We start from the raw sequence: 109,729 nt of genomic DNA on the forward strand, positions 1-109,729 counted from the left end.
TTCTGGCACGTTCATCCTGCTGGCGTTTCTCGTAGCCTAAATGGTTCGCAGGACCAATTTCCGCAATATCATCCATTTTCTGGGTGCGCAGCTGCACTTCCATATAGGATCTTGAGCTGTTATCATAAAAAGTAATATGTAAGGACTGATAACCGTATTCACTGGTACCACAGATATAATCTCTGTAGTATGGCTTCACCTCTTCATCCAGCAAAGGTGATGTACTCAGCTTCACTCCCTGGGCAGACTCCGCAGTAAACCCTCTCTCTTCCAGGAATCCCGGAAGCACGTTTGCAATCTTATAAAGATAGCGGATAGAAGCCTGCTCCTGGTCTTCTCCCGGTTTCAGATGACATCTTGGCAGACAGACTACAATCCTGTATGCAATAAAGTCACGGAAACAGCTCAGCTTGTTTTTCAGCTCAGACACAGGCGGATAGGTTCCATTTTCCCGGTAATAATTATAAATATATTCCACAATATATCCGTTAAATTTCTCTTCCGCCCGAATCAGGGATTTAATTCTTCCCTTAAAAGTAAACGCCAGGAACGGATATTCATGGGCCATATATTTATAAAATTCACGGATCTTCTGAGACTGGGCTGTCAAGAAATCGTTGTGCTCCAGAAGCTCCGTGATCTGAAGCAGGAAATTGCTGTGTACCAAATCAATCTCATTATAGTTCTCCTTGGCTTCCCTGCGCAGATCCTCCGTATATTTCTGCAGAATCTTTAAAACCGTATCACCGGAATATAAATAATCGTTTAATGTAACCATACTTGTCACCTCGCTCCAAAGAGCATACTTTCTCATAAATTGTAATTGCGCAAATTATTTTATACATATTCTAACAAACTTTCACAATTTAGCAAGAGAAAGTTTTCAATAGAATGCAACGAAAAAGGCCAGTACTGGATCAGAATAATCTCAGTACTGGCCTTTTCGCATACGGAATCTGGCAGCATTTTAAGATTCCGCATGTTCCGTATCATAATAAAATTGGAGGACTTTATCTATGATAACAGTTATTGCATATATTTTATAAAACGCTTCAGTAAAAAGCATTTCATAACAATGATGATTGATTATGCAGCAGTTACCGTTACATTGCCGTCTGTCACTTCGAAGTGATAGGTTCCGGCAACTAATTCCATCTGCTGAGTTTCAATTGAATTGTACTGTGCAGCACCCATTATGGTTACGCCGTCGCAAGCTGTTACGTCACCGGATACTGGCAGGTATAAGGTTGCGGAGGTGTTTGCAGGAACGGTTACATCGTAAGATGTCATCACACCGTCAGCTGCGGTCCAGCCGCTCTTGATGGTTCCGTATACAGAATCATAGCTTCCCTTTGCCTCTGTGAAATCACCGCCGACAGTAGGCTGCAGGATAAAGTGCTGATATCCAGGCTGTGACTCGTCAGCTTTGATTCCAAGCTGGTAAGCAACCATCCACTCATAAACTGCACCAAGTGAATAGTGGTTGAAGGAATTCATGCTGTTGTTTCCGTTGAAGCCAAGCTCGTTGGTATATCCGTTCCAACGCTCCCAGATGCTGGTTGCGCCCTGAGTTACCGGATACAGCCAGGAAGCATAATCTGTAGACTCAAACAGCTTGTAAGCAGTGTCGTTCAGACCATAATCGGAAAGTGCATTCAGCAGGTTTCCGGTTGCATTAAATCCAGTTGTCAGAGTATAAGGAACAATCGGCATTCCGTCACTGTCCTCACCAGATGCTTCTGCAATGGAAGCATTATAATTTTCCAGAACTTTTTCCAGATTCTCATCGCTTACTACATGGAAACGAAGAGGTGTTGCATAGGAAGCCTGGGTATCCTGGATCTCACCCTTGGTGTTCTTTGTTTTTCCGGTATCCGGGTCAATGAAGAACTCATTCCATGCTTCTCTTGCAGTTGCAGCAGTCTCACGATAGCTCTGTGCTTTCTCTGTATCACCCATAGCATCGGCAAGTACTGCTGCCTGATCCAGGCAGTTAATATAAAGAACATTTCCAAGCATTACGCCGTCAGTCGGAATTCTGGAAAGGTGATCACAAAGTGTACCAGTCTCACCAGTCAGTCTTGCATCTTCCTGCTTATCACCGTTCTCATCCTTGTAGGTCATTGGAGTAGAAGCAAGGTGATCTACGTATGCATAAATGTTATCAATGTTGTCTTTTACAATGTCAAGTTTTCCTGTCTGCATATACAGGTTGTAAGGAATAGTTACAACCAGGCAGTTCCAGGTAATACCAAAGCTCTGTCCGTTGTGCGGGATCTTGTCATCTGCTTCCAGATCATAAGTTACAAATGCCGGGCAATACTGGGAAGACATTCCGGTCTCACCGCAGTCCGCGCGAACAGTATCCATCCACTGGCGCATGAGGTTGTAAGTATCGGCTACATAGGAACCAGACAGTGCATAAATCTGCGCATCTCCGGTCCATCCCATACGCTCGTCACGCTGCGGGCAGTCTGTTGGAATGGAAATGTAGTTGCTGGTTGTGGAGTTTGTGATGTTTGTAAACAGCTGGTTGGTCAGCTCATTGGAGGACTCATACTCAGCGCTTGCATCCAGCGAGGAAAGTACCTGCATCTTGATGCAGTCTGCCGGAAGCTCCTCATCAAGGCCTGTGATCTCAATGTAACGATATCCGTGGAAGGTAAGATCCGGTGAAAATACGTTCTCGCCCTCTTTCATAGTATAGAAATCGGTTACCATCGCGGTACGGTAGTTCTCAACCATCAGCATTCCGTCAACGCCTTCGCTGGTGTACTCATCCAGCTCCGGATAAAGAATCTCAGCAAAACGAACGGTTAAGGTCTCGCCTGGTTTTGCATACTCTTCAGGAATTGTGATAACCGGAACACCGGAAACATTTTCGCCCATGTCGTAGATATAGGAATCGGAGCCTTCTTTGGTTTCGCCAAGAGCTTCTTTTACATCATTGGTACGGATTACGTGAACCGGATCGTCATAGCGGGAAACCAGCTGATAATCTGCAAACTGTTTTCTTGTCTCGATTTCAGAGGAAGCTGTCCATGCAGAGTCATCATATCCAGCCTCTGTCCAGCCTTCTACTGCTGCCTCTTTGGTAGCGTCGTATCTTTCTCCCTGGAAAAGAGATGCCAGACGTACCGGGCCATCGTTGTAGTAGGTCCAGCTGCCGTCATCGGTTACAACGACGTCACTGGAGCCGTCTGTATAGTTGACAACCAGTTTTGCCATAAGGGCTGGCTGATCGCCATAATAGTTATTATTCAGGCATTCAAATGTGGTCATTCCTGTCCACCAGCCCTCGCCAAGGATTGCACCCATTGCGTTTTCCCCGGTCTGAAGGTAATCGGTAACGTCATAAGAGTTGTATGCCAGAATGGAATCGTACTCTGTGGAGCCTGGATTGAACCATTCATCTGGTGCCACTTCCTGTCCGTTAATATAGAAATCATAGATACCCTGTGCGGTCAGGTAAAGTCTTGCAGACTCGATCTCGGATTTTGCTTCGAAATCGGTACGCACCATAGGTGCTGCCGCATAGGAGGGATCTGCATATCCAAGAACACCTGCGTCACCGCCATTTACAGTAATTGTATTTCCATCTACAGTTACGCCGTCCATTCCGTCAAAAATAGAATAGGTTGCACCGGTTTCTGCGTCCAGAAGGGTTCCGGTTGCATATCTTCCGCCGTTTTCAATTTTGTAATTTGTAAATGTGGCAGTGTCGCCTGCATTTGCTGCAAAACCTACGGAATTCAGGTTCGGGAATGTATTTCCATTTTCCATGGTATTAACCAGGATATCATCGCCCACTTTTGTACCGTCTACGGTAATAGTCAGTGTACTTGCGGTACAGAAGATGTTGATGGTGTGCGCTTCGTTTTTGTTCTTATCTGTAATCAGGGTATTCAGATCTTCGTCATCCTCAATGGTGAAAAATGGAGTGGACGGATCGTCATCTTTTGCATAGCCCATGCGGTAAGCATTGATCTTAGCTCCGCCGTTTGCATCAACACCGGACAGATCAAGCTCTACGCGAACGTAGTTCTCGCCTTCCTGCATTTCACTGTTGAATACCTTGTTTTCCAGACGGAAATCGTCTGCGCCAAGAATAAAGGAAGCTGCGTTGCTGCCTTCTGCTACCTGTACATCTGCGGTAATATTGAATACTGCCTTGGATGCGGCATCAAGCTGAAGTTCGCCTGCACCGATCCACTTCGCTCCATCCCAGGAAGCTGTGGAAGTATCCATCAGACCTGTTTCAAAGGTTGCATTCTCAGACTGGATGGTGTTGTCATTGTTGTCGGTTACGGTTACCGTCCAGCTGTATTTTGTTGCCGGAGTCAGCCCGCTTCCTTCGTATTCAATCTCGTTGGATTTACTGCTTTCCACTACACCGGAATCCCATACTACATTTCCTTCCGGATCCTGTACTACGATCTGGTAAGATTTCTGGGCTGCGCCAATCTCTCCCGACTGCATCTGCCAGGAAAAAGCAGGCTGCTGGGCATCCACGCCAATTGGGTTGGTGCGTCCCTGGGTTTCCAGATTTACAATTGCGGTTTCTGCGGATGATTCGGCTGCCACATCTGCTGCCATCACACTCACCGGACCGTTTCCCACCATAAGGGTAACGCCCATGAATGCAGCGAGCACTCGTTTCATACTCATGAATTTTCCTCCTCGTTTTTGTGATACTTTGTTGCATACATTTTGCCTGCGCAGCCTTTTGGAAGCTGCGCTTACATGTTCTTTCAGATGAGATGGCATCCATTATCTGGCTGCCTTTTCCCATCTTATTTAGTTAATATTGTAGCATTTTCACAGTGAAATGGTTATTTTTTACGCAAAGTGCGCATATTCGTACGCAAACTGAAATTTGACAGGAATTTTATATGTAAAATTTCACTATATTGTGTATTCAAAATATATCTAGTACATCGAAAATTAAGTATCTGCTATATTGACGCAGAATGATTTTCTCATATGCAAGGCGGAGGAATGAGGCGTAGCGGCGGCTACGGCGATTGACGACAACGCGGCATATGAAAAATCAGACCCTTTCAACCGATATCGCATAACCTTGCAGTTTTCTGACATAACCTTAAGCAAAAAAGGTACCTTTCTTTTTACAGAAAAGTACCTTTCCCACTCTATCAATTACCACGCAGTTTTACCTGTAGCAATCAGGCTATCGATGTCCATATATGCATTTTCAATTGCTTCTGTATGATATATTTCATACATATTATACACAAAATCCGTAAGCTTCTTCTCATCCAGTATCCGCAGTACTTCAGCCGCAGTTGTTCCTTTATACTGTGCATAACTTTCCAGCAGATATGTGAAAAATCTAAATTCCTTACTCAAATTTCATCCCCCCTCAAATAAAGAGAATTTCCAGGATCTCCAGTTGCTTCCTCCGCTTCCCAAATGTCATATACCGCCAGAGGACTGAAATACCATAGTTTCATATCATCATCTTCCAACATTTCATGAGTTTTAGAATTAAGGAATCTTCTAAGCGCTTCTGTCTGAGAAATTCCTCTGTTTTGAGCTATTAAAGCGGTTACTTCACAGTCAAAATTTTGAAGAATTGATGGCTTAGTTCTTTTTTCCATATTCATTTCCCTCCAGGTATTTTAATGCCGAAAGACCCTTCCAGGTCAAAAAAGCAAACTGATCTGCCAGTTTCTGCGGTTTCAGCAGGATTAATGCAGTTTCTTCATTTATAGTTCCTGCCATATAATCATTTATTACTGGCATTGTGTTATCATTTGCCACTGGCCCAATAACAATATCATATTTCGGTCCACTATAAATAGCTTTTCTATTATCAGTTACATATCTCAGCCATTCAATATCTGGTGACTCAAATTTTAAAACTGACAAATTTTTAATTTTATCCTCATTAAATTCATAGCATGAAACAATAGGGGTTCCTTTTCTACGTCTAAGTGTTTGTGTCTTCGACCATTTTTCGGCCTGTTCTTTATTCGATGTTGTATAAAATCCAGCACCAAAATCGAGTGTTCTGTTGGAAACAATAATCTTCGGTTCTCTTACTTCAACATTACTGCCGTGATACAATATCATGCTAAGGCTCCCTTCCTACACAACTTTTTTCAAGTATAACATATCTGCCCAAACAGTACAATTCCATCCATTTCTTCATTTTTTTAATAAAAAACACCCATCCGCAATATTTCAGCGGATCTAAACCTAATAGCAGTTTTTATTTCCCCAATCATCAAAAATGAAAGTGTAGTCCAAACGCATAATAAAAATCAATAGTTTTTGCATTGCAATGTAAAAACTATTGATTTTTAATAAGTTATTGCATTGTTATGTTTTTATGTATTAAAAGGCGCCTCCCCATTCCCCGGGGAAGCGCCTTTTGCGTCTAATCCGTCTTATTTCTTTTCTTCAACCACAATCTCAATCTTATTGTTTTTTCTGCATCTTCTGACGATCAAAATCACGCCGCCGATGATGATTACGGCCATTGCGATATCGAATGCGATCAGCCAGTACTGCCACAGCGGGAGTACTTTTTTCACTACTACGTTCTCGTCGATTCCGTTCATTGCGGAGCTGTTTACGACGGTGTAGAGGATGTCGTGGGAAGCGTTTCTGAGGGCTGTGACTAAGGTTGCATTGTCAGATACATCACCCATTTTGTAAACCTCAGAGTCGGTGTTCAGCCACAGGTCTGTTCCTGCCTGAAGACCAGCATCAATGAACATGTAGCCGTCATTTGCAGATGCATAGTCGGTTACGATAATGCCGTGGAAGCCCCACTCATTGCCAAGAACGTTAGTGATCAGCTCTTTGCTTGCGCCGCACCAGATACCGCCGATTCCGTTGAATGCAGCCATCATTCCGTGGCAGTCCGCATCTTTGACAGCCATTTCAAATGGAGTCAGATACAGCTCACGAAGAGCCTGCTCCGTAGTAAATGTGGAAATACCGTAACGTCTCTGCTCCTGGTCATTCAGTACCAGATGTTTCAGATAGCAGTACATTCCCTTGCTCTGTGCACCTGCTACCTCATTTGCACACATAGAACCTGCAAGGTAGGTATCCTCAGAATAATACTCAAAGTTACGTCCGCCAAGAGGAGTTCTGTGGGTTCCAGCACCAGGTGCATACCAGCCCTGTACGTTTACAGAAAGTCCGTCCTCACCAATGCATTTACCAAACTCAAGTGCCAGTTCTTTGTTCCATGTAGCTGCCAGAAGCTCCTGGTTCGGATATCCCATACAGTCTACATCACTCATGATCAACTCGCCGGAAATACCTGCGGGGCCGTCCTGGTCGCTGGACATTGGCTTGCTGATGCTGTCAATTGCCATGGTCTGCCATCCGCCAAGACGAACCATTTCAACCATCTCATCTACGGTCAGACAATCAAGGATCGCATCCCATTCCTCGTCATCATAATCCTTTCCACGCATGGTGATCAGGTTAATGTTGTCACCGGAGTTCGTGGTCGGCATCTCTGCATCCGGGTCATCCTGGTAAATATTGTTCTGGCTTAACTGTACAAATTCTTCTGTTGCTTCTGCATTATATCTGCCTTTTTCGTTTGGCTCACCATAGATGGTCGGCCATGTTCCGGTCCAGTCATTTCTTGTCAGATATACATAGGAATCATCATAAGTCTGGATGTTTCCATAGTCAAACTGGTTTGTAATTTCATTGCCTGTTGCAGCATCTTTTGCGTAAGTTGTATTGTCAAATTCCTTCTGCTCGTAGGTTCCAACCAGAGAATCATCTCCGTCTGCATCCATGCCGTCTGCTGTTGTGTAACCCTTTGCAGCAAGAATATTGTTCAGTGCCTGATGGCAGTCATCGCCGATTGCAAAGTAATAAGTACCGTCATCTACAATGTAAGTTTTTGCATTTGTGTAATCATATGCACGAAGAGTTTCCTTCGGAATATCAATGCTTACAGTCTCGCTTTCACCAGGTGCAAGCTCTCCTGTTTTCTCAAATCCGCAAAGCTCAACTGCTGATTTTTCTACCAGATTTTCTCTGTCATAGTCTGTGTATGGAGACTGGAAATAAACCTCTACAACATCTTTTCCAGCCACATCGCCGCTGTTTGTAACCGTTACCTGTGCTGTAAAATTATCTCCGTTTTCTGTCAGAGAGAAGTCGCTGTAATCAAACTGTGTGTAGGAAATTCCATATCCAAATGGGTACTGAACCTGCTTGTTGTAATCGTATTCGCTGTCTGCTGTGGAGGCATTTCCCTGTCCAAGAACCGTGTCCTCATAGCGTGTTTCATAATAGCGATAGCCGATGTAAATGCTCTCACCGTAAACAGTGTAAGCGTTTTTCGGTCCGTTCTCCTCGTTGTTTGTGTTGGTCCACTCGCCATACTCAAAGATCTGAGTTGCTGGTGCACTCATGGAATCATAAGCATATGTATCCACAAGACGGCCGGACGGATTTACCTCTCCTGTCAGTGCTTTCGCAATGGAAGTGATACCTTCCTGTCCTGGATATCCTACCCACATGCAGGCCTTGATGTTCGGGAAAAATCTGGAATCAGACCAGCCCATTTCAATGGCATTTGCTGTGTTCAGCATAACGATTACATCATCGAAATTGTCGTTTGCATATTTTACAAGTGACATTTCTGCATCAGAAAGAGAGAGCTGATCTTCGGTAAGATCCTGTGCCTCTGCTCCATTTCTGGAGATGACTACGATTGCTGCATCGCTGTATTCTTTTACAGAATCTGCTACAGAATCCAGGTATGTGGATGGATCCTCTTCTTTTCCAACACGGGCTTCAGATTTCTCATAAACAGAGTAAAGATCCGGGTTTACCTGGAAGCCTTCTGCCTCAAGTGCATCCTTTAAGCTGGTTGTTTTGGAGGTGTCGATTGCTCCGGAACCCAGTCCGCTGTATACAAATTTTGCGGAACCAATTCCGAAAAGACTGATCTTTTTGCCGCTTTCAAGAGGAAGCACGTTGTCCTGATTTCTCATAAGAACAATTCCCTCTGCTACCAGCTGTTTGCTGAATTCAGTCTCGTGATCTACCAGCTCTTCGTGGCTGCTGTAGTCACTTTTGAAGTACTCATTGTCACTGCTTCCATCACCTGTAGTGGTAACCTTTGTTGTTGTGTGTCCAAGTGATCGGGTGATGATGGTGGTATATTTCATTGCGAAATAATTGCCTACCAGAACCACGATCAGAAGGATTGCAAGAACGGTTCCCCAGATTCCTGCAAATGCTTTGTTGCTCATTCGCTTTTTGGCTTTCTTCTCCATAATTGTCCTCTCCTAAAATTATTTTCTGCCTTTCCAAATTGCTTATGAAGCCATTATAGCAAAAGAAAAAGCCCTCGCAAGGGCTTTGGAATGAACCGTCATTTTCATGACATGATCGGTAATAAAATGGTGAGAACGAAGTTTCCGTCCTGCACACGAACGCTGACCGTTCCCTGGTATTTCTCCACAATGGACTTGATGCTGCGGATACCGATTCCGTGATTTTCTTTGTCTGCTTTGCTGGTAAGGGGCAGGCCGTCCTTCATTTTCAGCTCTCCGTCAAAGGTGTTTTCCACCTGGATCACTGCAAAAAGATCTTTTTTCCACACTCGTACACCGATGCTTTTGAACTCATCTTTGCCTCGTTTTTCCACGCTTTCCACTGCGTTATCCAGAGCATTTCCCATGATGGTAAAAAGGTCTACCACATCCATAAATTCCAGTAGCTTTCCGTCTGCCACGCAGGTCCAGTCGATGTGATGGACTTTGCAGTAAAGACCTTTTTCCATAAGAATCGTATCCAGTGCTTCGTTCCCTGTATGTACGTTGCTGTCGTAAACCTGGATCATATCCTGCACATCTTCGATGAAGGATTTCCGTCTCTCAGAATGGCTTTCTGTCTGAATCAGGGCTTCAATCTGGTGCTTCATATCGTGGCATTTCCGGGTGATCATGGCAATATTTTCACGGGACATTTCGTACTGCAGCTGCCGCTGGTTCCACAGGTTTTTGTTCTCGGAAAGTGCTCTCTGGACACGAAGCTCTCTTTGCAGAATGGTTTCCAGCGCCAGCACCAGCACGCATGCTCCAAGGGCATAAATCTGATTTAAACGAAACAGCTTTATGTATTCCTTATTCGCTGTTCCAACTCCGATCACATCAATAGTTGTACTTTTTACCAGAACACTTAAAACCAGCACGATTGTAAGAACTGTGACTGCCATAATTGCTGCGTTGGCGCGGCTTACGTGATAGTGCCCTTCATCCGGCAGCTTTCGTGCGATCAGAATAGTACCGATAAGATAAACACATACGTATAATCCCCAGTAGCGGATTCCTGAAAATTCAGGAATAACTCCCTGATAAAAAATGACAATAAATAGAGATGATGCCGTATGTTGAAGCAATGCACCACAGGAAGCTGCCAAAATTGCATCTTTCCATGTAATGTCACAGCAAAAATAGCAAATCACTATAGTCAGTGCAAAAATAAAAATAAACCATATCCAGTTATAAATATTCGTTATATCAACAAAATAAGGATAAATTAATAAACTGGCCAAAAACAGCATAATCGCACTGGCTCCTACCCGCAGCCAGAAGCCTTTTCTCTTTTTTAGAAAAATAAAGAAACATAATGCTGCTGCCAGCATTTCCATGCAATAAGAAAATCCGTCCATTCCCTGTAACCATGTTTCCATCTTTCTCTCCCATAAATCCTGCATAAATTTAAACGTTTAATATTTTCATAGGCGCTGGAGCGTACAAATTGCGGGAATGATTTCTCAAACACGCTCTAATCTCACCTTGGAAAAGTTTCAGTAAAGATCCACTAAGCAACCCAGACTCAAATACTTTGCATATTCCCAATATAATCCGCTACCGCCTCAGCAAAGGCCTTCTTCCGCGCCCGGCTCACCTGCAGTTGGTCATTTCCTACAAGAGCCATCCCGTCATGGACGCTTCGCACATGGCGAAGATTTACCAGATAGCACTTGTTGCATTTGTAAAAACCGTTCTCCTCCAGCACAGCCTCCACATCCTTCAGAACACCTCTTGTGGAAAAATCCCCGTCCTCTGTGTGGAAGATCAAGAGATGCTGTACCACCTCCACATACTGGATATGGGACAGCAGCAGACGGTGGGTTGCCGTACCGGTCTTTATACTGATGCTTTTGTCTTTTTTCTTCTCTGCAAGCCTTTTTACCTTGTCCATTTTCACGGTAAAGGCTTCGTATTTCACTGGCTTGAGAACATAGTCAAGGGCCTGCACCTCGTAGCCTCTGATGGCATATTTCGCCATATTTGTGATAAAGATCAGAATCACTTCTTCGTCTGTTTCCCGGATTTTTTCCGCCGCTTTCATTCCATCCATCTGAGGCATTTCCACATCCAGGAAAATCACATCATAGCAGGGACGGTACTGATCCAGAAGCTCACTTCCGTCTGTATATTCCGCCACTTCGATCTGCACATCCTTCTCTTCCCCATACTTTTTCAAAAAACTTAAAAGCCGTTCCCTGTCTTTCGGATTGTCCTCTGCAACTGCCACTCTAAGCATAGTAAATCCCCCATAAATCATCTCTTGTAACCACTTTATCTTTTAGCATTTTTACTGCCAAAGCACCAGAATCAAGACAAAAATTTAGTCTTTTTATCCTGGCACCTTACGCTGCCTTCAGCTTATTGTTCATACATTTTTCCAGCAAAAAGGGTGCCTCATGGCAAAGGCACCCTTTTCGCTGCAGCACCTCAGTTACCGAAATGCTGTATATTATTTTTTAAGTGTAAGCTTATCTTTTCGCTGAAAATTAATCAATTATTTCAACACATTTTACCAATCACACGGTAAAAATTATTTCTCGATGGTCACCCAGATGTTCTGCTCAATTGCTTTGTCAAGGATTGCCGGTGTATCACCTTTCATGAAGCCTGTCTTGTCTTCTTCTACAGTGTACTCTTTTCCATCATAGGTTGTCTTTGTCATCTGATCATCACCGTAGAAGTTGCACTCAAGGTAGAACTCTGTATGATCTTTGTTTGTAGATACTGTGCAAACAAGGTCAGCCTGGATGTCTTCGATTGTGTACTCTACTACTGTGTACTCGTCATAGTCTTTATTTGGCTCGAACTGTGCCTCTGCCGGAAGGTCTGCTGCTGTTGCTGCTGCACCATCAGTTGCCTCTGCGTCTGCTGCATCTGCATCATCAGCACCGTTGTCGAAGTATACCCACAGATCCTGCTCGATTGCTTTGTCAAGGATTGCCGGTGTATCACCTTTCATAAAGCCTGTCTTGTCTTCTTCTACAGTGTACTCTTTTCCATCATAGGTTGTCTTTGTCATCTGGTCATCGCCGTAGAAGTTGCACTCAAGATAGAACTCGCTGTTGTCTTCTTTTGCAGATACTGTGCAAACAAGATCAGCCTGGATGTCTTCGATTGTGTACTCTACTACTGTCCATTTGTCATAATCTTTGTTAGCTTCGAACATTGGCTCTGCCGGAAGCTGATCCTCTGTTACACCTTTGATTTCTTTCTTGTCGTCAGCTTTTGCATCATCGGAAGCTGCTGCATCACCGATTGGAACCCAGATGTTCTGCTCAAGAGCTTTGTCAAGGATTGCCGATGTGTCACCTTTCATGAAGCCTGTCTTATCTTCTTCTACTGTGTACTCTTTTCCATCATAGGTTGTTTTTGTCATCTGATCATCACCGTAGAAGTTGCACTCAAGGTAGAACTCTGTGTGATCTTTGTTTGTGGATACAGTGCAAACAAGGTCAGCCTGGATATCTTCGATTGTGTACTCTACTACTGTGTACTCATCATAATCTGCGTTTGGCTCGAACTGTGCCTCTGCCGGAAGGTCTGCTACTGTTGCGGTAGCTGCCTCTGCAAATACAGAAACGCTTGTTGCCATAGAGGATGCCATTGCTGCTGCAAGTACAAGTGCTAAAACTTTTTTCTTCATGATTTTCTCTCCTTTTCTATTGTAACTGCTTGCCGTGCAGTTAACTTCTTACAGTCTTTTTGCAAACATAACATGCCAGATATATTTGCAATTGCTACAGTGTATTTCCACTGTATTTTTTCATTCCCAGGAACAGGTCATCTCACGCCTGTTCCCGGAAGATTCTCAGATAAATTACTCAGCCTCTTTTGCAACTGGCAGGAAGGAAGCTACGATATTAAGAATCATACCAACCACTGCAATGCTGCAGAAGATAATGAAGCTCATAATTGTGTCAATTCCATCCAGTCCGGAAACTACGTATCCGATCTGGTTTACCATTACAGAAGCGCTCCATACAGCTGCGCTTGCCATTAATACTGCATTTACAACCGGGATAAATCCGGTGATCACTTTATTGAAACCAACCAGTACAAAGGAAAGTACCGCAAGGACGATTGCTCCTGCCAGGAAATAATATACTGGCTGGAAAGTGTACATTACTTTTCCATAATAGATTGCTTCTACGATGGCGATAATGCCTGCTACAAGCGTCAGATACAGTCCGATTGATTTTTTTGTCTTATTCATCATCCGCACCTCCGATTACGCTTCTTTTTTGGATTTAACAGTTTTCAGGATTGTCATGATCAGGAACAGGAGTGTCAGTACTGCAAATGCAGTCTCAGCACCTGTCAGTGCATTCTGATACCAGGTTCTTACAGTCTGGATCTCAGTTGTGGAACTGATTCCGTTCATAGCATTGCTCTGTACCAGCTGATACAGGAAGTATTTGATGTTCTTCTTCATCATCTGCTGGAAGTTTACATCTTTCTCGATTGCCTTCTTGGATTCTGCCATAGCACCGATAGTAGAAGTATCATATGCGGAAGAGGTCAGTGTTCCGCCGCCGCCAGCTGCGGTTACGTCTCTCCAGTTCATGTAGTCCGCACCATTAATCATATCGGTTACGAACCATCCCTGATAGCCCCACTCATTTCTTGTAATGTTTTCAAGAAGATTCTTGTACGCACCAACGAAAGAAGTACCGGCACGGTTGAATGCTGTCATAACGCCCTGTGCATTGTTACTGCTCATGCACATCATAAATCCACGAAGCTCGTTCTCACGGGCTGCCTGCTCGGTCATAAAGGTGGACAGACCAGAACGGTTTGCTTCCTGATGGTTGAATGCGAAATGTTTCGGTTCAGCCATGGTTCCCTTGCTCTTAAGGCCAACGCAGAGAGCATTTCCCATGTAAGCAGTGAGAACGGAATCCTCTGAGTAATACTCATGGTTACGTCCGCAGTAAACAGTTCTGTGAAGGTTCAGACCTGGTGCAAATAAGGAGCTCTCATTTGCCCACAGACCATCTTCTCCAAGAAGCTCGCCTTCTCTTTCAACAAGGTCTTTGTTAAAGGTTGCTGCAACGATCGGCTCTGTTGGCATGGTTGCCATACGGTAAGTAGCCTTGTCATCTGTTTCTTCTGTATAGTAGTCTTCCTCAGAAAGGTCTTTTGACCATCTTACGAAATAACCGCCAACCTGGTCACCGGTGTATCCCAAAGGACCGTCGTTTGCGTATGTTCTTGCAAGCTGGATGGAATCGATATTCTCGAAGTCATCACCTGCTTTTTCAATGAACTGAATTGCCTCGTCCAGAGTAATCTGGTTCATAAGCTGATCCCACATCGGATCATCGAAGTCCAATGCTCCGGCATAGTTGCCATTCTCATCAAACTGCATCATGTCGATGAGCTTCATGCCATTGTCTGCGCCCCATGTAATGCCGCTTCCATCACCCTCATTCTCAGTGAGTTCGTACAGCTGATCGGTAAGACCTACCATCATAGCCTCAGTAGGTGTCAGTGACTCAATTGGCTCCCATCCCTTGGACCAGTCAGATCTTGTGGTATATTCAACAGTATCCTCAATCAGATTGTTGATATCCATATCCTGAAGCTGGTTCTCAACTCCTGCGGAATAGGTCTCAATGTCTGTATCTGCAAGATTCCATTTGATTGCATTGTCTGCGTTGATTTCGTCTGTCTCAGCAGTTTTTACAAGTCCGTCTTCATTGCCGTTCTTGTTTGCCAGTACATTGTTCAGTGCCTCATGGGAACCGTTTCCGATTGCGAAGTAGTAGTCTCCTGCTTCCAGTGACCATGCACCCTGTGTACCGTCTGCTTTCACAGCATCCTCATCATAGCTTGCCATGTAAAGAGGATCAAACTCGATGGTTACCTCTTCGGAAGCACCTGGATCAAGAACTTCTGTTTTTCCATAACCAATCAGCTGGATCGCAGATTTCTCAAGACCGCCCTCTGTATATGGAGCCTGTACATAAAGCTGAACGACTGATTTACCGGCAACGTCACCTGTGTTGGTTACATTTACTTTTGCTGTAGCAGTTCCGCCAACCTGTACATCTACAGATTCAAGCTTCTGCTCGAAGGTTGTATAGGAAAGTCCATATCCAAATGGATAAGAAACTTCGTTTGCATAATCCCATGCAGCGCCGTCAGAAGAACCTTCTGTTGTATCTGCATTTCCCTGTCCGAGAATCTCGTCCTCATATCTTGTCTCATAATATTTGTATCCGGTGTAGATTCCCTCGGATTCTACCAGATACCAGTCTGCTTTGTTTTCCTCAGTAAGAACTGCATCGGAGCCAGCCTGGGAATTGTTTGTGTAAAGATATACACCGTAGTTTACCATAGCCGGAGCGGATGTAGAGTTTACTGCATATGTATCAGCGATGTGACCGGATGGGTTCACCTCACCGGAAAGAACATCTGCTACACCGAGGAAGCCGTTTGCACCTGGCTCACCAGCCCATACGATTGCGCCGATTCCGTCATCGTTCTTCAGATCATCGATTTCAACCGGGTTGTTTGTGTTCAGAAGAACTACAACCTTTGTGCTGTGCTCTTTTGCAAGCTCGATCATGGCTTTCTCATTATCGGAAAGTGCCAGCGGACGCTCATAGCTGTCTGCCTCGTCTGCGCTTGTCATGTTCGGGTTGTAGTCGGAAGCCTCAGAGCTGTCACGGGAAATTACAACCAGTGCAACGGTGTCATCTGCTGACTTCAGAACATCGTCTGTGTAAATGCTCTCCGGTGCTTCGCCTACCTTGTAAGCTGCCGGATTCTCATACATGGTTCCGAAGGATGGCTGTAAAGAATGGCCATTCTTTCTGCCGTATGTTCCATTTACATCCTCACTACTGTACAGATCCAGCATATCCTGATTCAGAGAAAAGCCTTTCTCGGTCAGTGCAGTCTGGATGTCATACTGCTTCTGACCTGCTTCCGCATCAATGGAAACAGAGGATCCGATCATACCACCCAGAGTTGGATTGATGGAGTTCAATCCCCAAAGGGTGACCTTGTCAGAAGAAGTATTCAGTGGAAGGGTTGTATCTTCATTTTTGAATAATACAGTTCCTTCAGATGCGATTTCTGCTGCAAGAGCATCCTTCGCTGCGATTACCTCATCAAGGCTTGAGAACTCAGATTTGAAATAAGTGGAATCTGTTTTCTCTCCGTTACTTGTGTCTACGATCTTGTAGCTGGAAACTCCAAGACGTGTGTTGATGAATGCTGCATTGGCATCCACAATAGCCGATGCGCCCACTGTGACTGCAAGAAGACTGGCTGATACTGATGTGAGTCCTCTCCACAGACCTGCGGACTTTTTGTTGTTGCTCATAAGCTCCCTCCTTTTATATTTTGCGCTGCCACAGCGCGTAAGCTTATCTTTTATGGTAGTACTATAACAGATTTTTCCGCTCACGGCTCATTTCATGCGCAGACTGTCAATTTTCATACGCAAATTGCAGCCGCTTTTGTCTATTTTCACAAAAACAAGCTTCATTTTTTGGTAGTATAGCACAAATACCGTTGGTAATGTTGTCCAATTGTGACTGGTTCCTATTCAAAAATGACACGTTAGCGGAACTGTTTCCGTCATCGTATCTGCATCTTTTCTGAAATCACGTTTTTAAGATACTTCCATTATAATCTGCAACTGTTAAATAGCAATACTACTGGCATGGACCGTCATTTTCACAACATGATCGGTGCAGTTAGAAATTATCCTTATTTATTTTCACCAAGGAACTCTGTCAGGTACTCTTCGATTACCGGGGTCCACCATTCTACATAGCCTTTGCGGAATGGATGAACCTCATCGTGCATGTACTCGTTGTACAGGTCTGTTCCGTAGATTGCGGTCATATCCTCATTATGGAACATATCTACAACTCCAATTCCCCATTTTTCCTGGATCTGAAGAAGCAAATCTACCATTTCCTCATAGTTTTCCTTCTCGGCATAGGTTCCTGTATAGAACACAACCGGGCAGCCGAAGGTTTCCTTTACATAAGAAATAATGGTTTCGATTGCTCCTGCAATTGTGGTGTCGTCAAAGTCAGCAGGGTCTGTGCTGTCAGTGACTTCTCCCATTGGTTTTCCTGTGGTTGCATCGTTGGTGGACAGCTGAACTACAAACAGATCCGGAGTCTCATCTTTGCTGATCAGCTTCATTCTTCCAACATAGGAGTCTTCCTTCTCGTTTACCAGTGTGGTAGCGCTGATGGCGTATTTTTCGCAAACAGTTCCCGGATGGTTGTCCTGGATGGCATCTACCATGGAATAATGTCCCCCGGCTTGTGCACCGTATGTTACAGAGGAACCAAGCCAGATAATATTAAGCCCTGCAAGAGGATCGGATGGGTCTGCTTCCGGAACTGTTTTCACTGTGTTATCGTATCCGGTTGGCACCTCACTTCCGGCAGGTGCCAGAAGAACATCTCCTACATATGGGAAAACCATTCCCTTCAGGGTCGGAGCCTTGCATCCAAATGCACAGGTAACCTTGATGGTGTCTCCAGCTTTTAATTCCAGGCTCTGTTTAATCAGAAATCTTCCGGAATCCGTGAGAGTTCCTTCGTCGTACTCTCCGTCTTCTGTGTAGGATGCAGGGGAATCTGCCGGAACCTGCAAATCTACAGGCACGGAAAAAGTTTCCCCGTCATTGATAGTAAAGGTAAACGGCTGGGAGCTGAATGCTGCCAGAACCTTAGATACGGTAAGGTACATATCATAAGTTCCTTCTGCACCTTCCGGGACAGTGTATACGATTTCTGTTCCCTGGGCTGCTGCACGGATCATGCCAACTTCTTCGTCATAGGAAGTCGGCTCTTTTTCGTTATTCGGGCCTACGCCTTCGCCCTCAGTGAAGACTGCTTCTGATGCAGGAAGAAGAACCTGGCCTTCTGCAAGTGTGTCTCCAGCTTCTGTACTCGTCTCTACACTTGCCTCAGTTTCAGTACCTTCTTCTGATTCGGTACTTTCTTCTGTCTCAACGCTCTCTTCTGATTCGGCTGTGTTTTCTTCTGCATATACAGTCATCCCTGTTGTTCCCACAGCGGAACCCATCATACACATCACCATAGCCATAATAAATGCCTTTCTTTTCATTTCCTCTTCTCCTTTTCGCTGCGATACCCGCAGGTTTTTCTACCAGTCAAAATACCACAGAAAAAGGGCTATCAGAACAAGGTGGCAAATTCATATGAAATTCTGGCAAAATTATAGCCAACCGCTTTTCCAATGATTTTTAACTCGTTTTTGTACACTTTTCCAACACTTTTTGATGTGTATCTGTACACTTTTCCAATTTTATTAACACTCAATAAAAAAATCCCCCAGAGTCATCCAGAGGATTTTAACTGTTGAATTTTAAAGATATTGCCCTGTGGGAAACAGCATGCTTACAACAAACAGGTTTCCCTCCTCGGAAATTCGGAGGTTTCCGTTGTATTTTTCCACAATGTACTGCATGCTTTTGGTTCCATAGCCATGAAATGCGGCGTCTTTTTTGGAGGACGCTACGGGCAAGCCTTCAGGGGAAAGTTCGGGGAAATGAGAGCAGTAGTTTTCAATTCTTACGCTGACGAAGCTGCCTTTTTGAAATACTTTCAGGAATATGTACCGCTTCTCTACAGCTTCTTTTCGCTCGTGTTCGATGGCATTGTCCAGGCCGTTTCCAAACAAGGAGGCCACATCAAGAGTCTTCATAAAATTTAAGGCTTCCCCGTCAACCATGCAGGTAAAGGAAATTTTCTCCCGCTGGCACAGAAGCTTTTTCTCTGTCAGTACCACATCCAGTGCTGCATTTTCTGTCTGGAATGTACTTTCATAGGCTTCCACTTTGGTCAGTACCTTCTCCAGTTCTTCTGTTTCCGAATTTTCCAGGCGCTGGATTTTGTGAATGTAATGTTTCAAATCGTGGGCGTTTCTGTTTACAAATTCCACGTTGCTTCTGGTCATCTCAAACTGCTTTTTCTCCAATTCCAGAAGCTGGCGGAGCTTTTCATTGTCTGCATTTCTTGTGCGAAGCTCCACAAATCCAAGGGCGACGCCAAGCCCCAGAATATCGCAAAGAATCAGCGGCGGATATACTACCCAGACATCCCGTATTCCATACATCCAGAATAAATAGTGCAGGAAAAATACAAAAATGCCAACCGCGATCAGCCAGATCCATGCCGTATTGCTCAGCATATTTTCCAGCCTTTCCTTTGCAAATCTCTTTATGATCAGGAAATAGAAAACACTATAGATCAGCAGCATTAAAATTACCGAAAGTGAAAACTGTACTGTTACAGGTGCTCCGTAAAATATTGAATAAAAAATAACATTATACACGTTGGAGGACAGATTCTGGATAAATAAAGCCAGCATGCAGCTATACAATATTTCCTGGGAATCTGCAGCCAGGCAGAATTGCCAGAATCCAAGACTGAGAAAGAACACGGTAAAGGAAAATACCCCGGAAACATAGTTGCTGATCATATTCGGCAGCACAACAGAGAGCAGCAGAAAAATCATTCCGCCGGTCAATGCCCGCAGTAGAAAATTCTTTTTCTTCAGCAAATATCTTGTGCAAAGAACTTCCGCGAAAAAGATCTGGAAAATATATCCATGCGCCTGGGTAATCCTAAACAAATCCATTTTTTCCATACTATTGTCCCATCTGCAAGGTCAGCCTGTCCAGGAATTCCTTTTTGTATTTCTGGGAAAGAACGAAGGTCTGGCCTGTTGCCTTGATTTCGTTTCCCTTCCATTCATCCACCATGGAAAGGTTTACCAGAATGGAACTGTTTACCAGCGCAAAATGACTTGCCAGAAAATATTCCTGAATCTCTTTCATCGTTCCCCGCATTTTGTAAACATCTCCGTGAACATGAAATTCCAGATAATGCTTGTTGCTTTCTATATATGTGATCTGCCCCGGAGAAACCTTCTTCGCTCCGTTTGGGATCTTAATATAGTAGGCTTCACTCCGGTCAATATGAGACAGAGCTTTTTCAAATTTGATGCAGAACAGCTCATAAGCCAATGGTTTCACAAGAAAATCGAAGGCATTCACTTCATAGCCCTTCAGCGCATACTGCGCCATGCTTGTGATAAAGATAAGGCAGGTGTTGTCCCCTCTTTTCCGCAATGCGGCAGCTGTTTCCAGACCATCCATATGAGGCATTGCAATATCCATAAAAATCAGGTCGCAATCTCCCTTATAGTCATCCAGAAAATTCATACCGTTCTGAAATACCGTAATTTTGTACTGCGCTTCCTGTTCTTTTCCGTATTGTTCTATATATTGTAAAAGCTGTTTCTGATACTCCTGGTCGTCTTCTACTACAGCAATTGATATCATAGGGCAAGGTTCCTCCAGCTAGAGCGTGTTTGAAAAAGGCTTTTCTATATCTCTTTGTAATGCACAACAAGATATTCCAGCAAAGAAGCAGCCAGAATATCTTGTTCTTATTCATCTCTTGCAGCTATTCCTCCTTTTTGAGTGTCAGAATATCTGCATCTCTTTTTAATTATACAGGCATCACTGCCTATTATCCAGAACATATTGCAAAAAACGATAAATTATTTATCCAAGAATCTCCACCTCAGCCACTGCTTCGCCAAGGTCAGACTGTGCTTTTACAACTACTTTGCCAGCGCCGGACTGTGGACGAATGATAGCAAGGGCTTCGCCGTAGTAGGTATCGGTTTCGGCGCTCTGGTAGCTTTCCGGGTAGTACGGGCATGCACTGCCGAAGGCAAGAAGGTCGCCGCCTTCTACTTCAAGCTTGATCCGTCCTCTTGTCAGAGGTTTGGTCTCGCCGTTTTCATCGGTGTAGCGCATTCTTACATAGCAAAGGTCGGTGTCTGCATTCACACGGGTAAGCTCCGGTTCTGCACGAAGGACAGTTTCTTTTCCAGCTGTTGCTAAGGTTTTCTCTGCAATTACATTATCATTTGCATCAAATGCAACCGCCTTGATTTCTCCATTGTGGTAGGTGGTATCAAAGAATACCTTGCAGTCGTTTTTCGGCTTCTTAGTTCCTACGCACTCTCCGTTTATATAAAGCTTTACATGATCTGCGCGTGTATAAACCTCAACCTTCGCAGCCTTTCCTTCACAGCCATCCCAGGACCAGCTTTCCATGGCATTGGTCATTTTCCATGCGGATGGGGAGTGCGCATCTTTGGTGTGGTCAACCGGAACTACTGCAATTGCCAGGTCTTCCAGTTCGAAAGCCACTCTTGTATAAGTCATCTCGCCAAGAGGCTTTCCAGTAAGGTCGATTCTTCCGGAACCAGCGCTTACCCAGCCGCAGCCGCCATCAAAACGCGGTGCATAATCCTTGTACTCCCAGGCTCCGATTCCAACCTCTCCAAGATAATCCTGCGCTGCCCAGACAAAATCACCGATAATACGTTTGTCCCTTTTTGCTTCCTGCATAAATTGATAAGCATCTGCACAGAAGGTCTCGCTTCCCAGAATCATTCTCTTCGGATATTTCTTCAGGTCATGACGGTAACGCTTGATTCCATAGTTGTATCCGGCCACATCCATGTTTGCGTAAGCATCTCGTGTTTTTACATCACAAGGATAAAGAGTTGCCCCTGTTTTCATAAATCCGGCGCCAAAAATTCCGGCAACTGTGTTATAGAATTCACTTCCCACAGCCTTTTTCTTCTTGGCATTTTCCGCAGCTTCGTCTGCCTTTTTGTCACTGTAAACTCCAAAGCCCATAGAGCTTAAGAAGTTAAAGAAAATGTTGATTCCGCAGCTTACCGGGCGGGTGGAATCCAGCTCATGAAGTCTGTCTGTAAAGGTTTTAGTAAGGGCAATTCCCTTTTTCTGAGCGGTTTCGGATACCTCATTTCCGGTAGAATACATGATTACGGATGGGTGGTTATAGTCCTTATCCACCATATCCTTCAGGTCTTTTCTGTAGTTATCCATGATCTCATCTGCATAATCATATTTGGTTTTGTGGATGTACCAGCCGTCAATGTACTCGTCCATTACCAGCATTCCCATTTCATCGCAGGCACGAAGAAGCGCCTTGGAGCACGGGTTGTGAGCAGAACGGATTGCATTGTAGCCGGCATCCAGAAGAAGACGTACTTTACGGTGCTCTGCAAATTCGTAAGCGCAGGCACCAAGAAGTCCGTTGTCGTGATGGATACAGCCGCCTTTAAGAAGAACACGTTTTCCATTAATCTGGAATCCATTCTCCGGGGTGCAGCTTACCATACGGATACCGAAAGTTTCCTCCTGCACATCCTCTCCAAAGGTCACACGGCACACATACAGATTTGGTTCCTCTGGGCTCCACAGTTTCGCTTCCGGAAGTGCGATTTCACAGGAAAACTTGCCGTCCGCCTGAAGGATTTCCATTGCAGCAATGTTCTCCCCAGTGTTGCCTGCTGACTGATTTTCTCCTTCGCCCTGTGCAAAATTTCCTACACTGGAAACTTCTCTGTTTCCACTTTTCTCCAAAATCTCAACTTTCACTTCGCCTGCAGTATTTGGCCATGCTTCCACGCGGATCTTCGGCTCTTTATAATCCAGAGTGGTGATCTTCACGCTGTCAAAACGCAGATGCTTTTTCGGCACTGTGTACAGCCAAACCGGACGGTAAATTCCGGTTCCGGAGTACCAGCGGCTGTTTGGCTGATCGTGGTTGATCACTTCCACGCGGATCACATTCTCTTCGCCGAATTTTACATGCTTGGTTGCATCCACATAAAATCCAATATAACCATAGGAATGATAAGCCACTTTTTCACCGTTGAGATACACAGTAGCTTTACGGTAAACGCCTTCAAATTCCAGGATCACTTTCTCTTCCTTTGCCTCTTCCGGAAGTGTGAAGGTTTTCTCATAAGTGTAGTCCTGCGCCTCATACCATCCTGTATTTACGCCGCCAGCACTTGTCTCGCTTCTCTCGTCTAACTGCATGGCATCGTGAGGAAGAGTCACTGCAAATGCGTGCTCTCTGTCACCTGTTTTGTAACAGAGCCAGTTATTATTGAAATTCTGTTTCATGTTTACCTCCTGAAATCTCCCAATTTTTCTAAAAAAACATGATTATTGCTGTTTCGTGTGCAAAAAAATCATTCCTACAATCTACACGCCCATACACAACCAGCAATTTCACATACTTTCTGACTATATATTATCAAACAAATAGCAGGCTGCACTATTTTAAGCGCAACCTGCCAGAAAATACACGCAAACTGTATAAATACACTTCATTCTTTATCCAGATTCTTATCACTACCTATTATATATTCTTCCTTACAGCTTTTCCATGAATCTATCCGTTCTCACTGGCATCCAACCTTTTTTCCAGCATCTGCATAAGTCCCAGGAATCCAGGCGAGTGGCATACATGGGCACTTCCTTATCCCGGTACAGCTGATAGTTCCAATAGAAGAAACCGGCAGTATCCTTCCATGCATTCAGCTGAAGAACAGCTGCCTTTCTGTACCATTTTTTGCGGTAATCTTCATACTCGTCACGGATTACCTCATGACCCTTTTTCTTATCCGCAAGCTCATTGCATACGCACCACTCACCTACAAAAACAGGGGTATATTTCTGGGCTTTCTTCAGCAGATGCTGCTGGTATGCAATGAATGCGCGGTATGCCCAGAAGCTGTGAATGTGTGTCACATCTTCCATTGCCTGGATATAAATATGAGTATCGATCATGACATTTTTCATGTGATGCTTTACGAAAAAGTCCTTCCACATTCCCAGGCGGAAACCATCATGAAATACGATTACTTTTTCCTCTGGCAGGATTTTGCGAAGCCGTCCGTAGGCCTGCACATAGAACTTTTTCAGGAATCTGCTGGAAACATGGCGGGAACCTTTGGCTTCTGCTTTGTCTGCTGCTTTCTTTCTGCTGGGTGCACTCATATAAACGCTGAAGCTGATAGGCTCGTTGAGTACTTCGATTCCAAATAATTCTTCCCGGTCGCGATAGCGCATTGCCAGCCGCTCCAGCACGGTCAGTACAAATTCCACCTCATCCGGCTGCTGGCTCCACTTGCACACGCCCTCGATTCCGCCATTGTCATAGCTATTCTGTCCGCCGGGTGCAGTGTGAAGATCGACGAGAACCTTCAGTCCGTATTTTCCAGCCCAGTCAAAAGCTTTGTCCAGATATTCGATGCATCCGGAGTATGGTTCTCTGTCTCCAAAAATGAAATATGGTACCGGGATGCGTACGGTGTTTAATCCGTGAGAGGCAATGTTTTGGAAATCCTCTTCTGTTACGTAAGTGTCTCTGTGTTCTTTCATCATAGGCCAAAGCTTTTCTTGGGGTACGTTGCGGTTCAGCCAGGTTTCGTCTTCTGCTCCCGTTCCCTTGAAAATAAAAGGCTGCATCCATTTCTCAAGTACAAGCCAGTTGCCCAGATTGGTTCCGATTATTTTGTCCATATAAAAATACCTCCCATATGTAAATCTTTTTTATAAAAAGATCTTCTGCAGATAATTATACAACGCCAAATGCCAGTTTCCCATAGAATGATACCTCATAGGAAATACGTCAAACGTCGTATTCACACCGCTGCGCAGCCTTGGCTCAATATCCAGAAGTGCCTGATAATCCTGTACCTGTCCAGGCAATGCAAAATCGAAATTACCGCTTGCCACATACAGATAATGAATTGGTAAATCTGCAAAATCCCCCGCCTGAATGGTATCCTCAAACGCCTGTGCATCCGTCCTGCTTCCGCTAAATGCCCCAAACCAGGAGAAATAATCCAGGCTCTGGCAAAGCACGGAATGATACATGGTCACAGCTCCACGAGATAATCCTGCAAAGGCCCTGTGATCCCTGCTCTCCGAAAATCCGACATCATCCGCTGATTTCGCATAAGTTGAATAAGAAGATTCAATCTCCGGCATCAGATCATTCCGCAGTTCTTTTGCAAAAAAATAGGTCAGCTGATCCAGATCCTCTACACAGTCATCCTCCACATAAAAAGTCGGCGTCACCACGATCAGCGGCTGAATATCCCCGCTGGCGATCAGATTGTCCAGCATAGTCTTGTTATATGGATTGGTTTTCAGCCAGTATTTTTCATCATCCCCTGTACCGTGCATGAGATATAAAATATTATACTCCCTCTCCTCTGAATATCCATATGGCAAATATACGTAAGCGGTTTTCGTTACAGTTCTCTCATCAGTTGCATAGGCTTTCGTTTCATAAACAACTTCCTCTACCGTTCCCGCCTGCTCCGGTTCAGCCCCATCATATTTTTCTGGCACTGCCCACAGCTCGTCCCTGGCCTGTCCATCGGCATTATGTGCTGCCTCATATCTCATTTTCCAGAATCCCAGTGCCCCTGCCGCAATCAGAACTGCTGCCAATAATGGAAAAACTGCCGCTTTTCCAACTGGTGTCTTTTTCCAGACCATATACCCAGTTCCCAGAATTCCCCCAACTGCCGCCACAATGCATTCCACCAGAAACATCCAGTTGAAGTAATAAGTGCTGGTAGAAAAATTTGTATTAAAATACAGGACAAACGCCGCCGCTCCAATCACCAGATACAAAAACGGCATCCTGCTTTTCCACGCAGCAACAGCCAGCAAAATGAACGCTACCGCAATTACCCCGAATGTAATAAATGCTGTTTTATCCCCCAGCATTGCAAAACGGACAATGTCAATACAGGCGAATAAAATCAAAATCCCCGATGTAATCCGGCAAATCCAGTCCACCGCATCTTTCTCAAATTTTCTTTGTTTTTCATCACATATCTTCATTACTGTCCCACCTTATGTCTCAGATTATTTTACCACACTTATCAACAATATCAAACCCTTGCCCCTTTACGCCCCATCTGGCAAATTTAATCTATTTTCAGGCAAAAAAGAAACAGCCCTCTGAATTTAAACACTCAGAAAGCTGTCCCCATCTTAGAAGGAATTATCTTAAATCAATTGTGTAGGAAAACTGTATTTCTCACTCTTTCACCGCACCAGACGTCATACCGCCCACAATATACTTCTGACCGATCATATACACAATAATAACCGGGATACAGGTGAGTACAATATCTGCAAAAATATAGTTCCAGTAACTCTTGTTCTTTCCAAAGAACTGGTAAACCGCCATTGTCATCGGGAACATTTTGCTCTTGCTGGACAGATACAAAGGTGTAAGAAAATCACTCCAAACGCCCATGAACTGCAGGATAAAGCAGGTGACCATAGTTGGTTTCAGAAGCGGCATGATAATCTTGAAAAACAGGCTGAGAGGACCTGCGCCGTCAATAACAGCAGCCTCATCCAGCTCTACCGGCACGGAAACCACGAAGTTGCGAATGGTAAATACGCAGAACGGAATCATTGCACTGGTAAATACCATGATAATTCCCTGGCGTGTATCATTCAGGTGCAGCGTGCTGAGTACTCTCACCAATGTTACATAGTTAACCGGGAAAAACAGTCCGCAAAGTACGAAATAATATAAAAATACATTTAATCTGGTACGCTTGCGGCACATTACAAAGGCAGCCATTGCACAGAGCACAACCCCAAAAGTGGTTGCGACCAGTGCGTAAAGTAAACTGTTTGAAAATCCCTGGATCAGGTTTCCTTTGTCAATAACCTCGGTATAATTGGAAAACAGCCATTCCTTCGGCAGGGCAAGACTCATTCGGGAAGCCTCGCCTTTACTCTTGAAAGAGTTTATAACTACCATATAAAAAGGCAGGATAACGGTCAGGCACAGCAGGATGCATACCAGATGTTTCAGCAGATTCTGAACTTTTTTCTTTGTCATTGCTGTACCTCCTGTTTTCCTAAAGTTTTAACAATTACAACACCAGCAATTGCTGTGATCAGAAGCAGAATACTGTTCAAAGCAGAAGACATACCGTACTGACCTCTGGAATAAAGCTGGAATGCATAGGTGGTAAGAACCTCTGTTGCATGTCCAGGGCCACCGTTTGTGAGAACGTAAACAATATCAAATACCTTCAGACCGTATGTAATACCAAATACCAGGTTGATCATAATGGCGCCGCTGAGCATTGGAAGTGTCACATAGCGAAGTCTCTGCCAGAAGTTTGCCCCATCGATCTCAGCTGCCTCATAGTAGGATCTCGGAATGGTATTCAGACCGGCAAGGAAAATCGTCATTACATAACCAATACCTCTCCATGCATCCACACCATAAATGGATTTCCACACAACGCCAAGATCCGAAAGCCATTTCTGTTTCAGGATTCCAAGATGCAGACCATCCAGGATTGCATTTAAAAGACCATTGTTATAGTTGAGAATGGACTTGAAAACAAGACCAATGATAACAAAAGGAAGGATAGACGGCAGATACAAAAGTGTTCTGTAAAGTCCCTTTCCTTTCAGTCCTTCCTGAAGCATGATGGCAATCAGAAGTGCCGGAATCAGCTTCACAATGTTGGAAATAATGGTAAATTTTAATGTATTTCCAATACCGCTTAAGTAATCCTTATTTGATGTGAAAATCTCTTTAAAATTGTCCAGTCCCACAAAATGAACACCATTTAATACACTTCTTGAATTCCAGTCTGTGAATGAATATGCAACACCCATTATACTGGGAAGCAGGAAAAAGATAATGTACAAAGCCAGCGGCAATATCAGAAACCACTGGGGATAAATTTTCTTCTTATTCAAAGGCGATACCTCCCCTTTATCAAACAGTGCGAAGGAATCACTCCTTCGCACTGAAGATATACCCTTATTAAATATCTTATGCTTAAATAATTATGTCAATTTCTTACCGAAATACTTTAGTTCCAGTTTGCATCTCCAACTGTCTTGGCAGCCTCTGCACGGTTTGTATCCATATTTGCAAGAACGTCATTTGCTTCCATTTCGCCCTGGCAGAACGCAACCATATCTTGACCGAACTGCATCCAGTAGTCGTTTGTATATTTGGTACCAGTCTGAAGAACAGATACGCTCTTCTTGCTGTCATCTACAGTTGCAAGGAACTCTTCTTCCTCTGGCAGCCAGTGCTGCTCAATTGCATCATCGTTCATATCAACGTTTGTGTATGCAGGAGAGTTGTCAAGGATTTCCTGAAGACTCTCTGTGGTTGTAACAAAATTGAAGAATTCTTTTACAAGATCCTCATGCTCTGTTCCCTTGTAACCAAACATGGTAGGTCCAGCCGGGTTGGTCGGATACCAGGTGTTATCGCCAAGTGGGATCAGGAACATACCAAACTCATCCTCTGTGCCTGTGTCATCTTTGATCTGCTGAATGTAACTGGAGTTTGCCATAGCCATTGCAATGTTTCTGTCGCCAAATTCATTTGTCAGGTTGGTGCTGTCAGTTCCAATCCAGTCCTCTCCGAAATATCCTGCATCGGAAAGCTCTTTGAACTCGTTCAGAACCTCAAGCATTTTCTCATTGTCAGCAAATGTAGCCTGATTTGTATTCAAAGCATCGTAAAGTCCTGGTGTAGCTTCTTCGTAAACACCACCGATCTGGAAGAATGCCAGCTGATGCTGCCATCCATCTGCACCTGGCATAAACCATGGAGTAATTCCCTGTTCTGCGATCTTAGCGCAAAGGTCTTTCAGCTCTGCATAAGTAGATGGTATCTCCCAACCATTCTCTTCGAACAATGTTTTGTTATAAACCATTACATATTCTGGTGAATTGTGCCAGATCTGAAGTCCGTATAATTTATCATTGTATACACAGGATGTTTTTCTTGCTTCCGGCATAAGATCTTCCCAGGAAGCTCCTGTGAAATCAATACAGTATTTCTCTGGATCAACGATTGTAGACTCGATTGCAAATGGGTTGGACTGAATCCAGAAAATATCTGCACAGGAATCAGTAGCTAATTTTGACTGAAGAAGATCAGAATACTGGTCAGCCGGAATAGTCTGAAGGTCAACTGTTACACCATAAGTATCTTCAAAACGCTCGATTGTTGCATCATATCTGTTATCCATCCAGCCTGCTGATACCAGAATACTCAGCTCCTCACCGGAAAAATCTGCAGTCTCCTCTGCAAATACGGTAAGTCCGCTTGTCATGGACGCGATCATTGCTGCTGCACAAGCCACTGCCACAAAACTCTTTCTTTTCATTTACATATCCTCCTTTTAATAAAATGGCATTTACCTCATTCAGGAATCTCCGCTGATTCCTCTGTTCTTTTGATGATATTATTTTATCAGCCAGATGCTTTTTAATCCATGGATATTCTTACTTTCAATTTGTACTTTTTTCACCACATATTATACTTTTTTCACATAAGCTTATGTTTCTTCGAAAAGTCACCCGAAATTCTTATATATATTTTCTCTGTTTTCGAGCATTTATTTGTACTTTTTAAACAAATATGATATACTGATTTTTAATGTTTCACACATGGATTTCTGCATCTGCTTTCATAATATAGTCAGCAGCGCGGGCAAAACAATTACAGGAGGTATCGCCAGATGAAATCACGCAGTTTACAATCCAAGCTTTTTTTTGCCTATATCAGTCTGGCCTGCCTGATTCTTTTTTCTTTTGCTGTTTTTTTCTATGCTTTTGTTTCCAGACAGCTCAAGCAAAGTCAGATCAGTGCCATGAACACTCTCAATTCCAGCTTTCAGACTCAGGTAGATTCCGCGATCCGCAATCTGGATGCAGTATCTGTAAACATTAACTACAGCAATCAATCCAAAACCATTCTGGACAATTCCTTCAACTTAAACATTTCCAGCGATATGCTTTCTGCCATGTCAGATTTGTTTATTTCCCTTTCCGGAACCGAGCTGAAGGCAGATCAGGTAAATCTCTATGATTTTTCCGGATATGTTCTGGAAGCCGGCATCTCAACTATAGTCAAAAAGACGGATGGCTCAAAGGATGAGTGGATTGAGGCCGCCCGTGAACTGGAGGGAAAAAAAGTCCTTACTCCACCCTACTGTACCAGAGAATATACAAAAACAGCCACCTATGACCAGTGGTTTATTTCCCTGTACCGATCCTTTAACAATCAATATAAACGTGGCGTGGGTGTGATTGAAACAGCCAAGCAGTGCAAATCTGTTTTTAAAAGTATCATCACTTATAAAAAAAAGAACCATGAAGATGCTGCCAGCATCTATGTTTTTGACAGCAATGGCGATCTGATCTATCCCTACGATATTTCCCAGGAATACAAAGCAGCACTTCAGCCCTACTATGAACTTACCAAGGGAGATGATTCAGCCCTCACTTTTATTAGTCCTCTTACAGGAAAAACAGAATATGCAGCAGAGGCCGTGTCCTCTTATACCGGCTATACCTATCTTACAATTCAGCCGGAATCTGTAGTTCTGGCTCCGGTTTACAATCTGCTTCGTATTCTTGCAGCAATTGTTGCGCTGTTTCTGACAGTCTCCATCTTTATTTCCTACCGGCTTTCCCGTTCAGTCGTAAAACCGGTAAAGCATCTGAAGCATATTATTCAGCGCATGGAGCTTGATACACTTGGACAGGAAAAGGTAACTGCATATCCGGTTTCCGTTAATGAACTGGAAGAGCTCTACCAGGCCTTTCAGCTGATGAGCGATAATCTGAAAGATTCCATGGAGCAGCTTACCCAGGCAAAAGAGCAGGAGCTGCGTGCCAGAAGCATGGCTCTGCAGACACAGATCAACCCGCATTTTTACTATAATACCCTGTCCAGCATTATAGTGCTGGCTGAAAATGGGGATTCGCAGACGGTTGTAAAAATGTGCCGGAATCTTTCCCAGATCATGCGGTATATTACCAGCACTGCCGAAACCACCGTTACTTTAAAGGATGAGCTTGATTACGTACAGAAATATCTGTACTGTATGAAGGTGCGTTACCAGTCCAGCCTGAACTACTCTATTGATGTGGATGAAAGACTTCTTTCCCAGCCAGTTCCAAAACTGATCATCCAGCCCATAGTGGAAAATGCGATCCGTTATGGCTCTGACTGTGCACCACCCTGGAATATTTCTGTTACCAGTATTGTCACACACGGAAGCTGGCAGATTGAAGTATCTGATACCGGCCCCGGATTTACAGAAGAAGCCAAAGAACGAATTACTGCAAACATTATGAAAGCCATTCAGAATCCTGGACTTCCCGAACTGAAGATAAATGGACTGGGAACTGTCAATGTATATCTCAGATGGAAAATCTTTTGCAAGGGAGACATTATTTTCAGATATGGAAACAATACTGACGGACATGGAGTCGTATCTATCGGTCGATATTTTCAAAATAAGGAGGACACAGAAACAGTATGAAATACACAGTCATCGTTGCGGAGGATGAAGAACTTCTGCTCAATAATCTTGTCCAGAAAATCCAGAAGGCGGATCCGGATTTTCAGGTTGCGGGAACAGCACAGACAGGAGATCAGGCACTTGCACTGATAGAACAGCTCAGCCCTGACCTTGTAGTTACGGATATCCGTATGCCTGTTATGGACGGAATTACCCTGCTCTCCAGAGTACGGGAACAGTTTCCATTTACAAAATTTATTATTACAAGCGGATTTTCTGATTTCGAATATGCCAGAAAGGCTATTACCCTGAAGGCTTCTGATTATCTGCTGAAACCGGTTGATCCGGATGAGCTGAAAGAAGCTTTGACAAAAATAAAAAAAGAATTTCAGATTGCCGGAAATGATTATGAAGAAATATTCAATGCACAGACCGCTGCCCTGACACCTTCTCAGATTGCTAATCTGCTTAAGGATTTTATTGTAAATAATTACAGCGAGGATATTAATCTGAATCTGATTGCAGATAACCTGAACTACAGTCCCAGCTACCTGACCAAAATTTTCTGCCAGGTCTACGACTGTACACCTTCCAGGTATCTGATCAACCTGCGAATGAACCACGCCCAGAGACTTCTGCTCCACGAACCGGGGCTGTCCATTAAACAGATCGGAGAAATATGCGGCTACCATGACCAGGGATATTTCAGCAGGATTTTTAAAAAATACACAGGGAAAAGTCCTCTGGAATTCCGGGGATAAAACAGGCTGTCGGGATAAAAATCATAGTATCCCGACAGCCTGCTTATTACAATACGGACAGCAAAACCTGTTCCTCTTTCTGTAATTCAATACTCAGGTATTCCCCGAAACACACCTCTTCCCGTCCACTGTAACCGTATTTCACTATAACACTTTTTTCGGGCCAGGGGTTTTCCACGCGGCAGGTATTCCCTTTGTGGCTTAGCACAGTGACCTTTTCTATCTCCCCATCCTTAAGGGATGCACTTACCTCAAAGCCACCCCATGCGCGAAAATTCCTGAAGGAAGCATTTGGATGTTTTTTTCTTGGCCATACAGGAAAAATGCGGATGACGCCTTCATAGCTTTGAAGCATCATTTCCTGAATTGCATCCGGAATAGTGTTCAACTGCTCAATTCCATGCGGATTTTCTTTCAGAAAGCCGTTTGGAATTCCACGGTAAGTAATCATATCCCTCATTTCCTTCCAGATAATATCCGGGTCGTAGCCTGTACGGACAGCTGCAGTAAAAAACAGGCAGCTCAGATTAGACGCATTAAATGCCCCTGCTTTATAGAAATGGGCATGCTTTACAACTGTTTCTTTTTTCTCATCAGCAGCTCTCTCAAGAGCCTTTTTATACTCCAGCTCACCCAGTTTGTTCTCCACCAGGCTGTGAATATGCACTGTATTTCTCGCCACTTCCAGCTCTTTTTGATCACTTCCAAGACCCACTGCATTCCCTGGATAAATATGCATTATATTTCCGGGAAAATGGAAGGACCACTTTCCGCCAACACCTTCATCATAATAAATTTCTTTATCCAGCATTTCCTGGGGAAGCAAATCCTCCAGCTTCACATCCACTTCTTTCCACAATGTAGGATTGTCCTGAATTTCCCGAATGCTTCCCTTTGGATATGGCGCCAGATTTTTGGCAATTTCCTGCCACTTCGTTCGTTTTTCTTCATCCAGTTCCAATGCCTCACTGATTTTTGGAAGCCTGGTAAAAAATGTTTTCAGATACCCCAGAGTATTTACAGGATCCTCCGGCACACCATTTTCCCTGATATTTCTATCTGTACGCTCATGCATGCCATCTCCAACCACATGGTAAACGCCATCCCGAAGAACCAGATCCTTTTCCCAGAACTCAGCCACTCCTCTGAGATATGGGTAAACCTTCCAGGCATACCTTGTATCCTGACTGATTTCATAGCGATAGATCATATTTAGTGCACCGTGAAGTGCCGGTGATTTCATATGCAGGAGCAATGCCTCACTGACCACCCCATCAGGACCAAGTCCAAGCGGATAATAAAGCCCTTCATGATGAAGAAGGCGCTTACACATCTCGTCTGAAATCTCCATTAATTTCAGATAAGGTGCATCATGTGGATCGGACTGTTCAAAATGCCCGGAAACCATCAGGTTCAAGTAAGGTGACTGATGGTTATAATTGATCTTGTAATTTCCATTCCACGCAGGGCGGTCAAAAGTACTGATTCCAAGAATATTCGGCGGATAATCCGGATCCCGTGCCAAACTTGCCAGCATATACTTTGACAGATAATATCTCTGCTCGATCACCGGATCGTCCAGAGATATTTCCGACATGCTCCAGAATCTTTTCCACCATGCCAGATGACGGGTGCGGAGATTTTCCACATCTTCTGCAGTTATCCACCTTGTTCTTGAAAAAGCATATTCATAAGGTCTGCTGCATTTCGCCCAGGAACGCACTGCCAAAATAAAAGTTGCCCTCTCACCGGCTTTTATTCTTCTTCTGGTGCTTCTGTCACATAAGTCATAAGCATTTCCGAATTCTCTGGATTTTTCAGCGGACACATTGTTTTCTGCCTTTTCTTTTTTCAGAAATCCCCCTGCGAATCCAACCTTCGTCGGCATGTCCACATGATCGGAAAACTGCCTGTAGCCACTTACAATACCACCTCCGGTTTTCTTCACCTGCAGCGGCCGTCCTGTCACAAGCCCTACAAACATTCCATTTTGAATTTTCTCTGACTCACCGCTTCCCCAGATATCAACTGCTTTATCACAGCCTTTCCCCGTTTCATCCGGAAAATAAAAATCAAATTCCAGATCCAGGTCTGCCTCCGTTTTAAACTCCACCACAAGAACATTCTCATCTGCTGCCATCCAGCTTTTCAGAGCACATTTCTCGCCTTTAGAATTTGTTAATATTGTTATAGTTTCTGCCGTTGCAAAATTCTGTTCCGTATACCACTTTGCATCCTCCATAGCCGGAATGTCAAACACCATACGGCCAACAGGTCTTGGACTGCCCCCACTTACAGCAGGATCACATTTGGCAGAATTGTTATCATGAAAAAATTCCCAGTTCGCTGCACTTTCCATCTGCCAGAAATCATTTGTAGTAAACCAGAACTGCGGATACCTTGCATTTCCTGCCACAGCAGCCAGCAAATCTCCATTTCCAAGAATGGGAGCATCAATCTTCGTTCCGGCATTCTGCCAGATTTTCCATCTTCCACCGCCGGATACATCCACATTGCCATCCGGCACTGATTCCGGAGGCTGGGTAAATACCGCTTTATTTCGTTCTGCTATCATATAATATAACCTCCCCGATTATTTTACAATTACAGTCTGGTACACTGCTTCCCTCATTCCCGGGAAACTTCCTTCTCTTTCTCCAATGTTCAGCCTGCCGGCGCTTTCATCCCATACAAGCTTTGTAATTGCATACGCGCCATTTTCAAAATTGTAATTATTTCCTTCATCCTCATACAGTACAAACTCACCATCTGCCCCAGGATAAACCATAAGCTGAATAGGCTTTTTGGGCTCCTGCTGAGCATAAACCAGCCCGTCTGCAACAGGGATTACCGCTCCTGCTTTTACAAAAACCGGAATCCTGTCAATAGGTGCTTCCACTGTTACATACTGGCCGCCCTTATATTTTTCATTTGTCCAGTAATCATACCAACCGGTTCCTGCCGGAAGATAACACTTCCATGTTTTTTCACGGTCAACAGGCGTACTCTCAGGTCCATAATACATGGGCTCTGTAACTGCACAAACAAGCAGGGACGGACCAAACATAAACTCATTTTCCACCTTTCTGGCTTCCCTGTCTTCTGGAAAATCAAACAGCAGACTTCGCATAATGGTATAATCCTCAAAATGCACAGCCCCTGCAAGGGAATAAATATACGGCATCAGATGATACCTCAGCTTAATAAACTTCTCAATGGCGTCGTAGAACATGGTTCCCTTTTCCCCGAAATTCCAGATTTCCCTTGGTGTGTCTGTTCCATGAGAACGGAACATAGGGAGAAAAGTGCCCATCTGCAGCCATCTGGTGTAAAGCTCACAGTATCCCTTATCCTTCACTCCCTCATTATATTTCCCCTGCCAGAACCATTTAGGCTCAGGATCTGTATTACATCCGCAGCCGCGATTCTGCCATTTATCTGCCACAGTGAAAAATGCTCCGATATCCAGAGTCCAGTACGGATAACCGCTCAGTCCCATATTCAGGCCTTCCACAAGCTGGATCTTCAGGTTTTCCCAGTCAGCACAGGTATCCCCGGACCACAACATGGCTGCATATTTCTGTCCGGAAGCATAACCGGAACGTGTAAGATTTAATACACGCATATCCTCACGGTCTTTTCTCTGATTTTCGTAAATTCCCTTTGCATGCTCCAGCGCAAAAGCATTTGCCACAGCCGGATCCAGGTATTTCTTATGCTCGCCTCCAACCATCAAAAAGCGCTCCCAGGGCTCTCTTTTTACTGCGCCGCCCCAGTCAGGACCGGAAAAAGGTTCTGTGGAATCACACCACCAGGAATCAAAGCCCTGGTCAAACAATCCTTCTTTTGCCTGCTTCCAGTACATTTCCCTGGCCTTTTCATTAAATGCATCATAAGTTGCGTAATCATAAAGCAGATAACCTGCATCGAAAAATTCCTGGTGATTTTTACCGCCGGCATTCATATTTGGCCATACGGAAACCATGGTGTGTGCATGCATTTCATGGATCCGGTTTATACATTCCTTGTTATCCCCATAACGGGACTGATCCAGAATTTTCTCGCCCCAGTTTCCCGGATCCCAGGTGTTCCAGTCCTGGACCACACAGTCCAGCGGAACATTAAGTTCTCTGTAATGACGGACGATTTCCTCCAGCTCTTTCGCTGTATAATACTGCTCCTTTGACTGAATATATCCGTAAGCCCACTTCGGCAGCATCTGCGCTTTTCCCGTCAGATAACGATAATCGCGGATAATTCCATCCATAGAGCCGCCGCCCATAAAGTAATAATCAATCTGCTCCACTGTATCCAGGAACAGGTAGGACTCCCGCCCCTCATCGTTAAAGGTCATAAGAGAACAGCAGTCAAACAGGATTCCATATCCTTCTGTGGAAACAAAAAGAGGCATGGGAATTCTCATATTATGCTGGTAGAGATACTGATTATGACCGCGGTAATTATAAATTCCCTCCTCAGCCTGTCCAAGGCCGTGAATCTCTTCCTCCTCATTCCAGTCAAAGAAAACTCTGGCGCGATAGCCCTCGCGTACCTTTTCCGGCTTCAGATTTTGAATAAAATTACGCTCTCCATCTACAGTTTTCACGCGATTGATAATCGGCTTCTCTCCACCGGTCGTGTAACGTACCACATCAATTTTCGTCAGATCTGCCTTATTCTGGGTGCACCATTTGCTGCCATCCGCATGCTTCCATTCCACACATCCCTCAGACAGATTTAAAGAAACCAGAACCTTTTTTGTTCTTACATTCAGCCTGCCTTCTTTTTCTTCTGCTTCAAAAGCAACTTCAGGATAATCCTTTTTTTCAATTATAAGCGACTCCGGTTCTCTGATCTCTTCTTTTCCGATCACGCAGCGGATAATTTCCTCTGTCACTGGAATAAGACGATAAACCATTCCCCCGGCTGCTTCCTGCACATAGCTTTCCGTTTTTATCATTTTTTCTTTTCCTCCTTGAATCGGTTAAAAAGGCCGCCATATCAGGACAAACTTTCCTACTTTCATCCTAACATGCCAGCCTTTGATCGGTCTATGTCATATCCGCTCCTGAATTTTAATTATTTTTACTCTTCTCATCTCCAGGAGTTTTTCCCATATGTTTTTTGTACAGTCTGTAAAAATTTGAAATATTATTAAAACCGCATTCCATGGCAATTTCCGTTACATTCGCCCCGTTTTCCCGAAGCATTTCACGTGCCCTGTTAACCCGCAGCCGTGTTACGTAATCGCTGAAGCTGATATTGGCCACCCTGCGAAAATAGGATGAAAAATAATTGGAGCTCATATAAACAGAGGCTGCAACTTCCTCCAGGGTGATCTTCTCACAGTAATGATCATTTATGTATGTGAAAGCCTGCTCAAGGCGTTTCATTGCGTTTTTCTTTTCCTTAAGCATTTCCCCTGACTTGGTCTCATCCTGATATGCGCGGATCAGCATGGTAAGGATTCGAAGAACATTAGCCTTGATCATCAGCGGATAGCCCTCTTTACGCTCATTCCACTCCTGGTGGATTTCGCGGATACTGATCCGGATTTCCTCATTTACCTTCTCTTCCCGCCCAACTCTGTTCTTGAAATTACTTCCTCGCTCCACAAATGGCTTCAGATATTCTGCATCAAACACACTGATCTTCTCAGCTACAAATTCCGGAGAAAAAATCATTACCAGAAGCTTCATATTACCGCCAAGCAGCTTCCATCCATGAGGCTCCACATTGTTAAAAATGATAATATCATCCTTCTCCATTGTATATTCCTGGCCGTTGACAAAATAATTTCCCTTGCCTTCCAGAATCCAGGTGATCTCAAAATAACTATGCCAGTGCCAGGTTCCCGGGCGGCTGTTAGCCTGATTTAATTCTACCTCTGATATCTGAAAAGGAAACTCCTTATCAAGAGGAATGCTGTCACGTTCCAGTTTCATCTTCTGCCTCCTGTAGCTGTGTCATATGCACAGTATAGCAGAATTCCTGCTGACCTGCAATCTCCCTTCCGGACTCCTTATCCCAGAAATCTTTCCAGTTTTTCCAGTTCTTCCTCATGCTTTCCGTGAACTGCGATTCTGAAATAATCCTTTCCCTGGACACCTTTTATCATATAATAATCACTTTCTATTTTGAAAAAAGGCTCTTTAAGCATATCCAGATATACAAAGCTTCCAAGAGGTTTCAGACTCAGTATAAACTCTCTGTCTATTGGCTGATCCAGCAGATAATCCGTTGCAAACCATCCGGATTCTGCGCATTTCTCCCTTGAAGGCTGTTTCCCAAGAATTTTCATTTTCTCTTTTGTTCCCTTCAGATAATTTTTTCACACGATTTCATCAGATTCAGCTACCTTTTTAAGGAAGCTGCAATCTGTCCGGCAGCTGTCAGAAAAGCCTGAATATCTTTTTCCCCGGTAAACCAGGAGATGCTGACTCTCACAGTTCCACCGTTTTCTGTCCCCATTGCCTGATGGATCAGCGGCGAGCAGTGCAGTCCGGCGCGGACTGTGATCCCATATCCGCTTTCCAGTATATAAGCTGCATCAGAAGCCTTTAAGCCATCGAAATTCATACTCAGAACAGGCCCTCTGCGCCCTTTGGGACTGCCGTAAATTTGAATGCCATCTATCTTTTTCAGTCCCTCATACAACAGATCCATAAGCATTTCTTCTTTTTTCTGTATCCAGTCCAGCCCTGTTTGGAGTATATACTCAGTCCCTGCAAGAAGCCCTGTAATTCCCGGAATATTCTGTGTTCCCACTTCATATTCATAATCGCCATTTTCATAGATGAGCTGCTGACTGTTTCGCCCTGTGCCTCCGTATTTTAATGGTTTCAGGGAAATGCCCTCTCTGATATAAAACCCGCCTGTTCCCTGGATTCCAAGAAGACTTTTGTGCCCTGTAAAAACAACGGCATCTGCATTCCAGCCATCTACATCCACAGGAATACATCCTGCACTCTGTGAAATATCTGTAATTAAAAGCAGGTTGTTTTTTCTGGCAAAATCAGCTGCCATCTTCATATCCTGTATATATCCGGTCACATTAGAGCAATGATTGATGATCAGGGCAGATGGCTTTTTTCCGGTTATTTCTGTCGCTTTCTTCAATGTATTCTCAAGAGCCTGTTCCGTTATTGCTCCATCGTTCCCACAGGGAACGATCCATACAGGATGTGTATTTTTCACTGACTGATTCATCAGCGGCCTAAGAACGCTGTTATGCTCTGTCTGCGTTGCAAGAACAGCCTGACCTTCTTCCCCGAAATTCAGGCCGCAAAGCAATGTATTCATACTCTCCGTTGCGCCTGAGGTAAAAAAAATCCGATGATAGTCACTGATATTTAAAAGCTTTCCAAGCTTCTCCCTGCACAGCTCTTCTGCATCTTTTTTTAATATATCGCTTCCTCCCCTGAACTGCGAAGCAGGCGTGCCTGTAAGACACGCCTGCACCGCTTCGTATACACAGGAAGGTTTTGGCCAGGAAGTGGCCCCATTGTTCAGATAAATCACTAAAAATCATCCTTCCAGGATATTGAAATCCATAACCTTTGCAATTTTTTTGATCAACCTGGTATAATCACCAAAAATCAGAACCTGATGATGTCCAAAGCCAGCCAGATTGTGCATAAACTCCCTTGCATCATCCATCTGGATATAGTAATACGGGCTGCAATAGGTCTCGGCATATTCCGAACGGATTACTTTTCCTTTCTTAATGCACATGGTATCACCTGCCGGATTGAAACGACCAAGTGTAATATAATCGTCTTCGTTCTGTGTAAAATCAACCTGAAGCTTACCGCCGAAGCCCTGTCCGGTAAATGCCCACAGCTTGTATTCCAGCGGTTTTGTTCCGTATCCGTTCATACAAAGTGCCGGAACTGCATGATGGATCCTGAGCAGCTCATCTGTCTCATGATTTGGATTTCCCATAAAGGCCGGACGGTTTGCAGCGTATTGCATGATCAGCATTGCCATAAGTGCATTCAAGTCTTCCTCGCATCCGCTTGGAATTCCCTCATCCTTCATAATTGAATGACACATGCATGGTGTAAATTTACGGTTCTGTGGAATTTCCGTCGTACAAAGCTCATGACAGGCTGTGGAAAATGCATTGCAGTCATAAATATCCATCATTTTCTTTGCTGCAAGATAATATTTAATGTCATTGATAAACCAGTCGGTATTTACCTGAGTATCTGTAGAACCAGCAATCAGCTTATCCGCAATTGGCTTTGCCTCTTCATCCGTAATCTCATCCATATATTTGAAAATAGATGTGAATGGAAGCTTGATCACTTCAAATCCATAACGCTGACGAAGAACCTCCGGATCACGGATAAGGCTCTGAATTCCAAATGTAGGCTGGGAACCTGCGGTCAGCACAAGTGCTCTTGTATTGCGAACTGCTTTTCTTACCCAGAGAATATGTGCGATTTCATTTACATCCTGAAGATCCATTGCCACGTATGCTTCCACACCAATTGAGCGGCAATATGCTGCAAAATCAATGCCCTCATTTCCATTCTGCCAGATAATGACCGGTTTTCTGTAGCGTTCCAACTTCGGAATTCTCCATCCCATGCAAAGGAAGCAGTCAATTTCATCTACATCTTCACCGATCTTGTCGAACATTTCTTTTTCTACAACAAAGGATTCATTATATCTTACATCCAATGCCTCTTTAAATTCAACCTCGCTAATCACGTCCTTCAGGGCCTCTACAGAGCTTTTGAAGGTTTCATCAGCAACCTTTGTCTCTGCCTCTACAGTCATGTCTTCTTTTCGTCCGGCACGGCACGGTCCCTCCCAGAAATGAGTATGTGTCAGACAACCGATCAATGGTCTTACAACAAGTTTTACATCCATAGCTTTCTGTTTCATAGTTTGAAATACCTCTTTTCCCCATTCGATTTTTGTGTTTCCCCCGCGTATTAATTTCAATTATATCTTTTTAAAAAACTTTTTCTTCTATTTTCTTCCTGTTACTTTATACTTTCTTATTGTTTTTTGTACTAATTACACAAATATTATAATTATTCCTATTAGTTTTATATGAATTATTGCACGTTGTATATCTCATACAGACAACGCAAAGCGCCGACAGATTTACCTGCCGGCGCTTTTTGGTTTTTATTATGGAGTTAACAAAACAAACTTAATTTGAATATGGGTTACTTCCATCAATAAGACTGCATATGTTTCAGCGTCCCAGAGACTCTACAAAAGTTCCCTTCACATCGCTCCAGTTGCGGTCTGCATAATCAAGAAGATATGCAGCCTGCTCCATGGACATTTCCGGGAAAAGAAGGAAAAGGCTGTGGGAGCCGTATTTATTTACAATTCGGTCTACGTTGCGGATCCAGTCTTCAAACTCACCGGAATATACCTTTACCCAGATGGATTTGCCTGCTGCAATTGCTTTATCATAGATCACATCCCAATCCGGAAGGGTTCCGTCCGGACCGGCATCACCGCTGGTCCACTGAAGAGCATCAATTCCCTCAATTTCCATAAGCGCATCCATGTGCTTAATTGCAGCCGGACCATCCAGATGATAAAGTACATGATCTACATTTTCAGACTGACTGCGTAAGGACGGCTGGATATATTTACGGAAATCTTCCGGTGACATCATTGCTGAGAAATCGCACTGAAGCTTCACCGTTCTGCCTGGTCCCCAGATCTGGAATACGGTGTATGCATTTCCGCCTTCTTCATCTTTGATAACATCATAAAAACGGTCATAATATTCATAATAAATGTCCGTTACCTCCTGGATTCTTTCCCCGATCATTTCCGGCTCATCCAGAAGATCAAACAGAATATCCTGCGCTCCGCGAAGAGAGGCAAGAACATCAATGTTTTCCATAAGATCCGGCATATCCACATAGAAGTCATCTCCGGCAAGTGCCTGACAATCCTTTGCAAGCTGAAGATGTTTCTTAAACCATTTATTCTCCGGATCAAAGGTCAGCTTCGGCACACCGTCCCAGCCGTCCAGACATTTGTTAAACCATACTGTATCTTCTTTAAACCCAATTTCAGAACCAAGATAAGAAGCAAGTGAGCCTGGTCCAAAATCAATATTCAGATTCGGAAAGCTCTCTCCAAGGAATGCATGTGTCTGGCAGAAGTAACGATAGCGGTCAACAATTCTCTGAGGGTTCTGGTATTTGTCCTCCATATCTTTCCACTTCAGTTCTTCCGGCATATTATAGTATTTTCCCTGACAGATCTGATCCAGATAACCGCCCTCTACAGGTGTTCCGTCGGAGTACTGCTCCACCTCAGGTCTTCTTGCGATTACGCACATAAGCGGTCTTCCCGTGTTCTTATGCGCCCAGTAGTTGCGGAATTTCTCTTTGGCAGCTTCCATATTTACTTTGTAGCCTTCACCAGGTTTTGGAAGCTGAATTTTGCTCAGATCCACTTTATCCTTCACAAAATGAGGTGCCTCATGAAGCGGTCTGCGTACCCAGGTACCATTGGTTTCGGATGTTTCGTAGGAATCATCTTCCGGAGTTTCTTCTGCATCCGGCTCTGACTTTGTCTGCGCATCAGTCATCGCAATATTTTTCTCTTTGTCTTCCGCACCTGCAGTTACGCTTTCCTCGCCCTTTACTGAAACCTGGTCAAATTTCCCGGCTGCTGCCTTTGCACAGAATCCGGATTCCGCATATTTTTTTGCACACTCTGCCGCAGAAGCTGCATCCTCTGTGTATGCGTCTGCTCCGATCTCATCTGCAAACTCCTGGCTGATCGGCGCACCGCCAACCATAATCTTAATACGGCTTCTGAATGGCTGTGAAAGAAGTGCCGCTACTGTGTCACGAAGTGACGGCATTGTAGTGGTAAGAAGAGCGGAAAGTGCTACAATGCTTGCTTCTTTGTGCTTATTTACCTCATCAATAAAAGTCTGGATCGGCACATCAACACCAAGGTCAATTACTTCGAAGCCTGCACTTTCGAACATCATTCCAACCAGGTTTTTACCAATGTCATGAAGATCTCCGGCAACCGTTCCAAGAATGATGGTTCCTGCGCTTCCGGCCTCTCCGGTTGCAAGATATGGCTTCAGTACTTCCACACCAGCCTTCATGGCTCTGGCTGCAGCCAGCATCTGTGGTACAAAAATAATCTCTTTCTTAAAGTTATCGCCAACAACTGCCATGGCGCCGATCATGGCGTCGTTGAGGATTGCAGTTGGATCACATCCTGCATCAAGTGCCTCCTGAACAGCCTGTCCGATTTCTTTATTTTTTCCATCCTGGGTTAATTTGAAAACCTTCTGCATTTTCTCATCAAGCGGAGAGGCAGGAGCCGGCTGAGCGGCTTCCTCGGATGCTTTGTTTCCGAATTTATCAATATACTGCAGGCAGTATTCATCACGCTCCAGAAGTGCGTTTGTTGCATAGATCATACCAATCATGTTTTTGTTGGTCGGATCTACGATGGCACTGTCCATACCAGCATTCATAGCAAGAACCATAAATGCCTGGTTAATATTTTTTCTCACCGGAAGTCCGAAGGAAATATTAGAAAGTCCGCTTGTAATGTGGATCTCCGGATATTCGTATTTGATTCTTCTGCAGCAGTCTGCAAATACAGTCAGCGCAGTCTGGTCTGTTCCCAGGGTTACAACCAGTGGGTCAATATGTAAACGGCTTGGTGCAATGCCGTACTGTTTCGCTTTTTCCATAATTCCAAAGAAAATTTTCATACGACGCTCTACGGAATCCGGAATTCCATCGTTATCGCAGAGAAGGGCTACGCACTCCCAGTCTGTATCTGCGATCACTGGAAAAATAGTGTCAATTTTGTCTCCCTCAAGGGAAACAGAGTTAATAAGTCCCGGTCTTTTACAAAATGGAATGGCTGCGACACAGGATTTTGCACTTGGACTGTCCACACAGATCGGTGTGTCTGTCACTTCCTGTACAAGATCAATCATCCATTTCAAAGTTTCTACCTCTACGTCCTCTTCTACTGACGCACATACATCCAGAAATGTGGCTCCCGCTTCTGCCTGCATTCTGGCTCTTTCTCTGATCAGGTCCGCATCCTTCTCAGCGATAGCTTTGGCAACTGACGGAATGGATCCGTTCAGCTTCTCACCAATAATAATCATGGCATTTCCCTCCAATATGAAATTGTTTTTGCTGCTCATCAGCTGTTTTTTGACAGCTTTTATTGTTCTCTCCGCTTGAATACCTCCGCTAAGACATTCTTTTCAACAAATTCATTTTATATCAGAAAAAGGGAATGCCGCTTCTCTTTTTTTCTCATTCCATTATACTATCTTACTGTGAATATTTTCACATATTATGATGAGTTCATAAAAAAACAAAACGCTTCGTCATGTAAATATGAGTTGCATTTTGCTTTTTGATCTTATTTTATTTCAGTAAATAACAACTGGTATAGGCAATTTTTCCTGAACCATAATAATAATCCAGATGATTTGCCTGACACACCTGCATGACCAGCATTCCATATGCTTCCATTGAGGAAAAAGCTTCCCCTGGAAAACGGCAGGGCGCATCCGGATAGGTACAAACCTTACACTTCGTACAGCATCCCGCTCCAATAGGCAGCATGTCCGGGTAAAACTTCCGCAGGTCTTTTTCCAATGCATAAAAGGATGCCTTGTGCATGTCCTCGATTCGCATCATTCCCTCCCCATCCATGGAATCTTCCAGTTGTCCAACAGTCTGCACCAGAATCCCCAGCTTGTACTTTCTTACTCTTTTTTCGCATTCTTCCAAAGTACCGCAGCCTGGAGGACAACTCCAGCATTTATTGTATTTATGACAGGAATCAGAAGCGCACATCTGGCGAACTTCTGGTTTCAGTTCGATGGTATCACAGGCCAGCGGCACTGTGTGGGTAAAACCATGGGACTGACATAATTCCTTTAGCTCTTTAAAATTCATTTTTTCACTTCCCAAATCCAAGCTCGTCTACGAAGCAGTCCTGAAACTCCGGACAAGCAGCCAGCTCCAGAAATTCAATTTTCTGTACGGCCTTTTCTGCTTCATGGCGCTCCTTTTTATTTAACAGTGCAATCTTTGCCCCTTCTCCGGCAGCATTTCCCACACAACTTACTTTCTCAGCAAAGTTTTCTGGAATCAGGCCGATTCGCGCGGCGTTCCTGGCGTTCATGTAATTCCCGAATCCGCCAGCCAGATACACAGTCTGAACCTGAGTTTCTTCTACATTTTGTTTCTTCATTAAAAGTCGGATTCCCGCAGCAATGGCAGCTTTCGCCAACTGTACCTCACCAATATCTTTCTGTGTAAGATAAATTTCCCTTTGTGATTCCCCTGACGGCACAAGTACAAAGGTATCCGCTTTCACCTGCCCACTGTGCAAAATTCCGTTTTCGTCCAAAAGCCCAGTGCGCAGAAGTTCTGCTATCAAGTCAATCAGGCCAGAACCGCATAATCCTGTTGGCTTCTCATTTTCAATAGTAGTATACTGCCACTTTCCATTTTCATATTTCACATGGTCAATGGCACCTGGAAGTCCTCGCATTCCGCACTGGATTTTTGCGCCTTCAAATGCAGGCCCGGATGCTGCGGAGCAGGCAGCCAGACCATGTTTATTTCCAAGAATCATTTCTGTATTGGTTCCAATATCCAGAAGCAGTGTGGTTTCTTCTTTCAGATCCTGGCGAAGCGCCAACAGACACCCGCTGGTGTCTGCACCTATGTAGCCTGCAATGTTTGGAAGCAAAATAAGCTGGCCCTTTTTATGAATATGAATTCCATAATCAGATGCCCGTAACGTAAGCGGCTGACTGATTGCCGGAGTGTACGGAGCATGAACTAATGATGCAGGCGAAATTCCAAGAAACAGATGATGCATGCAGGTATTTCCAACAAGGCTGATCTGATAGATATCTCCGGCTTTTTGTGATTTTTCAATAAGGGTTTCTAATATTTCATTGATTGTCTTTCGCACACATTCACTCAGCGCTTCTGTGCCATGTTCCAACACATAATCGGCTCTTTGAATTACGTCTCCGCCATACTGCATTTGAGGATTCATCCGGCTTTCTGTTGCCAGAGTCTGTCCGTTTCTTCCATCAAGAAGATAGCCAACAATTGTAGTGGTTCCAAGATCGATAGCCGCTGTGAAAATGTTACAACATGCTTCTGAATATCCTGCGTCATTTCCAGACTGGTTTTGACAGAGATCCGCTTCCGTGTTGCTACTCTGCCGAAAATCCAGAATTTCATTCTCTGTATAGATTACTTCCCACACTGGCGCAAGCATCCTTTTCTCATATAAGATGCCAGAGAGCTGAACATCTGCAGCCCCCACCTTAATATATGGAACAGCACTGTTTTTGCACCCGATTTCTTCATGATCGTTATGAATTTCCCCGTCCCCATATACCGCAGCCAGCAGTCGTTCCCATTCTGACCTTTTTTCCCCAATCTCCGGTTTTTCCAGGCGGATCCTTTTCACCCGTAAATCTGGCTGGAAATTTACGTTTCTTGAAAATCCCTCACTGAGAATTTTTCCTCTTTTCTTCTTTCCCGGAATCTCCACCTGGCAGTCCCCTACCACCTTGGTCTGACAGGCCAGCACAGGATTTCCATTTACCTTCACCAGGCATTTTCCACAGCTTCCCTGCCCGCCGCAAGGCGCATCCGGCTCCAGCCCTGCCCGGATTTCCGCCTCCAAAACCGTTACCCCCAGCGGAACTTCCATACTGATTTTTTCCCTTACAAAATATACTCTTGCCACTGTCTTACTTGTCCAATCTTTCTATTATGCATTCATGCTCTTTCGCCTTTTTGTCATAGCTTACCCCAACAAGCAATATATTTCCTGCATTTCTTCGATACTTCTCCCCAGTCAGAAGTAGAAACCGTATTCACATACTCTGCACGGATTTCATTATTGGGAATCTTTACTGTTTTATTTTCGTTGTCGTGTGCTGGACTGAATTGGTATATTTCAGCAAACCTGTCTTATCTACATAAATATCCGATGCCAGCACTTCCTGAAATTTATAATTCCCAGGATTCAGATAAGTTCCCAAATTTACACCTCATTTCTCCCAGCTACAAGCCTTACTTTTCAAATATACTTATTTTCATTATAGGAGAAATACTTTCCACCGTCAATTTGCAAAATGAAAAAGGATCTCTAAATCATTTTCTCCAAAATCTTATCTGACTTATTCAACGTCAAAAACATAATTCCGGTGCCCGCTGCCCAATGGGTAATATCAAAATCATGCCATAAGAATAATCCGTCCCGGTTAAGTGCCCAGAACGGATTATCATTTAACATTATTTTATTTCTCTACAAACTTCTCCACGAACTCCTCATACGGGCAGGGTCTTCCCCAGAAGAATCCCTGGCTGAAATCCGGCTGGAGGTTCCGAATCTTCGACCACTCTTCTTTATTCTCCACACCCTCAATGCAGAGTTTCAGGTTCAGATTGTGGATCATGCTGCAAAACTGATTCAGAAGATAATATTCTCCCTCATCTGCCACTGCACTGGCTGTAAAGGAACGGTCAATTTTGATGATTGCCGGACCCAGCTCACTAAGGTAATGGAAGTTGGAATATCCGGTTCCAAAATCATCCAGTGCCAGCTTGATCTTCATTCGCTGCAGCTCTGTAAGGAAATGTCTCTCATTTATATTTTGCTCTAAAAGATCACTTTCTGTCAGCTCAATAATAAGCGCATCCGCCGGAAGCTTGGCTTTCTCCATAGCTGCGATCACATCCAAAATTACATCTGACTTGGCAGCCTGTACCTGTGAAATATTAATGCTGACCAGAAACTCCGGAAGCACTTCCCGGATCTGGCTGCATTTTCCCATTGCCTCACCCATCATCCAGCGTCCGGCAGGAATAATCAGTCCCGTCTCTTCCAAAATCGGAATAAATTCAGCAGGCGATACCATTCCGAACTTCTCTGAGATAAAACGCATCAGCGCTTCCGCGCCATAAAGCTTTCCGGTTTCTGACCGAAATACCGGCTGATAAAATGCGGTAAATCCCTTAAAGTCATTTATCACTGCATTTCTCAGTTCCTGTTTCAGCTCGCTTCTTCGCAGGAACTGCCGATATTCTTTTTCTTCAAATACATAACAGCGGTTTCTTCCAAGCTTCTTGGCTTCATTCAGGGAAAAATCCGTCAGCTTCATAGCTGCGGAATACCCCATCTCTTCTATGGCATGCAGCGGCAGGATTCCTCCTGAAATTGTAAACATCACAGTATATTCGTTATCTCTGATGAACTGATCCACAGATTCTCTCACTTTATCGTAAAGCTTCTTTACCTCCTTTACGCTCCTGGAAGAAAGATCCAGAATCATAAATTCATCGGAAAATAATCTGTATACCGTCTGATTTTCTGACATGCAGCCGGAAATGCAGACTGCTGTCTCACGCAGTACCTGATCTCCGTATTCCCATCCCAGATTCTCATTAATTTCTTTAAAATGGTCCAAGCCAAGGCGGATCAGATATCCGTTTTCAAAAGGCGGCTTCAGCTTTTTCAGATATTCTCTCAGTCCGGTTTCTCCCAATAATCCGCTGACATTATCCGCTTTCTGCCGTGCTCCGATCTCGTTGATGCAGCCTACCATGTACAGCGGCTTCATGTTTTCATCCCGCACAACATAGCCCCTGCAGTTAATCCAGATGGGTTCTCTTTTGGGATCCAGCCAGCGGTATTCCATATTGTGAATACTGCGGTCTGTACTCAGCAGATCTTTAAATTCTGCTTTCAAAAGAGGATAATCCGGTCCATATACAAACTCTCTGTGACACTCCATCACATCATGAAAAGCATTTTTCGGAATGCAGAACCGTTCCATTGCCTGAGGTGCAATATAGTAAAAATCCGTTCTGAAATCTATCAGATAAAGGTAATTGTCTGTACTCGGGCTGAGCAGGTCGATTACTTTGCAAAACTCCTCCGGTGTAATATCCTGGTACTCTTTTTCCTGGAAAATATCCTCTGCATTTTCCTGCGCCAGCATTTTTTCCATGTCGGCTGCTGCGGTGTCCATGCATGCACGGTTCAGCTTTTTCCTGCGCTTACGGCGGTAAAGCATGATATCGCTTCGTTTCGCAATATCCTTAAAAGCACGGTCTTCATCAGGCAGATAATAAGCATATCCGACGGATACACTTAATGGATAGGAGACCTTTTTGGCTGCTTCTTCAAGCAATATGTCCAGGCGTTTTATACGATCAGCGATCAGGTCTTTCTCATCATTGTGATACACATATGCGAATTCATCCCCGCCAATTCGGAAACAGTTCTGTGCCTCTTTAAAAACCTGGCGGATGCAGTTGTAGCACAGCTTAAGGGCTTCGTCACCTTTCTCATGTCCGAAATTATCGTTGATCACCTTCAGATTATCCAGGTCAAACAGCACAACGCCTGTTTTCTGCAGCTGCGATGCCTGTTCATCCAGCTGCCTGATGGTGTGCTCGTAAGCATTTCGGTTCATGGCTTCTGTAAGCATATCTGTGTTGGCAACCTTCAGCAGATACAAAACCTTCTGCTTCTCAACATACTGGTCATAAAAGCGGGACACCTGTATCCAGATCAGGGCAATAATAAATCCCATTGTTCCAAGAGGAAGGAATATGGATGTAGTCTTAAAATGTCTTGCATAGTATAAAATAAGCTCCGCAACGCCAAATCCCAGCACAATATATAAGGGATAGGTGAACTCCCTTGCAGACTCATTTTCTTCTACCCTTGCCTCATAATGAATAAGCACAAATGTATAAATAACGTTGCATATCATGAGAACATGGGTTACCGGGAGCAGCTGGAACATGTCCACGATTCCGGCACACTGAAGGATCACAGATACCGTCATATCCACCAGATAAAGCACCGGAAAATACAATGCGCCCTTACGGTATTTGCAGCTGCAGATATCGTAAACAAGGAAGTTAAAGGGAATCGGGAAAAGATAAAAGGTAAACAGATCCACATAGTATAAGGTTCTTCCATCCGGAATCAGAAACTGAAGAAATCCGCACTGCTGCAAGGACCACAAGGCAATCAATACAGAAAAGATTCCCAGGTTCAGGAAGATCTCATTTTTCCCTTCTACTTTGGTTTTTCTTTTGCTTTTTATTGCAAAAAAATAGAGCAGCAGACTTACCAGTCCTGTGAATAAAATACCGCAGCTGATAATAAATATGCCCAGGCTGTCGCTGAGGATCCTTAAGATGCAGTCTCCTCTGGTTCCCAGGTAAAGGCTGATGTTGTTTCCATAATATCCGGAATATGCAGGGAGTATACGGATTTCCAGTTCTTTCCCGGCACTGTTCTTGGGAATGTCTGCAATATGCCAGCAGGAACCTGGAGATTTCATGAATTTCGGAGCGTTTTCCTCATGTCCATACTGATAAATTTCTTCTCCGTCCAGCAGAATCTGCACGGACGTATGGGTGGTCTTGAACAAAAGCGACCTCGGAATGTCAAATTCCTCTGGCAGAACCAGATTCTTGGTCTTGATTTCTCCTGCCGTATCAGCCTCCGTTTCAAGCCTTACTGTATTATTAAAGGACACCCGCTCCCCACCCATGCTGCGGTTAAAAATCCAGCCAGTAAACCCAACCGCAAACAATCCAAAGACAATCAGAGCAATCCATAGTTTCTTTTCGATTCTCATAGCTCTCCTTCGTGTAAATCACACATGTAAACACATTCTGGAACTAGCATAGCAAAGTTAGCAATTTTTTTCAAGTATCGCCAAGGTTTTTCAGGAAGTTTTCAGGATACCGGAAAATAAAAAAATCTGGCATAGAGCATTTCTGCTTTTCTGCCAGATATTTGTTTTATTTTGCTAATTTTGTGTCCAGATATTCTTTTAAGGTTCCAAGATTCTCGTCGCTGTACAGCTGGTCGGCGGCGTGTTTGTAATTGTGGAAAAGCTTGTATTCTACCTTGTCTGCACCGATCTGTTCTGTGAGAAGTTCGTTCAGGCGCTCGGACTGCAGGTAGGGGACGCTTAGGTCTGCATCACCGTGCCAGATCAGCACGCTTGGGCTGTTTTCCGGGGTAAGGTTCTTTTGGATATAGTACAGGGGGCTGTAGGTATCTTTTTCCTCCTGGGTAAGGGTGTTCACATCCTTACGCATCCAATAAGATTCCACATCATTATAGCCAGTATCCTTGATGGCATCGGTAAGCCACAGACCGGATGCCCACTGAACTACTTTCGGGATTTTCAGTTCCTTATAATCTGCTGCCTGGGTTCCGAATTCCATGCAACCGTAGTAGTTCAGGATTACCTGTACTTCACTGGAAACCGGATTATTCTCATCTTCTCCGATGAACGACACACTATTGAATTCTTCGTCATTGGAAGCACCACAGATCACGGACAGATAGCCGCCTGCAGATTCTCCCCAAATAGCAAAACGCTCCGGATCGTATCCATATTTCTCAGCGTTGGCACGGAGGAAACGGATTGCGGATTTCACATCCTCCACCCCTGCCGGGAATGCAGCTTCCTGAGCCAGCCGATAATTGATGGAAGCACATGCATATCCATGATCACGGAAATAGCGGTACATCAGCTGTGCCTGTCTGGACTGGCTGTCATTAAAGACAAAACCGCCGCCATGAACCATTACGATCAGGGGCATTGGTTCATCACTGTCCGGCACATATAGGTCCAGATAGTCATTTTCGGATACTTCGGAATACTGCAGTTTCTCGTAAGATTTTCCGCCATCCCACTGTGTGGATTCATCCAGTTTTACAGATGGAGAATAGACATTATGGAAAACCACACGGACAGCCTCGTGATTGTAACCCAGTATTCCCGCAATAGCTGCAAGGCAAATACCGCCTATAATAAGACCTTTTTTCTTCATTTCATCAACCTCTTTTCTTATTAGAAAACAGGTTTACAAGTCTCTCAACCGTAAACCTGTCATTTCATTTATTCACATGGAATTTCGGCTACATAAGACCGTGTCTCATCTGTCACTGTGACCTTCACAGGGCCGTTTCCGTCTGCCTGTACCACTGCCATGGCCTCACCATAATAAGTTGCCACCGTATCATCTGTATAGTTCCCTTTTACGTACGGTGCCGGACTGCCAAGGCCTTTCAGGATTCCGTTTTCTACTGTCACCTTCAGGTTGTGCTTTTCCATCGGCTTCCAGATACCCTTTGCATCTGTGTACTGCAGCTGGACGAAAGCAAGTCCTTCTGGCTTCACGGATTTCTCTTCCGGTCTTACCTGAAGAATGGTTTCTTTTTCAGCGGTCTGCAGGGAATAGCGGTTGATTTCTTTTCCTTTTTCATCGTAAGAAACAGCCGTAATTTCGCCATCCTCATAGGTTGTGTTAAAGTTGGCGCGGCATTTTTTCACGTTCTTTTTGCCAACACTCTTGCCATTGATAAACAGCTCAACCTGAGCAGCTCTTGCATAAACCTCAACCTTTGCAGGCTCCCCGCTGCAGCCGCCCCATGCCCAGCTCTCCAGTGCTTTGGTCAGCTGCCAGCCAGTGAGACGAAGCTTTTCTTTCTGGTAAACAGGGTCTACTGCGATGAACGGGCCTGTCTCTCTTTCGAAAGCAACTATGGTGTAGGCTGCCTCCGCACGAGGCTTTCCATTCAGGTCGATTCGGCCGTTTCCGCCAGTCATTCTGGTTGACGGATCTTCAAATTTATAGTCGGAATACTCGGCTGCGCCGTCTCCAACTTCACCGATATAATCCCAGCCTGCCCACACGAAATCACCGATGATTCGCTTGTTTTTCTTGGCAATTTCCCAGAAGCTGTATGCATCCTTGCAGAAGGTTTCGCTTCCAAGAATCAGACGATTAGGATACTTCTTAAGGTCATGCTTGTAACGGAAAATACCGTAATTGTAGCCTGCGATATCCATGTTCGCATAGGCATCCCTGGTCTTCAGATCACATGGATAAAGGGTGGCGCCACACTTCATGAAGTAGTCACCTACCAGGCAGGCGAGGGTATTGTAAAACTCACTTCCAACTGGTTTTTTCTTCTTTTCGGGCTTCGCAGCGGCTGCTTTCTTAGCCTGCTCTGCAGCGAACTTTTCTGCGTTCTCAGCGCTTTTTTCTGCCTTATCATCACTGTAAACTCCAAGTCCGATGGAACTTAAGAAGTTGAAGAAAATGTTGATTCCGCAGGTTACCGGGCGAGTGGAATCCAGGCTGTGAAGGTAGTTTGTCATCTCTCCGGTAAGGGCAATTCCTTTCTTCTGGGCGGTCTCTGCTACCTCATTTCCAGTGGAATACATGATAACGCTTGGGTGGTTGAAATCTTTATCCACCATATCCTTTAAATCCTGTTTCCACCAGCCGGCAAGCTGATTTGCGTAATCATATTTTGTTTTGTGGATGTACCAGACATCTACGTATTCGTCCATCATCAGCATTCCCACACGGTCGCAGGCATCCAGAAGTGCCTTAGAACATGGGTAATGTGCGGAGCGGACTGCGTTGTATCCGTTTTCCTTGAAAATACGCATCTTTCGCTCTTCTGCTTCTGGATATGTACATGCGCCAAGCACGCCATTGTCGTGGTGGAAGCATGCTCCGCGAAGGATTACGCGTTTTCCGTTAATGGTCATACCCACCTGCGGATTCCATACCAGTTCACGGATTCCGAAGGTTTCGGTTACTTGATCTTCACCAAATACTGCTTTGCAGGTGTAGAGGTTCGGGTGCTCCGTATCCCAAAGCTTTGCGTTTGGAACATCCAGCAGAAAGACTGCCTGATATTCTTTTGCAGGCTTTTCGCTAGCTGCAGATGCATTTTTTGTTTCATTATTCTGTGCAGCTACTGCTTTACTTTCTCCAATCACAGTCAGGACTCTTTTTCCCTCAAATTCAATTTCAAGAGAAACCTCACCTGGCGCGGAGGTCTTTACTGCAACTTCGATCTGTGCCGGATTATAGCTTAATGTGCGGATTTTTACTCCGTTTACAGGAATGTATTTCTCACCGCCAATATGCAGATATGCAGGACGATAGATACCTGTTCCTGAGTACCAGCGGCTGTTTGGCTGGTCTACATTATGAGCAATTACTTTGACTTCATTCTCTTCTCCGTATTTGAAAAAGCCATCTGTATTTATGTAGAAATTGGTATATCCATATGGACGGCCTGCTACTTTTTTTCCATTTATGTGGACTTCAGCGTTATGGTAAACACCCTCGAATTCAATAAGGACTTTCTGATTCTCATATTCTTTCGGCACGGTAAATTTCTTGGTATACTCGTAATCTCCGCCGATGTACCATCCAATGTTTCCCTCACCGGTACTCTCCTGGGTACGTGGCTCGCTGAGCATGGCATCATGCGGTAAGGTAACCGGATAAGCTGCCTCATCGCGGGTAAGGCACTTGCACATCCATCCTTTATTAAAATCAATTCTCTGCATACAGTAAACTGCTCCTTTCTTTTTCGTCAGACTTCTCTATCCTTTTCCAGCTTCCTCGCCAAGCGGACATATCTGCTTACGCAGACACCACTAAATCTGAAAGCCGATTTACTCCATTCTTAATCTGACTACAGTGTACCGTATTTCCACGCCCCTGTGGCATGAAAAACGCGAACAGTACTTTTTTATACGCTAACTACCGACAGGAAATTTAGATTCAAAATTCATTTATCTATTTTGTACAAATTAGGTATCCTGTTTTTGTGCAAAACAATGAGGATGAAGATTTTCTCCATCCTCAGCATTAATATTCTTTTTAAATATGCCCAAAGCGGAAAACAGAATTAATTCTACACACTCTGCACTCTATTTTTCTGTAGCTGGCGTCAATCCCGCACACCATCTTTTCACTGTTTTCAACGGTATTTCTAATACATCTGCTATCTCAGTCTGCGGATAGCCTTTTGAAAACATCCGAAATACTTGTCTGCGACTCTTTTCATTCTCCCTTTTTCTCATCTCTTTCTTCATTTCTTTTCTCGTTGCTTCTCTCGCCTCATCCGCATACATCTGCATTGCTCCGTCCCATGCCTTACACACGTCTCTCACCTCCACGACATCATCATCTACTATGGTATACTGTTCCAGCAATATTGCCAGGAACCATCTGGTTTCCAGGCTTAGCTTTTGTATTTCGTTTTTGTTATCTTCTATGTATTTTTTCAGTTCTTCTTTCTTACGGCTGTGGCTCATCAGGGAAAAAATATCCCGCCATTCGGTGTGAAACAATTGGGGATTTTGCTCATGGATATCTGCCATGCAAATATCATATTCTGGAAGAAGGCTGGAAAACTCACCTACTTCTTCTGGTATCTCCATCATCTCCTGCAGTTTTTTCTTACTTTGCCACCGCTCTTCTCCCAGATAAAGAACCTGGTGGAAAACCGGCACTAATGGACGTCTTTTTCTGTGTTTTCCTCTTTTCCTGTTTCTCTTCCGGGATTTCAGCTGATCGGTATATTCTACACCGTCATATGTAAAACATCTTACTGGCATTTCATAGTTCGCCCTGCTTTCGGCTTCACAGGCCAGAAGCACTCTGCATCCTGGCTTATCATGCAAGCGGAGAAAGTCCCGTTCCCTTTCCAGATATATAAATTTTACGCCGTTTTCGTCCGAACTCTTTATCTTATGTGTATTGCTGCCAATAGTCTGCAATTGGCATGAAACCCTTTTTTTCCTTTGTACTTCTTTCAAATAAGACGCTTTTATAATCTGCTTTCCTGCAAATAAAGTGCCATTTACAAGATCCGCAAAGCGCTCATTATCCCTTAAATACTCCTGTAGTCCCTAGAGCCTGTTTGAAAAATCATTCCTGCAATCTGCACGCCCCACTTTGCGGTATATTTTGCCCGAATTCAGTTGCCGTAGCCCGCTACGGCGCCCTCATCCGGACAAAATCTCCCACAAATTGTGACGCACATCTTGCAGAAAGCCTTTTTCAAACACGCTCTAGTCTTTTACACCCAAGCGCACCACCTTCTTTATTTTGCTTATTTCACAGGAATTATTTGCCGAACGGCCTGAATAAAATAGAAAACTCCTGAGATGTAAAATAAGCGTAGCATAAAGTACCGGGAGACGCAAGAACTTTATAAACCTTTAAGAGTTTATATATTAATTGTATCATTTTTATTTTATTTTTGCAATACAAAACACTATTTTCTAACATTCTTTACAGGCCCTTCACAGAAAAAGTCTTGCTGATTACTCGGCACGAAATAAGCAAAAACTTCGGCTTTGCAGAATTTTCTATTTCATAAAAAAATAGCATCAGCCAGCTCCCTAACCAATGCTATTTCTTTATATCCTATTTCTTTATATCCTATTTCTTCATATTCTTTTTATTCCACCGTCACAATCACTCTCTGGTAAGCTACCGGATTGGTTCCGCCGCCGTCTACGCCTTCCATGATGATATGGATGGTGTCGCCGGATTTGGCGTCTGAGGGGATGGTAAAGGTGGCAGTTTCCTGATTATCACCGGAAGTTGTTATTTCGATGGCAGCCGGGTTTCCATCTTCGTCCTCGGCTTCTGCATAGGTATCTCCGTATGGATAATGATACCAGCGGAAGGTGGTGGTATCACCGTCCGGATCCACTGCGGTTCCGTTCAGGGTAATCTCATCTCCCGCTTTCACAGTAAGGTCAATTCCTTCTTCTACAGAAACCTCTGGCAGATGATTGGCATCCTCATACTTGTCGGTCACACACCATTTCGCTCTCATGGCAAAATCACTCTGGATTGCGGCAATCCACTGCGCGATTCCCTTCTCATTCCCCTTGGCAGCCTGGTACAGACGCACATCCGGATTTTCATCATTCTCCTTCAGGGCGTATCTACCGTCCCATCCGCCATAAGACAAATCCTCAAGGCTGCGAAGCCCGTTAGGAATGGTCACAAACCATGCCGGGGAATCTCCCTCAGAAAGGAAATCATACTGCTCGTAAGCATGTCCAACCCAGAGCGTGTCATCTCCAAGAAGTGCCTCATTGGTACCATACTGATCGGTATCTGCTTCTCCTTCCAGATATGTGCCGTCACCCCAGGTCACATATTTGTCCATCAGCGCACCAAGATTCTGCTCAATATTCTCCTTCATCCATGCACTGCTCAGTTTTTCTCTGGACTCATCGGAAAGCTCCTCAAGAGTCGCCCATCTGTAACCATATGCAAGAGTAGAACCAGAAACATCTACCATACGCATAGACGGCCAGTTGGGCTGAATATAGTTCAAATAGCAGTCATCCTGCATTCCCCATGCAAAAAGAATCACTTTTTCACAAATACGATTGTAAAGCTCTTCCCAGCCTTCCTGGTCCTTATACTCTTCCTCAATAGACATCAATGCTCTTGCCACAGTGTTGGCACCGCCACCAACCTCGATATAAAGGGGTCTGTCATCCTCTGCCAGAATCCGCTCTTTCACCAACTCTGATCCTTCTGTCTCCTCGGAAGTATCACTTACGTTTTTAATATTTCCCACTTTTGTGATGGCACGAAGATCATCCGGGGAAGGATAGTCCTCATCATGTATCTTCAGATTGTCATAAACCTCTGCATACGCATCCAGAAATTCATACATCCAGTCAGTTCCCATCCATCTAAGGGATTCTGTAGTATCATCCCCACTGTAATGCAGTTTGGAACTGGTCTGTACGATTCCCTCCAGATCAATGTCGTTAGAATAAAGCAGCGTATGAATTAATGTGTTCATATCGTCCACTTCCCCGTCCTGTGTAACCAGAAGACGAGGCTTTCCCTCTGTTTTCGGAAGTGCCGTAGCAGAATCCGCCGCAAAAACAGACGCAGACAAACTCATAGTTCCAATAATAGTTCCAATCAGTACTGACAGCCATTTTTTCTTATGCATAATATTCTCCTTCTAAAAAAATTTACCCAGTTATCTTCTGCATTTTACCTTTACTTTACCACAACAAACATTTTTATGTTGTCCAATAATGACCAGATTTTTATTCAAAAATGACTTTTACATTTCCCATATGCAATGCCGTCACTCTTTCTCCTGCTCCTTCAGCCACACACCCAGCTGTCGTCTGTTTTCCTCAATAATTTTTTCCATCCCAGCCTCATCCAGTGCCTCCAGAAACTGATTCAGTGTCTTATCCGCATCCTCTGTCATTCCCGTTTCCAGCACCGGACGGTACTCATTCACCACTCTGGAAACCGCATCCACCTCCGCTGCAACCTGATCTGTCTGAAACACATAACCAAGTGTCCTGGACGGTTCGGAATCCTCAGAATAATTTTTCATGAAATCCCGCCAATCTGTGCCGTTTTCTCCAAACTGATACACCTTGTCACTGTCTCCATAACAGGTAAAATAACTGGAATACCCTACACTGCTGTTATCCTTGCCATCTGGATATGCAATAGTCTTTTCCCCTGTTTTTACATAATCTGTTCCCTCCCTGCCATTCTGCAGAAAATTGGCCAGATCACTGTTTGTGTAAATCAGATTCAGCAATTCCATAGCCTTCTGGGGATTCTTGCAGGAGCTGGTAATTCCCCAGGTAAATTCCTGCACAAGAGAAGTGGTTGTCCGGTTGGGCGTCATTGCTACCAGAACTTCATCGAAATCCAGACTCTTTTTGCTAACCAGATGAAGGGTTCCAGGGGACACGCTTGTCCACTGCAAAAACATTTCCCCTTCATTAAACATAGACTGCGCATCCACGCCGCTGTACAAAGAATCTTCCGGTATATATCCCTCATCCCGCCACAGCTTTATTGTCCGGCAAAAATCACGGTATTCCTCAGAAACATATGCATTCACAATTTCCGTACTATTCAGCGGGTCAAAAATCACACCATAGTTCATATCCCCGCCGAAATCCTCCACGTCAAATAAAGAAGTAAAGGCAGACGAATCCACATTTCCTGCATTGCCGAAAGAAATCAGATAAACGCCCGTGTTCTTTTCCTTTAGCTGCTTCCCGATTTCTGTAAGATTCTGCAATTCCAATTGTTCTGGAACCTCTATATGATATTTCTCCGCAAGATCCTTGTTATAACCAATTCCAGATGCCCTGCCCGGATTCAGATTTGCACACACAGCATACACTTTGCCATTTAAAGAAGTAACCTTCAGAAGCTCTCCTTCTTTTTCCTGAAGATCTTTGCCGTATTTATCCAGAAGATCATTTAACTCTATCAAAGTGCCGTCTGCTGCCAGATCAGACAGTGATGTGGTAGTTCCTGTATTCACCAGATCCAGCTGCTGAATCCCCATCTTGGCTTTCTTCAACATATTGGCATGATCTCCGATGAAGCAGTTTACGATTTTCACTTTACAGGAAATTGCCGGAACTGTAATTTCGTTGATCAGTTCTTCTACTGCCTCTGTGTCCGGATATTTCGCGCCCAGCGTCAGATTTTCGATGGCAATCTCACAAACTTCATCTGCTTCCCCATTTTCCAGCGGGGAAATCGTTTCTATGTCCTGGCAGCCCCAAAGCACTGCCGCACTCAAAAGTGCCAGCCCGGCACCCGCCAGTATTTTTCCTTTTCTCATAGATCTGATGCCTTTCTGAATTCCCTGGGCGTCATGCTAAAAGTTTTCTTAAACAATTTTATAAAATACCCGGAACTTGCATATCCCAGTTTTTCTGAAACGATTTCATTGTTCCAGTCTGTGTTTCGAAGCAGTTCTTTTGCTTTTTCCATGCGGCAGTTTGTAACATATTCCAGCACAGAAATCCCGGTTCTTTTCTTAAACAGCCGCATCATATACTGGGCATTCAGCGCTGCATAATCCGCAATTTCCGTGACAGTCAAAGTCTCAGAAAAATGTTCCTGGATATAGGGAATCACTTTCCCGTCAATAATATTCTGCTGCCCTTCTGAAAACGAAGTTTTCATTGCATCTGGAAAAAGCTTTTTCTCTTTTTCGTCCTTCTGGAATTTTTTCTGTATTTTTTCAACAGCTTTTTCCAGAACTGCTGTCATTTCATCTGTATCAATAGGCTTGATCAGATAATCGCTGCACCCAATCTGCATGGCTTTCCGCATAAATTTATAATCCGGATAACAGGTGAGAATAATACATTCTATATTTTCGTCATTCAGATCTGCTTTTTCCCTTACGCTTGAAATAAATTCAAGACCGCTTTCCCCAGGCATTTCAATGTCGCAGAGAATCAAGGAAATCATTTCCTCTTTCATGATTTCCCGGGCCTGAACCGCGTTGTACGCTCCGAAAGTTTCCGCAACGCCAAGGACCTTCCAGTCTATCCCATCCTGAAGTGTTTTCACACACTGTTCTTCATCATCTACAAGCAATGCTTTGATTTCCATTTCCATATTTTTGGTACTCCTCGCTCTCTATATATCACTGCCTCTTTTTGCAATAGCTGCCCAATCATAATTTGATATTATATTTCCTTCTGCTTCTGTAAATCCAGCAGAATATCTACCACTGCACCAGATGGCTCCTGATTATAAATATGGATCACACACTTATCTCCATAAATCAGCTTCAGCCTTGCCACTGAATTTCGGATTCCCACACCCAATTCTTCTGAAACAATTCCCTTCTCAAGAAACTCCTCCACTGCATCCAGGCTGTCATCTGAAAATCCAATGCCGTTATCTTTTACCTGAATCAAAATCTGGAATTCCTCCAGCTGTTTTACATTTACCTCAATCTTCGTCAGCTCCCCTGGCTTCAGGCCATGCTTAATGGCATTCCCCACAAAGCTCTCTATAATAAAAGGCGGAATAGGCACGATTTTCATTGCCGCTTCGCAGTTTACTTCATAGTCGAACCCATTGGGATAGCGCATTTTCTGCAGTCTCAGATAATCCTGAATGTGTTCCAGTTCCTGTCCCAGCTGCACGTATCTGGAATTTACATTTACAACATAGCGGTAATATCCAGAGGTCAGACGAATCAGCTGCTTCGTTGTCTTTACATCATTTTCGCTGTAATTATAAATGGTATTCAGTGTATTCAGAATAAAATGGGGCTGAATCTGACAGCTCAAATACTGTAATTCTGTTTCTTTTCCAGCCAGACGGTCCTCATACATCTGGATCTTCAGGTTTTTGATGTGGTCCATAAGAAAATTAAACTCCTGGATCACAGCATCGAATTCCCGGCTGCAGTTCGACAGCTCCGGGATTCTGTAATCCAGATCCCCCTTCTGGATAATATCCATGCTTTTCTGAAGGTACGCCATAGGGGTCAGGATCCATAAATACAGGCAAATTCCGTACACCGCAAACAGCAGCAGAAAGACCGCTGCAAGGCCGGCAATTTCTCCTCCAACTGCCGGAAGCTGGCTTTCCAACGCCTGTTTTTTGATTTCTTTCACAAGATAAAAATCTGCCAGTTCACTGATGGTTCCAGCATAATACCAGCTGTCTTGTTCCTGGTCTTTATAAAGATTTTCTCCAAAAAACAGCCAGGCTTCTTTCTCCTCATCTGGTACCATCACCTGTCCATTTTCATCGCAGATCAGATATTTTTCTGCGCCTTCTCCATCCTGGAAATCCCCGGCAGTTTGCTGCAGATCTGCTGCAATATTTTCGTAAGAACTCCAGGCACCAATATAATAATTGTTGTAATCCAGCATGAAAAATAAATAAGCTTTTTCGCCGCACCATACGGTACTCCACTGGCTAAACCGGGATATGTGATCTTTGCTTTGCACCTGTTCTTTTACAAAATCTGAGACCTGAATGTCCTTCATATAATTATAAAAAACATCATTTTTCGGATAATATACAAACACATTAAACCCGGAATTCATATCTGTTGTCTGGCTGTTGATTTTTTCCAGAACCCTCTGGTTTGCAAGCCAGAATTCCGAGTCCTTTTCCTTCGCTGATGCAATATACCGGAAATCCCCATCATCCATTACCAGATTAATCAGGCTGTTTCTCAGGAATTTCAGCTGCGTATCAATTCCTGACATTTCAATTTCCACATCAGACTGCAATTGGTTTATTTTTTCATTTCTCGCAGACTCCCTTTCCCGGATTCCTGTAAAAAGAAGCGCTGCGATCACTGGAACCGCAATGCACATAGTTACCAGAAAAAGCCTGACATTCAGAGATATTCGTTCTTTCAATTTTGGAAACTCCTGTAAAAAATAAATTCGTGGTACACTGCCTGTTCACATTGTACCACGAATTTGAGATGTTCAGTTATTCAAATTAAAAATGCTCACTCAGGCAACCGTCACCATAACCTGCGCATATCTTGTCATCACTGCATCCGCATTGTCCTGAACTCTTAAGGTAAGGCAGAAGCAGTCACCGGAAGCTGCGTCCTCCGGGATAGTAAAGGAACCTTCTGCGCTATCTGCTGTCCAGTTATAAATTGTTTCATCTTTTCCACTGTATACACAGCCTGTTGGCTCTGTACTCCAGGTTGCTGTACAATCATCCCCGTCAGGATCACTGACTGCTGCCGCAAAGGAAACAGTCTCTCCCGGTGCCGCGGTAAAATCTTTTTCGTCCATTTCTACAACCGGCGCATGGTTGCAGTTTTCATAGGTATTTACACACCAGTCAGCACGTGCAGCCCATTCAAGCTGGAAATCCAACAGGTATGGATTATATTTCTCAATATTGTTTGTCTCCGGATTTACATACTGTCCGGGAACTACACCGCCGGATAATGTAGACAGGTATCCCGCATCCTCTCCGCTGGCTGTGTAATAGGAATATCTTCCGCCATAGCTTCCGAAGGCACCATTTTCAAAACCACGGAGTCCGCAGGAATACAGACCGATAATGCCAGAGCTGTCGCCCTCCGCAATAAAGTCATAATCGTTATATTCTTTCTCGTAAACGATATTGGTTTCCCCGAACTGATACTTATCTTCTTCATTTTCAAGATGCTGTCCGTCATTAACCAGCTTGTAGACTCCCATCAGAGAACCGTGATCAAACTTGATATTCTCCTTCAGCCAGTCAGCCTGGAATGTGTAAAGTGCATCTGCCTGTCCGTTGATTGCAGTTGAGTATCCGGCATATCCGCAATTGCCAGATGCCATTACAAGATCCGGATATTTGTCTGCAATATAGTCTGTGAATGTAAAGTCCTGTCCGTTTCCGCTTATAAGAACCTTGTCACATACCTTCTGATAAATTTCATCCCACTGGTCTGTTTCTGAATATTCATCATAGATAGAAAGCAGTGCTCTTGCCACGGTGTTAAAGCCGCCCCAGGAAAGAATGTAAAGGCTTCTTTCATCATTATCCAGAATTGCCTCTTTGATCAGATCAGAGCCTTCTGTATCTTCCCTCACATCTCCCTCAAACTGCACATTTCCGATTTTGGTAATGCTGGTCAGATATTCCGGGGTAGGATAACCTTCCGCATTCTGAGACAGATATTCATAGGCTTCTGCATATTCATTGTTCCAGAGATTGGAAAGCCAGTCAAGCGGCTGCGCACGGAACTCAGTCATATCCAGAGCTCCTTCTTCCCGGTTCTGGATGTGGTCCATTACCTCTCCCTGGGTATGCTCGCCGTCTCCGGTAAAGTGGCAGAAAGATCCGGACACCACGATTCCAGCCAGATCAATTTCATTAAAAAACAGGCTCTGGTGAATAAAGGAATTCATATCATCCACTTCCAGGTCAGAAGTAATGATAACCCTTGGTTTCTCATCCTCTCCCAGACGGATTTTCCTCTCCTGCGGAGTTGTAATGACTTTTCTCTCTGCCAGCTGCTCATCAATAGGCTTTACGATTCTTCCTGCCTGTGCCTGCACACTTGTGCCAACCAGCATAACACCGGTCAAAAACAATGCTATTATCTTTTTCTTCATATTCAATGTCCTCCTTTTACCGCTGCGGTAATCCTGCTGACCAGGAATCTTTCCCTTTGCTGTAAAAAGCATAGCATATGTTTTTTTCTGCATGTTACCCGATTATGACCAATTTATCGCTCGAAACTGACTTTTTCTAAATTCGAAGCGTACTGAGCAAAAAAGCACTGTCATAGAACTTTAACTTCACATGACAATGCTTTTATTCACTCATATCACTAAATATTCTCAAATATTACAGGCTTGTTTCCAGTTTCCTGCACTCCCCATTCACCTTCAGCACACCGCCCTCGGCGTTTGTCTCTACCTTCAGGTCTTTTCCGTCCCAGGTAAGGTGAACCTGGCCGTCTGCTACAGGAAGGGTGCAGTCGAAACTGTCGAAGAATTCAGTGTGAGGCTCCAGCTCGAATGCCTTTCCGCCAACTGCGGTGAACTTCAGGCCCATAAAATATTTCGCCAGAAAATAGATGGGGCTTGCGGCCCAGGCGTGGCAGAGGCTCTTGCCGAAGCGGTCGCCGTACATGTCATACTGCTCTTCCACTGGTGCCTTGGGGTCGAACTCTTCCCAGAAGGTTACCGCGCCGCGTTCCAGCATGCCGCCCCAGTAGCTGCGCATTTTGTTCAGCACGAACTCCAGATTTCCGGTCTGGCAAAGCATATCCAGTTCAAAGAAATTGAAGTACGGTGTGGTAATCGCCGGAATGGCATCATTCTTAATTACATTCTCCAGAATTTTCTCCTGCTCTTCTGCTGTTGCAATATGGAACAGAATTGCAAAAATATTGGCATGGCGAGTCACATTTCTCTTGCCGGATTCAAAGGAATCAATAAATGCGCCCTTCTCCTGATCCCAGTAGAATTTACGGATCTGGCTGATCAGCTTCTCATACTTCTCAGTGTATTCCGGATTTTTCTCCCCAAGGGCATCACTTACCTTCGCCATTGCCTGCCAGCATGCAGCAAACAGCATCTGCTCTGCGCAAAGGGCGCCTGTCTTGTCCATGTCTGCCCAGTCAATGTAGATCCAGTCATTCTCTCTTCCCACAAGGAAGCCGTTCTCATCCAGCTGTTCCTCACAGAACTCCATAAGAGAGCACATTTTCGGGTAAACCTGACGCACGAATTCCAGATCTCCGTACACTTCATAATGATAGAGCACGCCCAGAATCCAGAACAGGGAATAATCCATAATGGTATTGATATGTCTGGTCATCGGATCATTTCCGCGCAGCGCCAGAAGAGTTCTCTGATCAATATCCGGATCTGCCAGCAGATACTGGTTTACGAAAAAGCTCTGGTAAGCATCACCGGACCAGATCCATTTGTCACGCTTCACGCCATCCAGGAAAAAGATTCCGCTGCAAAGCCGGAAGGTATGCTCTGCCACATCCCAGATTTTGTTCAGCTTCTCATCATTGCTCTTAAAGGAAGCACGCTTCGGAAAATCCACATACTGATAGAATGCGGTAATCTCCACATCCTCAGCCTTGCAGTCCGGAATAAACGCGAAACGTACTGCACAGCACGGGCATCTCTTTGTCACCGGATCCGGCTGCCAGCTGTAATAGCAATGCTCCAGATCAAGAGCCTCATCCTCAGACTCTCCGCAATAAACTTCTAAGCCGCACTCTGCATTTCCCGCATCATTCTTTCCTGCGTTATTCTCTTCTGCAGTAATGCATCTTTCCTGATTATCTCCAGTCTCTTTTCGTTTGTCATTCACATAAACAGCCGCAGTCAGTTCTGTCTCAAACTCCGCCAGCACGCCGCCGTTTACCTCTGTAATCTTCACCGGCCTGCACTCTTTCTCTGTATACTCCCAAACAGTGGGATTCTGCTCCGGCTTGGTGAAATACTTGCATACGCCAACCGGAACTGCAGGCTGGGAATAATCCTCGGCTGTCCAGGTCTTATCAGAATGAATCACTTCGCCCTGCACATAAGCGCATGGAAAAGCCTCTACACAGCCTGCGTGAATGGAAATTCTCACCTTTCCAGGTCCTGCTGTGATTTTCTTTCCAAATGGATATTTCTTCTCCCCATTTTCCCAGGTTACCAGCACATGGCCCACTGCATTGGAAAATACGGTAAAGCTAGTCTCCTGCTCCAGTTCATAAACGCGGCGAAGAGCCACACGGTTGCGGAAGCCCTCGCTCTTCCAGAATGCCGGCCAGCCAAAGCCTCTCTCCACACGACTGAAATTCTGCTTCATAGCGTGATATAATTCAAAGTCTCCCGGATACCAGATCCAAAATGTGTTTTCCATTTTCATTTCCTCCAGATTTATTTGATCGTTAAATTACTTTCTGCAAATTTATATCTTCTTACATTGTAAAATGAAACCTGGAAAAAAGCTACAGCATCCCACGCTCAAAACCCTACAGATTACGTTCAGGCGGTATCCGATTCTGAATTTCCAATTCTATTTCTTAAAGAAAAAAAGCAAAGAATTATACAAATCTGCAATCCAGCAGTTATAGGCATGACCGCCTCCGTCAAACACCACCCACGCCACATTTTTATCCAGGGAAAAACGATCCGGCATTTTTTCCAGAACTTCATTCAGAAATTCTTCGTGATTTTCCAGGGAAAAATCCTCTGTTCCGTTTCCATTGTACCAATACTTAAAATCACAATTCCTGTATTCCTCTGACTCCAGAATCTCCTTAAACGCTTCCACATCTGCCCATGCGCCGGAGTAAGAGCCAATATAAGCAAACAGATCTGCACAGTGCATCATTCCGGAATTCACTGTTGTCTTTGATCCCCTTGATAGTCCTGCGAATCCTCGGTGATCTCTTGTCTTTTGAAGCTTCGCCTCGCTTACATCTTTTTCTGCATAAGTGGAATAGGTGGACTCAATCAGGGGTATAATATCGTTTCTCAATTCCTTCCAGAAATACATAGGCCACTGGTCCGCATAAGGATCCTTCTCATTATTAAACAGTTCCATTGGATCCATTTTCCGATACCCCATCTCTTCTGTTGGAGAATAGTAAGTTGGGGAAACCACAATCACAGGTTCACACTCTCCTGCTTCTATCATATTGTCCAGCACATTGCAGGCCACTTTTCCGGTGGAACTATTCCCGATCCAGTAATCCTCGAAGCCTCCGGTTCCATGAAGCAAATAAAGTATGTCATATTCCTGATTTTCATCATATCCGTATGGAAGATATACATTCACAGATTTCTCAAGCATAATGTTGCTTTCTCCTGTGACCGCCTCCAGAGCATAGGAATGACAGGTATATGTCAATGTTTCGACAGTCCCCCGTTCCTTACATTCTTCCGCATATGAAGGATCAAGCGGAAGGCTTGTGACAAAACCTTCTGTACCTGGATTTACAGTGCTTTCTTCTGCACAGTCCTGCTCCCATGCATTGATTTCCTCTACAGTATCCTGTGCCAGGACGGTGCTTTCCCCTGCAAAAAGAAGCAGAAAAAACAGAGAATATCTCAATAGTTTCTTTGTCTTCATATGTCTCCTTTCCAAAAGAGGCCAGCGCATTATCTGCGCCAGCCTCTCATTATAAACCAATCTTATTTCGCAGCGTTTTCGGCTTCTGCTGCTTTCATTTTCTTTCTCTTAAGAAGTGCACGTACCAGTACAAGAATTGCAATCACGCCGATTACAACACCAGCTGTTACATTGACTTTCATGAAGAGCTTATCCATATTGGATTTTCCGCCAACCGGATTCTCATCTCCTGCATATGCACCACTGTTTACAATTGTATACATGATGTTTTTGCATGCGTTGCGCATTGCCAGTGTTCCTGTTGCGCTCTGATTCGGGAACTGATTGGATGCTGCATTACCATATCCAAGCATCAGGTCATTTCCGTTTCTTACGCAGTTCTCGGAAATCATGTAGCCATAGGATCCGTCATAGTCTGTGATTGCCATGCCGCGGAAGCCCCACTCATCGCGAAGAACGGTCTGAAGCAGGTCAGAGTTTGCACAAGCCGGAACGCTTCCAAGCCAGTTATAAGATGTCATCACAGCCATAGAGCCGCCCTCTAAGCCTTTAATACAAATCTCAAACGGTTTCAGGTAGATTTCTCTCATTGCCTGCTCAGAAACAAAGGTAAGCAGGAAGGATTCACGGTTTGTCTCCTGATCGTTTACTGCGAAGTGCTTAACATATGGGTACACACCCTTGCTTACTGCACCATTTACCTGGTTCATAGCCAGATATCCGGCAAGTACGCCATCCTCAGAATAATACTCAAAGTTACGTCCTGCAAATGCGGAACGATGTGTGTTCATAGCAGGTCCGTACCATCCATAGTTCTTAACATCTGAGAACTCCTGACCCATAGATTCTCCAACCTCACGGGCAAGCTCTTTGTTCCAGGTCTGTGCAAGCAGTACCTCTGTCGGGTAAGAAGTACCATATGTCTTAGTTACAAAGTTGTTCAGACCGGCAGGTCCGTCACAATCAGATGTTGCGATCTTACCAACAGATGTAACCTCTGCTGTCTGCCATCCACCAACGTTGATCATGGTAGCCATATCTTCGTAAGTAAGCTGATCGAGAAGCTCATCCCATTTTGCGTCATCATAATCCACGCCTCTCAGATCAAAGAGGGTAAGACCATTGTCAGCGCCCAGAGTCGGCATCTTATCATCTGCGTTGTCGTATTTGGTGCTGTCATAAATACCAAATGTGTTTGCTTCTACTTCTGCACGAAGCTCATCAGACATCTGTGCTGCTTCTGCTGTAGGTGCTGCCCAGGAAGCTCCGGCATTCTTGAAGCCGTCTGCTCTGGAAAGCTGGATGAAGTCACCCTGTGTATAATCTTCAAATACGTTTACCGGAGCAGTCTTATCTGTAGAACGTCCCTCTGTGCTGTAATCGATGTCCTCATCTACGGTAAAGGTTTCTTCTGCAATTACAGTGTGGGAATCAGAACGAACAGAAATTGTGTATTCGCCTGCCTCCAGGATATATCCGCCGCCAGCTACCTTGATCTCATCAGAATCATAGGAAGCCATATCCTCTTTTGCAATCTCGAAGGAAAGTGTCTGGGATTTTCCCGGCTCCAGTGTTTCTGTTTTCTCAAACTGAACAAGGTTTACAGATGCTTTTTCAATACCGCCGTTTGTGTAAGGAGGAGTATAGTAAACTTCTACTACATCTTTTCCGGCAACATCACCTGTATTGGTTACTTCAACATCAAAGGAAACGGTATCCCCATTGTCCTTGAAGTTTGTCATTGTCTTATCAAAGGTTGTGTAGCTTAAACCATATCCAAACGGATACTGCACGCTGCTTTCGTAGTCGATCAGACCTTCGTCAGCAGCTGTTTCATAGAATTTATAACCAACATAAATTCCCTCTACATAATTTACGAAAGAAACATTTCCCTTGTAGGAAGAGTCTGCTGCAAGTGCCTGTGCTTTCAGATCATCTACGTTTGTATATGGGAAGTTTCCAATATTGTTAATGTAGTGTGCGGAAAGCAGATTCTTAACATAAGTGTCTGCTGTTTTTCCGGATGGGTTTACAGTACCGTTCAGGATCTCACCAAGTGCTGTGAAACCAGTCTCGCCAGCTCCAGGAGCAAGGATAACGGATTTGATCTGCTCATAGTTATCAACCCAGCCAAGCTCCATTGTATTGTTTGCATTGATTACAACGATTACATTGTCAAATTCGGAGCAAACCTTTTCAATCAGCTGTTCTTCTGTTACAGAAGGCTCCAGATAAGACTCACCCTCTTCGAAATCATCATAAGAACCGTTGTTTGTATAGGTTGCATTCATGTAACGCCAGTTTGCAGGCGCATTGGAGGTTGTAAGTCCCTGATTGTAAGTACCGTTGATAACAGCGCTCATGTTGGTAGGAAGGTCTGCACCCTCACCGCCAGGACGTCCAAGTACAACCATTGCGGTATCAGAGAAGTCTTTTGCTTCGTTCATGATATCGTCTGTGTAATGCTTCATGTTTGGCTCCGGCAGTGACCAGTCCTGAGCGGACATGGAAATAGTCGGACGCTCTGCACAGTATTCTGTGTACATATTGGAAAGTGTTTCATTTGTTTTATAGCCTGCATCCTGAAGAGACTGCAGAATGCTCACGTTTCCATCAGAATGAGATCCGGCAGAACCGGTTCCGCCATAGATCGGGCAGGTGGAATCCCAGCCAAATACATTCAGGTTTGTTACATCAGAAGATAATGGAAGAAGACCATCGTTCTTTACAAGAACCATACCTTCTTCTCCTACTTTTTCAATTGTGTCTTTACTCTGCTGGATTGTCTCCTCAGAGAATTCTGCTTTTGATGCATTCAGGAAACCTGAAACGTTTGCATACATCGGACCATAGCAAATGGAATTCACAATGATCAGGACAGCAGTAAGAAATGCCATGAATGCTTCAAGACGAACTGCACAGCGAAATCCCTTTTTCGCAAAGTGAGCAAGGAACATCACAGCTACCAGTACAACAACTGCGGCAATAATTGCATAAATATAGCCTTCCAGCTGTGTAAGGTAAGAAATGAGGTCCGCTTCACTGACACCGAGATTGTACAGGGTTGGTCCAAGAAGCTTTACTAATAAATCAACCATTTTTCTCCTCCTTCATTTTATCCACGCGGCCGTAAAAATATGGCTCATTGGCGGTTGTTTCTTTTAACTTGAATTTTACCATAAATTCATATTGTATAGGACTTTACTTCACAAATTGTTGTGTTTTTGCATGAATTGTCTGCGACAGCCAGCCAGACATCTGCTTTTCGTTAAAGCTGTTATCTTACGTAAATTTAAAGCCCGGCAAAGATTTCTCTCTGCCGGGCCATACTAAGCATTGACCAAGGCTTAGCTTAATATTTTATTTATTTGTTTGCTGCTTCATATGCAGAGTAGTCAAAGTTCTGTACCTTTGTAAGAGGCTCTGCTGTATATTTAGCTGTACGGTCATCATCGATCTTTCCGGACCAGTTAAGACCAAATGCAAAGTCATAAGTATTTCCTGCTGCATCTGTGTAGCATTCCATATCACGAGGAACATCCTCAAGCTGAGCTTCAACAGCTTCCATGTTTACAGGCTGCTGGAATACAAGGAGACCAGTTGGCTCTGTCTGTCCAAGGATAACTTCTGCTACAATATCCTCGCGCTGCTGGTTGTAGTTTACAAGGATTACGTCTGCAAGAGGCTCAACCTCATCCCAAACCATTCCACGCTCCATCTTCATGGAAACGATTACCGGAACATCACCTGCGTTCTCGTTTGCATACTGAAGCGCTTCCAGATCGCCATAGTTCGGAACCTCGTGTGCGGTTACACCCTTATAAGAACGGTTCTCTTTTGTTCCGTCTTCAAGAGTTTTTCCACCGATGGAAACTTCACGAGCTGTATCAGCTGTGTACTCGCCATACTGAAGGGATGCCGGATACCAAACCTCCTCAACATCGTCAGAAACCGGCTCGCCGCCGAATGCGCCTGACAGATGAGACTCATAGGAAGTAGCATATGCGTTTGTCATACCAACAAGTACATAGTCGCAAGCTGCGATCTCGTCTGCTGTTGCACGTGTAAGATCATCTTTTGTATAGGTTGCATTTCCTTCAGCGTCTGCCTCACCGGTAGGATCGCCAAGAGTATCTGTTACAACATTGAAGTACTGGCTAAGCTTGTCAATATCCATTCCCGGAGTCCATGTTGGAGTTCCTTCAGAGATACCACTCATCCATGTTGCACTCCATCCTGTGTTGTATACATATGGTACATATACGGTTGGTTTCTCAGAAGCAGCACCGTCAGCACTGATTGTTCCGTCGTTCTTAAGCATAACGATGGATTCTCTCTGGCCTTCTTTTGCGAAGTCGCTGGAACCGTCTGTTGTGATGATTGTATCAGCATAAGCTGTATCTACATATGGATTCTCGAATGTGTTAAGGTTCATCATTACAGCAACGAATTTCTCTGTTGCTGCACGCATAATCTCATCAGCTTTGTCCTGGCCGTCACGATCAACAAGAACACCATAAGCTGCTTTTGCTGTATCAACATCGCTGTATCCGCCAAGAAGGTTTACGCCATTTTCCCAGCTTGTTGCGATACGGTCAGCTTCTTCAAGGTCTTCAGCTCCCCAAACACCAGCGAACTGATATACACCCCAGTCAGTGATCTTAAGGCCTTCGAAGCCTGCCTCATCAAGCATGCCGTTCAGATATGTATTGTAAGCACCGGCCCACTCTCCGCCGTATGGGTTTCCGTCAGCGTCAACGTCAATACCATACTGTGTCATGATACCTGTAGTACCTGTTTTTCCAGGAAGGTTGAATGCACCATCAAAGAATGTGATCAGGTGTGCTTCCAGATTGTTTCCTGGGAATACTGCATAACGTCCGCCATTTGCATGGTCATCACGTCCACCTTCTGTGGAACCGTCACCTGAGAAATGCTTTGTGAAGCAGTATACGGACTCATCGCCCCATCCAAGATCTTCACCGTTCTCATCATATGTGGACTGCATTCCATTGATATATGCTGTAGCAATGTCAAGTGTAAGCTGCGGATCCTCACCGTATGTGCCGCCTGAACGGAACATGATCGGGGAAGCAATATCAACCTGCGGTCCGAGAAGTGCATTCACACCAGCTGCACGATATTCTTTTGCTGTCTCCTGGCCGATTTCAGCTGCAAGCTCTGTATCCATTGTGGATGCCAGGGAAAGAGTCTCAACAAGACCGGAAATGTTAGCCGGGTCAATGGAGATCATAGCCGGGATTCCGTAGAAGCTCTGCTCTGCAACTGCCTGAATTGCGTTTGCCCATTTTGCATGAGCAGTTCCGCCCTGTTTAATGTTACGGGTAACGCCGCCGCGTCCGCCCTGCATTAAGTAAGTATAAGAACCATCATCCTCAGCAAGAGGCTCTGTTGTGAAATCGCCCCAGCCACCGTGTGTCAGGACTGCTGCCATTTCCTCGCCCTGCATCTGGTTCACCAGATCAGCTGCACGCTCTTCTGTAGAAAGTCTCCAGTCCTCATATTTATCAAGCTCACCGTTCTGGTTCATATCCTTGAATGCATAGCCATCAGCTTCAAGAAGTTTTACTGCAGAATCAGCTGCCAGACCAAGAGTATCTCCATCTTCGTTCTCAACTTTAATCCAGCCATCTTCTGTAACGGAGATTGTATATTTTGCATCTGCACTTGGAACAATTCCACCAATTGCATCTGTTGCATCAGAAGCTTCCTCAGCCTGTTTGTATGGATCGTCTGCATTTGCAGCCTGCTTATACGGATCATCTGTAGCTGCTTCAGCCTGCTTATATGGATCATCTGCGGCTGCACCTGCCTGCTTATACGGATCATCTGCGGCTGCACCTGCCTGCTTATACGGATCATCTGCGGCTGCACCTGCCTGCTTATATGGATCATCTGCGGCTGCACCTGCCTGCTTATATGGATCATCTGCGGCTGCACCTGCCTGCTTATACGGATCATCTGCGGCTGCATCTGCCTGCTTGTACGGATCATCGTCTGCGGCTGCTGCCTGCTTGTATGGATCATCTGCAGCTGCCTCTGCCTGTTTGTATGGATCATCTGCAGCTGCTACCGAAACTGCTGCTCCGCTTGCTGCCATACTTGCAGTAAGCATTAACGCCATCAAACGTCTGGTTCTCTGTTTCATATTGTTGTCCTCCTTTTTGTAAGAACTTAACTTTGTTCCTCGCTGTAATAAGAATATAGCACAAATCATTTCATTCTTTGCTTTACTTGCATAAATTGTTGTTTTTTTGCATTAATTGTTAAAAGTCCCGGTTGGTTAGTTATGTCTTTTGTTTATTATGCACATTTGTATGGTTTATTTTTTGTACACTATTTCTAATTTCATTCATTTTGCAATTGTACTATGATGTTAAAAGGGCTGGCTGGTTTTTACCACTTGCACGCCCTGCGTAAACTATATATAATAGGAAAAAGCATGAACATAACATCTGATAAAGAATAACCAGATAACCATTTTTCACTCTGGTTTTATTATATTTATACGAACAGAAAAGGAAAAAATATATGATCAGAATTGCAATTGTGGAAGATGAAGAACAATACGTACAGCAGTTAACGGAATATCTTCAGGAATACCAGAAAAGTTCTAATGAAGAAATTGACATAACCGTATACCGGGATGGAGATGAGATCACTTCCAAATATAAATCTCAGTTTGATATTATTTTGATGGATATCCAAATGAAATTCGTAAACGGCATGACTGCCGCAGAAGAGATCCGCAGCGTTGATTCCAGCGTTGTCATTATCTTTATTACCAATATGACCCAGTATGCAATACAGGGATACAAGGTGGGGGCTATGGACTATATTCTGAAGCCGATCTCCTATTTCGCATTCAAGGAACGCCTCAATCAGGCAATTTCCAAGCTGAAGCACAGAAGCAGCAATTATGTTGTAATTCCTGTGAAGGGCGGAATTATTCGTCTTGATACCTCCGATATCTACTATATCGAAAGCCAGGGACATAATCTGATCTATCACACCTGCACCGGAGTTTACACAGCCTCCGGAACTATGAATGCAGCGGAAGAAGCCCTCACAAGCTATGGATTTTCCCGTGGAAACAAAAGCTATCTGATCAATCTGGCACACGTAGATGGAATCCAGGATAAATGTGCTATGGTAAAGGGCGAGAGCTTACAGCTAAGCCGTCCGCGTCAGAATGCATTTCTCCAGGATCTTACCAAATATTGGGGAGAAAATTAATATGTTACCATTATCCATATCTCCGAATATACCAAGAATTTATACTGCAATTGCAGAATGGCTTTCCTGTATGATCTGTCTCCTGGAAGTTAAGCATCGTGTAAATACCAGGCGCTTCATACTTATTTCTGCAGGCGTCTTATTTTTGCAGTCCATTTTCCTTTATCTTACTCCCGGGCTGGACAATTTACTGTGGATCTTATGTATGGCAGCTGCAGGACTTATGATGTATGCTTTTATTTATCTGTGTGCAGATGTGAACTGGAAGGATGCCGCCTATTACACCATACGCGCTTTTGTAATTGCAGAGTTTGCAGCTTCTTTTGAATGGCAGATTGATCTGTTCTTCCATGAAAGATCTTCACTTACTCCTGTACCGACGGGAAGCAGTATTCTGATCCTGGTTGTTTGCTATGCCATCTTATTTGGAATATGCGAGCGTCTATACCGACGCTACCAGTCAAAAGAACAGTCTCTGAATATTACAGGCAGAGAGCTGGCCTCTTATGCCATCATCGGACTGGCTGTTTTCTGTATGAGCAATTTCGGGTTCGTTGCTCCCGATCTTCCTTTTTATGGAAATTACTCTGACCAGATTTATAACGTAAGAACCCTGGTGGATCTGGGAGGCGTTGCCATTATGTATGCTTACCATGTGCAGCGTATGGATCTTCGCGTGCGTTATGAGCTGGAAAGTGTCCAGAATCTTCTTCACAATCAGTATGCACAGTATAAGCAGGCCCGTGAGGCAGTGGAATTGATCAACTACAAGTATCACGATCTGAAGCATCACATCATTGCCCTGCGTGCAGAGGAAAATATGGACAAGCGCAATGCTTATCTGAATCAAATGGAAGAAGAGCTGAAGAATTACGAGGCACAGAATAAAACCGGAAATAATGTGCTGGATGTTATGCTTACTTTGAAGACACTGTATTGCCAGAAGCATGGTGTTACCATGACCAGCGTTATTGATGGTACACTTTTTGATTTTATGAATGCGATGGATATCAGTTCTATTTTTGGAAATGCGCTGGACAATGCTATAGAATGCGAGCTGAAGATTCCAGATAAAGAGAAAAGGCTGATCCATATTAATGCGCATGCCAGAAAGAACTTCCTGATTATTCTGTTCGATAATTATTATGAAGGGGATATGAAGCTGGGGAACGGGCTTCCGGAAACTACCAAAAAGGATGCGCAGTTCCATGGGTATGGACTGAAAAGTGTGCAGTATACTGCTCAGAAATATGGCGGCGCGGTGGATGTGAGCGCCAATGATCATTGGTTTCATTTGAAGATTTTGATTCCAATGCCGGCGCAGACGGAGACGGCGAAGGCGGGTTCGGACGGAGCTGCTGAAACAGTGAACACAGTTGCTGCGACTGCAGCCACAGAGACAACGAAAGCTGCTGCAAATACAGCCAGGGAAAAAAATAACAATACTGCAATATAACAATACAGCCAGAAAGCACTTCTATTTTTGAAGAGATTTCTGGCTGTAGTTTTTTGTGAACAAATTTTGCTGCTTGTCTTTCGTCTACTTTGATATCTTTAAGTTTGGTCTGTTTTATTATCTTGAAAACCCCACCTGTGGGAAATTGGCTTCATTATTTCCTACAGCACAAATCCTGCGGCACTTTTGCCTTGTGCGTGAATATCCAGACAACAGTCTGCCACATGCTCCTGGTTTAAATCCAGGGAATAATTCACCTTCATATCAAGGCGGCTGTCGCTCTCTTTCAGTTCCAGATTGGTAGCGGAAATGCCCATTTCCAGGGTTCCAAAAGAAGTCGTGTAGAACGCCATGTTGCGCTTGCCCTGTTCAAATACCATGTGGGTATTTACCTGGCCCTTCTTGCGAACTTCCATTCCTTTCGGGGAAATCTTGATATAATTTACTGTGGGATCTCCGTGATCCTCCAGCATTTCCTCATAACGAAGATAGTGGCTGCCATTGCGGAAATAATACTCTCCCGGAACCACGATCTCAATCGGCTCATCCCCTTCCGGGGCATCCATCATATGTAAACCTTTTACATGAATTAAAACTTCTTTTTCCATGATTTTCTATCCATTTCTTTCTAACAGTGCAATCTGAATTAAATTCAGATTCGTTTTCTTTTGTATAATTACCTAAGCTTCTGCTAATAGTATTGATTCCAGGTTCTACATGTAGCTGTCAATATTTTTCAATATCAATCTTCTGTGTTTTCTCTACATCGAACGGCAGAATTGAGTTCGCAAAACCTTTGAATTTCTCCGCTAAATCGCTTACATAAAAGCGATATGGGAAATCGGACTGGCCCTGGCCTGTACTCTGCATATTCTGCTCCTTCAGAAGCTTTCCAAGCTCAAGAGCTGTCTCATATGCCGGATTCACCAGCTGAACACCCTCCCCCATGATCTGTCCAATAGTGGAACGAAGCAGAGGATAATGGGTACATCCAAGAATCAGTGTATCAATACCCTTTTCCTGAAGCTCTTTCAGATATCTGCTGGCAACCTCCACTGTCACTGGATCGTGTGTCCATCCCTCTTCTACAAGAGGAACAAACAAGGGACAGGGCTTGCCGATTACCGTAATCTCCGGGTCAATCTGCTTCAGAACCTTGGCATGAGTTCCGCTTTCAATGGTGCCCTCTGTGGCAATGACACCTACACGCTTGTTTCTGGTAACCTGCGCAGCTACCTTCGCACCAGCTTCGATCACACCTAAAATAGGAATATCAAATTCTTCCCTTACTGCATCCAAGGCAAACGCACTAGCAGTGTTGCAGGCAACTACAATCGCCTTCACCTGCTGCTCTTCCAGAAAACGGATAATCTGGCGGGAATAGCGAATAACAGTCTCTTTGGATTTGCTTCCATATGGAACACGGGCGGTGTCCCCGAAATATACGATTTTTTCTGACGGAAGATTCCGCATGATCTCGCGGGCAACAGTCAGTCCGCCGATACCGGAATCAAATACGCCTACAGGGGCGTCTCGGTCTATCTTCATTCATCTATCTCCAAATTCTATATTTCTTCCATTCTGTTCCCCCATTTTAACACCAAAGCACCGGGCTTGCAAGTATTTGTAAGCCCGGCACTAAACCATGTTTGTAAAAGCCTTTCTGCAAGATGTGCGTCACAATTTGTGGGAGATTTTGCCTGGATGAGGGCGTCGTAGTGGGCTACGACAACCGAATTCGGGTGAAATATACCGCAAAGTGGGGCGTGCAGATTGCCAGACAAAATTTAGCAATAGCATCATCACTTTACCAGATTCTGGAAAGTCTCCATAATCCAGAAATGAATTCTCGGCTTTGCTGCTTCTTTCTCATTCTCATCTGGATTCTCCATAAAACAGAACTGGGGATAAATGGTTCCCCACCAGGCGAGAAGCTCCGGGCTTTGCTTTTCATTTCCTATCACTGGGAAAATTAGTGAAGCAGACAAAATGGCAACGAATACATGATATTTTATTTTTCTTAAATACAACATAGGAATACCCCGCAAAATAAATTCTGCGATTGCATTGCTTAGAGCATGTTTGAAAAAAGCTCTAATACCGCAATCGCTTATTAACAGGAGTATTCCCGGGATTCTGTGTCTGTATTCAAACTTTTAAAACACTACTTCCAATTCTTCCCCTTGAATTATCAGATCTGGTAATGCGGGAAGGGCGCCGCGGTCGTACATTTCGTGGTAAAGCTCTCGCAGGGTGACAGCCTGGCTTGGGCTGCCGTCTGGGTTATTTTCCAGAAGTCCCAGAAGGTATTCTCCCAGGGATGTTTCCTGGGGACTGCCCCAGCCTACCGCCTCCGCCGCATTGCTGCTGCGGAAAACATATACATTTTCTCCTATGGTGGGCTCCTGTTTCAGGTATTCCAGCACCTGTTCCCAGCGCCCGCCATCCAGAAGAGACTGCCCCAGTACCAGAATTTCAAGATGTCCCATGTCCAGATATTTCTCCTGGGTGCGGCTGTAAAGCTGCTCTATCTCCTGAAAGGAATCTCCACTAACTGAAGGCGCTGCATTTCCCTGGTCTTCTCCGTTTTTCTCCTGTCCGGTTGCTTTTGGCAAATCGGGCACGCCATAGGTCAGCTGAAATTTTCTATCTTCTATATCCGCGCCAAGAGCCAGCGGATACATCCGCTTCTCCGGCTCCACGCCGCCGCAGCCCGACAACGTAAAAAGCGATATCCCCAATATAATTACAACTACGCTGCACCTTCTTACATAATTACCTAAGTTTAATCCCTCTGCTGCTTTTCTCTGCCGAGCTATGTTAATCGAATTTTTCCCCCATCCTGCTCTATTTCTTTTTTTAAGATTACTGGGCTCTGCTTTTTTCTTCCACCGCTTTTTTCCCATTATAAAAAAGATGATCTGAATAATTAACATCCCTGGTACAAAAATGCAGCCCAAGTACATTTCAAAATAATCACGGATTCTAATGCCGCGAACTTCAGTCACCATGACAACGAAAACCAGCAAACCTATCCACACCCGCCCGGTCCCAAGCCCGGTCTTTTCCACAATTAAATGGCCGTAATGCAGAAAACTTCCCACAGAGAACAAAAGACTGTACAGCAGAAATCCCATCCAAAGTACATCGAACCGCGCCAACACATTTCCTGGCAGGTCCGCGCCTGCAAGCAACGGCAAAATGGGGTAATTTTCATATCGCAGCCGTCCCCAGCCAAAGACTGCCGGCAGAAGCAGCTCCGCGAGAATTAACAGCACTCCCAAAGTAACTACTGCCAAGACCACTGTTTTCCCGATACTTTTTACATTTCCTGAATTTCCTTTTTTCTCTACATGTTCTAATAAAAAGGGCAGCAAACTAAGTCCGGAAAATGCACAGATCACATAATATCCGCTCTGCAGAATCCTTCTCCCGGAAAATTCAGAGTTCCACAGCATTTCCTGGAAATACTCCCATCTTCCCTGTCCGGCTGACAAAAGCAGCATCAGCACAACCGCCACAAGCACCAGTCCGCCTGATACCTCTCCAATCCGCCCTCTGCGCTGGATTCCCCGGTGAGTACCAAGACTGCACACGATCAGCGCAATCACACACAGCCACACTTTCTGCACTCCCGTACCAAGACTTACGGATACAATCTCTCCCAGAAGATCCAGCAGAAACGCCGCTCCCAAAATGCAGTAAACAAGATAAAAAATCCCCATCAGCCGCCCCAAGATTTTCCCCGCAGTTTTACACGGATTGGCGAAAGCATAGCCCAGCCGAATAAGAAAAATTACATAAAACAAAAATACCGCAACCGCCAGCAAAGTTCCAGTCAATCCGCTAAGTCCCTGATTCCGCCTCCCACGGAAAAGGCAAAGCAAAAATGGCGCAATGAAGGCGATCACGATCTGCCGATAAAGCTGCCGCTGTGAAATCCGGTTATTCTCTGCAAATTTCATTCACTCTCGCCTCCGTTCTTACCAACCTTGCTTCTTTCTTTCGGATCTTTTTGACTTCCCGAATTATGTGTTTCCTCTACTTCATTCTTTCGTAGCTTTTCTTTTTCCCAATTTCCAGAACCTTCTTCTGACTCATTCTGTCCCTCTTCTTCCTTCGCAGATCTCGTCCTCCGCAGCCGCACACTTTCATCCTCTTTGGCATACATCGGCCTTTTCCACCTTTTCCGAAAAGGCACCCTCAGGATTCCTGTTCCCGTCCCGTTTTCCCTCTTATATTTCACAAAGGGAACCAGATAGGGCACCCCGAAGCTGAGAAGTCCCGCCAGATGAGACACTGTCAGATACACCCCGATCACAATTCCAAAAATCCCCAGATATCCCCCCAGGAACAAAAAGAAATATTTCAAAAGCCGAAAAGCCGACGCAAACTCCTCATTTGGAATCGCCAGCGAGCCAAGAGCTGTGATTGCCACCACCATAACCACAATGGGGCTGACCAGATTTGCCTCCACAGCTGCAGATCCCACGATCAGGCCGCCTACAATTCCCATTGCATTTCCCAGTGCTCCCGGAATCCGCACTCCCGCTTCCCGGATCAGCTCAAAGGACAATTCCAGAAGTACCAGCTCCGCAATACTGGAAAAAGGCACCCCTTCCCTGGCCTGGGCAAAAGACAGAATCATATTCGTAGGCAAAATCTGTGTGTGAAACCGGATCACCGCCAGATAAAGCCCGGGAAGCAAGGTTGCCGCCGCCAGTGCCACATACCGCAGTGCCCGGAGAAAGGACGCCATCTCAAACCGATTGTACCAGTCCTCACTGCTTTCCATAAAACTGTTAAATACGCCCGGAAGAACCAGCGCAGAAGGCGAGTTGTCACACAACAGCACCACTTTTCCATTCAGGATTTCCTTGGATGCCCGGTCCGGCCGCTCCGTAGTCTGATACTGGGGAAAAGGGGAAAACCAGGAATCCTCTGTCAGCTGTTCCAGCATTCCGCTATCCAGAATCCCGTCAATCCGAAATGCTTCCAGCCGTTCCTTCACCTGCTCCAGAAATTCCTCCCGCACCAGATCTTCCATATAAACCATCTGCACCAATGTATGGGAACGTTCCCCTATATAAAATTCCACCACCTTCAATCGGGTATCCCGAAGACGTTTCCGAATCAGGGCGGAATTGGTTTTCACGGAATCGGAAAAGCCCTCTTTGGAACCACGAAGCACCTTTTCCATTTCCACTTCCGTAACACCCATGCTGGGGTATCCGGCGCTGGAAATTTTCATTGCCTGGTCAAAGCCATCCATAAAGAACACAGCATCTCCAGAAAGTACCCCGGTGAACACCTGCTCCATATCCGTCAGCTTTTTCACATCTGCAATTCCCAGACTGTTATATTCCACAAATTCCTGAATCTGCGCCGGCGAAATCTCCCAGAAGTGCCCGATCATTTTTCCAAGTGCGGAATCCTCCAGCATCATATTGGAAGTCGCCACCTCAATGTAAACCATCAGGCAGTCCACCTTGCGCTCCTCGCCGAGGCGCATCCGCCTGATCTGAATATCCCCGCAGTCCTGCAGGCGCTCCCTTACATGCTTCTCATTTACACGAATGTCCTTTGAAATCATAACAATATTATCATTTTTGTTCATTTAAATCACCATATATAATTTCATAGTACACTGAAAATTAAGTATCTGTCATATTGACACAGGACGATTTTTTCATATACAAGATAAACTAAGAATGTGTTACAGCGACTACGACAATCTACATAGCCGTAATATATGGATATCCTGCAAGTCATTATGGTAATTTCCTAATATTTGCTGTACTACAATAAAAAAAAGACACCAGGTATCTCTCCCAGTGTCTCCCAATTCTAAAATTCTATTCATTCTTCCGCTCTGATTGCCTGGATGATTCCCATCCTCTGGTTCTCCAGGTGCTCGAAGGACAACTCCTGCGCCTTCTTCACATCCCGGTTGCGGATTGCATCGGTAATCTCCTCATGCTCCTTCACCAGACGGTTTCTCGCCTCATCTTCTTTTAGATACTCCACACGGTACCGATAAATCTGCTCTCTCAGATTATTCAGCACCTGCATCAGACGCTTATTATCTGCTGCCCGGTAAATAGCCTCGTGGAAATTCACATCCGCTTCGGCCATCTTCACCAGATCACCTTCGGCTGTGCTCTTCTGGAAATCCTGTGCTGCCAGTTCCAGTTCCCGCACATCCTCGTCTGTCATATTGGCGCAGGCCTTCTCAATAGCCATATTTTCCAGAGTGATTCTTACCTCCAGAACATCGTTCAGATCTTTCTCCGTAATGTTGGCAACCTGGGCACCTCTTCTTGGGATCATCACCACCAGGCCCTCAAGCTCCAGCTTACGCATGGCCTCACGGATGGGAGTTCTGCTCACTCCTAACTTCTCCGCAAGGGCAATCTCCATCAGTCTCTCGCCCGGCTTCAGCTCCCCTTTCAGGATTGCCTGGCGAAGTGTGTTAAAAACAACCTCGCGCAATGGAAGATACTCATCCATATGCACTGTGAAATCACTTGTCATTCGTATTTCCTCCTAAAAGACTTCCGTCGCAAAAACAGTCTTAGCCAGCTTGCTTTCCCTAAGTACTGCTGCCGCCTGTTCCATCTTCTCTCTGCTGTCAAAAATTCCAAAAACGGTAGGGCCGCTTCCGCTCATCATTGCCTTGCGGGCTCCGTGATTCTCCATCAGATCCTTGATTTCCTGAATAACCGGATACTTCCCGATGATTCCCGGCTCAAATACATTTCCCATTCTGGAAATCATTCCATCCAGATCACCTTCACGGATGGCAGTTACCATCCCGTCAATATCCGGATGCACTACGGCAGGATCATCTAGCTTCAGATTCTCGTAAGCTGTTTTAGTGGAAACATTTACTCCTGGCTTGCCTACCAGGACATAACACTGAGGAACTCTTGGAAGCCTGGTCAGCTTTTCACCGATTCCCTCTGCAAGAGCAGTTCCCCGCATTACGCAGTATGGCACATCTGCTCCTACCTTCACAGCGCGCTTCATCAGATCTTCCTCAGAAAGGCCGAGACCAAAAATCCGGTTCACTCCCACGAAAGCTGCTGCCGCATCAGAGCTTCCCCCAGCCATACCGGCTGCCACCGGAATGAATTTCTCCAGATTCATCGTCAGCCCCTCTTCAATATGAAATTCATCCATCAGCATTTTGGCGGCTTTATAGACAAGATTCCTTTCATCTGTGGGAACATACGGGATATTGGTGGTAAGCGTAATTCCCGGCTCTGCCTTTTTCTCAATTTCAAGCACATCATACATCTGTATGGTCTGCATGATCATGCGGACTTCATGGTAGCCGTCAGCGCGCTTCCCAACTACATCAAGTCCAAGATTTATTTTTGCAAGTGCACGTAATCGCATAATTCCCCTCCGCTTTTGTACTTTGTATACAATCTCTTACTTTTCTTATTGTAAAATATTTTTGTATTTTTTTCAATACATATGCGGAGGATTTTTGTTGGGGAAATTTATCATTACGCTCTGAAACGTTTGAAAAACAGGCTATCCTTCCACTTTTTTCACCAGCAGAAGCGGCATTCCCGGTGTTACCTGGTCGCTTTCCAGCTCGTTTAATGTGCAGATTTCCTCCACCGTTGTATAAAAATGCTTTGCAATATCCCACATAGTGTCCCCGCTTTTTACCACATAAACCGTGATTCCAGGCATTGCCTGGATTTTCTGCATGTCAAGGGGCTGCTCCTCTACCTTGCTGATGATCATCCTCTTTTCACACTGAAGCACCAGCACATTCAGGCTGATCACGGCTTTCACTTCGATTTCATTGCTGTCGATCATGGAGGTGGACAGCTGCTCCAGATCTGCCTGCAGGAAAAAGGTGCTGTCCTCAGTGATTCCGTTTGCCTCTATCACATGGGAAAATGGCAGCATGCCGTCAACGGAATAGAATGGCATCTCATCATTTCCTGTGATGTAAAGTATTTTCAGGAATACCACGCCTTCCGCCTGGATTCCATTTTCCACTACCTTTGTCTTTTCCACTTTGACTCTGCCCTGGCTGTGGCAGATCTGCAGGATTTTTCCTTGGCTTTCCTTCAGCTCGATCCGGTCAGAAACACGGCACTTGGAATCATTTCGCACCAGCAGGCTTTCCAGGCATTCCTCTTTTCCCTGTAAAATACACTCCTTCAGCGGAGAATATACGTCCAGGATCAGGTCGTGCTCTTCTTCCCGGTAAAGCTTCATATCCAGTTCCAGAACCACATCTACAGAAAGAACCCGCTCTTCCCCATCTGCGTCCGGCTTCACCTCTATGCTCTGGTGCATAACGGAAGCCGCAATGTTGGGTATCATGTCAGCCGTGCAGCCTGTGCAGTCCAGCTCTGTGTTAAATGGCAGCACATACTCTGCCCACTGAAGGGGATTTTCCTCATCCTCGCCGGAATAAAGGACGAAAACTGCCAGCTCACCCCTGGCTTTTATCATGTTGTCTTCCAGTCTCAGGTCAAGCCCGCGCACCTCAATGGTGTTCCACAAAAGCATATCGATATTAGGCTTGTTTGAAGCCAGGGTCACCTCATCCTTGATGCGCAAGGTATCCTTTTTATGTACCATCAGGCTCATCAGCTGTACCTTTTTCTTTTTCACGGAAATGCCATCCTCACTGATTTCTACCGGAAGCTGGATGCCTGTCATCTCATCTACCACTGCGTAAAAGGTGACGATTGCCTTGATATTCAGTTTTCTGGAATGGATCATGTGCACGCTGAGATCTTCAATTTCCCACTTCAGGCACATTTTGTCACCGCCTGCAATTCCTTCCAGGTTCAGGGTCTCATCAAAGGGAAGCTTTGCCGCCAGGCTGCAGACTTTCTGGTCCTCTTCCCCCACATAGAGCACATCCGCGTTCAGGTTTCCGCTGATAAAAGCCTTGCCTTCGCTAAGGCGCACCTCGTCCATTACAATATCGCCTTTGCTTTGGATCAGCCTTCCCATATCCGGCTTTGCGTCCGGCACATTGTAATCCGCGTCAAAGGTTACCTGGCTGGTTGCCCGGCTTTTTACATGAAGCATCTGTACACTTTCTTTTCTTAATTCCACTGCTCTCCACTCCTTTTGATTGATTAAAATTTCCCATATAAACTTTTGCGATCTGTCAAAAAGCCTCCCCAGGATATCTTCTACTCAAAAATCACAGGTTCCTTCCTGTAAGCCATCTTTACCACAATATAAGGATAAGACGGCGGACTTAAGGTAATTTTGGTATCTGACGGTCCGATTAGTTTTGTTTTGAAAAATATGGCCTGGGAGGTCACACCCAGTTCTTCCACCTGGATGCTGTAGCCTCCGCTCATCTGCTGTCCATAGCCTTTTATCAGAAACAGCTCCTTTTCGCTTTGATAGGTCATCTGAAATTCTTTTCCCTTCTTTTCCTCAATCAGGGCCGTCAGTTCTGCGGGCAGATTTTCCTGTTTTACAATGGAATATTCCAGAGGCTTTCGCGGCTCTTCCTCGATCTTAATAAAACGGCATCCTCCAAGAAAAAGCAGCGACCATAGAATCAGCCCCAGAACTGCTGCTGTTTTTTTCATCCGGTCACCTCAGTCTCCCCTGTTACTGCTTTGTTGCTCACAGCAACCTCCATTTATTTTATTCTATGTGGAATAAAAAAGATTTATTGCAAGAATTTTTCAAATTACATATAATAGACGTAAACACCGTGCAGCAGAGCGTGCTCTAAAAGGCTCTGGCACAGAATACAGAAAGGGAAATATCATATGATTCGTTTTATTTTATGCGTGATCGTCGTGGTTGGATTCCTGATTTTATCCATTCCGATTCTTCTTGTAGAATGGATTATCGGCAAGTTCAATCCCATGGCGAAAGAGATCAGTTCTCTTCGGATCGTTCAGGCGGTCTTTCGGTTCATCCTGTGGGTAGCCGGGGTGAAGCTTACGGTCATTGGGGAAGAAAATGTGCCAACGGACACTCCGGTTCTTTACATTGGAAATCATCGAAGCTTTTTCGATGTACCAATTACTTACCCCCGCTGTCCCATCCGCACAGGCTACATAGCCAAGAAAGAGATGGAAAAGGTGCCGTTGCTTTCCACATGGATGAAGCGTCTCCACTGCCTGTTCCTTGACCGCAAGGATATTAAGCAGGGACTAAAGACTATTCTCGCGGCTATTGAGAAGGTGAAATCCGGCATTTCCATCTGCATTTTCCCAGAAGGTACCCGCAGCAAAAATGAGGATGAGCTGGACATGCTTCCGTTCCATGAGGGCAGCTTCAAGATTGCCACCAAGACAAACTGTCCGATTATCCCAATGGCCATCAGCGGTTCCGCCGACATCTGGGAAAGCCATTTCCCAAGGATCAAGAAGACCCATGTCATTCTTGAATACGGCAAACCAATCTACGTAGACCAGCTGGAAAAAGAGGACAAAAAGCACCTGGGCGCTTACACCCAGAATATTATTCACGAAATGCTGGTAAAAAACAGGGCGCAGTTATAACGCCCTGTTTTTTCGTCTCACCGCTTTCGGTGACTGGCCGTAGCGGTCTTTAAATTTCAGCAGAAACCCTTTGTAGTTGGTGATTCCGTTTTTGTCCAGGAGGAATGTGATGTTTTCGTCAGTTTCCAGGAGGTCATTATAGAAATGTTCCATGCGGATCTGGTTTACATAAGCAAGGAAGGTCTGTCCAGTGTATTTGCGGAAAAGACGGCAGAAATGTTCGGGGGTAATGGATAAAAGTCCTGCCGCATCTGCCAGGGAAATAGTTTCGCCGTAATGTGCCTGCACATACTCCATGCACAGCTTCATCCGCTCCAGATCCCGCAATGCCCCGTGACTGCCGGAAGCCTCTTCCTCTGTTCGGATTCCTTCTGTGTAAAGAAGAAACAGCAGGCGATAAACAGCAGCCAGAACCAGCAGATGATAGCCCTCCTTTTTTTCCTGGTAAAGTCCGTCTATCTCGTGGAAGATTTCTGCCATCTTAAAATTCAAACTCGCTCTTGCCATGTCTCTATGTTTCTCACCATCCGCAGAATCTTCCGGTATTAATTTCTGACCGTCTTCCATCCTCAGTTCCTGAAAAGATTCCCTCTCCTTCTCCAGGTTATGCTCATTTATACTTCGATCTCCCGGTATAAACTCCTGAAATTTCAGCGAATTCCACCTGGGGGAAACTCGCTCCAGATGAACAGGCGGGATTTGAAGGAGAAAATACCTGGCATCCTCATGGGTATAAGTGTAATGAATATCATTGGAATTCACCAGAAAGATGTCCCCTTTTTTCAGTTCATAGCTCACATCATTAATAGATGCCGTAATCGCCCCGCCTGTCACGTAAACAATTTCCAGGTGTTCGTGCCAGTGAGCCGGCAGAAGCTGATCCCAGGTATTTACAAATGTAAAATGAAGTTTTCCAGGATGATCGTCCAGCACGTTTTCATATTCCGCGTTCATCATTTCACCGTCTTTTCCACAGCGTGTTTAAAAATTTTCTGTTCACTTTGCTAAAGTCAAAATACACCCTATACTTTCAAATAAACTATACAATATTTCCTGTAAAATATCAAGAAAGCCCTACAAAAGAAGCAATAAACCATCTAGCACATACAACTATTTTCCAGTACAATAATCCTACAAAATACAAAACTGCCAGACAAACGTTTAAAAATTGCATAAAAAATATTTTATCCCAAGGAGGACACCTCAAAATGAACAAATGGACCCGAGTTAAATTTCAGCCAAACCTTCCATTAAAAGAAAGCGGCCGCGTAACCGCAAGCAAAGAACACATCCAGCTTTCCAAAGAAGCAGCCAGGGAAGGTATGGTTCTTCTGAAAAATGAAAATCACCTTCTCCCGTTAGCAGAAGGCACCCGCATCGCACTTTTCGGCAAGGGAAGCTTCGACTATGTAAAAGGCGGCGGAGGAAGCGGCGACGTTATGGTTTCCTATGTACACAATCTATATGATGGACTGAAAATGCAGAAAAATGCCGTACAGATTTATGAACCATTATCTGCATTTTACAAGGCAGACATCCAGCACCAGTATGAAAAAGGTGCTGTTCCCGGAATGACTGTAGAACCGGAGCTGACGGCAGAGCTTGCTGACGGTGCCAAAGCCTTTGCGGATGTCGCCCTGGTTGTAATCAGCCGTTTTTCCGGCGAAGGCTGGGATCGTTCCAGCGTTGAGTGCAGCAACGAATTCAATCCCTGGGACAATGAAACCACTATGCCGAAAATTTCCGCAGAAGTTTTCCCAGATGGAGATTTCTACCTCACCGCCCGCGAAAAAGCAATGCTTGCTATGGTAAAGGAGCGCTTCGAAAACATCGCTGTTGTTCTCAATATCGGCGGCGTCATCGACCTTTCCTGGATAAAAAACGATGACCAGATTGGTGCTGCTCTTCTTGGATGGCAGGGCGGCATGGAAGGCGGACTTGCCATGGCAGAGCTTCTTACAGGAAAAGACAATCCATCTGGCAAGCTGGTTGATACCTTCGCAGCATCTGCAGACGATTATCCATCCACCGCAAACTTCCACGAATCCTTTGATTATGTAAACTATACAGAAGACATCTACGTAGGCTACCGCTATTTTGAAACCATTCCAGGCGCACAGGAAAAAGTCGTTTATCCATTTGGCTACGGACTTTCCTATACCACCTTTGCACTGGACACCACCGCAATGTGGGAAACAAAAGACCATATTTTTGCAGAGATTCAGGTAACCAACACAGGTGATATGGCTGGCAAAGAGGTTGTACAGCTTTATTTTGAGGCACCTCAAGGACTTCTGAAAAAACCATCCCGCCAGTTGGCCACCTTTGCCAAAACCCGTCTTCTTCAGCCAGGTGAAACGCAGCTGATCCGCCTTTCATTTGCAAAAGCAGACATGGCTTCCTATGATGATCTTGGAAAAATCCAGAAATCTGCATACATTCTGGAAAAGGGTACCTACAAATTCTTTATTGGAACATCGGTGAGAAACACAGAAGAGGGCATCCAGACCATGGAGCTTTCCCACAATATTATCACCAGACAGCTTACTGCCCACATGGTTCCAAGCAGTCTGAAAGAGCGCATGCTTTCTGATGGAACCTTTGAGGCACTTCCGCAAACCCAATGCAATGACATGAACCAGTGTGTATTTGAAAAAATGATTCCCGGAACCGAAGAGGGAATTACCCCCGGCATACGTGGCTGTGCACATGGTGCTCTTTTTGATAACTATGGCAAAAAACAGTTTATTGATGTGGCAGAAGGCAAGCTTTCCCTGGATGATTTTATGGAACAGTTAAGTGATGATGACCTGATTCATCTTCTTGGCGGCCAGCCCAATATGGGCGTTGCAAATACCTTCGGCTTCGGCAATCTTCCGGATTATGGAGTTCCGTCTATTATGACTGCTGACGGACCTGCCGGACTTCGTATCAGCGGTGACTGCGTCATCAACACAACTGCATGGCCTTGCGCGACCCTTCTTGCATGCACCTGGAATCCTACACTTGTACAGCAGGTCGGACAGGCTGGTGCAAAAGAAGTGAAAGAAAACAATATCGCCGTATGGCTGACGCCTGCGGTAAATATTCACAGAAATCCTCTGTGCGGAAGAAATTTCGAGTACTATTCCGAGGATCCGCTTATTGCCGGAAAAATGGGCGCAGCAATGGTAAAGGGTATCCAGTCCCAGCATATCGGTGCTTCTGTAAAGCATTTTGCAGCGAACAACAAAGAGACAAACAGAAAGCACTGCGATTCCCGTGTTTCCGAAAGAGCTCTCCGCGAAATCTACCTGAAAGGCTTCGAAATCATAGTAAAAGAATCACAGCCATGGACCATTATGTCCTCTTATAATGCCATAAACGGACATCGTGCCTCCGAGAACCATGAGCTTCTGGAAGACATCCTAAGAGGCGAATGGGGCTTTGAAGGTATGGTTACCACAGACTGGTGGACCAGGGGAGAGCACTATAAGGAAATCAAAGCCGGAAACGATGTAAAAATGGGAACCGGATTTCCGGAACGTGTAAAAAAAGCTATGGAAATGGGACAGCTTGGACGTGCTGAGCTAAAGCACTGCGCAAGACGTGTTTTGGAACTGATTCTGAAAATTGACTAATAAATGTACCAAAAACCTTTTTAATTTACGATCAAAATAGCAGCCATTATTCCCACAACCGTAGCAAGAAGTGCTCCCGGAAGAGTGAAACGGGTTTTCTTCACCTTTGTCATGCCGAAATAAACGCTCATACAATAAAATACACTTTCCGTTGCGCTTAGGATAATGGCTGCCATAAAGCCGATGGTGGACTCTGTTCCATGTTCCTTAAAAATGTCCAGAAGCAGGCTTGCCGCTGCACTGGATGAGAAAAGACGGACCAGTGCCAGAGGGACAATATCCCCGGGAATTCCAAGGGGACTGAGGATTTTCCCAAGAAGATCTCCCATATATTTCAAAAGGCCAGAGGCGCGAAGAACACCAACTGCAATCATAAGTCCGATTAAGGTTGGACAGATTGATGCAATTGTTTTCAAGCCCTCCCGGGCACCATCAAGGAAATCCTGGTAAACATCCCTTTTGGACAAAAGACCAAAGCCAATGATTCCAAATAAAAGAAAGGGTATCATAAGATCGGACAGATATAACATGAATTTCATCTGGAACCTCCTGTTTCAGGTAAAACTGATACTATATTTCATTCTGAATAAGATCAAAAAAATATGTTCAGAAATACTTTATAAGGTATGCCAGACATTGAAATAAATGATTATCCAGGAAAGATACTCTTCAAGATTTTTTGTATTGATCCCGCCCCTTGATTCATCTGATGTATTTATCGGATATTCTATTGGTCAAAATGCAATACTGGAATTTTGTCTAAATTTCTATATCTGTTTTTGTACATTTTAGCATTTTGACATTGAACCTGAAACACATTATCATAGGAAATAAGCTGCCTAATGAAACCATTCTGTCGGAACGTCTGAATGCAAAAATATTGTAGTTCCAAGACTGGTTCCTGTGTTGCAGATGCCATTGCAGCTCATGAGCCCCTCCGGACACAGGATGCCATGTATCTGCATCTGGTTTACAACCGTAAGAGAATTCAGATGATTAAAAAAGGAGACCTTATATGACACTGCAGCAAATAAGATATTTTATCAGCGTAGCTGAGTCCGGCTCTATCAGTGAAGCAGCCAAGCGTTTGTTTACAGCTCAATCAAGCATTTCCAGTGCTATTAAGGAAATAGAAAACACATATGACATTACTGCATTTATAAGAGAAAGCACAGGCGTACGTCTTACCAGAAGCGGCGAAGAGCTTTTAATTGAGTTTAAGGGAATTCTAAGCCGTCTTGACTACCTGGATGAGAAATATAACGGTTCCAAAAAACGGCCTTTAGGTCTGTCCGTTTCTGCCCAGCATCACATTTGCGGCATGGCCTCTTTTATTTCTGTCATCAATAAATTAAATGAACGCTATGGTTCCTATCACTGTGGTTTTTATGAATGCCGTACCTCAGAAGTACTGGATCGCGTAGAACGGGGACTGGACGATTTGGGAATTATTTTTTTCACAGAGCATAGCAAAGGACAGATGATTCAGGAATTAAGAAATCGTGGTATTATTTTTAATCACATTGTTTATCAGACAGCTCATGCTTACATATGCCAAAACCATCCACTTGCCAATAGCCAGGAAATTAATATTGAAGAAATGATACAATATCCTTTTATTTCCTATGATCGTTCACCTGACACGAACCCTGCTTATACTGATCTTATCATTCCAAATTATCAGGTAAAAAAAATAATCCATGTTTCTGACCGGGCAGCGTCCTATTCTGCTATGCGTTATTGCCATGGATTTGCTATTGGAAGTGGTTACAGATCTTTTGATAGTAATTACAGCGACATTATTTCTCTGCCTGTCAAAAACGGAGTTCGCCTTGAAATAGGATGGATTTTGCGTCAAAAGCATACACTTTCTGATACCGCCAGCCGTTTTGTGGAACTTTTAATGCAGAATGAGGCTGTTTCTATGTAGATAAAAATCTGACGATTTTCTTATAAAATAATAATGCAGTGAGAAAACACTTTTCTTGATATAGCGAAAAAAGCGATGGCTTCCCATCGCTTTTTGGTATGTTCGCAGAAACCAGCTCTCATGTTATACTTACAACGTAAATTGCTGCGCACCTGCGCAGAAAAAAAGGAAGGAGTTTCTTATATGGAAAAACTAAAGATTGTCATCAAAAAGTACTGGAAAATTTACCTTGCCGCTCTGGTCATTTCCGCAGTCTGTGATCTGATCGGAACCGTTAAGCTTAACATTGGCGTTGGTACACTTACTCTGTTTCCGATGGTGTTTGCCGTCATATTCGGAGGGCTTTTAGGGCCGGATATTTTTAAAGTATTCAAAACTGAGGAATGTAAAATAGGCGGAAGTCTGGTTCTTGTGGTTTTGGCACCTTTTATGGCAAAAATGGGCATTTCTTCCGGTGCAAATCTTGCAAAACTGGTTTCAGTGGGCCCTGCATTGCTTCTTCAGGAATTCGGAAATCTTGGAACGATTCTTTTATCTATGCCTCTCGCATTATTGCTTGGTTTAAAGAAGGAATCTATTGGTGCATGTTACTCAATTAACCGTGATTCAAACCTTGGATTAACTACAGATATTTTTGGACCGGACGCTCCGGAAACAAAAGGAACCTTTGCAGTTTATATTGTAGGTTCTGTAATCGGAACAGTGTTTATCAGTATTCTTGCAAGCGTTGTAGCTTCCTGGAATATTTTTGATCCTATTGCTCTTGGTATGGCCAGTGGAGTAGGAAGTGGATCCATGATGACTGCTGCTGCCGGAACATTAGGTGAAATCTACCCACAGCAGGCAGAAAATATTATGATTATGGGTGGTGCCAGTGATATGCTGACCGGTATTACCGGAATTTACATGGGTACTTTCGTAGGCCTTCCTCTTGCAAAAAAATTATACGCAATTTTAGAGCCTAAGATTGGACGCAAAAATAATCAGGAGGTTAAATAAATGGTCAGAAAATACTTCGTACAGCAGCTTGGACTGCTTCTCATGGTGTCTGTGATTATAATACTTACAAATGTAATTGGTTACAAAATGCCTGTAAAAGATTCCATTATTGGAGTTCTTTTACTGAGTGCTATTTCTCTTATCGGTCTTACTATAAGTAAATTTATGAGCCGATTTGTTAAGCTTCCTTCTATGATGTATGTATCCCTTCTCGGGCTGCTTCTTGCATGTCCTGTTTCGCCGGTAAAAGATATCGTAGTTGGAACTACAACTCCTGTTGCATTTTTAGCTCCGGCTACAGCACTTGGTGCATTTGCCGGTGTTTCTCTGGGAAAAGATTTAAAGGATTTTGCAAAAATGGGATGGAAGCTGGTATTGATCACTTTATTTGTAATTACCGGAACCTTTATATTCTCCGCTCTTGTTGCAGACATTGTTTTGAAAATGACAGGAGCCATTTAACAATCATATGAGATGAAATGAGGTAGATTATGGAAAACTATGATATTTTAATCAAAAATTGTCAGGTTTTGAATCCTGATATGAGCGTTTCATCCACCTGTTCAGTAGGAATTAAAGACACCTGGATAAAAAAAATCGGTTCAGCAGATGAATTCGCTGATAGTGTTGCCACAGAAACACTTGATGGAAAAGGTAAGCTTGTTATGCCAGGTTTAATAGACGGTCATACACATACCTGTCAGCAGCTGTTAAGAGGTCGTGTTGCTGATGAATATCCTATGGTTTGGACTCGTTTCCTGGTTCCCTTTGAAAGCAATCTTCTCCCGGAAGATTCTTACGTCAGCGGACAGTTAGCCTGTCTGGAAATGATCAAAAACGGAACTACTGCTTTTGCTGATTCCGGCGGTGTACATATGGAGCGTGTAGCTGATGCAGTTATAGAATCCGGCATGAGGGCCGCAATAGCGAAATCCACAATGGATATGGGCAATGCTATTACAGGCGCAATGAAGGAAACTGCATCTGAAGCTATAGACCATACAAAAGAGCTGTATAAGAACTATCAGGGAGCCGGCGATGGCCGTGTGGATATCTGGTTTGCTATTCGTCAGGTAATGACCTGCTCCAGAGATCTCATCGCCATGGTAGGTGAATGTGCCAAAGAACTTCATACAGGCATCCATGCACATTTATGTGAGCATAAAGATGAAGTTAGCTTTTGCCTACAAAATTATCAAAAACGTCCTGCTGAATTTTTAGATGAAATGGGAATTTTGGGTCCAAATCTTCTGACCGCACATAATGTTATGCTGTCAGACCATGATATTGCATTGATGGCAGAACGAGGAGTAAAAATGATCCATTGTCCAAGAGCCAACCTGGCAAATCATGGCTTCCCGAAGGCTCCTCAGATTCTGGAAGCTGGTGCAAGTGTAGGTTTGGGTTGTGATGGAGCTGCTCCTTCCAACCTGGATATTTTCGATGAGATGAAGGTTCTGCGTTATTCTATGCTGGCTTATTGGGGACTTCCTTCTTTTAATCCGGTAGTTATGACCTGCCCGACTCTTTTGAAAATGGCTTCTCAGGGAGGAGCAAATGCTATCGGACATGGTGATATTCTGGGATCTGTAAAAGAAGGAAAGAAAGCTGATCTGATTCTTTTAAATATTGATCAGCCGCATATTACACCAACTCAGAATCTTGTAAATACTATTGTAGATGCAGCAAATGGACACGATGTAATCGATTCCATCATCAATGGAAAGCTTGTCATGAAAAATCGTGAGGTACTTACATTAGATGAAGAGCGAATTCGATTTGAAGCTGCACAGCATATGAATGAAATCATAAAGAGAGCTTATTAAAAAAAGCAAAAGACTGTTATACCAAAATTTATGTCAACAGCAGGCGGGTAATCCGCCTGTTTTTCTGCTTTTTTATTACTCTGGTAAGCGACCTTCATACATGATACTCAGCTCTCCATAAACCTGAGCCCAGTTCCGGATTGTTGTAGTCCATTTTTTCGTGGCTTCAAAGGTAGCCAGATAAAGGGCTTTTAAAAGGGCTGTGTCACTTGGAAAGACGCTTCTCTGACGATTCAGCTTCCGATAAGTGGAATTCAGCGATTCAATGGCATTTGTTGTATAAATGACCTTTCTAACCATTGCTGAAAACTTGAAGATTGGGGAAATAGCATCCCAGTTATCCTTCCAGCGTTTCATGGAATTCGGATATTTTGGAGTCCATTTTTCCGTTACCCGATCCAAAGCTGCCAAAGCTTTCTTTTCATCCGCTGCCTGATATATCGTTTTTAAATCTGTAGCAAATGCTTTTCTGTCTTTATCCGGAACATATTTCAAGGTATTTCTCACTTGATGAACGATACATCTTTGATATTCTGTCTTAGGAAATGCTGCCGCAATCGCTTCTTTGATACCTGTGAGTCCATCTGCGCAGATGATCAGGATATCTTTTACACCACGATTTTTTAATTCGTTTAAGACGGAAAGCCAATACTTGGAACTTTCATTTTCTCCAATACGGATGGTAAGCACTTCTTTCTTACCTTCCGCATTAATCCCAAGAATGACATAGGCAGCAAGCTTCCGGATCACTCCATTATCACGGACGGAATAATGAATCGCATCAATATATAGGATTGGATAAACTTCATCTAATGGCCGATTCTGCCAGTCTTCAATCTGTGGAAGAATCTTGTCTGTAACATCTGATATAAAACCTTCTGATGTTTCAAAACCATAAATATCTTCGATTGTTTCTGAAATCTGCCGGGTTGTCATACCTTTTGCATACATAGAAATAATCTTCTGATCGATATCTGAAATGTCTTTCTGACGTTTCTTTACTACTTGAGGTTCAAAAGTTGATTTTCTGTCTTGTGGAACTTCAATCTCCATAGAACCATAACGACTATTCACTCTTTTTCGCTTATAACCATTGCGATAATCATCGCTATCAGAACGTTCTGATTTTTCATATCCCAAATGGTCATCCATTTCCGCTTTCATCATCTCTTTGATGGTTCCACCAAGAAGATCTTTCAGTGCATCCTGGATATCTTCTGCTGATTGGATATCGTATTCTTCCAAGAGCTGGTGAATGATGTTACGTTTTCCTTCTGTCATTTGTACTCTGTGTACAGGTTTCTTTTCTCTTGCCATAATAAAAGGCCTCCTTATGATAAAATATTTTACCATAGAAGACCTTCTAAAACATTATTTACAGAAAAAGTTTCACATTCTCCATTGAATAAGGATTTGCGTTGTCAAATATTTTGTTTTGCTTTATAGTAATATCTGTTGTATATTTACTTTTTCGAAATTTCTGTTATTATAATGTAAAAACCATTTCAAAGCCTGTATCTTGGCTACAATCACATATTACTATATATTAAAACATGGTCACAAAATGCTGTAACCCTTATAAATTGCAGGGTTTAGCATTTTTTTATTTTTCCAACTGTCAAAGACGGGATTATACAACAGGTGGTGATAGAATGGAATAGGAAAATCAACTAAATATCCACAAAAATAAATGAAGCGGAATATCATACCCATATGGATGTGGATAACTCATCTAACGCTTAATATTTGCCGCAGAGCGATTGTCAGAAAGCGAAATGGCGATGATCATCAGCAGCTTGAACCGATGGGTAACGAAGAAGGACATCTCCGTAAATCGTTCTTATGGAGTCGGTAAGATTGTCCAAAAGATCATGTCAAAAGCCCGCATTATCTCTGTATCAGGAACGACCATTTCTGGAAACTTAAGTGATTATAACAATGTATTCCGTGAAGTGCGTAAAACAATGATTCAAAACTTCTTCTCAAAAGAATGGGTTGAACACCGGAAACTTGTGCAAGCCTTTGAGAAAGTTGTGGGTGCCTTTTACATTTTTTTCCTTTTATAAACTTCTCACATACCTACGCTTTTATAAAACGGCTGTCTGATTCCAGTATCCCACCCTCATCTAACAGATACTGCTCTCCTTCAAACTATCCATTGCTATATCTTTAATCCGGCTGCTGTCCATCCTGTGCCTTCCACTGACATTCTTAAATTTTGGTCGACTAAGCACTTCTCTGTACTCTTCCAACTGGAAATTATGACGGGAGGTAAGAAAACAGATGGGAACTATCTGTCTCCAAATAATTCCCATCTGTAAATCGCCACTCTTATTTTCCAAACAAAATTTAGTTCTGCATCATGCTCCCATCTTCCAGAGGCAAACCTTGTCTTTTCTTTTATTATACATACAATGCAAAATTCTCTCCGTCAAACAACTGCTTGCCCCTGTAACAGAGCCGGTCATCTTCCGTATAAGCCATACTGGTGATTAAAAGCAGCGGTTCCTCTTCCATGACATGGAGCAATTTTGCCTCTTCCTTATTGGCACGGCATATTTCTATCTTCTTCTTCGTATAGGCGATCCGGATATGATATTCTTTGTCCAGAAAATCATACAAAGAGTTATTGTCAAAATTCTGCTCCAGAAGTTTGGCATAGGACAAACTGAAATAATTCTCTTCAATGGCAATGGGCCTGTCATTGGCGAACCGGAGCCGCTTGATATAGATAACCCGGTCCTGCTGGGAAATTCCCATTTTCGCAGCCAGTTTTTTGTCCGGAAATATCAGCGTATTCTCCAACATTTTACCGCCGGGAGTAACACCCGCCAAATGGCACATTTGTGTAAAATTCAATGTCTGTGAAAGATTCTTGCTGAATTTCTTCTTTGCAACAAAGGTTCCCTTTCCCTGCTGCCTCTCCACAAGCCCCTTTTCCACCAATTCTTTCAGAGCTTTCCGCACCGTAATAATACTGACGCCAAACGCCTTTGACATTTCGATCTCTGTCATCAGTTGTTCCCCCGGACGATACACACCCTGCCTGATTTTCTCTTCGATCTGCTCCATTAACTGTCTATATAATGGTATCACATTCTGTTCTTCCAACATCTTACGTTTCCTCATTTTTCATTTTTTATAAAACTTATTTAACCTAATTATATAATATTAATTTCTAGAAACGCAACCAGTTATTGGCAAAAAAGGACTCTCCCCCACAAAGTATGGACAAAACTGCCCTAAACTATCTGGCCATTGTATAAATTTTCCTGATGTCCTCCTTCCCAAGCCTGCAAAACGCTCCTATATTTTTGCTTCCGCCATCCGTACATTTCTCTGCCAAACACTCTATTTGTTCATCTGAAAGTATAATTCCCATCTGAGAAATAGAGGTAGGCATATGAATAGAAGTGAAAAAGCGCTCCATGGCACAGATTCCTTCCAAAGCTGTTTTCTCAGGATTCTGATAATCCATCACACAGCCCATGACGTTCACAGCAAACTGTGCAAACCGCATCACATCCGCGAAGTATACATAACGCGCCCAGCTTCCCCATACGGCAGCCAGACCTGCACCATGTGCAACATCAAACATTCCTCCCAGCTCATGCTCAATGGCATGGGAAGCCCAATCCCCTTTCCGTCCGCAGGTCAGAAGACCGTTGTGGCAAAAACTGCCGGCCAGCATCAGCTCTGCGCGGGCATTGTAATCACAGGGATTCCCCAAAACAATCCTGACATTGTGCATCACCGTCTTCATCAACGATTCCAGAAACCCGTCAATCAGCTCTACATTCTTCACCGTGGTAAAATACCGCTCCATGGCGTGCATCAATATATCCGTACTTCCGCTGGCCGTCTGATACTCCGGCAGGCTATAGGTCAATTCCGGATTCATAATGGCAAATTTCGGCCGTGCATAATCGCTTCCCACATCACGCTTCAAATTCCCGTTTTCATTTGTTACCACAGAACCATCGCTTGTCTCGCTTCCGGAAGCCGCAATGGTGAGGATCACCCCCACAGGAACACAAGCCTTTGGCGCTTTCTTTCTGATATAGAAATCCCAGACATCACCCTCATTTGCCACACCATATCCGATCCCTTTTGCAGAATCAATGACGCTTCCGCCTCCCACTGCCAAAATAAAATCTACATTTTCCTTCTTTGCCAGGGCAATACCCTCGTATATTTTGCTTAACCGCGGATTGGGCTTTACACCGCCCAGGAGGACATAGGGAAGCTGTGACTCTTCCAAAATACGGCAGACTTTCGCCAGCAAACCGGTTTTCTCTGCACTGTGTCCGCCATAATGAACCAGAACCTTCGTCCCTCCGCTTTTCTTAATCTCCTCCCCTGCCTGTTCTTCCATTCCTTTTCCAAACACAATCCTTGTGGGAAGCCTATATTCAAAATTAAGCATATCTTTTCCTTTCTATCCTTTCACAGCACCCTCTGACATACCAGCTACCATATATTTTCCCAGGAAAAAGTAGATGATGATCATGGGCAAAATCGTTACCGTCACTGCCGCAAATGTTCTTCCCCAATCCGTATATCCGTAAGCTCCTACAAAATCCCGCAGTCCAAGGGTAATCGTCTGTAAATCTTTACTTCTGGTAAACGTATAGGGAAACAAAAAATCATTCCACGAATACACAGCCCTCATCATTGCCAGCGTCAGGATAATATTCCTGGACATCGGCAATACGATCTGGCTAAAGAGCCGGAAAATGCCGCATCCTTCTATGACACTGGCTTCTATAATATCATCCGGAAAGAAACGGAAAAAATTCACAAACAAATACACGGACAATGGAATTCCAAACGCCACCTGCGGAATAATCACTCCAATATATTTATCCGTAATGTGCAGCTTCGCAAAGGTTTGATACAGCGGAAGGAGACATACCTGCATGGGAATCATCAGTCCCAGCAGGAAATACATTTTCAGATGATGCCGTCCCCTTACTCTCATCTTTGCCAACGCAAAAGCAGCCATGGAAGTGACCACCAGTACTACAACAACCACAGTCCCTGTGATGATGACGCTGTTCACAAAATATCTGGGAAACTCAGATTCCTTCAAAATATACAGGTAATTTCCCCAATACAGCTTCTCAGGGAAAGCATATGCCGGAGAAACCCGGGCTTCCTCAGGACTTTTCAGACCAAACACAGCGGTATAAATAATGGGATATATCGTAATAGTTGCAGTCAAAATACCGAATATGTATAATATTGCTGTTTGCATGCGTTTCTTATAATTGGTCATGCGATTCCCCTCCTCTGTCAAACTGTTTCATACAGAAACTGGCCAGAATAAAGCATATGACAACAATAAAGACCGCCAGCGTACTTCCATATCCGTACTGCATGCTGCTAAATGCCTTTTTGTACATATAGGACGCCAGCAATTCCGATGTAGTTCCCGGTCCCCCTGCCGTAAGCATAAACGAGAAATCAAAGGAACGGATGGAATTATTCAAAACCAGCACCATATTCGCCACAATGATAGGCCGAATATATGGAAGCCTGATGTGCCATACCGTTCTTAGCCAGCTTGCTCCGTCCACTTTCGCAGCCTCAGACAGTTCCCCCGGAACGCCTATCAGAGCCGCAAAAAAAGTAACCATGTAGACTCCCATTGTTTTGTAGCCTTCTGCAAATGCAGTAATGACAAGGGAAAGCCCTGGAGTCGTCAGCCATTCCGTCATGGCCAGATTCTCGTTCACCAGGGAAAGAAGATGATTCACAAGTCCCGTAGGTGTCACTGAGAAGATTTTGTCAAATATCTGGCAGATCGCAACAGAGGAAATCACCACAGGAATATAATAGACCGTCTGAAATATTGCTCTTTTCTTCACGAGGAGAGTCAATAAAAGAGCCAGAATCAGTCCGCCGCCAACCTGGAATAGTATCTGCAGCAATGTATATTCTATTGTCTGAACTAATATCGGCCATATTACCCTGTCCTTTGTAAACAAAGTAATATAATTGTCAAGACCGATGAATTTCATTTCACTGAGCCCGTCCCATTTAAACAGGCTGTAATACCCGGAATATATTATCGGAACAAACACAATGGCAGAATAAATCAGCATAGCTGGTGTCAAAAAGACTGCAAAGGCTCTTTTATTTTTTAAGACAGAATTCATACTCTCACCTGCTTTCCGGCAGACTATTTTACGCTAAAATAATCTGCTCCATTTGTTGCCGCAGACTCATCCAGCTGTGTCAGAAAATCTTCCGGCGTAATCATTCCTGCTGCTAACTGTTTTACCAGATCATCCATCAACTGCCCGGTCACCGGATCACAATTATCATCCCAGTTGCTCCAGCTAATGGTCTGCTGCTTCATGATCTCATAGTAATCTTTCATAATCTGGGACTTGTCTGCCGGAGGATCTACATTGAACTGAGGAAATGTATCATACTTATAACAAGTGTCTGCATAATGGGTCAGCAGGAACTGATAGAATCTCTCCATTTCTTCATCAAATTTCTCCTGATTCAAAGCCCAGGAAATTCCTGCCTGGATCGCCATGGTAGCCTTCTGCTCATAAGATTCCTCTTTATCATTTACAGGAATGGTGAAAAATCCCAGTTTTCCTTCATCATAAGCATCTGAGAACTGTCCCAGATATACGCTCTGGCACCAAACCATTGCATACTGTCCCTCAATAAATCCATTCATAATATCTGTGTACTCAATATTAGAGAAACCAGCCGGAAAATACTCATTCTGTGCTAAAGTATTCAAAAATTCTGCACAATCCTGCACTACCGGAATCTCGGAAAACCTGACTTCTCCTCTTTTTGCCTGATTCAGCCAATCATTTCCCGTTACTGTCCAGCTAGGCAGATACATAATATGCAGGGGATTCCAGCTTGCCTTGCCTGTAATTCCCAAAGGAATGGAGCCATTGTCTTTCAGCTTCTGGCACACATCCAAAAATTCCGTAAAGGTAGCAGGTGTTTCCGTAATTCCGGCTGCCTCGAACTGATCCTTCCAATAGAAGAACGTATTGCCATACCGTGCTTCCGGCTGAATATAGAGACTTCCGTCATCATTTTGCACATATCCTCTGCATCCTTCATCAAGGCTGTCTGCAAGTCCTGCTTTCTCCAACTGCTCGTCCATATTTACCAGTTTTCCCTGGCTTGTCAGTTCTTCAGCAATGGGACCCCTGTCGATCTGAAACAAATCCGGAAGTTCGTCTCCGGCAATATATAACTTCAGCTTATTTTTGTACTGATCAAGATTCGGTTCGCACTCAAATTCCGCCTTAAAATTAGGATTCACTTCCTCCTGATACTGTCCAATAATGTCCTGCAGAATCTGATACGCAACATGAGATTCCGTACGATTGCTGTATATTCTGATGGTTTTCTCCGGCTGCTCCTCCGATGAAGCGCTTACAGAGAGAGCACCTGCCCCCATACTAAGCACCAGCGCCGCCCCAACAAGCATCCTTTGTAATTTGCTCTTTCCCATTTTGTTACCTCCTACTACAATAATAATCTCTCGGAATCTTTAATCCAGTAAACATAAGGCTTAAAGATTCCTTTTTTATTAAAATCCCCCACTTTTTTGTCAAAAAAGGCTTGACAAATCGCTCAAAATTTGAGGCGAAGCCGATTGAATATATTTTATTTTCATCGACTGGAGGGCGATTTTTATGTTACCTGTTAATTCCGGCGGTCATACCGCCTATCAAACTTTTGTACTTGAAAATCTTCGTAAATATTATCCGGATCCCTCTGTTTTTGCAAAATCTACATGGGATATCATTGAACGTTTCTGGAATCTTGACCTTTCTTATACCGATGAACTGCTCCGCAGCAAATATTCCGTCTTTGGCCCAAAACCAAGGACTCCTAATTTTTATTTTAATTTATAAAGCTCTTTCGCATTTTCAGACAGAATCCATCCTGCTGCCTGCCGCGCATAAGACACACCCAGCACATCCCTCTCTACCAGACTGTCAAAAACTCTGCCCAGCACCTTTTTGAAATTCACTGCCGCAAACCAGATAGGATCCACATCCCCCGCACCATCAGATCCATACATCAAACGCTTCAGCGGAACTTTTTCTAAAAGCATTGGCAATGCCCTTTCCACTGCAATACTGTCGTCTGCAGTCATGCTGGAAACATCTGTCCAGACATTTGCATAACCGTTTACCATAAAAGCCATTTCTTCCACAAAAGGATACCCTCCATGAAGAAGCACAATGGGAATCTTTCCCGTATCTTCCCGGTTCATAAACTCATAAAGCAAACTGGGCCGCATCAGCCTCAGATCACAGGAAGGCGGATCTCCTGCCCCTGTATGAATCTGAAGGGGAAGATGGTATTCCTGGCAGATCTTTACGAATTCAAATACCATATAATCCCGGAACGGCTTCTGAATCCATCGCTCTTTCTCCTTCCCATAATAGAAGGATAAAAAAGATCTCTCTGCCTCTTCCCAGGTTGGATTCAAAATCTCCAGCCCGGTAAAATAACCGATGACCGTTTTTAGCGCGGCTACCCGGCCATGCGCAATCCGATTTCTCATCTGTTTGTGAAAAGCATCCAAAAATTCTTGAAATGTGAGCATTTCCTGACTATCTTCTACCAGGTGATTGCAAGTCATTTCCAGCCGGATAATCTCTCGTACGTCAATATTCTCCGTTGCCTGGCAAAAAGCATTGACCTCTTCTTCCCGCAGGCGCGCCCCCTGAACCGGAAATCCTGTTTCATTGAGAAATGTCTCAATTCCTGCGTCCCGAAACAGCAGCTCCACAAATGCCTTGTAATCTTTTCGTGCCATTGCATTTCTGGCAGCTATAATTTCTTCATCAGGCGCATCCTTCGACAGGCCTGATATCCTGGCCATTTCTCTCAGAATCATGCGGTATGCCAAGGTGCTGCTCACTGTCTCCTGCTCCACCTTACTATAACGGTCAGAAGACAAAATATATCTTCTGCCATATACTTTTTTTTCTCTACTGGGCATAAATGGATGCGCATGCGCATCTACTACCGGCAGTTCTGTAAAATCCAGCTTCATCTCATCTCTCCCTCCTGTTAGTAATTCACCTTCCACATATATCTGCGGGTAGATAATGGGTGCTGTCTGGCTTCAGCCAATGCCTGGTTATACACAACATACACATTGTTGTACAGGGAATGATTGAAGTAGTCCACCACGGAAGCATCGATAGTGGATAAGCCCAATTCTTTTGCATCCAAAACCTCTATCCGCCTGGCATATCTCTCCAAAAAATTCAGGGCACGCTCATCCAGTGCTCTTGTCTTTCCCTCTGATAGCTGCAGGATAAATGGCAATTCTTTGTCCGTAATCTCAAAGGGTCCATGGAAATATTCTCCTGAATGTATCGCATTGGAATTGATCCACTGCATTTCCATAAAAATACAGATACATTCCATATAAGCAGCTCCAAATCCTGCACCGCTTCCGATGGTATAAATGACTTTGTCATCCTTATAATTCCGGGCAAATTCCCTGGCACGGCGCTGTACAAGCCTGCAGGCGTTCCTGACAATCTGGTTAATCTTGGATACTCCATCCATAAATTTCTCATAATTCGGATAACCTTCTGTCTGGTTCAGAATCTCCACTGCAAGCAGGAGTCCTTTTATCGTTTTCTCTCCCGCAATGTCTTTGTTGTCACCAAAGGTATACGGGATTACATAATCTGCGTACTGTGTAATTGGCGAATCAGGAATCCAGGTTAACACAATTACCGGAATTCCTCTCTCCTTTCCTATCCTGGCAGCTTCTACTGTCTCCGGAGTATTTCCCTTATGAGAAGCAACGATCAGTACGGAATTCTCTCCCATACTTTTGGGCAAGTTATGTATAAATTCATTGCTGTTATACCAGCCTGTCTTAATTCCTACCGCCTCTGTCTCCAAAAAAATTTTTGCCGGATAAAATGCGCCCAGTGATCCTCCACAAGCCACATAAAATACTTGCTTGATTCCACCTGCTTCTTTTTTCTCTTCAAGAATTTTGTTTATAATCTCTTTGATGCTCTCCATACTTCCTCCTCTTTATTCATTATATAATGTTATATACGTTTATATTATATTATATTCTTTTTGACAAATTGTCAAGGTTTTTTCTGAAATTTATTCAAAAAAAGATTGCCTTCCCAAAATGAGAGACAACCTTTCTTTTCCTTTATATACGATTATTCATAATTCTTCCTGCAATTGGCATACTATACCCAAACGCACCTTCCACACCCACAATTTTAGCGGCAAACTGCGCTCCGCGCTTCATTCCTTCCAAAAGTATGGGAAGCATTGCTTTCCCATCATCCCAGCTCACTTCTCCGGAAGATTTCAAAATATGGCATAAAAAAGCCGCAAAATAAGCGTCCCCTGCGCCAACCGTATCCAAAACCACTTCCGCTTTCTCTGCCGGAGTATCATAAAACCTTCCATGATACAGCAGATGCGAACCATCCTCACCAGAAGTTGCAAGTACAATTTTTACCCCCAAAGCCTCCGCCTTTCGCATCTCTTCCTCCCGCCGCCTTCTGTCTAAATGTGCACAGGAGAATATCGCAATTCTTATATAGGGACAAACCTGCTTCAGATACTCATCTGTCCACCGGTTAGAAAAATCGAAGGCAACAGGCACCCCCAGCGCAGCCAGCGATGGCAGATCTTCTTCAATATAACAATTCAAATCCGTATAAATCAAATCGAACCCGCGGATATACATAAAATCTTCTTCATTAAAATTATAATCATATTCACGGGCAACGCCCCCTCGGTTAGAGCCTACAAAGACACGCTCATTCTCTACGATCTTTACACAGGCAAAGCCATTTTCTCCTTCAAAATGCCTGCACCTGTCCATAGCAATATGCAGCTTTGAAAGAGCATTCTGCACACATTCTGCCACCTGGTCTGTTCCGAATTTTCCAAGATAGGCTGCTTCTGCTCCATTCATAGAAGAATATACGCAGGTATTCACACATTGCCCTCCCGGATACATTTTTCCTCTGGTCAGAATTTTATCGCAGACATTATCCCCAATGGCTATAATTCTGGGTTTTCCTGTTCTCCCCATGGTAAATTCCCCCTTTTTCTGTCTCTCATATAAAGTTCTTTTGCATTATTATGTATCATTATATTAGTTTATATTATAATATATATGTTTTCAAAAAAAGTCAATAGTTTGATGTGAACTTCCAGAAATTTTCCGCCTAAAACTCGCACCACAGCCGCAGCTGTGGTGCATTCCTTGTCTATTCCTCTGTTTTTCCCTCTATTTCTCCAACATTTAGGAAGTTCATTATCTCCTCATAAGACCGTCCACTCTTTACAATTGCTGACAGGATTTCATCCTTTCTTATCGCATCCCGTTTGTCCAAAAGCTCTTTCAAAACTGCTGTTGCATGGTCATATCTTTTCTTCGCTGCGATCACATCAGCCTCTGCTTTTTCGATTTTTTCATCCAGAGCTTCCCTGCTCGTTTTTCTTGTTCGTGCCATCTTTTTCTCCTCTCTATTCCGCCTTTTTCAATTCTTTACTCACCTCGGATGCATAGTATTTTATGTGATTCGCATCCAGACCAAACGCATTTAATATTGTTTTCTGATTAGCTGTTACTGCATGATCCAGCCTGTATACATTATCCAGTTGACGCACCATTTCTATCTTTTCAAGTTCCTTTAAGGCTGCCGGAACTGTCATATAGTTCGGCTTCTTTTCCAGGTTTTTCATCTCTTCTTTCAGCTTTATATACATCTTACAGCGCAGTATCATCGCCACAAATTCAACAAATATCTTAGCCCGTGCTGACTCTTCCGAATACACCCGGATGCTCTTATTTCCAAGATAGGATTTATCCCCACGGAATAGTTTCTCTGATGTATCACGGCTCTTATACAGCTCGATTGCTTCCTTTGCACTCATCTTTTCTGATGTGATTATACAGAAATATCCTGCCAGATCCAGTTCCCTTTCCACTACACTGCAGCGCTCTTCCGGCAGTACAAACGCCTGTGTTTTTTCATCATAATGAAGATTAAAATACTTCTCAAACCCTGGCCCGAATTCCTTTACTTTATTCTGATATTTCTTAAGGTACAATGTCATCTGGTTGAGCCTGTTTTCAATCCCAGCACGCTCTGCACTTTCTTTGGAAATGCTGTGGTACAGATGAAAATACCGTTCTTTTTTATCACCCGCATAAAGCCTGTGCTTCACGGTCTTCCCATATACTCCATACTCATAGATGTTATTCACGCGCTTACTTTCAAAAGTTCCCTTGTGTTCCAGAACCAGTTCATTCACCAGTGAAGCCATTCCCTTCACCATGATCACGAAGCTGTACCCGCATTTATCCATATATTGTATGTTTTCACAGCTGAAATAACCCCTGTCCAAAATAAAGCCAATCTTCTTATAGCCATATCCAAAAGCTTTGTCCAACATGAACTGAAGCTGTGAGATATCGTTCAGACTTCCGAGATATTTCTCGTAAAATAATGGTTCCTGGTTATGTGTATCATATGCAACCGCATAGTTAAATACAGGCTGTCCCACATCTACTTTCGGATGTCCGAATTCCACCATTTCAATGTCTCCAGCCTGGCAGTTTTTGTTCGTGGAATCGTAGGAAATATATATTTTTTCGCGATGGTTTCTGGTCTCATTCCAGGAGTTTAAGAACCCAATACTCTGGTCATCCGTTACGGAATTCAGGAAATCTGAGACAGTAGAATCGCTGTATTGTTTCATTCCATTTGTAAAAAGAGGATGGTTGTATGTATAATCCGGATAGTACTGGGCAGCATTGTTTTCTGCAATGATCGAGTATACCGCCAGATCAAGAAAAAGTCCCAGATCACGCTGTTCAAAATACCCACCAAGGAGTTCGACCAGGTTGTATTCTTCTATAATTTTACGCAATACAAAATATGCTCCCACGCGCAGGCAGCTGCTCCTGGATGTCCTGTTTTTTGTCTCTGGAAGCTCTGCATCAGGAAAATATTTTAGGAAATTTTGATTTGGCTGCATCAGTTCTGGGTCTGTTTCAGACAGCTTTCCTATCGTTACTCTTTTGGGAAAAGTATACTGCCTTACCGGATCATAGATCCGGTCATATTCATACTCAATATATACAACATCTTTCTTTTTTCTACGTGTAATCTTCCCCTGTACGAATGGTATTTTTACTAAAAAATCCAGATACATTAGGCCCCTCCTTTTAGGCGGTAATCCGCCTAAAATAATTATACCATACATCCCGGTCTCCTGCAAGCAGAACCCGCAGAAAATCGGGATTTTTTCAATTTTTTATTCTCTTAATTTTATTTAGGTGGAACTTTTTCTGGAAGTTCACATTTGACAAATCAAAAATAATTCTATATTTTGCCGCATTGATCTCACAGTCATTCTTTGCCACATCCTCGCTCTCATTTTCTATAAATTCCGTATCCAGGCAGTTATATACCCAAAATAAGACCCGGAAACATTTGTCCGTGCATAAAAAAAATCTGCAGGATATACTCCTACAGATTTTCGAAAACGTCAATATTTCTGATTATAGTTCTGTGTCAATTGGCAACGTTACCGTAACCTCACCGCCTTTTTTATTGGATGCCGAATTACTGTCTTTCGTTTCTCCGGTGCAACTCTTCTCGCATCACTTAGGTAAATCTCATGATGATACCTCTGATCGGTGATATCCAGCACATATCCCTGCTCTTTCATAAACTGATGCATTTTCTCCACTGTTTCCGGTTCCTCATCATATGCCCCGATGTGCATACACTGTACACAAAGCCCTTCCTGATAGGTCAGAAATTCCACCTTGGAGAAATCCTGCTTTTTCTTTTCAGATGCCTCTGCTATCGCCCATTTAAAATCTTCTTCCGTGACGAAATCAGGCAGCCGGATAACGGATATCCACTTGAAATCTTCCTTGCGGGTATAATCAATCCCGGCAGTCCCTTCCTGCCACCAAAATCCCTCCAATGGAGGAACCACATAGTCAAAATAACCATCGATCCGGTGATCGCCCTTCTTACTCATCTTGATTGTAAATGCGATCCCATACAGAAGGCCGATGGCTCCCTTATATTCACCATCTTCCGCATTCGGATCTCCGCTGCCCCGTACCGCCAGAAAGTTCATTCTGGGAACCGTGACGATACCCGGCACGGCCTTCGGAAAATAAAACTCCTTATACTCTTTCTTATAGTCAAATGCCATTTCCTTCACTCCTTCACAAATGATCCGATCTCAACCAGGTTTCCCTCAGGATCCGCCACGTAACACGTCCGCTGCCCCCACGGTTCCGTTGCCGGTTCCATAACAGCCTTTGCCCCCGCTTTGACCACTATAATCTCTCGGAATCTTCAGCCCAGTAAAATCAAGACTTTCAGATCCCTTTTTTTATAAAATCCCCCACTTTTTTGCAAAAATCGCTTGACAAATCTACCGAAAAATGCGGCGCTTCG

The 109,729-nt window shown here is 44.1% G+C and carries 79 protein-coding genes and 4 pseudogenes (1 of these 83 running past the window's edge); 15 read left to right on the forward strand and 68 right to left on the reverse strand.

Annotated elements, in window-relative coordinates:
- From H8S54_RS03005 to H8S54_RS03035, 7 genes are all read right to left on the reverse strand, one after another.
- Positions 1-778, reverse strand: partial view of a nucleotidyltransferase family protein gene (locus tag H8S54_RS03005; RefSeq protein ID WP_021924840.1) — the 5' portion only. It extends 212 nt beyond the left edge of the window; 778 of the gene's 990 nt are visible here — the first part of the coding sequence; it begins with the start codon at positions 776-778; its stop codon lies off the left edge, out of view.
- 308 nt (positions 779-1,086) lie between these two features.
- The gene (locus H8S54_RS03010; RefSeq protein WP_186900873.1) at positions 1,087-4,668 is read right to left on the reverse strand and encodes a family 78 glycoside hydrolase catalytic domain; all 3,582 of its coding nucleotides are present in this window, start codon (positions 4,666-4,668) and stop codon (positions 1,087-1,089) included.
- A gap of 489 nt (positions 4,669-5,157) precedes the next feature.
- Positions 5,158-5,367 (reverse strand): DUF3791 domain-containing protein, encoded by a 210-nt coding sequence (locus tag H8S54_RS03015; RefSeq protein ID WP_021924838.1) that lies wholly within the window; start codon positions 5,365-5,367, stop codon positions 5,158-5,160.
- Positions 5,364-5,618, reverse strand: coding sequence for a hypothetical protein (locus H8S54_RS03020; RefSeq protein ID WP_021924837.1), 255 nt, complete (start codon positions 5,616-5,618; stop codon positions 5,364-5,366). Before H8S54_RS03020 ends, H8S54_RS03015 begins: the two co-directional genes overlap by 4 nt.
- A complete protein-coding gene (locus H8S54_RS03025; RefSeq protein ID WP_021924836.1) occupies positions 5,602-6,093 on the reverse strand; it encodes a DUF3990 domain-containing protein in 492 nt (163 codons plus the stop codon). The genes H8S54_RS03020 and H8S54_RS03025 overlap by 17 nt, the downstream gene beginning before the upstream one ends.
- A 317-nt stretch (positions 6,094-6,410) precedes the next feature.
- Entirely contained in the window at positions 6,411-9,284 is a 2,874-nt protein-coding gene (locus H8S54_RS03030; RefSeq protein ID WP_186900874.1) for a glycoside hydrolase family 3 protein, read from the reverse strand.
- Positions 9,285-9,388: 104 nt separating this feature from the next.
- Complete coding sequence (locus H8S54_RS03035; RefSeq protein ID WP_186900875.1) at positions 9,389-10,705, reverse strand: sensor histidine kinase; 1,317 nt, start codon at positions 10,703-10,705, stop codon at positions 9,389-9,391.
- A gap of 55 nt (positions 10,706-10,760) precedes the next feature.
- On the opposite strand from H8S54_RS03035, the pseudogene H8S54_RS19270 reads away from it, so the two are divergent.
- A pseudogene (locus H8S54_RS19270) lies at positions 10,761-10,829 on the forward strand (hypothetical protein); the annotation flags it as partial.
- Positions 10,830-10,851: 22 nt separating this feature from the next.
- Here the strand turns inward: H8S54_RS19270 and H8S54_RS03040 are convergent.
- The 13 genes from H8S54_RS03040 to H8S54_RS03100 form a co-directional block, all read right to left on the reverse strand.
- Positions 10,852-11,565 (reverse strand): LytR/AlgR family response regulator transcription factor, encoded by a 714-nt coding sequence (locus tag H8S54_RS03040; protein ID WP_186900876.1) that lies wholly within the window; start codon positions 11,563-11,565, stop codon positions 10,852-10,854.
- Between the two features lie 294 nt (positions 11,566-11,859).
- Complete coding sequence (locus H8S54_RS03045) at positions 11,860-12,972, reverse strand: hypothetical protein (protein WP_186900877.1); 1,113 nt, start codon at positions 12,970-12,972, stop codon at positions 11,860-11,862.
- Positions 12,973-13,146: 174 nt separating this feature from the next.
- Positions 13,147-13,545 carry a hypothetical protein gene (locus H8S54_RS03050; RefSeq protein ID WP_117849392.1) on the reverse strand — a complete coding sequence of 133 codons (399 nt, stop codon included), beginning with the start codon at positions 13,543-13,545 and terminating at the stop codon, positions 13,147-13,149.
- 12 nt (positions 13,546-13,557) lie between these two features.
- Positions 13,558-16,662, reverse strand: a complete 3,105-nt coding sequence (locus tag H8S54_RS03055) for a glycoside hydrolase family 3 C-terminal domain-containing protein (RefSeq protein ID WP_186900878.1) — start codon at positions 16,660-16,662, stop codon at positions 13,558-13,560.
- Between the two features lie 389 nt (positions 16,663-17,051).
- Positions 17,052-18,434 (reverse strand): SGNH/GDSL hydrolase family protein, encoded by a 1,383-nt coding sequence (locus H8S54_RS03060; RefSeq protein ID WP_186900879.1) that lies wholly within the window; start codon positions 18,432-18,434, stop codon positions 17,052-17,054.
- Positions 18,435-18,695: 261 nt separating this feature from the next.
- Entirely contained in the window at positions 18,696-19,979 is a 1,284-nt protein-coding gene (locus tag H8S54_RS03065; protein ID WP_186900880.1) for a sensor histidine kinase, read from the reverse strand.
- Position 19,980: 1 nt separating this feature from the next.
- A complete protein-coding gene (locus H8S54_RS03070) occupies positions 19,981-20,676 on the reverse strand; it encodes a LytR/AlgR family response regulator transcription factor (RefSeq protein ID WP_186900881.1) in 696 nt (231 codons plus the stop codon).
- A 225-nt stretch (positions 20,677-20,901) separates the two neighbouring features.
- On the reverse strand, positions 20,902-23,355 hold the full coding sequence (locus H8S54_RS03075; protein ID WP_186900882.1) for a glycoside hydrolase family 2 TIM barrel-domain containing protein: 2,454 nt from the start codon (positions 23,353-23,355) through the stop codon (positions 20,902-20,904).
- 252 nt (positions 23,356-23,607) lie between these two features.
- Positions 23,608-24,759 carry a glycoside hydrolase family 5 protein gene (locus tag H8S54_RS03080; protein ID WP_186900883.1) on the reverse strand — a complete coding sequence of 384 codons (1,152 nt, stop codon included), beginning with the start codon at positions 24,757-24,759 and terminating at the stop codon, positions 23,608-23,610.
- Between the two features lie 30 nt (positions 24,760-24,789).
- Positions 24,790-26,097, reverse strand: coding sequence for an alpha/beta hydrolase-fold protein (locus H8S54_RS03085; RefSeq protein ID WP_186900884.1), 1,308 nt, complete (start codon positions 26,095-26,097; stop codon positions 24,790-24,792).
- Positions 26,098-26,296: 199 nt separating this feature from the next.
- Positions 26,297-27,118, reverse strand: a complete 822-nt coding sequence (locus tag H8S54_RS03090) for a carbohydrate ABC transporter permease (RefSeq protein ID WP_186900885.1) — start codon at positions 27,116-27,118, stop codon at positions 26,297-26,299.
- Positions 27,115-27,996 carry a carbohydrate ABC transporter permease gene (locus tag H8S54_RS03095; protein WP_186900886.1) on the reverse strand — a complete coding sequence of 294 codons (882 nt, stop codon included), beginning with the start codon at positions 27,994-27,996 and terminating at the stop codon, positions 27,115-27,117. Before H8S54_RS03095 ends, H8S54_RS03090 begins: the two co-directional genes overlap by 4 nt.
- A 116-nt stretch (positions 27,997-28,112) precedes the next feature.
- Complete coding sequence (locus H8S54_RS03100; protein WP_118577574.1) at positions 28,113-29,429, reverse strand: ABC transporter substrate-binding protein; 1,317 nt, start codon at positions 29,427-29,429, stop codon at positions 28,113-28,115.
- Between the two features lie 354 nt (positions 29,430-29,783).
- Between H8S54_RS03100 and H8S54_RS03105 the strand changes: the two genes are divergently transcribed.
- Positions 29,784-31,595 (forward strand): sensor histidine kinase, encoded by a 1,812-nt coding sequence (locus H8S54_RS03105; protein ID WP_186900887.1) that lies wholly within the window; start codon positions 29,784-29,786, stop codon positions 31,593-31,595.
- Positions 31,592-32,335: a response regulator transcription factor gene (locus tag H8S54_RS03110; RefSeq protein ID WP_186900888.1), complete on the forward strand. Its 744-nt coding sequence runs from the start codon at positions 31,592-31,594 to the stop codon at positions 32,333-32,335. Before H8S54_RS03105 ends, H8S54_RS03110 begins: the two co-directional genes overlap by 4 nt.
- Before the next feature lie 46 nt (positions 32,336-32,381).
- Here H8S54_RS03110 and H8S54_RS03115 read toward each other — a convergent pair whose 3' ends face one another.
- From H8S54_RS03115 to H8S54_RS18760, 14 genes and pseudogenes are all read right to left on the reverse strand, one after another.
- The gene (locus H8S54_RS03115; RefSeq protein WP_186900889.1) at positions 32,382-34,910 is read right to left on the reverse strand and encodes a glycosyl hydrolase family 95 catalytic domain-containing protein; all 2,529 of its coding nucleotides are present in this window, start codon (positions 34,908-34,910) and stop codon (positions 32,382-32,384) included.
- 18 nt (positions 34,911-34,928) lie between these two features.
- On the reverse strand, positions 34,929-37,295 hold the full coding sequence (locus tag H8S54_RS03120; protein WP_186900890.1) for a glycoside hydrolase family 31 protein: 2,367 nt from the start codon (positions 37,293-37,295) through the stop codon (positions 34,929-34,931).
- 115 nt (positions 37,296-37,410) lie between these two features.
- On the reverse strand, positions 37,411-38,280 hold the full coding sequence (locus tag H8S54_RS03125) for an AraC family transcriptional regulator (protein WP_186900891.1): 870 nt from the start codon (positions 38,278-38,280) through the stop codon (positions 37,411-37,413).
- 77 nt (positions 38,281-38,357) lie between these two features.
- Entirely contained in the window at positions 38,358-38,636 is a 279-nt protein-coding gene (locus tag H8S54_RS03130; protein WP_118577797.1) for a hypothetical protein, read from the reverse strand.
- A gap of 53 nt (positions 38,637-38,689) precedes the next feature.
- On the reverse strand, positions 38,690-39,856 hold the full coding sequence (locus H8S54_RS03135; protein ID WP_186900892.1) for an aminotransferase class V-fold PLP-dependent enzyme: 1,167 nt from the start codon (positions 39,854-39,856) through the stop codon (positions 38,690-38,692).
- A gap of 6 nt (positions 39,857-39,862) precedes the next feature.
- Positions 39,863-41,230, reverse strand: a complete 1,368-nt coding sequence (locus H8S54_RS03140; RefSeq protein WP_118577584.1) for a hypothetical protein — start codon at positions 41,228-41,230, stop codon at positions 39,863-39,865.
- Between the two features lie 319 nt (positions 41,231-41,549).
- Positions 41,550-44,477 (reverse strand): cobalamin-dependent protein, encoded by a 2,928-nt coding sequence (locus H8S54_RS18035; protein WP_330600057.1) that lies wholly within the window; start codon positions 44,475-44,477, stop codon positions 41,550-41,552.
- Between the two features lie 268 nt (positions 44,478-44,745).
- A complete protein-coding gene (locus H8S54_RS03160; protein WP_186900893.1) occupies positions 44,746-45,282 on the reverse strand; it encodes a DUF2284 domain-containing protein in 537 nt (178 codons plus the stop codon).
- A gap of 4 nt (positions 45,283-45,286) precedes the next feature.
- Complete coding sequence (locus tag H8S54_RS03165; protein WP_330600058.1) at positions 45,287-47,104, reverse strand: ASKHA domain-containing protein; 1,818 nt, start codon at positions 47,102-47,104, stop codon at positions 45,287-45,289.
- Positions 47,105-47,660: 556 nt separating this feature from the next.
- Positions 47,661-51,023 (reverse strand): bifunctional diguanylate cyclase/phosphodiesterase, encoded by a 3,363-nt coding sequence (locus tag H8S54_RS03170; RefSeq protein WP_117849403.1) that lies wholly within the window; start codon positions 51,021-51,023, stop codon positions 47,661-47,663.
- A gap of 166 nt (positions 51,024-51,189) precedes the next feature.
- Positions 51,190-52,233: an alpha/beta hydrolase gene (locus tag H8S54_RS03175; RefSeq protein WP_186900894.1), complete on the reverse strand. Its 1,044-nt coding sequence runs from the start codon at positions 52,231-52,233 to the stop codon at positions 51,190-51,192.
- A 68-nt stretch (positions 52,234-52,301) separates the two neighbouring features.
- Positions 52,302-54,779: a glycoside hydrolase family 2 TIM barrel-domain containing protein gene (locus tag H8S54_RS03180; protein WP_186900895.1), complete on the reverse strand. Its 2,478-nt coding sequence runs from the start codon at positions 54,777-54,779 to the stop codon at positions 52,302-52,304.
- Positions 54,780-55,145: 366 nt separating this feature from the next.
- Complete coding sequence (locus H8S54_RS03185) at positions 55,146-55,835, reverse strand: hypothetical protein (RefSeq protein WP_186900896.1); 690 nt, start codon at positions 55,833-55,835, stop codon at positions 55,146-55,148.
- A gap of 275 nt (positions 55,836-56,110) precedes the next feature.
- Positions 56,111-56,263 (reverse strand): annotated as a pseudogene (locus H8S54_RS18760) (DUF6783 domain-containing protein).
- On the opposite strand from H8S54_RS18760, the pseudogene H8S54_RS18765 reads away from it, so the two are divergent.
- Positions 56,201-56,386, forward strand: a pseudogene (locus H8S54_RS18765) (DUF6783 domain-containing protein); the annotation flags it as partial. The pseudogenes H8S54_RS18760 and H8S54_RS18765 sit on opposite strands and share 63 nt — an antisense overlap.
- 297 nt (positions 56,387-56,683) lie before the next feature.
- Here the strand turns inward: H8S54_RS18765 and H8S54_RS03190 are convergent.
- From H8S54_RS03190 to H8S54_RS03230, 9 genes are all read right to left on the reverse strand, one after another.
- A complete protein-coding gene (locus H8S54_RS03190; RefSeq protein WP_186900897.1) occupies positions 56,684-58,213 on the reverse strand; it encodes a DUF1593 domain-containing protein in 1,530 nt (509 codons plus the stop codon).
- Between the two features lie 141 nt (positions 58,214-58,354).
- Complete coding sequence (locus H8S54_RS03195) at positions 58,355-59,875, reverse strand: ABC transporter substrate-binding protein (protein ID WP_186900898.1); 1,521 nt, start codon at positions 59,873-59,875, stop codon at positions 58,355-58,357.
- Positions 59,872-60,663, reverse strand: coding sequence for a response regulator transcription factor (locus H8S54_RS03200; RefSeq protein ID WP_186900899.1), 792 nt, complete (start codon positions 60,661-60,663; stop codon positions 59,872-59,874). Before H8S54_RS03200 ends, H8S54_RS03195 begins: the two co-directional genes overlap by 4 nt.
- Positions 60,664-60,734: 71 nt before the next feature.
- A complete protein-coding gene (locus tag H8S54_RS03205) occupies positions 60,735-62,435 on the reverse strand; it encodes a sensor histidine kinase (RefSeq protein WP_186900900.1) in 1,701 nt (566 codons plus the stop codon).
- A 99-nt stretch (positions 62,436-62,534) separates the two neighbouring features.
- Positions 62,535-64,145, reverse strand: coding sequence for a DUF1593 domain-containing protein (locus H8S54_RS03210; protein WP_186900901.1), 1,611 nt, complete (start codon positions 64,143-64,145; stop codon positions 62,535-62,537).
- A 235-nt stretch (positions 64,146-64,380) separates the two neighbouring features.
- Positions 64,381-66,411, reverse strand: a complete 2,031-nt coding sequence (locus H8S54_RS03215; protein WP_186900902.1) for an alpha-L-rhamnosidase-related protein — start codon at positions 66,409-66,411, stop codon at positions 64,381-64,383.
- 156 nt (positions 66,412-66,567) lie between these two features.
- Complete coding sequence (locus tag H8S54_RS03220; protein ID WP_186900903.1) at positions 66,568-67,626, reverse strand: alpha/beta hydrolase; 1,059 nt, start codon at positions 67,624-67,626, stop codon at positions 66,568-66,570.
- A gap of 62 nt (positions 67,627-67,688) precedes the next feature.
- Positions 67,689-70,724: a beta-glucosidase gene (locus tag H8S54_RS03225; protein WP_186900904.1), complete on the reverse strand. Its 3,036-nt coding sequence runs from the start codon at positions 70,722-70,724 to the stop codon at positions 67,689-67,691.
- A 266-nt stretch (positions 70,725-70,990) separates the two neighbouring features.
- Positions 70,991-73,795 carry a glycoside hydrolase family 3 N-terminal domain-containing protein gene (locus H8S54_RS03230; RefSeq protein ID WP_186900905.1) on the reverse strand — a complete coding sequence of 935 codons (2,805 nt, stop codon included), beginning with the start codon at positions 73,793-73,795 and terminating at the stop codon, positions 70,991-70,993.
- Positions 73,796-74,178: 383 nt separating this feature from the next.
- On the opposite strand from H8S54_RS03230, the gene H8S54_RS03235 reads away from it, so the two are divergent.
- Both H8S54_RS03235 and H8S54_RS03240 read left to right on the forward strand, forming a co-directional pair.
- Positions 74,179-74,883 (forward strand): LytR/AlgR family response regulator transcription factor, encoded by a 705-nt coding sequence (locus H8S54_RS03235; protein ID WP_117849416.1) that lies wholly within the window; start codon positions 74,179-74,181, stop codon positions 74,881-74,883.
- A gap of 205 nt (positions 74,884-75,088) precedes the next feature.
- Positions 75,089-76,339 (forward strand): ATP-binding protein, encoded by a 1,251-nt coding sequence (locus H8S54_RS03240; protein WP_243176606.1) that lies wholly within the window; start codon positions 75,089-75,091, stop codon positions 76,337-76,339.
- A 161-nt stretch (positions 76,340-76,500) separates the two neighbouring features.
- Here H8S54_RS03240 and H8S54_RS03245 read toward each other — a convergent pair whose 3' ends face one another.
- The 10 genes and pseudogenes from H8S54_RS03245 to H8S54_RS03285 all read right to left on the reverse strand — a co-directional run bounded on the left by H8S54_RS03245 (position 76,501) and on the right by H8S54_RS03285 (position 85,929).
- Positions 76,501-76,947 (reverse strand): DUF1934 domain-containing protein, encoded by a 447-nt coding sequence (locus tag H8S54_RS03245; protein ID WP_021925187.1) that lies wholly within the window; start codon positions 76,945-76,947, stop codon positions 76,501-76,503.
- Between the two features lie 118 nt (positions 76,948-77,065).
- Positions 77,066-77,887 (reverse strand): glutamate racemase, encoded by an 822-nt coding sequence (murI, locus tag H8S54_RS03250; protein WP_117849418.1) that lies wholly within the window; start codon positions 77,885-77,887, stop codon positions 77,066-77,068.
- Between the two features lie 17 nt (positions 77,888-77,904).
- A pseudogene (locus H8S54_RS18770) lies at positions 77,905-78,054 on the reverse strand (DUF6783 domain-containing protein); the annotation flags it as partial.
- A gap of 87 nt (positions 78,055-78,141) precedes the next feature.
- Complete coding sequence (locus H8S54_RS03255; RefSeq protein ID WP_178105240.1) at positions 78,142-78,372, reverse strand: hypothetical protein; 231 nt, start codon at positions 78,370-78,372, stop codon at positions 78,142-78,144.
- Positions 78,373-78,495: 123 nt separating this feature from the next.
- On the reverse strand, positions 78,496-80,304 hold the full coding sequence (locus H8S54_RS03260; RefSeq protein WP_186900907.1) for a GerAB/ArcD/ProY family transporter: 1,809 nt from the start codon (positions 80,302-80,304) through the stop codon (positions 78,496-78,498).
- Positions 80,301-81,956 carry a spore germination protein gene (locus tag H8S54_RS03265; protein ID WP_186900908.1) on the reverse strand — a complete coding sequence of 552 codons (1,656 nt, stop codon included), beginning with the start codon at positions 81,954-81,956 and terminating at the stop codon, positions 80,301-80,303. Before H8S54_RS03265 ends, H8S54_RS03260 begins: the two co-directional genes overlap by 4 nt.
- A 242-nt stretch (positions 81,957-82,198) precedes the next feature.
- Positions 82,199-82,873 (reverse strand): GntR family transcriptional regulator, encoded by a 675-nt coding sequence (locus H8S54_RS03270; protein ID WP_021925183.1) that lies wholly within the window; start codon positions 82,871-82,873, stop codon positions 82,199-82,201.
- A 12-nt stretch (positions 82,874-82,885) separates the two neighbouring features.
- The gene (gene ispE / locus H8S54_RS03275; RefSeq protein WP_021925182.1) at positions 82,886-83,740 is read right to left on the reverse strand and encodes a 4-(cytidine 5'-diphospho)-2-C-methyl-D-erythritol kinase; all 855 of its coding nucleotides are present in this window, start codon (positions 83,738-83,740) and stop codon (positions 82,886-82,888) included.
- 141 nt (positions 83,741-83,881) lie between these two features.
- On the reverse strand, positions 83,882-85,438 hold the full coding sequence (locus H8S54_RS03280) for a DUF3794 and LysM peptidoglycan-binding domain-containing protein (RefSeq protein ID WP_186900909.1): 1,557 nt from the start codon (positions 85,436-85,438) through the stop codon (positions 83,882-83,884).
- Positions 85,439-85,518: 80 nt separating this feature from the next.
- Positions 85,519-85,929, reverse strand: coding sequence for a protease complex subunit PrcB family protein (locus tag H8S54_RS03285; RefSeq protein WP_021925180.1), 411 nt, complete (start codon positions 85,927-85,929; stop codon positions 85,519-85,521).
- 186 nt (positions 85,930-86,115) lie between these two features.
- Between H8S54_RS03285 and H8S54_RS03290 the strand changes: the two genes are divergently transcribed.
- Positions 86,116-86,856, forward strand: coding sequence for a lysophospholipid acyltransferase family protein (locus tag H8S54_RS03290; RefSeq protein ID WP_173767694.1), 741 nt, complete (start codon positions 86,116-86,118; stop codon positions 86,854-86,856).
- On the opposite strand, the gene H8S54_RS03295 is transcribed toward H8S54_RS03290, so the two are convergent.
- Entirely contained in the window at positions 86,851-87,813 is a 963-nt protein-coding gene (locus H8S54_RS03295) for an AraC family transcriptional regulator (RefSeq protein WP_186900910.1), read from the reverse strand. The two genes, H8S54_RS03290 and H8S54_RS03295, sit on opposite strands and share 6 nt — an antisense overlap.
- A 251-nt stretch (positions 87,814-88,064) precedes the next feature.
- Here H8S54_RS03295 and H8S54_RS03300 point away from each other — a divergent pair, with 251 nt between their 5' ends.
- On the forward strand, positions 88,065-90,476 hold the full coding sequence (locus H8S54_RS03300) for a glycoside hydrolase family 3 protein (RefSeq protein WP_186900911.1): 2,412 nt from the start codon (positions 88,065-88,067) through the stop codon (positions 90,474-90,476).
- A 20-nt stretch (positions 90,477-90,496) separates the two neighbouring features.
- Here H8S54_RS03300 and H8S54_RS03305 read toward each other — a convergent pair whose 3' ends face one another.
- Positions 90,497-91,015, reverse strand: coding sequence for a nucleoside recognition domain-containing protein (locus tag H8S54_RS03305; protein WP_186900912.1), 519 nt, complete (start codon positions 91,013-91,015; stop codon positions 90,497-90,499).
- Positions 91,016-91,345: 330 nt separating this feature from the next.
- Here H8S54_RS03305 and H8S54_RS03310 point away from each other — a divergent pair, with 330 nt between their 5' ends.
- The 5 genes from H8S54_RS03310 (at position 91,346) to H8S54_RS03330 (ending at position 95,231) form a co-directional block, all read left to right on the forward strand.
- On the forward strand, positions 91,346-91,495 hold the full coding sequence (locus H8S54_RS03310; RefSeq protein WP_178105242.1) for a hypothetical protein: 150 nt from the start codon (positions 91,346-91,348) through the stop codon (positions 91,493-91,495).
- Complete coding sequence (locus tag H8S54_RS03315) at positions 91,492-92,406, forward strand: LysR family transcriptional regulator (protein ID WP_186900913.1); 915 nt, start codon at positions 91,492-91,494, stop codon at positions 92,404-92,406. Before H8S54_RS03310 ends, H8S54_RS03315 begins: the two co-directional genes overlap by 4 nt.
- A gap of 183 nt (positions 92,407-92,589) precedes the next feature.
- Complete coding sequence (locus tag H8S54_RS03320) at positions 92,590-93,405, forward strand: DUF3100 domain-containing protein (RefSeq protein WP_021925174.1); 816 nt, start codon at positions 92,590-92,592, stop codon at positions 93,403-93,405.
- A complete protein-coding gene (locus tag H8S54_RS03325; protein ID WP_186900914.1) occupies positions 93,406-93,867 on the forward strand; it encodes a hypothetical protein in 462 nt (153 codons plus the stop codon).
- Positions 93,868-93,896: 29 nt separating this feature from the next.
- On the forward strand, positions 93,897-95,231 hold the full coding sequence (locus tag H8S54_RS03330) for an amidohydrolase family protein (protein WP_186900915.1): 1,335 nt from the start codon (positions 93,897-93,899) through the stop codon (positions 95,229-95,231).
- 75 nt (positions 95,232-95,306) lie between these two features.
- On the opposite strand, the gene H8S54_RS03335 is transcribed toward H8S54_RS03330, so the two are convergent.
- On the reverse strand, positions 95,307-96,548 hold the full coding sequence (locus H8S54_RS03335) for an IS256 family transposase (protein ID WP_186900916.1): 1,242 nt from the start codon (positions 96,546-96,548) through the stop codon (positions 95,307-95,309).
- 458 nt (positions 96,549-97,006) lie between these two features.
- Here H8S54_RS03335 and H8S54_RS03340 point away from each other — a divergent pair, with 458 nt between their 5' ends.
- Positions 97,007-97,297: a hypothetical protein gene (locus H8S54_RS03340; RefSeq protein ID WP_186900917.1), complete on the forward strand. Its 291-nt coding sequence runs from the start codon at positions 97,007-97,009 to the stop codon at positions 97,295-97,297.
- Positions 97,298-97,634: 337 nt separating this feature from the next.
- Here the strand turns inward: H8S54_RS03340 and H8S54_RS03345 are convergent, their stop codons facing one another.
- The 5 genes from H8S54_RS03345 to H8S54_RS03365 form a co-directional block, all read right to left on the reverse strand.
- Positions 97,635-98,345, reverse strand: a complete 711-nt coding sequence (locus H8S54_RS03345; RefSeq protein WP_186900918.1) for a GntR family transcriptional regulator — start codon at positions 98,343-98,345, stop codon at positions 97,635-97,637.
- A 133-nt stretch (positions 98,346-98,478) separates the two neighbouring features.
- Positions 98,479-99,657, reverse strand: coding sequence for an iron-containing alcohol dehydrogenase (locus H8S54_RS03350; RefSeq protein WP_186900919.1), 1,179 nt, complete (start codon positions 99,655-99,657; stop codon positions 98,479-98,481).
- A 12-nt stretch (positions 99,658-99,669) separates the two neighbouring features.
- Positions 99,670-100,509, reverse strand: a complete 840-nt coding sequence (locus H8S54_RS03355; protein ID WP_186900920.1) for a carbohydrate ABC transporter permease — start codon at positions 100,507-100,509, stop codon at positions 99,670-99,672.
- Positions 100,496-101,392, reverse strand: a complete 897-nt coding sequence (locus tag H8S54_RS03360) for a carbohydrate ABC transporter permease (protein WP_186900921.1) — start codon at positions 101,390-101,392, stop codon at positions 100,496-100,498. Before H8S54_RS03360 ends, H8S54_RS03355 begins: the two co-directional genes overlap by 14 nt.
- A gap of 23 nt (positions 101,393-101,415) precedes the next feature.
- Complete coding sequence (locus tag H8S54_RS03365; protein WP_186900922.1) at positions 101,416-102,732, reverse strand: ABC transporter substrate-binding protein; 1,317 nt, start codon at positions 102,730-102,732, stop codon at positions 101,416-101,418.
- 184 nt (positions 102,733-102,916) lie between these two features.
- Between H8S54_RS03365 and H8S54_RS03370 the strand changes: the two genes are divergently transcribed.
- A complete protein-coding gene (locus tag H8S54_RS03370) occupies positions 102,917-103,138 on the forward strand; it encodes a hypothetical protein (protein ID WP_186900923.1) in 222 nt (73 codons plus the stop codon).
- Here H8S54_RS03370 and H8S54_RS03375 read toward each other — a convergent pair.
- The 7 genes from H8S54_RS03375 to H8S54_RS18050 all read right to left on the reverse strand — a co-directional run bounded on the left by H8S54_RS03375 (position 103,123) and on the right by H8S54_RS18050 (position 109,609).
- Positions 103,123-104,292: an amidohydrolase family protein gene (locus tag H8S54_RS03375; protein WP_186900924.1), complete on the reverse strand. Its 1,170-nt coding sequence runs from the start codon at positions 104,290-104,292 to the stop codon at positions 103,123-103,125. The two genes, H8S54_RS03370 and H8S54_RS03375, sit on opposite strands and share 16 nt — an antisense overlap.
- Before the next feature lie 17 nt (positions 104,293-104,309).
- Complete coding sequence (locus tag H8S54_RS03380; protein ID WP_186900925.1) at positions 104,310-105,287, reverse strand: SIS domain-containing protein; 978 nt, start codon at positions 105,285-105,287, stop codon at positions 104,310-104,312.
- Between the two features lie 142 nt (positions 105,288-105,429).
- Positions 105,430-106,329, reverse strand: coding sequence for a PfkB family carbohydrate kinase (locus tag H8S54_RS03385; protein ID WP_186900926.1), 900 nt, complete (start codon positions 106,327-106,329; stop codon positions 105,430-105,432).
- Between the two features lie 178 nt (positions 106,330-106,507).
- Positions 106,508-106,753: a hypothetical protein gene (locus H8S54_RS18040; RefSeq protein ID WP_186900927.1), complete on the reverse strand. Its 246-nt coding sequence runs from the start codon at positions 106,751-106,753 to the stop codon at positions 106,508-106,510.
- Positions 106,754-106,766: 13 nt separating this feature from the next.
- Positions 106,767-108,461, reverse strand: a complete 1,695-nt coding sequence (locus tag H8S54_RS18045; protein WP_186900928.1) for an IS1634 family transposase — start codon at positions 108,459-108,461, stop codon at positions 106,767-106,769.
- A gap of 375 nt (positions 108,462-108,836) precedes the next feature.
- Entirely contained in the window at positions 108,837-109,481 is a 645-nt protein-coding gene (locus H8S54_RS03400) for a GyrI-like domain-containing protein (RefSeq protein ID WP_186900929.1), read from the reverse strand.
- Between the two features lie 5 nt (positions 109,482-109,486).
- Entirely contained in the window at positions 109,487-109,609 is a 123-nt protein-coding gene (locus H8S54_RS18050; protein ID WP_330600068.1) for a VOC family protein, read from the reverse strand.
- Positions 109,610-109,729 lie beyond the last annotated feature (120 nt).

Source organism: Blautia segnis, assembly GCF_014287535.1.
In the GTDB taxonomy this organism is placed as follows: domain Bacteria; phylum Bacillota; class Clostridia; order Lachnospirales; family Lachnospiraceae; genus Blautia_A; species Blautia_A acetigignens.

Bases quoted from the DNA above. Each gene is read 5' to 3' on its own strand.
- H8S54_RS03105 (WP_186900887.1), top strand. From the start codon at position 29,784: ATGAAATCACGCAGTTTACAATCCAAGCTTTTTTTTGCCTATATCAGT.
- H8S54_RS03010 (WP_186900873.1), bottom strand. From the start codon at position 4,668: ATGAGTATGAAACGAGTGCTCGCTGCATTCATGGGCGTTACCCTTATG.
- H8S54_RS03330 (WP_186900915.1), top strand. From the start codon at position 93,897: ATGGAAAACTATGATATTTTAATCAAAAATTGTCAGGTTTTGAATCCT.
- H8S54_RS18040 (WP_186900927.1), bottom strand. From the start codon at position 106,753: ATGGCACGAACAAGAAAAACGAGCAGGGAAGCTCTGGATGAAAAAATC.
- H8S54_RS03030 (WP_186900874.1), bottom strand. From the start codon at position 9,284: ATGGAGAAGAAAGCCAAAAAGCGAATGAGCAACAAAGCATTTGCAGGA.
- H8S54_RS03140 (WP_118577584.1), bottom strand. From the start codon at position 41,230: ATGAAACAGAAAGCTATGGATGTAAAACTTGTTGTAAGACCATTGATC.
- murI (WP_117849418.1), bottom strand. From the start codon at position 77,887: ATGAAGATAGACCGAGACGCCCCTGTAGGCGTATTTGATTCCGGTATC.
- H8S54_RS03110 (WP_186900888.1), top strand. From the start codon at position 31,592: ATGAAATACACAGTCATCGTTGCGGAGGATGAAGAACTTCTGCTCAAT.
- H8S54_RS03220 (WP_186900903.1), bottom strand. From the start codon at position 67,626: ATGAAGACAAAGAAACTATTGAGATATTCTCTGTTTTTTCTGCTTCTT.
- H8S54_RS03075 (WP_186900882.1), bottom strand. From the start codon at position 23,355: ATGAAACAGAATTTCAATAATAACTGGCTCTGTTACAAAACAGGTGAC.
- H8S54_RS03065 (WP_186900880.1), bottom strand. From the start codon at position 19,979: ATGGAAAAAATGGATTTGTTTAGGATTACCCAGGCGCATGGATATATT.
- H8S54_RS03225 (WP_186900904.1), bottom strand. From the start codon at position 70,724: ATGGTTGATTTATTAGTAAAGCTTCTTGGACCAACCCTGTACAATCTC.
- H8S54_RS03025 (WP_021924836.1), bottom strand. From the start codon at position 6,093: ATGATATTGTATCACGGCAGTAATGTTGAAGTAAGAGAACCGAAGATT.
- H8S54_RS03265 (WP_186900908.1), bottom strand. From the start codon at position 81,956: ATGAACAAAAATGATAATATTGTTATGATTTCAAAGGACATTCGTGTA.
- H8S54_RS03035 (WP_186900875.1), bottom strand. From the start codon at position 10,705: ATGGAAACATGGTTACAGGGAATGGACGGATTTTCTTATTGCATGGAA.
- H8S54_RS03375 (WP_186900924.1), bottom strand. From the start codon at position 104,292: ATGAAGCTGGATTTTACAGAACTGCCGGTAGTAGATGCGCATGCGCAT.
- H8S54_RS03125 (WP_186900891.1), bottom strand. From the start codon at position 38,280: ATGAAACTGGAACGTGACAGCATTCCTCTTGATAAGGAGTTTCCTTTT.
- H8S54_RS03160 (WP_186900893.1), bottom strand. From the start codon at position 45,282: ATGAATTTTAAAGAGCTAAAGGAATTATGTCAGTCCCATGGTTTTACC.
- H8S54_RS03300 (WP_186900911.1), top strand. From the start codon at position 88,065: ATGAACAAATGGACCCGAGTTAAATTTCAGCCAAACCTTCCATTAAAA.
- H8S54_RS03130 (WP_118577797.1), bottom strand. From the start codon at position 38,636: ATGAAAATTCTTGGGAAACAGCCTTCAAGGGAGAAATGCGCAGAATCC.
- H8S54_RS03175 (WP_186900894.1), bottom strand. From the start codon at position 52,233: ATGAAGAAAAAAGGTCTTATTATAGGCGGTATTTGCCTTGCAGCTATT.
- H8S54_RS03385 (WP_186900926.1), bottom strand. From the start codon at position 106,329: ATGGGGAGAACAGGAAAACCCAGAATTATAGCCATTGGGGATAATGTC.
- H8S54_RS03190 (WP_186900897.1), bottom strand. From the start codon at position 58,213: ATGCATAAGAAAAAATGGCTGTCAGTACTGATTGGAACTATTATTGGA.
- H8S54_RS03345 (WP_186900918.1), bottom strand. From the start codon at position 98,345: ATGTTGGAAGAACAGAATGTGATACCATTATATAGACAGTTAATGGAG.
- H8S54_RS03170 (WP_117849403.1), bottom strand. From the start codon at position 51,023: ATGAGAATCGAAAAGAAACTATGGATTGCTCTGATTGTCTTTGGATTG.
- H8S54_RS03355 (WP_186900920.1), bottom strand. From the start codon at position 100,509: ATGACCAATTATAAGAAACGCATGCAAACAGCAATATTATACATATTC.
- H8S54_RS03210 (WP_186900901.1), bottom strand. From the start codon at position 64,145: ATGAAGAAAAAGATAATAGCATTGTTTTTGACCGGTGTTATGCTGGTT.
- H8S54_RS03305 (WP_186900912.1), bottom strand. From the start codon at position 91,015: ATGAAATTCATGTTATATCTGTCCGATCTTATGATACCCTTTCTTTTA.
- ispE (WP_021925182.1), bottom strand. From the start codon at position 83,740: ATGCGATTACGTGCACTTGCAAAAATAAATCTTGGACTTGATGTAGTT.
- H8S54_RS03180 (WP_186900895.1), bottom strand. From the start codon at position 54,779: ATGCAGAGAATTGATTTTAATAAAGGATGGATGTGCAAGTGCCTTACC.
- H8S54_RS03320 (WP_021925174.1), top strand. From the start codon at position 92,590: ATGGAAAAACTAAAGATTGTCATCAAAAAGTACTGGAAAATTTACCTT.
- H8S54_RS03080 (WP_186900883.1), bottom strand. From the start codon at position 24,759: ATGGACAAAATAATCGGAACCAATCTGGGCAACTGGCTTGTACTTGAG.
- H8S54_RS03185 (WP_186900896.1), bottom strand. From the start codon at position 55,835: ATGCCAGTAAGATGTTTTACATATGACGGTGTAGAATATACCGATCAG.
- H8S54_RS03045 (WP_186900877.1), bottom strand. From the start codon at position 12,972: ATGAAGAAAAAAGTTTTAGCACTTGTACTTGCAGCAGCAATGGCATCC.
- H8S54_RS03325 (WP_186900914.1), top strand. From the start codon at position 93,406: ATGGTCAGAAAATACTTCGTACAGCAGCTTGGACTGCTTCTCATGGTG.
- H8S54_RS03120 (WP_186900890.1), bottom strand. From the start codon at position 37,295: ATGATAAAAACGGAAAGCTATGTGCAGGAAGCAGCCGGGGGAATGGTT.
- H8S54_RS03255 (WP_178105240.1), bottom strand. From the start codon at position 78,372: ATGTTGTATTTAAGAAAAATAAAATATCATGTATTCGTTGCCATTTTG.
- H8S54_RS03340 (WP_186900917.1), top strand. From the start codon at position 97,007: ATGGCGATGATCATCAGCAGCTTGAACCGATGGGTAACGAAGAAGGAC.
- H8S54_RS03240 (WP_243176606.1), top strand. From the start codon at position 75,089: ATGGCAGCTGCAGGACTTATGATGTATGCTTTTATTTATCTGTGTGCA.
- H8S54_RS03245 (WP_021925187.1), bottom strand. From the start codon at position 76,947: ATGGAAAAAGAAGTTTTAATTCATGTAAAAGGTTTACATATGATGGAT.
- H8S54_RS03050 (WP_117849392.1), bottom strand. From the start codon at position 13,545: ATGATGAATAAGACAAAAAAATCAATCGGACTGTATCTGACGCTTGTA.
- H8S54_RS18045 (WP_186900928.1), bottom strand. From the start codon at position 108,461: ATGTATCTGGATTTTTTAGTAAAAATACCATTCGTACAGGGGAAGATT.
- H8S54_RS03200 (WP_186900899.1), bottom strand. From the start codon at position 60,663: ATGGAAATGGAAATCAAAGCATTGCTTGTAGATGATGAAGAACAGTGT.
- H8S54_RS03270 (WP_021925183.1), bottom strand. From the start codon at position 82,873: ATGACAAGTGATTTCACAGTGCATATGGATGAGTATCTTCCATTGCGC.
- H8S54_RS03115 (WP_186900889.1), bottom strand. From the start codon at position 34,910: ATGATAGCAGAACGAAATAAAGCGGTATTTACCCAGCCTCCGGAATCA.
- H8S54_RS03195 (WP_186900898.1), bottom strand. From the start codon at position 59,875: ATGAGAAAAGGAAAAATACTGGCGGGTGCCGGGCTGGCACTTTTGAGT.
- H8S54_RS03260 (WP_186900907.1), bottom strand. From the start codon at position 80,304: ATGAAATTTGCAGAGAATAACCGGATTTCACAGCGGCAGCTTTATCGG.
- H8S54_RS03055 (WP_186900878.1), bottom strand. From the start codon at position 16,662: ATGAGCAACAACAAAAAGTCCGCAGGTCTGTGGAGAGGACTCACATCA.
- H8S54_RS03215 (WP_186900902.1), bottom strand. From the start codon at position 66,411: ATGGAAAACACATTTTGGATCTGGTATCCGGGAGACTTTGAATTATAT.
- H8S54_RS03310 (WP_178105242.1), top strand. From the start codon at position 91,346: ATGCAAAAATATTGTAGTTCCAAGACTGGTTCCTGTGTTGCAGATGCC.
- H8S54_RS03360 (WP_186900921.1), bottom strand. From the start codon at position 101,392: ATGAATTCTGTCTTAAAAAATAAAAGAGCCTTTGCAGTCTTTTTGACA.
- H8S54_RS03100 (WP_118577574.1), bottom strand. From the start codon at position 29,429: ATGAAAAGAAAGAGTTTTGTGGCAGTGGCTTGTGCAGCAGCAATGATC.
- H8S54_RS03235 (WP_117849416.1), top strand. From the start codon at position 74,179: ATGATCAGAATTGCAATTGTGGAAGATGAAGAACAATACGTACAGCAG.
- H8S54_RS03350 (WP_186900919.1), bottom strand. From the start codon at position 99,657: ATGCTTAATTTTGAATATAGGCTTCCCACAAGGATTGTGTTTGGAAAA.
- H8S54_RS03365 (WP_186900922.1), bottom strand. From the start codon at position 102,732: ATGGGAAAGAGCAAATTACAAAGGATGCTTGTTGGGGCGGCGCTGGTG.
- H8S54_RS03040 (WP_186900876.1), bottom strand. From the start codon at position 11,565: ATGCTTAGAGTGGCAGTTGCAGAGGACAATCCGAAAGACAGGGAACGG.
- H8S54_RS03070 (WP_186900881.1), bottom strand. From the start codon at position 20,676: ATGATATCAATTGCTGTAGTAGAAGACGACCAGGAGTATCAGAAACAG.
- H8S54_RS03020 (WP_021924837.1), bottom strand. From the start codon at position 5,618: ATGGAAAAAAGAACTAAGCCATCAATTCTTCAAAATTTTGACTGTGAA.
- H8S54_RS03285 (WP_021925180.1), bottom strand. From the start codon at position 85,929: ATGAAAAAAACAGCAGCAGTTCTGGGGCTGATTCTATGGTCGCTGCTT.
- H8S54_RS03400 (WP_186900929.1), bottom strand. From the start codon at position 109,481: ATGGCATTTGACTATAAGAAAGAGTATAAGGAGTTTTATTTTCCGAAG.
- H8S54_RS03335 (WP_186900916.1), bottom strand. From the start codon at position 96,548: ATGGCAAGAGAAAAGAAACCTGTACACAGAGTACAAATGACAGAAGGA.
- H8S54_RS03060 (WP_186900879.1), bottom strand. From the start codon at position 18,434: ATGAAAAGAAAGGCATTTATTATGGCTATGGTGATGTGTATGATGGGT.
- H8S54_RS03290 (WP_173767694.1), top strand. From the start codon at position 86,116: ATGATTCGTTTTATTTTATGCGTGATCGTCGTGGTTGGATTCCTGATT.
- H8S54_RS03085 (WP_186900884.1), bottom strand. From the start codon at position 26,097: ATGAAGATATGTGATGAAAAACAAAGAAAATTTGAGAAAGATGCGGTG.
- H8S54_RS03295 (WP_186900910.1), bottom strand. From the start codon at position 87,813: ATGATGAACGCGGAATATGAAAACGTGCTGGACGATCATCCTGGAAAA.
- H8S54_RS03090 (WP_186900885.1), bottom strand. From the start codon at position 27,118: ATGACAAAGAAAAAAGTTCAGAATCTGCTGAAACATCTGGTATGCATC.
- H8S54_RS03315 (WP_186900913.1), top strand. From the start codon at position 91,492: ATGACACTGCAGCAAATAAGATATTTTATCAGCGTAGCTGAGTCCGGC.
- H8S54_RS03230 (WP_186900905.1), bottom strand. From the start codon at position 73,795: ATGAAACAGAGAACCAGACGTTTGATGGCGTTAATGCTTACTGCAAGT.
- H8S54_RS18035 (WP_330600057.1), bottom strand. From the start codon at position 44,477: ATGATTATTATTGGTGAGAAGCTGAACGGATCCATTCCGTCAGTTGCC.
- H8S54_RS03380 (WP_186900925.1), bottom strand. From the start codon at position 105,287: ATGGAGAGCATCAAAGAGATTATAAACAAAATTCTTGAAGAGAAAAAA.
- H8S54_RS03370 (WP_186900923.1), top strand. From the start codon at position 102,917: ATGTTACCTGTTAATTCCGGCGGTCATACCGCCTATCAAACTTTTGTA.